Source organism: Microvirga sp. BSC39, from assembly GCF_000739015.1.
In the GTDB taxonomy this organism is placed as follows: Bacteria; Pseudomonadota; Alphaproteobacteria; order Rhizobiales; family Beijerinckiaceae; genus Microvirga.
The window spans coordinates 1-110,489 of sequence record NZ_JPUG01000052.1 but is presented as its reverse complement, the minus strand read 5'-3'; the positions used below and the strand labels follow the sequence as shown (position 1 = coordinate 110,489).

The window sequence follows — 110,489 nt, the reverse complement described above, 5'->3', positions numbered from 1 at the left end:
AGGTCTGGGCGGTGCCGAAGATGGTGTCGAGGGATTTCGGGAAGCTCGAGGTCAGGCGCCACCGGACTTCCGGCATGCTCTGGGCGATCGCGGGAGCCGCCACCGTGCCGGCAGCGGCAGCGAGGCCGGCGCCTTTCAGAAAGTTTCTTCTCTTGATCGTTGTCATTGGCGTTTCCCCGGAAAGCATTTCGTTGCAAGTTGAGTGGACCATAACAACCCGGTCGGTGGCAATGAAGCTCTCCTCCCTGAATCAAGGCCGTGATGGCCGCCTCGTCGTCGTCTCGAAGGACCTGACCCGCGCGACGGATGCATTTTTCATTGTTCCGACGCTCCAGCAAGCCCTGGACGATTGGGAAAAAGTCGAGCCCCGCCTGCGCGATTTGGCCGAGCAGCTGGAGCACGGCTCGGTTCCGGCCTTCCGCTTTCACGAGCACGACTGCGCTTCGCCCCTGCCCCGCGCCTATCAGTGGGCCGACGGGTCGGCCTACGTGAATCACGTGGAGCTGGTGCGCAAAGCCCGTGGGGCCGAGATGCCCGCCTCGTTCTGGACCGACCCGCTCATGTACCAGGGCGGCTCCGACTCGTTCCTCGGCCCGCGGGTTCCGATCCCGGCCGCCGACGAGGCGCATGGCATCGACTTCGAGGCTGAGGTCGCGGTGATCACCGGCGACGTGCCCATGGGGGCCACACGGGAAGAGGCGGCGGCCGCCATCCGGCTGGTGGTTCTCGTCAACGACGTATCTTTACGCAACCTGATCCCGGGCGAGCTCGCCAAGGGCTTCGGCTTCTTCCAGGCCAAGCCCTCCTCCACCCTCTCGCCGGTGGCGGTCACGCCGGACGAGCTGGGCGAGGCTTGGGATGGCGGCAAGCTGAACCTGCCCCTGCTCTCCACCCTCAACGGCAAGCCCTTCGGCCGGCCCAATGCCGGCGCGGATATGACGTTCGACTTCCCGACCCTGATCGCGCACGCGGCCAGGACCCGGCCGCTGGGCGCAGGCACGGTGATCGGCTCCGGCACCGTCTCCAACAAGGATGAGGGCGGCGGACCGGGCAAGCCCGTCGAGCAAGGAGGCCTGGGCTATTCCTGCCTTGCGGAGCTGCGCACGGTGGAGACGCTCGTCCACGGGGAGGCCAAAACGCCGTTCATGCGCTTCGGCGACACGATCCGCATCGAGATGAAGGACAAGGCAGGCCACTCGATCTTCGGGGCCATCGAGCAGGAGGTTCAGGCCTACCGCAAAGAGGCGTGATGCTGCGCCTGGACCACGTTCAACTGGCTATCCCTGAGGGCGCGGAGGATCGGTGCAGGTGGTTCTATGCCGGCCTGCTCGGCATCGAGGAAGTGCCCAAGCCCCCAGCGCTCGCCAAGCGCGGCGGCCTGTGGCTGGAGAGCGGCTCGGTGCGGATTCACCTCGGGGTCGAGGAGGATTTCCGTCCGGCCGGCAAGGCCCATCCGGCCATTGCGGTCGCCGATCTCGACGCCTTGGCGCGGCTCCTGTCCAAGGCGGGCCATGAACCGGCCTGGGATGATGCCATTCCGGAGGTTCGGCGCTTCTACGTTCAGGATCCGGTCGGCAACCGAATCGAGTTCATGCAGGGCTGAAGCAGCGAACGAAAAAGGCCGCCGGGAAATCCGGCGGCCTCTTCGCAATCGCACTGACGGTTTACATGGCGCGGCCGCCGCCCGCGATGCCCTGCGCATGCTGCAGATGCATCTGCAGGTTCGGCAGGGTCTGGCGGGCGAAGGCTGCCAGCGGAGGAACATCGCCGTTGGACGCATAGGACGAGAACAGGGCCACGGACTCCTGATGGGCCATGACTTGGGCACCCATATAGGCCGAGTCGAAATCGGAGGCGGTCTGGAGCGAGGCCACCATCTGCTGGTGACGCGGGATCATCGCAGGCTGCGGCATCGGCAAGCCGGAACGGCGCAGGACAGCCATCATCCGGCGGGTCGCGAGGTTGTGATCGCGGATCATCTGCCGGGCGAAGCGGCGAACCTCGGGATTACGCGCACGGTCCAAGGCCATACGGCTCGACTCGATCTCCAGGAGATTGGACGAAACCGCCGTCGGAACGAAGACCGATGCGGTGGTAACAGCCATCGGGGCTGGAGCCGACGCCATGGGCGTCATGCAGCCGGCAACGCCGAGTGCCATGGCACCGGCGACAAGGGCGATCTTGAGGTTCATCGCGGGAATTCCCTTCCTGTGCCCGGTCCGAACGGCCGAGCTGACGGCTCCTCAACCATGGAACACCCCCTCAGGTTCCGGTGGCGCTGCCTGAATTCCTAACCGATCGGTGAACGACGCCCGGCGGAACTCTTGGAAATGACCCGCCTTTTCCTGATGCACATCCTCAGCACAGGGAGAAGACCCATGAATCTCGGAAGCATCATCGACGGCCTCACGCGCAGCCAGGGCTCGTTTGTTGGACAGCGGCCGCAGCAAGGCGGCCTTGGCGGAATGCTGGGAGGGTCCGGCGGCTTCGGCTCCCAGATCCCCGGAGGCATGGGCGGGTTGGCGGCGGGGAGCCTTCTATCCCTGATCCTGGGCTCCCGCGGCGGGCGCTCCGCCGGCGGCTCGCTCATGAAGGCGGGCGGCCTTGCGGTGCTCGCGAGCGTCGCGTTCAAGGCATATCAGGACTGGCAGGCCAACCAGGCACCCGGCGCCAGCCGGCCCGGAAGCGTGCCCGCGCAGCCGCCCGCCGGCAGCGGCTTTCACCTCGAGGAGGAGAAGGACAAGAACGGCCATGAGATGGGCCTCGCCCTCGTGCAGGCCATGATTTCGGCGGCGAAGTCCGACGGGCATCTCGACGGCGAGGAAAGCGCCCGGATCCAGGAACAGATCCAGCAGCTCGGCCTCGGCAACGCGGAGAAGGGCTTCCTGCTCGACATGATGGCCAAGCCCGCCGATGCCGGGGCCATCGCGCGCCTGCCCAAGACCAAGGAGCAGGCCGCCGAGCTCTATGTGGCCTCGCGAGTCGCCATCGGCGACGCGGACACGCCGGAGGAGAAGGCCTATCTCGACCGCCTCGTCACGCTCATGGACCTGCCGGCCGATCTGGTCACCCACCTCGATGCGCAGATCGGCGCCGTCCGCCAGACGGTTGCAGGCAGCACGGGAGCCTGATCCAGCCAGGAGGCTCCATGGCCATCCCATGGAGCCTCGTCTCTCCAACACCCATGGAGCGCTTCATGAGCGACCACGTCTACAAGATCGTCGAACTCGTCGGCTCGTCCGAGACCAGCATCGAGGATGCCATCCAGACCGCGATCCGGCGGGCCAGCGGCACCTTGAGAAACCTGCGCTGGTTCGAGGTCATCCAGACCCGCGGCCATGTGGAGAACGGCGAGGTGCGCCATTACCAGGTGGTGCTGAAGGCCGGGTTCACCCTTGAGGCGGATGGGTAGGGTGCGAGGCTGCAGCGAACATCAGGATCGCTGCAGCCGCAATGACGACCTCAGACGACGAAGAAGTCGTGATAGGCGAGCTTCGCCTTGTTGGTCAGGGTGGCAATCTGAATCTGCGCCTTCGATCCCGTTCCGTCCTCATCGTAGTACAGCTTGCCGGTCTTCTTGTCGTAGATGATCCGGTCCTCCGCATCCCTGACCCGCGTGCCTTCCACGAACATGTCGGAGTTGAACTTCTTGGGCCTCGACGCGGTCCCGGAGCCCAGCTTGGTGAAGGTGGCGTTGTCCAGGTAGAAGCTGTCGTCCCTGGAGTTGAAATCGAGCACCTGATCCACGTTGGTGCGCTTGTTCAGGCGCGTGTCGAACACGAAGATGTCCTTGCCGGCACCGCCGGTCAGAACGTCATTGCCCAGGCTGCCATAGAGCGTGTCGGCACCAGCTTCACCTGTGAGGTCACCGCCCCGTGACGTGCCTCGCAGGGCGAATGAGGTGACTTCGACCCTGTTGATCACTGACAGATTCACGGTCGTGGTGGCGACTCCGCCATAAGGATCCGTGGCCTGCACCGTCACGGCGTGCTGGGGGCTGGCCTCGAAGTCGATTGCGCCGGTTATGACCAGGCTGTTGCCGATGATGGTGAAGGCGCTGCTGGAGCCGGGAACCAGCGAATAGGTGATTGTGTCGCCATCAGCATACGTGGCGGACAGTGTCGCGGCGACACTGTTGACGGGCGCATTCTCCACCACGGTGGTGCTGGACAGCACCGGGCCCGTGGGAGCCGCATTGGTGAGAGCCATGTCCTCATCGGCGAATTTCAGAAAGCGGATGTTCTTGATCTGGTCGATCCCGTCCGCCCATCGGGCGCCCTGACCCGTGACCGTCACGACGCCACCGGCGCTCCCGATGATGTAATCCGCACGCTTGCCTGCGAAGACCGCCGTGTCGGTGCCCGCGCCGCCATCGAGCGTATCGTTGCCCGCGTTGCCCTGGAGCGTATCGTTGCCGCCGGCTCCTTCGAGCAGGTTGGCCTCGCTATCGCCCCTGAAATGGTCATTCCCCGCGCGGCCGCGCAGGTTCTCGATGTCGTAGAGAATGTCCCAGCCAGAGCCGGTGTTCTGGCGCTCCCCCTCAAAGGAGAGGTTGACCGTCGCACCTGCAGTATCGGCGAAGACAGCCGTGTCTGTGTCGGTTCCACCAAAGAGCCAATCGTCCCCTAACCCGCCATCAAGCGTGTCGTTGCCCAGCCATGTGAAGATCCTGTTGTCATGCGCATTGCCAACTACCCGATCATCCCCATCACCGGTGTTAACGTCTTCGACATTTCGAAGCGTCAGACCACCGATGCCTGTATCCTGCCAGTTCGTGAGCCTTAGATCCAAGTAAACGCCTGCCGTACCGTCATGGATGGTAAGGGTATCAATACCGTCCCCCGCATCCACGAAGTCATCGAGCCGGTCCCCATCTTGCGCAAGCTCGAAGACCTCTCGCCCCCTGCCGCCGTAAGCGGTGTTTCGCCCCGTTCCAAGGGAAATGCTGCCGCCCTCCCAGAAACCCTCTTGACCAATATAGACATCGTTGCCTTCGCCTAAGGCAATACGTCCTCGGATCGTGCCTGTGTTATATACTGTGTCATGTCCAACGCTCCCCAACACGGCATATTGAAAACTGCCACTGACACGACCAGCCGAAATCAAGCCGGCATTTGTCAGATAGGATGTAGCAAATGGACTCGCTTGTACGAGAGCTACTGCTGCAAAAGAAGTATCGACGGCTCCCGCAGGAACTGAGACCGTTCCGGCATTGACGAAATCAAGATAGAAGCCCTCAAGCCTCACGCCACCCCATAGCCTGTGATCGTGCCTTCATTGCGGAAACTGATCTCTTGCGAAAGGCTTGATCCGAGAGATACCCCAGTCCCGCCACCCGTGACGGTGCCAGATCTGCCGATGAAAACGGCACTCTCGTCTCCTGTCAGGCGGATGCCGTCCCCGGCGGCGGCTACGTCACCGAACACCGTGGCGCTTGTACCAAAGGCAGAACTGAAGATCCCGTTGACCCCTGCCGCAGCCACTCTGATGGCCGTGCCCGTCCCGACGGTGAGAGAGTCCCTTCCCGCCAGAACCTCCCCATCCGTGTCGATGCCAGTGACAAACCTATAAGCCATGATGCCCTCATCGGTGCTGCGAATTGAGGGCGACCATAGGAGACAGCGTAAAGGTCCGCCCCCTCCATCCGGAGGGAGGACACGATTTATCACGCTTCCAGGCTTGTCCGTGCGACAGGTGATCGCTATGCGGCCTATGCGGGCAGCGACCTAGGCATGGCGTAGGCCTTCACCAGCCTTACCCCTCCAACTCCTCCCGCAGCATCTCCAGCTCCAGCCACCGTTCCTCTGCCGCATGCAGCTCCGTCTGCAACTGCGTGAGCGCGTCCATGGCCTTCTGGAAGCGGGCGGGATCGCGTGAGTAAAGCTCCGGATCGGCGAGGATCTCCTGCACCTTGGCGATCTTCGCCTCGATCTCGCTCATGCGCTTCGGCAGGGTCTTGAGATCGTGCTGCTCGTTGAAGGAGAGCTTGCGCTTGTTCTGCGCCTGAGGCGCAGCAGCCGGCTTGTCGGCGCTCTTCGCCTTGACCTCTTTCTCGACGACGCGAGCCTGAACGCCGCGCCCGCGCTGGGCAACCATGTCGGTGTAGCCGCCCGCATATTCGAGCCAGCGCCCCTCTCCTTCCGATACGAGAACGGAGCTCACCGTGCGGTCGAGGAAGTCGCGGTCGTGGCTGACCAGGATCACGGTGCCGGAATAGTCCTGGATCATCTCCTCGAGCAAATCCAGGGTTTCGAGATCAAGGTCGTTGGTGGGCTCGTCGAGCACCAGGAGGTTCGAGGGCTGCGCCAGGGCGCGGGCCAGCATGAGGCGGTTGCGCTCGCCGCCGGAGAGCACGCCCACGGGGGTGCGGGCCTGCTCAGGCGAGAACAGGAAGTCCTTCATGTAGCCGATGACATGCTTGGTCTGGCCGCCGATGGTGACCGTGTCGCCGCGCCCGCCGGTGAGGGTCTCGGCCACGGTGGCGTCCGGGTCGAGGCTCGCGCGGCGCTGGTCGAGAGTGACCATCTGCAGGTTGGAACCCAGGCGCACCCGGCCCTCGTCCGGCTCCTGAACGCCCGTGAGCATGTTGATCAGGGTCGTCTTGCCGGCGCCGTTCGGCCCGATGATGCCGAGCCGATCCCCCCGCAAGACGCGCAGGGACAGGTTCGTCGCGATGGGCCGGTCATAGGCCTTCGAGATGCCTTCGGCCTCGACCACCAGGGTGCCCGACTGCTCGGCCTCCGCCAGGCTCATGTTCACCGTGCCGACGGCGCGGTTGCGGTCCCGGTACTGCTGGCGCATGGCGTGGAGGTTGCCGAGGCGGCGCACGTTGCGCTTGCGCCGGGCGGTCACGCCGTAGCGCAGCCAGTCGGCTTCGGCCACGAGCTTGCGCCCGAGCTTGTGGTGCTCGGCCTCCTCCTGCTCCAGCACCTTATCGCGCCACTCCTCGAAATGAGCGAAGCCCCGGTCCATACGGCGGGTCCGGCCCCGGTCGAGCCAGACGGTCGCCTGGGACAGGCTCTCCAGAAAGCGCCGATCGTGGCTGATGAGCACCATCGCCGAGCGCAGGCTCTTGAGCTCGCCTTCCAGCCATTCGATCACCGGCAGGTCCAGGTGGTTCGTCGGCTCGTCGAGGAGCAGGATGTCCGGCTCGGGCGCCAGCACATGGGCCAGCGCCGCTCGGCGGGCCTCGCCGCCGGAGAGATCCGAAGGCTTTTCCTCCCCGGTCAGCCCCAGCTGCTCCAGCAGATAGCGCGCCCGGTAGGGCTCGTCGCCCGGTCCGAGGCCTGCCTCCACGTAAGCGAGCGTCGAGGGAAAGGCGGAGAGGTCCGGCTCCTGGGCCAGGTAGCGGACGGTCGCGCCCGGCTGCACGAAGCGTTTGCCGCGATCGGCCTCAATCTGCCCTGCGGCGATTTTCAGCAGGGTGGATTTGCCCGAGCCGTTACGGCCCACGAGGCAGGCTCGCTCACCGGGGGAGACGGAGAGTTCCGCGCCCTCGATCAGGGGCGTGCCGCCGAACGTGAGAGCAATATCCTGGAGGGTCAGAAGAGGAGGAAGCGCCATTCCTGCTCCCCTGACACCTCTTGGTCGCAGATGCAAGACACCTGCGTTTTGTTACGGGGTGGACGCTTCGCCGTCTTTATGGTCCCCTAGTGCCGTTAAGCTGAGCGTTTGAATGACACTGACGAGGCGTCTGCTCCTTCTGGCACTGATCTCGGTTCTGCCGGCGATCGTCATCTGGACGTACACTGAAGTCTCCCTGCGCCGGGCTCGCGAGGCGGAGGTGAACGACCTCGCCATCCGGCAGGCTCAGCTGGTAAGCGCCGAACTCGAGAGGATCTTCGACGGCGTCCAGGGCCTTCTGCTCGCCATCGACGAGACGCAGTCCATCCGCAACTTCGACACGCCTGTCTGCAGCCCCTACCTCAAGGCCATTCAGGAGAAGGTGCCCTACATCCTGTCCTTCGTGGCCATGGACATCAGCGGGCACATCCGCTGCCGCCCGACCGGCACCATCGACATCCAGCACTATTATGCGGACAGGCCCTACTTCCACAATGCCCTGGGCCAGAAGGGCTTCGTCGTCGGCGAGTATACCCCAGTCTTCGAGGAAGGCGGACTCGGGCCGCATCCCGTTCTGCCCCTCGCCCTGCCGATCTGGAACGACAGGGGCGACGTGGTCGGTGTGCTGGCCGCAGCTCTCGACCTGAGATGGCTTAGTCAGAAGCTGAAGGAGCGTACCGTGCCGGACAACGGTGCGGTCACCGTTGCCGACAGGAACGGGATCGTTCTCGTGCAGGAGCCCCGGCCCGAGCGCTTGGTGGGCAAGCTGCTGCCGCAGGAATTTTTGGCCCAGGCCAGGGCCGGAGAGACCATCACCGCTCAAAGCACCATTCCCGATGGCATGAAGCGCATCCTCGCCCACGTGCCGCTGCAGCTCCCGCCGCGAGACGTCTACGTCAATGTCGGTTTCTCGACAAAAGCTGCCTTCGCATCCATCAACCAAGCTGCCCAACGCGGCTTCCTGCTGATCACGGCGGCGCTCATCCTAGCATTGTCCCTGTCGGCGCTGCTCAGCCGCGCCTTCATCACCAAGCCCTTCGAGATGGTGACGGACGGCATCCAAGCCTGGCGGCGCGGCGACTACAGGGCGCGGATCATGCTGCCGCGCAAATCCGGTGAATTCAGCATCCTGGCCAAGGCCTTCAACGACCTCATGGACGATGTGGCCGAGCGCCAGCAGGCGCTTCAGCTGAGCGAGGAACGGGCACGTCTCGCTCTCGAAGCAGGCCATATGGGCACCTGGTGGTACGATCCCGACAAGAATGCCGGCGGATGGTCCCCTCAGGCGGCGACCATGATCGGGCTTCCTGAAGCCATGTCGTCGATGAACCCGAAGGATTGGGTGGGCATCCTGCATCCTGAGGATGTGGACCGCGTGATCGACAAATGGCGAACCGCGGTCAAGAACCGAGGCGACTACGAGGATGAGTACCGCATCCGGAAGTCCACCGGTGATATACGCTGGATCAACTCCAAGGGCCGCGTCTTTTTCGACACCCGAAAAAACCCCATCTATTTTGTAGGGATCCTGCAGGACATCACGGAGCAGAAGCACGCGGAGGAGCAGCAGCGCTTCTTCCTGAACGAGCTGAACCATCGGGTGAAGAACACCCTTGCCACCGTGCAGTCCATCGCCTCCCAGACCCTGCGCACGACGGACACACCGGGGCAGTTCAGGGAAGCCTTCGAGGGCAGGCTCCTGGCCCTGTCGAAGACACACAACCTGCTGACGCGGCAGTCCTGGCGTGAGGCGGAGTTGCGCGATGTGGCAGAGCAGGAACTGGCCCCCTACCGCAAGGCCGGTGACGCGCGGGTCGTGCTGGACGGACCGGACGTGAAGCTGCCCGCGCGCTACGCCATCAATCTCGGGCTCGTCCTGCACGAGCTGGTGACGAACGCCGCCAAGTACGGCGCGCTCTCCACCAATGCGGGCCATCTCGAAGTAGCGTGGTCGGTCGTCGAGACCGATGACCGACCGAAGCAGCTCCGCATTCACTGGTCTGAGAGCGGCGGGCCGCCTGTCGCACCGCCCAAGCGCCAGGGCTTCGGCTCGCGCCTGATCCGCCGCAGCATCGAGGGCGAGCTCGGCGGCTACATGGTGCTGAACTTCGCCGAGAGCGGGGTCGCCTACGACATTTCCGTTCCCTTGACCCCACCGGCTAGCGCAGCAGCATAGACAGCAGGCGGTTCATGCGGCTGCCATAGGGCGCCTTCGTCATGCCGGCACCGTTGAACCACGCCTGCCGGAACACCGACCGCGCATGGCTGAAGGTGCGGAAGCCCGCCTCCCCGTGATAGGCTCCCATGCCGCTCGGTCCCACGCCGCCGAAGGGCAGCTCCTCCTGCACGCAATGCAGCAGCGTGTCGTTGATCGCAACGCCGCCGGATTGTGTCCTGGCCAGAATGCGCTTAGTGGTCGCCTTGTCATGGCTGAACAGGTATAGGGCTAAGGGATGCGGGCGCGCGCCGATGAAGCGGCAGGCCTGGTCGACATCGTCATATGCAACGACGGGAAGCACAGGGCCGAAGATCTCCTCCTGCATCGCCTGCGCGTGATCGGGCACATGGGTCAGCACGACGGGCGCGAGCTTGCGCTGCGTGGGGTCCAGCGTCTCGCCGCCCGGATTGATCTCGTGCACGCTGGCGCCGCGCTCCTGCGCATCGGCAATAAGGTGGCGGAGCCGCGCACGATGCCGTTCGCTGATGATGGCCGTGTAATCGGGATTGGCTGCGAGGGTCGGGTACAACTGTGAGACCGCGTCTCGATACGCTGCGATAAAGGCCTCTTCCTTCTCGCGCGGCACGAGCACATAGTCGGGCGCAATGCAGGTCTGGCCGGCATTGAACAGCTTGCCGACGGCGATCCGCTCCGCCGCCTTCTCGACGGGATAATCCGATGCGATGAGCGTGGGCGATTTTCCGCCCAGTTCCAGGGTCACCGGCACGAGATTGTCGGCGGCGGCCTGCATGACCTGGCGCCCGACCTGGGTCGAGCCGGTGAAGAGCAGGTGATCGAACGGTAGATGCGTAAACGCCCGCGCCACATCGGGGCCTCCCTGCACCACAACCACCTCAGACGGATTGAAGACCTCTGCAATCACGTCCTCCATGAGCGCGGATGTGCGTGGCGTGATCTCCGAGGGTTTGATCATGACCCGATTGCCCGCCGCCAGCGCTCCGGCGAGCGGCGAAAGCGCGAGCTGGACCGGATAGTTCCAGGGACTCACGATGCCCACGACACCAAGCGGCTGGTAGAGAATGCGCCCGGTGCCGGGCTGGAACATCCACTGAATCGGCCGACGCCGCGGCTTCATCCATCGGCGGAAATGCCGCCGCGCATGGCGAAGGCTCGCGATCACCGGGTAGAGGTCGGCGAGCTTCGTCTCATGCGGCGAGCGATGCCCGAAATCGGCCGCGATGGCCTCCGCGAAGTCATCGGCACGGCGCACGAGCGCCTCGGCGAGCGAGCCGAGAGCCTCGTCGCGCCGCTCGGGCGACAGGCCACCCTGCTCCGTCCAGGCACGCTTCTGGGCGTTGAAACAGGCCTGCAGCCGGTCTCTGGCCGGATTGGGAACGGCGTCGTGCACGGATCAAAGGCTCCTCTGGCTCCACGCCATGATATGGCGGAGGAAACATCATTCTCAACACGGCATCGCCCGGGATGGATTGACGGAGCGTGCAGGATCGCAAGGATAGCCCTTTGACCCGTCCCGCAGGAGAACAATGGTGAGCAGCCCCTCCCCCGTGCTGTCGATCGAGAACCTCTCCATCGGCCTGCCGGCCCTGGCCGATCGCCAGCATGCGATCAGGAACCTGTCGCTGTCCATCAATCCAGGCGAAACCCTCTGTGTGGTAGGAGAATCTGGCTCCGGCAAGTCCATGACAGCGATGGCAACGATCGGCCTGCTGCCCGGGGGAGTCGAGGTTCTGTCCGGCACGATCAAGCTTGCAGGGCGCGATCTCCTGACCCTCGACGAGGCCGGCTGGTGCGATGTTCGCGGCCGCGAGGTCGGAACGGTGTTTCAGGAACCGATGACCTCGCTCAACCCGGTGATGCGGGTGGCGGACCAGATCGCCGAGACCTTCCGGGCCCATGGGTTGCACAGTACTGGAGAGCGGGACAGGCGCGTGCTCGACCTCCTCACGGAAGTGCATCTGCCTCATCCGGAACTGATCGCGAAAGCCTATCCGCACGAACTCTCCGGCGGCCAGCGCCAGCGGGTGATGATCGCCATGGCGCTCGCCCTCGAGCCGAAGCTCCTCATCGCCGACGAGCCGACCACGGCGCTTGATGTCACGACACAGGCCCAGGTGCTCAAGCTTATCGACAACCTTCGTCGCAAAATGGGCACGGCGGTGCTGTTCATCACTCACGATTTCGGCGTAGTGGCCGAGATCGCCGACCGGGTTGCTGTGCTGCAGCAGGGTGAACTGGTCGAAGAGGGAACGGTCGAAGAGGTGCTCACCCGCCCGCAGCATGCCTACACCAAGCGCCTGCTGGCCGCCGTTCCCTCGCTAACGCCTCCGGCCCCCAAACAGCTTACCGGCGAGCCCATTGCGATGAGGGTCGACGGTTTGACGAAAACCTATGGCGGCCGCGGCTTCTTCCGCAAAAGCCGCGAGGTTCAGGCAGCCGACGCAGTGAGCTTCGACATCCGTCGCGGCGAAACGCTCGGACTCGTGGGCGAATCCGGCTCCGGCAAATCGACAGTCGGGCGCTGCGTGCTGCGGCTGATCGAGCCTGATGGCGGAGCCATCACCATCGGCGACCTCTCGTTCGGAGCCCTGTCTCAGCGCGACCTGCGGCCCCACCGCCGCAAGATCCAGATGGTGTTTCAGGATCCCTTCGCCTCCCTCAACCCGCGTCGCACCGTCGGGCGCATCATTGCCGAGGGGCCGGTCACGCAGGGAACGGATCCTGCCAAGGCTCTCGACGATGCACGCATCCTGCTGGAGAAGGTCGGGCTCCCCGCTCAAGCTATCGAGCGCTATCCGCACGAGTTCTCCGGCGGCCAGCGCCAGCGCATCGGCATCGCCCGCGCGCTCGCCATGAGGCCCGACGTGCTGGTGGCGGACGAGGCCGTTTCGGCCCTCGATGTCTCCGTGCAGGCGGAAATTCTGAAGCTCCTGAAAAGCCTGCAAGAAGAGTTCGGCCTTGCCATTCTGTTCATCACCCACGACTTGAGGGTTGCCGCCCAGATCTGCGACCGCGTGGCTGTTATGCAAAAAGGTCGGATTGTGGAAATGGCCGAAACCGCGCAACTCTTCGCGCATCCGCGGGACGCCTATACCCGCCAGCTCCTGGCTGCCGTGCCGGGCATGCATACAATGTTTTAGGGAGACGACACCCGTGAACGATCAGGTCAGCGCGACGGTCGCGCCCAACATGGTGTTTCAGAATTTCATTGGCGGGCGCGATCGCCCTGCCTCCGACGGCATGACGCTCGATGTGTTCTCGCCCGTGGACGGCACGCTCTTCGCCCGCATTACCTCCGGCACGGCGGACGATATCGACGACGCTGTGAAAGCTGCCCGCGAAGCACTCGAAGGCGCCTGGGGCAAGCTGACGGCAACGGAGCGCGGACGCCTGCTGATGAAGCTCGCAACCGCCGTCGAAGCGCATGCGGACGAACTCGCGCTCCTGGAAAGCCGCGACAACGGCAAGCCCCTGCGCCAGTCCCGTGCCGATGCGATTGCGCTCGCCCGCTATTTCGAATTCTACGGCAGCGCCGCCGACAAGCTGCACGGCGACGTCGTTCCCTATCTCAACACCCACTTCATTGGGGTCGAGCGGGTGCCGCACGGAGTGACCGGGCATATCGTGCCCTGGAACTACCCGATGCAGATCTTCGGCCGCTCGGTCGGCGCGGCGCTTGCTGCCGGCAACGCCACAGTGGTGAAGCCTGCAGAGGACGCCTCACTGACGATCCTGCGCGTGTCGGCGCTCGCCCGCGAGGTCGGCTTTCCGGCTGGCGCGCTCAACGTGGTGACAGGCCTCGGCCGCACGGCAGGCGCGGCGCTCGCCGGCCATCCGGGCATCGACTTCCTGTCCTTCACCGGCAGCCCTGAGACCGGTACGGCGGTCCAGGTGGCAGCGGCGCAGAACCATGTGGGCGTGACCCTCGAACTCGGCGGCAAGTCGGCCCAGGTGGTGTTCGACGATGCGGATCTCGAACGCGCGCTGCCTACCCTGGTCAATGCGATCATCCAGAACGGCGGCCAGACCTGCTCGGCCGGCAGCCGCCTGCTGATCCAGCGCGGCATCTTCCAGGACGTAGTCGACGCGGTGGCCGAGCGTTTCCGGACCTTGCGCGCCGGCCATCCAGAGCACGAGCCCGATCTCGGCCCCATGATCAACCAGGCGCAGCAGCGCCGCGTCTTGGGCTACCTGGAGCGCGGCCGCAACGAGGGCCTCACCATCGTGGGCGAAGGCGTGGTGGCGCTCGACGCGCCTCCCGGGGGCTATTACGTGGCGCCCACCTTTCTCGCACCCGTTCCACACGAGAGTATCTTGACCCAGGAAGAGGTCTTCGGACCTGTTCTGGTAGCAACACCATTCGAGGACGAGGCGGAGGCGATCCGGCTCGCGAACGGCACGCAATACGGCCTTGCGGCAGGCGTCTGGAGCCGGGACGGGATGCGCTCCACCCGCGTTGCCCGCGCCATGCGGGCCGGCCAAGTCTTCGTGAACTGCTACGGGGCCGGCGGCGGCATCGAGCTGCCCTTCGGCGGCTTCGGTCGCTCAGGCCACGGCCGAGAGAAGGGTTTTGAGGGCCTGATCGAGTTCACCACGACCCGAACGCTCGTCATCGCACACGGATAATTCAACTCGTTTCAATCAGGGGAAGAACCATGAATCGCCTCGAAGGCAAGGTGGCGCTGGTCACGGGCGCCGGCTCCGGCTTCGGCTTGGGCATCGCCGAAACATTCGCACGCGAGGGCGCCAAGGTCGCCATCATCGACATCAACGAGGCGGCGGCCAGGAGCGCGGCGGAGACAATCGGCCCTTCCGCCATCGGAGTGGCCGCCGACGTATCGAAGGCTGCCGACGTGAACGCCGCGGTCGAGAAGATCGTGTCCACCTTCGGCAAGCTCGATATCGTGGTCAACAATGCCGGTATCAGCCATCGCAACCGGCCGATGCTCGAAGTCGATGAGGACGAGTTCGACCGGGTCTTCGCGGTGAACGTGAAGTCGATCTATCTCTTCGCCAAAGCCGCGGTGCCGCTGATGCAGGGCCAGGGCAGCGGCGTGATCATCAATGTGGGCTCGACCGCAGGCCTGCGCCCGCGCCCCGGTCTCACCTGGTACAACAGCACCAAGGGCGCCGTGCACACCATGACCAAGTCTATGGCCGTGGAACTCGCCCCCAGCAGGATCCGCGTCTGCGCTCTGGCCCCCGTTGCCGGAGAAACGCCGCTGCTCGCCACCTTCATGGGCGAGGACACGCCCCAGAAGCGAGAGCAATTCGTCAACTCGATACCGCTCGGCCGCTTCTCGACCCCGCAGGACATCGCCAATGCGGCGCTCTACCTCGCCTCCGACGAGGCCAGCATGATCACCGGCGTGGTGCTGGAGGTCGATGGCGGGCGGTGCATCTGAGACCGGCAATATCCTCCACGTCATCACCGGCTATGTGCCGGTGATCTCGATATGGTTGCACGCCAATGCTGATCGGGATGGCCGGGACAAGCCCGGCCATGACGGTGAAGGGTGCCATTCCCGGCCGGAGCGAAGCGGAGGGGAAGGGAATCCATGGCGCGGAGCCTGATCGTGGATCCCCTTCCCTCGCCTGCGGCTCGCCGGGGATGACAAGAACCAGCTCTATTGTTCCTTCGACCACGCGAAAGGCAGCGGCGCCTCTTTGAAGGCAAACCTATCGAGATGCGAGGCGACGACGCCCTTCATTCGCTGGAGGGTCTCGTCGTCGGACGCCTCGACCGCGACCGTCAGGGCTTCGGCATCGGCCGTCATGGTGGCGACGGCGTTCGGGAAGCGCACGATCCCTTCGTTGTCGGAGAGTTGAACGTCCAGCTTGTGGCTCCAGTGCTTGCAGAGCTGCTGGAGGTATCTCGCCCCGTACGTGGTGGGCACCCGTGCCGTTTCAACAGCCATGTCAAAGCCTTTCCCTGCCGCCGAAGCCATTTGAAACAGCCGGCTCCGCGGCTATGTCCGTTATGCTGCTTAGGCTCCCGGCAGACGGAAGTTAAGTGAACAATCGGTAATGACGCTCTTCCATCCGGCGCCATCCTGCGTAAGCTGGGCGCATCGCGACCTGTCGCAGCCTATACCGGATGGAGTTCAAGCCTGATGACGAAGCGCCTCCTGACTGCCGCCCTCCTTCTCTCCGTCAGCGCCCTTCCGGCCCTTGCCGCTAAGACCTCCCTGGTGGTGGGCATGCCCATTGAGCCGCCGGGCCTCGACCCGACGATTGCGGCCCCTGTCGCCATCCGCGAGGTCACCTGGGCCAACCTGTACGAAGGCCTCGTGCGCATCGACCGGGCCGGCAAGGTTCAGCCCCTGCTTGCGAAAAGCTGGGAGGTCTCGCCCGACGGTCTGACCTACACCTTCCGCCTGCGGGAGGGGGTGAAGTTCCATGACGGCTCGACCTTCGACTCGGCGGATGTGAAATTCGCCTTCGACCGCGCCCGCGATCCGAAATCCACCAATGCGCAGAAGCAGATCTTCGCGCCCATCGATTCCATCGAGACGCCCGATCCCGCCACCGTGGTGATCAAGCTGAAGGAAACCTCTGGCAACTTCCTCTACTATCTCGGCTGGGGCGACGCGGTGATCGTGGCGCCGGAGACGGCGGCTAACAACACGGCCAATCCCGTCGGCACCGGGCCGTTCAAGTTCAAGTCCTGGACCCGCGGCGACCGGGTGGAACTGACGAAGAACCCCGATTACTGGCAGAAGGACAAGGTGAAGCTGGAGAGCGTCACCTTCCGGTTCATCAGCGATGCGCAGGCGCAGGTCGCGGCCCTGCGCGCGGGCGATGTGGATGCGTTCCCGAACCTCGGCGCGCCCGAGCTCTTCGCCGAGTTCCAGAAGGACAACCGCTTCAAGGCGGTGGCCGGCAACACGGAAGGCGAGACCGTCGCGGGCCTCAACAGCGCCAAGAAGCCCTTCGACGACGTGCGCGTGCGCCGCGCGCTCATGCATGCGGTCGACCGCAAGGCGCTGATCGAGGGCGCCTATTCCGGCTTCGGCCAACCCATCGGCAGCTTCTTCTCGCCGAACAACCCGGCGTTCGTGGATACCACGAATGTGGTCCCCTACGATGTGGAAAAGGCCAAGGCGCTGCTGAAGGAGGCGGGCCACGGCAATGGTCTGTCGATCACCATCAAGTCGCCCCAGATGGCCTATGCCAGCCGCTCGGCGGAGCTGCTCTCTGCCATGATGGCGGAAGTCGGCGTCGACCTGAAGATCGTCCCCACCGAGTTCCCGGCCAAGTGGATCGAGGAAGTCTTCAAGAACAAGGATTACGACGTCACCATCGTGTCCCACACGGAGCCGCTCGACATCGAGATCTTCGCCCGCGACAGCTACTACTTCAATTACAAGAACGACAAGTTCAAGGCGCTGATCGCCGAAGCCGCCAAGACGACGGACGAGAAGGCGCGCTTCGCCAAATATGCGGAAGCGCAGAAGATCCTCGCCGAGGACGTGCCTGCCCTCTTCCTGTTCCAGCTACCGAAGCTCGGCGTATGGAACGCGAAGGTGCAGGGCCTGTGGGAGAACTCGCCGATTCCGTCTAACGACGTGACGGAAGTATCCTGGACGGAGTGATCTGACGTCACAATTGCAAGCCCCGCGGCGAATGCAGGTTTGCACGCGCCGTGGGGATGCTGTTTGCTGAATAGATCGATCCTCCAAGGATAGGCTGCTCGCGCCCGTGCTGCGTCTCGTCATTACCCGTCTGGCCTCCCTGGCCGTGACACTCCTGTTCGTGTCACTCGCAATCTTTATCATCCTGGAAGTGCTGCCCGGTGATCCGGCCGCCATCATGCTCGGCACCGCCGCGCGGGAGGATACGCTGGCCGCGCTGCGGCAGGAGCTCGGGCTCGATCAGCCGGCGCTCCTACGCTACCTGCACTGGGTCGGCGGAATCCTGCAGGGCGATCTCGGCACCTCGATCACTTACAAGATGCCGGTCTCGACGCTGGTCGCCGAGCGTATGAACGTGACGCTGCCGCTGAGCCTGCTCGCTATTCTGATTTCGACGGCGCTCGCCCTGCCGCTCGGCGTGGCAGCCGCCGCCCGGCGTGATGGACCGGTGGATCGGGCCGTGCTGGTTTTCAGTCAGCTGGGCGTCGCGGTGCCGAACTTCTGGATAGGCCTCCTGTTCATTCTGTTCTTTTCCACTTGGCTCGGCTGGTTTCCGGCCGGCGGCTTTCCCGGCTGGAGCGCCGGTATCGGCCCTGCCCTGCAGGCCCTGCTGCTGCCGGCCGTAGCCCTCGCCCTGCCCCAGGCCGCGGTGCTCACCCGCGTCACGCGTTCGGCAACCCTTGAGGTAATCGGGGCCGATTTCGTGCGCACTGCCCGTGCCAAGGGCGTCGACAAGGGATCGACGCTTCGTCGGCACGTGGTGCCGAACGCGCTCATTCCCGTAACCACGATCCTCGGATTGCAGCTGTCCTTCTTCTTCGGCGGCGCGATCCTGGTGGAGAACGTGTTCAACCTGCCCGGCCTTGGGAGGCTGGCCTATCAGGCGCTCAACCAACGCGACCTCGTGGTGATCAAGGACATCGTGCTGATCTTTTCCGGATTGGTGATCGTGGTGAACTTCCTCGTCGATATCGGCTACGCCATCCTCGATCCGCGCCTGAGGAGCCGGTCATGACGAAGCGCTCCCGCATTCCGCTGAACTCCGCCCTCGTGGTCGGCGGCATTCTGACGGTGCTGCTGATCGCCACCGCCCTCGTATCCCTGGTCTGGACGCCGGAGGTGCCCACCCGGGTGCGCGTGGCCATGCGGCTGAAAGGCCCCGGCGAGCTCGGCCTTCTCGGGACGGATCATTTCGGCCGCGACGTCGCCTCGCTCTTGATGGTCGGAGCCTGGAACTCGCTCGCCATCGCATGGCCGGCCGTTCTGCTGGGAGCCGCCATCGGCACCGCCATCGGCTGCGCGGCGGCGGCGTGGAAGGGCATTGCGGACGAGATCGCCATGCGCGTGTCCGACGTGGTCTTCGCCTTTCCGGCGGTGCTCTCCGCCATCATGATCGGTGCGCTCGTGGGCTCCGGACCGCTCGCGGCCATTCTGGCGATCGCGGTGTTCAATATTCCGGTCTTCGCCCGCGTCACGCGCGGCGTCGCGCTTCAGGTCTGGACCCTCGACTACATTGCGGCGGCACGTGCCATCGGCAAGCATCCGCTGCGGATCACCTGGGAAGACGTGATGCCCAACATCGCGGGTGCGCTGATCGTGCAGGTGACGATCCAGCTTGCGCTCGCGATCCTGACCGAAGCCGGCCTGAGCTACCTGGGCTTGGGCGTGCGCCCGCCGAACCCAAGCTGGGGACGGATGCTCAGCGATGCGCAGACCTATCTCTCGCAGGCGCCGCATCTTGCCATCGCGCCCGGCATCGCCATCGCGCTCTCGGTGCTGGGTTTGAACCTCTTGGGCGACGGGCTACGTGATGCGCTCGATCCGACGCTGAAAGGCAGAGGCGCGCCTGCTTAGAAGCTTGATGTTTTCTACGCCCACACACGTCATCACCGGCCTTATGCCGGTGATATCAATCCATGAGCCACAGCACTTCTCGAGTCAAAATGGCCGGGACAAGCCCGGCCATGACAGGATGAGTTTGCTAGATGCTCTAAGCGGCTTTACTCATGTCCTTCTGCACATCGGCAAGGATCTCATACGAGCGCAACCGCTTCCCATGATCGTAGATCGCCGAGGCGACGATGAGTTCGTCCGCGCCGGTCTCCGCGATGAAGCCTTCCAGCCCTTCCCGCACGGTCTTCGCAGATCCGACGAAGGAGCATGAGAGCATGCTCATGGCCTGCGCCTTCTCATGCGGCGTCCAGTAGCTCTCGATATCATCGATGGGCGGCTGGAGCTTGCCGCGGGTGCCGCGGAACATATTGGTGAAGGCCTGCTGCGCGGAGGTGAAGAGACGCCTCGCCTCCTCATCCGTGTCGGCTGCAATCACATTGACCCCGACCATCGCATAGGGGCGGTCGAGCTGGGCGGAGGGCTGGAGGCGTTCGCGGTAAACATGGAGCGCCTGCATCAGGGCACCCGGCGCGAAATGAGACGCGAAGGCGTAAGGCAACCCCAGCATGGCCGCGAGCTGCGCGCCGAACAGGCTGGAGCCGAGGATCCAGAGCGGCACGTTGGAACCTGCGCCCGGCACCGCCTGGATTACCTGATCCGGTTGCACGGGTCCGAGCAGCGCCTGCAGCTCCAGCACGTCCTGCGGAAAGGTGTCGGCGGCGGTTGGGTCGCGGCGCAGGGCCCGCAAAGTCCGCTGGTCGGTGCCAGGTGCGCGGCCGACGCCGAGATCGATACGGCCCGGATAGAGAGCATCGAGGGTGCCGAACTGCTCGGCAATCACGAGGGGCGAATGGTTCGGCAGCATGATGCCGCCAGCGCCGACGCGGATCGTCCGGGTGCCTCCTGCCACATGGCCGATCGCCACGCTCGTCGCGGCGCTGGCGATGCCGACCATATTGTGGTGCTCGGCGAGCCAGAACCGGGTGTAGCCCCATTTTTCGGCGTGCTGCGCCAGATCGAGGGAATTGCGCAGGGCATCCGACGGGGTGAAGCCTTCGGGAACATGCGCGAGATCGAGAATGGAGAAGGGAGGCATGGACAATCCTTCTGGTGCGGTTCAAGGCCGAACGAGGGTGATCATGAGATCATCATTCAGGGCCTCGGATGCAACCCGCCGAGCCTCCCGCTTAGGGCGCACCAGCCCTGCAAGCAAAAACCCGGCGCTTGGGGCGCCGGGTTCGCAATGCCTTGGTCGTTCAGAGATCAGCCGCGGGTGCGGGCGCGGATCATGTAGCTGTCGAAGGCGTATTCGGCCACTTGGAACCAGAGGTATTCCTCGTTGCGGAAGGCGCGGAGCGAGTCGATCAGCTTCTTGAAGTCCGCATTCTGTGCGGAGATCTCCGCATAGACCTCGTTGGTCGCCTTGAAGGCGGCGTCCAGGATCTCCTGCGAGAACGGGCGCAGCTGCGCGCCGGCGCCGACGAGGCTGCGGAGCGCGGCCGGGTTCTTGGCGTCGTACTTGGCCAGCATGTCCTGGTTCGCCGCCATGGCGGCGGATTCCACGATGGCCTTGTAGTGCTTCGGCAGAGACTCCCACTTCTCCTTGTTGAACAGGAAGTGGAGCGTCAGGCCGCCTTCCCAGAAGCCCGGATAATAGTAGTACGGCGCGACCTTCTGGAAGCCGAGCTTTTCGTCGTCGTACGGCCCGATCCACTCGGCGGCGTCGATGGTGCCGCGCTCCAGCGACGGATAGATGTCACCGCCAGCCACCTGCTGCGGAATTACCCCGAGCTTCGCCATCACCTGACCGGCGATGCCGGCGATGCGCATCTTCAGGCCCTTCAGGTCCTCGACGGTCTTGATCTCCTTGCGGAACCAGCCGCCCATCTGGGTGCCGGTGTTGCCGCCCGGAAGCGCATGGAGGTTGTGCTTGGCCATGAACTCGTTCACGAGCCCGATGCCGCCGCCGTGATACTGCCAGGCATTGAGCTGGCGGGCGTTCAGCGTGAACGGCACGGCCGCGGCGGCCGCGAAGGTCGGGTCCTTGCCCACATAGTAGTAGGCCGCCGTGTGGGCCATCTCGACCGTGCCGGAGCTGACGGCGTCAGCGGCCTGGAAGGTGCCGACGATCTCGCCTGCGGAGAAGGGCTGGATCTGGAACTTGCCCTCGGTCGCCTCGGACACGTACTTCGCCAGGAAGTCGGCGCCGCCGTAAATGGTATCCAGGGACCTCGGAAAGCCCGAGGTCAGACGCCAGCGGATTTCCGGATTGGATTGGGCGATAGCCGGCTTGGCGATGGCACCGGCTGCAAGGCCTACACCGGCGGTGCTAAGAAAATTGCGGCGTTTCATGATTGCCTACTCCTGTTCGGGGGCATGTCGCGCTTTAACGGAGGCCCGGTACAAGGGATTGGTGACGCTCAGTAAAGTTAGACTAAAGTTCTAAGTTGGCTGTCCCAGGCGAGGCGGCTTCCGGCGAGCCAATCAACGCCATCCGCGATGGTTCCGAACTAACTTATTGACCAGCTTCACACATTCTCGGTGGTCGGATCGAATTACCACATCCAAGCGGGCCGATGCTCGCAACGAGCTATGAGATCAGCGCAGAAGGATGGAGGCGAGCGTGCACACGAAGCATGAGTTTCAACCTCCCCCGGGGCATCATGCGTCGCGAGGTGAGACGCCAGGTTCGAGGACCGACAGGCGCGAGCGCCTGCAATCGATCTCCGCCACGGCTCCGTAGGGCAGCGTCGCGATTGGGTCCGTGTGGCCGAAATCGAGTTCGCCTAAGACCGGCAGATGCTGGAGGCCAGCTTCATCCAGGGCGCGCAGAACTGCCCTCTCCTGCTCCTGACGGTAAGCCTCGTCCGTCTGCCCGCCGGGTCGCCCGAGAACGATGCCGGACAGGCGGTGCAAGATACCCTGTGCCGCGAAGTTGCGCAGCCAACGCAGAACCTGCACGGCCGCCGGCGCCTCCTCGGAGGTCTCATAGAACAGGATGGCCCCGTCCCAATAATCCAGCGGAGGCCACCAGTCCGAGCCCTTCAGCATCTCCAGCACTTCGGCGCAGCCGCCGATCAGGTGACCCTGGACGGTGCCCGTCCCCTGCAGAGTTCGGGGACCAGTCGAGGGCGTCAGCCTCCGGCGGCGGTTCTGGTTCTCGGGATCCTTCCAGGGCAGGTGCTCGACGGTCCACCCCTGCCTGTTCGGCTCGATTTCGCCGATGGGTGCCGTCTCAAAGACAGCCTTGCGCAGGGCGTTCTCGGCATAGGCATGCATGCCGCCGTTCTCGCCGAAGCCTGACATGATCGTCGGGCCATAGAAAGAGCAGAGACCGGCCTTCAGGCAGCCGAAATGCAGGACCGTCGGATCCGAGTAGCCGAGAAACACTTTGGGATTGCGCGCGATCAAGCCGAGATCGACATGCGGGATCAGGCGGATCGCATCGTCACCACCAATACTCGCGATAACGCCGCGGATCGAAGGATCAGCAAAAGCGGCATTGATATCCTCGGCGCGTGCCTTGGGGTTCCTGTCGAGCCAATCCGCTTCGCTTAGCGCGTGAGGCATCTCAACGGGCACAAGCCCAAACGCATTGGCCAGATAGCGTTTCCCAGCCTCATAGCGATGCGGAAAAACCGCCGGCCCGCCCCAGCTCGTCGAGACAATGGCAACGCGATCGCCCGCCCGAAGGGCCTGCGGTTTGACGGGAGGTCTCTGCCACCAGCGGTCCACCATGACGTTTCCTGCGAACAAGCGCTCCTTTTTCGCAGATCACAGACGTAAAGAAAACGGCGCCGCTTGCGCGACGCCGCTCCATTCATGTTGTGAAGGCTGAGGCTTAGAAGTCCATGCCGCCGGCGGGCATGGCGGGAGCCGGTTCCTTCTTCGGCTTCTCGGCGATCATCGCCTCGGTGGTGATCAGGAGGCCTGCCACCGACGCGGCGTCCTCGAGCGCGACACGCACGACCTTCGCCGGGTCGATGATGCCGAACTTGTAGAGGTCGCCGTACTCGCCGGTCTGGGCGTTCCAGCCGGCCGCGTAGTCACCGGCCTCGGCCACCTTGCCGACGATGACGGAGCCGTCCTCGCCCGCATTGATGGCGATCTGCCGGGCCGGAGCCTGGAGGGCGCGGCGCACGATCTCGACACCGGTCTTCTGGTCGTCGTTGGCGGGCTTCACGCCGTCGAGGGCCTTCAAGGCGCGCAGCAGGGCCACGCCGCCGCCGGGCAGGATGCCCTCTTCCACGGCCGCCTTGGTGGCGTGCATGGCGTCGTCCACGCGGTCCTTCTTCTCCTTGACCTCAATTTCAGTCGCGCCGCCGACGCGGATCACCGCGACGCCGCCGGCCAACTTCGCAAGGCGCTCCTGGAGTTTCTCGCGATCGTAATCCGAGGTGGTCTCCTCGATCTGCGCCTTGATCTGGCCGACGCGGGCCTCGATGTCGCGCTTCTCGCCGGCGCCGTCCACGATGGTGGTGTTCTCCTTCTCGATCACCACCTTCTTGGCGCGGCCGAGCATGTTGAGCGTGACGTTCTCCAGCTTGACGCCGAGATCCTCGGAGACGACCTGGCCCTTCGTGAGAATGGCGATGTCCTCGAGCATGGCCTTGCGGCGATCGCCGAAGCCTGGTGCCTTCACGGCCGCGATCTTGAGGCCACCACGCAGCTTGTTGACGACGAGGGTGGCCAGAGCCTCGCCTTCCACGTCCTCGGCGATGATCAGCAGCGGCTTGCCGGTCTGCACCACGGCCTCAAGCACGGGCAGCATGGCCTGCAGGCCCGACAGCTTCTTCTCATGGATGAGGATGTAGGGATCCTCCAGCTCCACGCGCATCTTTTCGGCATTGGTAATGAAGTACGGCGAGAGATAGCCGCGGTCGAACTGCATGCCCTCGACGACCTCGAGTTCGGTCTCCAAGGACTTCGCCTCCTCGACGGTAATCACGCCCTCGTTGCCGACCTTCTGCATGGCCTCCGCCAGCATGCGGCCGACATCGGAGTCGCCGTTGGCCGAGATGGTGCCGACCTGGGCGATCTCGTCGTTGGACGTGACCTTCTTGGCATTCTTCCTGAGGTCCGCCACCACGGCCTCGACGGCGAGATCGATGCCGCGCTTGAGGTCCATGGGGTTCATGCCGGCTGCCACAGCCTTGGCACCTTCCTTCACGATGGCCTGGGCGAGAACGGTCGCCGTGGTGGTGCCGTCGCCGGCGCGGTCGTTCTGCTTCGACGCGACCTCGCGCACCATCTGGGCGCCCATGTTCTCGAACTTGTCGGAGAGTTCGATTTCCTTCGCGACGGTGACGCCGTCCTTGGTGATGCGCGGAGCGCCGAAGCTCTTCTCGATCACCACGTTGCGGCCCTTGGGACCGAGGGTGACCTTCACCGCATCGGCAAGAATGTCGACGCCGCGCAGCATCTTGTCGCGAGCGTCCAGGGCGAATTTGACTTCCTTAGCAGCCATTGTTCGTCACTCCTGATGAGACGTAACGATGTGTGACTCTGAATTGACGGATTGGCCTTACGCGGCCTTCTTCTGGACGGCGGACTGCTCCAGCACGCCCATGATGTCGCTCTCCTTCATGATCAGGAGATCCTCGCCATCGATCTTGACCTCGGTGCCGGACCACTTGCCGAACAGCACGGTGTCGCCGACCTGAACGTCGAGGGGCACGAGCTGGCCCTGCTCGTTGCGGGCACCCGGACCGACAGCGATCACCTCGCCCTGCTGGGGCTTCTCCTTGGCGGTGTCGGGGATGATGATCCCGCCCGCGGACTTCTGTTCGGCCTCGATGCGGCGGACCACGATCCGGTCATGCAAAGGACGGAACTTCATGAAGCTTCCTCCAATGATATCAGTCTGTTAACTGCCTTTAAGCGGAGCCGTTCGGGCCTCCGCGGTCGATGATTTGGTTGAAAGAGCGTCACCGTTCAAGAGGGGCGTGGAAAAAATTTGGCACTTGTGGGAACCGAGTGCCAAGGATCGTCTCCAGGCTCCGTATGAGCCCTGATAGACAGAGCCGCAACCGAGCGGCTATGCCGTCCTGGCAGGGCACAGGCTGTGCCGAGGAGACCAGAATGGTTGTCAAGGATAGCAACGGGGCGACCCTCAACGAGGGCGACTCCGTGCAGGTCGTCAAAGACCTGAAGGTGAAGGGCTCATCCACGACCCTGAAACGCGGCACCGTGTTCAAGAACATCCACCTGACCGATGACGAGGGCGAGATCGAGTGCCGGTCGGCCCAGATCAAAGGTCTGGTGCTCAAGACCGAGTTCGTGAAGAAGGTCTGACGCGGGCGCCCGTTCGCGTGGGCATCAATAATGCGGCGGAGGGGGCTCGGGCGCGCGAGGCCCGCCGGCGCTGTCCTCGACCACCTCGACGCGGTCCTGCACCTCGGCGAGCTGCCGCCTGAGAGCGTCGATCTTCTTCCATTGGTCGATGACGGCTTGGTTCAGGTCCTCGATCACCTTGTCCTGGTAGGCGACGCGAACCTCCAGGGCTTCGATGCGGGCATCGACGGCATCAGGATCAGCCATCGTTCGACTCTCCTGCTTCCACCAACCCATGGCCGAGGGCGACGCGCTCGTCGAACACGAAGCACTCGCCCTTCCACCGGCTCTCGGCCTCCGGCATGTCCTCCAGGTACTTGAGGATGCCGCCCTTCAGGTGGAAGACCTCTTCGAAACCCTGGTTCAGCATGTAGGAACTGGCCTTCTCGCAACGGATGCCGCCCGTGCAGAACATCGCGACTTTCCTGTGCCTGGCAGGGTCGAGTTCGCTCGCGACGAAATCCTTGAACTCGCTGAAGCGCTTGATCCGGGGATCGACCGCGCCTTCGAAGGTACCCATTTCGACCTCGAAGTCGTTGCGCGTGTCGAGGATCACGATGCCGGGCTCCTCCAGCAGCCGGTTCCACTCGGCGGGCGACACGTATGTGCCGACCCGGCGCAGAGGATCGGTCTGCGGGTCGCCGAGGGTCACGATCTCCTTCTTGAGCCGCACCTTCATGCGCTTGAAGGGCATTTCGGCCGCTGAGGAGAACTTCAGCTCCAGATTGTCGAGGCGGCCACGAAACAACGACCCTGCTCGCAGCTCCACCATCAGAGCATCGATGCCCTCCTCCGTTCCGGCCACGGTGCCGTTGATGCCTTCATGGGCGAGCAGGAGCGTGCCCTTGATCCCGAGATCGAGGCAGAGCGCATGAAGCGGGTCCTTGAGCTCCCGGAAGTCGGGCAGCGGAACGAACTGATAGAGAGCGGCAACCTTGTACGTCATGGGGGCTATTTATCAGGAGCAGTGCGAAGGGAAAACCCGCTTGGACCTGTCCGCAGTGTCGCCGTTGATGGGTGGCCTCATGGATCCCCTTCCCTCGCCTTCGGCTCGCCGGGGATGACAGGAGGTGTCATTCCCGGCCGGAGCGCAGCGGAGGGGAAGGGAATCCACCCGCACCCACTGGCGCTATGGATCCCCTCCCGGGTCAAACCCTAGGCCAGGGCCTCCTGTCCGGGCACATCTCCTCCCAGGCCTGGGAGAGCCGCAGCACGCCCACGTCGTCGAAACGGCGGCCGACGATCTGGAGGCCGATGGGCAAGCCCGCCTTCGTGTAGCCGGCGTTGACGGAGGATGCCGGCTGGTCGGACATGTTGAAGGCGACCGTGTAGCCGATATGCTCGAAGGGCTCTTCCGGGTCGTGGATCGGCGACGCGAGTTCCGCCGGATAGGCCACGCACGGCGCCACCGGGGAGATCACGAAGTCGAAGCTTTGCGTGGCGGCCACTGCCGCGTGGCGCATCACCATCATCTGGTTCATGCCGCTATAGACCTCAGCCCCCGTCAGATTCCTGCCCCCTTCGGCCCATTGGCGGATGTAGGGCAGGATCCTGGCCCGCTCCTCCTCGCTCAGGGGAGCCATGTCGGTCCAGGCCCGCTGGCGCCAGAAATCGTCGAGGCCGTCGAGCATCTCTCGGGTGATGAAGGCCGGCACCTCCTCAATGACGGCGCCGGCATCGGAAAGGAGTCGTGCGGCCCGCTCAACGGTGGCGCGGATTTCCGGATCGAGGGGCATGCCGATGCCGGCTTCCATCATGACCCCGATCCTCAGGCCTTTGATATCGATATTCAGATCGAGCCAAGGCAGATCCTGATACGGCAGGCTCATGGGATCGCGCCCGTCCGGACGGGTGAGGCTCGTCATCATGAGGGCGGCGTCCCGCACGGTTCGGGTCATGGGCCCTGCCACCCGGCCGTAATAGGTAGGGTCGATGGGAATGCGGCCGAAGCTGGGTTTGAGGCCGAACACGCCGCACCAGGCGGCCGGCAGGCGGATCGAACCGCCGATATCGGTGCCGATGTGGAACGGCCCATAGCCCGCAGCAGCCGCAGCGCCCGCACCCGCCGAGCTGCCACCGGGATTCTTGGAGAGATCCCAAGGGTTGCGGGTGAGCGGATGGAAGCTGGAGAGACCGGAGGAGAGCATGCCGTAATCCGGCATGGTGGTCTTGGCCAGGATGACGACACCGTCCTCTCGCAGCCGCGCTGCCGAGGGCGCGTCGTCAGCGGCAGGAACGAGCGGGCGCGCAGCGGTGCCGAGCGGCACGGGCGTGCCTTTGGTGGCGATGTTCTCCTTGATCGTCGCCGGTATGCCGTCGAGCGCCCTCGCCTCGCCGTGCATCCAGCGCTGCTCCGACTCCTTTGCAGAGTTCAAGGCAGCCTCGGGATCGAAGGCGTAGAGAGCCTGAAGCTGCGGCTCGCAAGCCTCGATGCGGGCGATGACGGCCTTTGCCACATCGACAGGCGATGCTGTCTTGCGCGCATAGGCTTCGAGGAGTTGGAGGGCCGACCAGTCGGCGAGGTCCGCGGATGAGTCCCGAGAGATGTGATGTGCCGACGATTGCGTACTCAATGCAGAATTCTCCCGCTCGCGGATTCGACCGGCAGCCATGCTGAAGCGATCCTTGCGGCCGGTAAACCGGTTTTACCGCATCTCGACGCATGGCCCCATGAACCAGGTGCAGGGGCACGCACGGCAGGGACCAATGCGAACCGCCCCTTCGCACTCTTAAGGGGTATTCCCTTCGCCCTGAGGGCACAAAGCTCGGCCGCTTCTGCTTGTCTCCGGAGGAGTGGTCAGAGCCATCGTCAAGGTAACGTTTTCGAGAGGTGACAAGATAATAGGCCCATTTGCCTGTTCATAGGCGCGAGAAGCAATAACTCATCCAGCAGTTGTGTTATTATAATCCTGCAGAGATGCCTGTCGTCCCCCGGAAGTCAGGCCAACCCCGGCGACACCTTGCCATGAAGAATGGTTCAAAGGCTGCCATTCACCGAAGAAACCGGCTCCTTGCCGCTTTGGAGCCAGAAGATTTTTCTTGGCTTGAGCCTCACCTGGAAATCGTAGATCTGCCGCGCGGCAAGGTTCTCTTTGAAATGGGGGAGCCCATCAGGCACACCTACTTTCCACATGACGCAATCGTCTCACTCCTGACGGTCCTTCGAAGCGGCGGGTCCGTCGAGATGGCCGTCTTCGGCCGGGAAGGCGCCCTTGGGTTTGTCAGTGCGCTCGTCACCCGCCAATCGTTTGGCCGCTACATCACCCAGGTCCCAGGGACAGCGTCACGCGTTGCGCTGGAATGGCTGAACGAGGGCGTGGCAATGCGGCCGAAACTGCGGCACGCCATGTTCCGCTTCACCGAGGCATTCCTGGCCCAGACGCTGCAGACCGTTGCCTGCAATGCCGTTCACAGTGTCGAAGCCCGATGCTGCCGCTCCATTCTGACAACCCGTGATCGCACTGATCGGGATGAAGTCCCTCTGACCCACGAAATGCTGGCCGAGATGCTGGGCGTTCAGCGCTCCACAGTCAGCAGCGTCACGAGCATTCTTCAGAAAGCCGGCCTTATCGTTCAGGGAAGAGGCACGATCAGAGTCACCAACCGGGAAGGCCTGGAGGCGACAGCCTGCGAGTGCTACCGCGCCATATGCGACAGCTTCAACAGGCTCCTGCCGGGCGCGCTCAGATGCGATTGAAGAGATCAGACGGCCCAGTCATGTGCGGGAGGACACATAAGTTTCCGCATGAAATCGATTTCTTCGAATCTTGTGTCGGGTTCCCAACAGACGAGGTAACTCTGACTTAGTACCTTCAGACTCTATTGACGCAAAGTTAATACGAGGAAGACGATGGATGATACTAAGTTTCAGGAAGATGAACCCAATAACGGGGCACATCATCCGAGAATTTACTCTCCCGCGTTTCAACCCTTGCTGCAGTCTCTCCTAGCGACCCTGGCCGATCTCGATTTCAACTACGAGAAGGAGCGCGAGAAGCTCAGCAACACCTCACCTGACACCACCATCCGGATCCGTGCCCTCGAGAAGCTCAAAAACCGACATCGCGAACGCCGCGAGCCTTATATTCAACAACTCACCATCCTGCAGAAGCGCATGATGGAATTGAGAGCCTGATCCGATCACGCCAACGCGACTCCGTTCGGTGAATCTGACGCCAGGCACCGGACTTGAATAACAAAAGAATTCTCCTGGGGGCTAACGCACTCGATGAACAGGTCACACGGGTGCGGTCACAAGACCTGAGCACATCACACATGCTCACGCGGGATTGTAGCCAATGACAGAGGAAGAGATTGAGGTCGTTGCGGAAGAACTGGCCAAGATCGGTGGCGTGACTTGGTATCCGGGGCGGGAGAGAGGAACCCTGATGAGAGTGGTCTGCGATCGCTATCGCGACCGCGCCAGGGTGGCCATCGAAGCCCTGGAACGCCACCGGGCTGCCCGGCAGGCGAACCTGTCACAGGACAACGAAAAGCCTGCGGCCCTCTCGACGATCAGCGCCCCGGTTTCCCTCGCCAATGATGACATCCGACCGGGAGCGACCGTGATCTACCGTCCCCCGGGAGACCGCAGGGCCTATCCCTGCCGCGTGGTCGAGATCAAGGGCAACCGCGCCTATCTCGCGCCTATCCTCCGGGCCTGCACGGAGTGGGTCTCCATCGAACACCTCATGCCGTCCGCGACGGATGAGGCGGTGGCGCACGACTGAACGACAAAGGGCGGCTCCGGAAAGAGCCGCCCTCGCCGGTCGAACAGGCAAATCCCTATTGGGCCAGCTTGCTGTAGGCTCCGCCCTTCCAGACATTGATGTCGTATTTCGGGTCCTTGATGTCGCCCTTCTGGTCGAAGGTCACGGGACCGATCACCGTGTCGACGGTGGTGCTGCGCAGGGTCTTGGCCACGGCCTTCGGATCCGCACTGCCGGCCCTCTTGATTCCCTCGGCAATCGTCTGAACGGTCGCGTAGGAAAACAGGGTGAAGCCCTCGGGCTCGAAGCCGATCTGCTTGAACTGCGCCAGCGCTTCCTTGGCCGTCTCGCTGCCGCGGGCATCGGGCGGGAAGGTGAACAGGGTACCCTCAGCCGCGGGCCCCGCCACGGAGGCGAATTCCGGCGTCGCGAGGCTGTCGCCCATCATGAGCTGGAACTTGTAGTTCTGGTCGGCGGCCTGGCGCATGATGAGGCCGGCTTCGGTGTGGTAGCCTCCGAAATACAGGAACTCGACGCCCTGGCTCTTGAGGCGGTTGACAACCGCCGTGTAGTCCTTCTCGCCGGCATTGAGGCCCTCATACAGAACCTCCTTGACGCCGGCGCCGTTCAGCGAGGCCCTCACCACATCCGCGAGCCCTTTGCCGTACGCGCTCTTGTCGTGAAGGATCGCGATCTTCTTCGCGCCGAAGTTCTGCTTGATCCACGGCCCGATGAAACGACCCTGTGCGTCGTCACGCCCGTAGAGACGCATGATCGTCGTCCAACCCTGCTCCGCCGCCTTGTCGGTCATGGCGGGGTTGCTGGAGGCCGGGCTCATCATCAGCACGTCGGCCTCGGCATAAACCTCGGAGCCCGGAATCGAAGAGCCGGAGCAGGCATGACCGTCGACGAACTTGACCCCGTCGGAGACGATGCGGTTGGCAATCGCCACGGCTTGCTTGGGATCGCAGGCATCGTCATGCACGACGATCTTGATCGTGTTGCCGTTCACGCCGCCATTCTTGTTGATGGCCTGCGCGGCCAATTCGGCGCCGTTCTTGAGCTGCTCGCCGATGCTGGCCACCGGTCCCGTCATCGGGCCTGCCACCGCGATGGTGATCTCGGCGGCGCTCGCGAATCCGGTGCTGACCAGCAAGGCCAGGGCAGACAGCTGATAGGCGTATTCTCTCTTCATGGGCGTGCCTCCGTGTTCGATTGTTTTGTTTCTATGCGTTGGCGGCTTGATGCAATTGTGCCCCGAGCCGGCGGATCTGAAAACGAGAGATGTCGCTTGTCGACGCCTTCCCCAGAGCAAGATCGGCCAGCACCTCGCCGATGACGCTGGCGAACTTGAAGCCGTGCCCGGAACACGGCGACGCGAGGACGATCCGCGGGTCGACCGGCGAGAGATCGATCACGAAGTCCTCGTCCGGCGTGCGGGTGTACATGCAGGCCCGCATCTGCCGGAGGGGTCCGTTCGCATCCGGCATGGCCAGCTCCAGCATCCGCCGGATCTGCGCCTCGTCGGCAGGGCCGCCATCCTGCGCCAAGTCCTCTGCCGTCGGCAGGACCGCCCCCTCCCGGTGAGAGGCTGTCTTGACGCCGGTGCCGGCGAAATCCGGAAAGCCGTAGCAGGCGTCGTTCTCGGATTCGAGCAGGAAGACCGGACAGCGATCCGGCGTGAAGTGCGAGGGCTCGAGCGGCGAGAACCAGCCAAGCACCTGACGGGTGATCTTGAGATGGGGCTTCAGCGCGGGCGCGAAGTCGCCGATCCACGCGCCGGTCGCGACGATGACCGATCCGGCTTCGATCACCTCCGTGTCCGTCCGCACCCGGATCCCCGCCCCGAAGGGCTCGATGGCCACAACACGCGTGTTCACGCGCGTCTCCGCCCCATGACGCTCCGCCTGTTGCAGGAACGACCGGATGGCCAGCTCCGGCCGCAGGAATCCGCCCTCGGGCTGGAACAGGCCGGTCCAGTGGGGCGGAACCTTGAAGCCTCGAAAACGCCGGGTGATATCGGCTGCGCTCAGCACATCGTGGGTCAGGCCGTGCTGCCGGGAGGCGTCGAGGGAGCCGCTCACGATGGGCGACCCCGGATAGCCCGCTTCGAGAACGCCCGTCACGGTCAGGATCGTCTCGCCGGAGAGTTCCTCCAGTTCGCGCCACTTCTCCAGGGCCCGGCGCACGAGAGGCACGTACGAAGGATGCTCGAAATAGGACAGGCGGATGATTCTGCTCTCGCCGTGCGACGATCCCCTGTCATGGCCCGGCTCGAACTGCTCGATGCCGATAGCCCGTTGCCCTATGCGGGCCAGATTGAACAGAGCGGCGCTGCCCATCGCCCCAAGCCCGATCACCGCCACATCGTACGTCGTCATCGTATTCCCTTCACGGCCCCTCGCGCAGGATTGCCGGCATCACGCACCCGCATTCGGCTGGCCAGCGTAAAGCCTTCTGCTTCCCTGCCAAACGGTATTCGCTCCATTGCCCAGCATAAACCGGGGAGAAAAGGCCGCCCGAGGAAGGGAACCCTTTCGATGCGGGTACGATTCCCTGTCCGTTCAACACGGAGGAATAACATGAGCCGCGGCTTTCCATCCATGACAGCACTTCTGGGCCTTCTGGCCGTTGCCGGATTTCAGAACCGGGACAAACTCGCCGAGATGCTCGGTGGCACCTCAGGCAACCGGACCGGTTTGCCCGGGGGAGCCGGCCAGCAGCCGGGCGGAATGGGCGGCCTTGGCGGGCTTCTGGGCGGTGGTGGCCTGGGCGGGCTTCTGGGCGGCCTGGGAGGAAATGCGAGCCCCGGGGGCCTGGTGAGTGGCGGCCTGGGTGAATTGATCAACAGCTTCCGCCAGAACGGCCATGGAGACACGGTCGATTCATGGGTGGGCACCGGACCCAACAAGGACGTGGCACCGGACCAGCTGGAGCGCGCGATCGACCCCGACGTGCTCGCGACGCTGACTCAGCAGACCGGTCTTTCCCGTGAGGAGCTTCTGTCCCGTCTGTCGAGGGAACTCCCTCGGGCGGTGGATCAGTACACGCCCAACGGGCGCGTTCCGAACGAACAGGAATTCTGATCGAACTGCGGCACAGGTTTCGCTGTGTGCAGGCCATGTGCCCCGGACCAGATCCGGAGCGCATGGCCCCCGATAGCCCCGCCAGCAGCGGACGGATTATCCTTCTTGAGCTGTGGCCGCTTGGGACTCGCGAAACTCTATCCTTTTGTCCCTGCCGCTACCCCCATCGTTTCCTCCCGGGCGACGCACAATCGGATAGGCTTTCCCAGCTTCGTCATTCGGCGAAGTGAGGGAGAAGCTGATGCATACGGATCGGTTTGTCGTCTTCAAGTTCCAAGGCGAGTGGCTGGTCACCTACGCGGACCGAAAGCAGACGGCGTTCGCAACGCGGCAGGACGCGGAGCGCTCCGCGTTCGATGCCGCCGACAGTCTCGCTTCCAGCGGTCATGCCGTTTCGGTCCTCATCATCCCGGACGAAGCGGAAGCGGCCACCCCGCTCCCAGACAAGAACGAACAAAGGGCGAGTTTGAACTGACCCGAAGCATCCCTGCCCCGTCACGGCATCAACCCTGGGGATAAAGGAAGATTAAGGTCCAGGCCTTCTGACCCACGCCAGCCTGCCGCAAGCCTGGGCATTCAGTTGCCACAATTGAATGCCCAATAGCCAAGATTGTCCCGATCGTTCACTGGAGAGGATTGTGATTGCAGCCTACGATCTCGACGAGATGGTCGATCTCCTTGCGCTCAATCGCCCCTTTGAGGGTCCTGTCGGCCAGACCATGGCCCGCAAGATCGCGACCCTGCCTCTTCGGGAAGCGGTTGCGCTGGTTGTGGAGGGATGGGCTGACGACAAGTTCAGGCAGCTGAGTGCCGTCATCGTGAGACATTCAGGACCTGCCATCCGGGGCTTTGAAGAGATCAGGGATCTTCATGCCATGGTAGAGGCTGCTTCGGCCTCCTGACGGCCATGCCGCAACCATTGCGGCTGGAGAATTTGGACCTTGACGAAAGGACCCTGTTCGCGTCTATTGCGCCACCTGCGAAGCGGGATCCCGATCCTGCCTTTTCGCCTGGAGACGTGGCCGAGCGGCTGAAGGCACTCGTTTGCTAAATGAGCATACCCCAAAAGGGTATCGAGGGTTCGAATCCCTCCGTCTCCGCCATTCCCTTCGTCAGTTCTCGACTTTCCCTCCAAGCGCGAATCCGAGCCACGCCTGAAGGCGCTGTTCCGGGAACCGCCCGGCCGGGGGAGTTTAGCCCTTCACGCTCACGACGCCCGTCGCCACACCCGGACAAGCGAGAACGAATTCCGAATGCAGGCGGGTGTGCTCGATTCCGCTCACGACCGTGCAGCCCTTCAGATGCGGCATCATGGCGATGTACTCGACTGCAGCTTCCTCATGCCTGACGCCCGTATACGCCCGCACCGGCACGATCCCGCGGCGCTGCTCGCAGAGGGTTTGGACGGCCTCGGACACCCCATAGGCAGCCACCAGAATCGTTGGCTCTCCGGGTCTCTGGAAGACCTGATATCCGCCACCGCATCTCGTCTCGACTTTGGCAGCAGGTGTCGCCACGTAGTACGAGAGCGACCCGGGAGCCGTCCCGCGGGCGCAGCCTGCGACGGATACGGCCAGGGCCGCAGCGAGAACCAGGGGCAGGGTCCGGGTGAGCATCGGTTCCTCGGAGTGAGAGCAGGTCCAGCCCTCCTAGCAGCAATTGTCGAGCTTGTCTTGGGCCTCGGCTCCCCGAAGGTGATGACCTGTGCTAACCCGGCGGGGGATACGCAACGTACGAGCGGGGTAAGATTATGACGGACATTCGGCGCGTCGGCGTCGCTGCGCGGTACAGCGATCTCGTGATCCTCGGCGACACGGCTTACTTCTCGGGCTATGTTCCCGAGACGACGCTCGACGGGTCCGTTGCGGAGCAGACCCGGGACATTCTCGGGCAGATCGAGCAGTCGCTCGCCGAGGTCGGCAGCGACAGGTCAAAGCTGCTGCAGGTGACCATCTGGCTCGCCGATATCGCGTTCTACGACGAGATGAATGCCGTGTGGGATACCTGGATCGTTCCAGGACAGGCCCCCGCCCGGGTCTGTGTCCAATCCCGGCTGGCGGATCCCGATTACAAGCTTGAGATTCAGATCACCGCAGCCCTTTGAAGGCGCAGCGGCCTCAGGCCCGCTCAGTCCTGGAATTGGCTTTGGCCAGTGCGTTCATGCGCTTGCGCTCGTAATGCTTCGCCAGGCGCAGGTGACGCCAGGTGGCGTAGTTCATGGCGATCAGGAAGCCGTAGGTGCCGCGCAGAACATGCAGCCGCCCGAAATAGGCCTTCACGAAGGCGGCCGGGAACTCGAAATAAACCCGCCAGGTCGGGATCGAGATGCCCCTCTTCTCGAGGTCGACGGCCTGCTGATCGGTATAGCTGTTGAGCTTGGCCAGCTGATCCCCGAAGGAGCGCACGGACCGGTGGTGCACGAGGCCCTTCAGCTTGCCGGTCTTCGTGCCTGGGTTCAGGTCGACCCGGTCGTGCACGAGCGAGGAGGAATACCGGCCGGCGTCCCGGCGGTAGAGCCGGACCGGCGCGACGCGATAGGCCAAAGGATGCGGAGCCGCCTCTCCCGGGAAGGTCTCCACAATGCGGATCCCGTAGGCCTGACAGGGTGGCTCCCCATGGGCGAACAGGGCGCGGATTTCGGCCAGGAGCTCCGGTGACACCTCTTCGTCCGCATCCAGGTTCAGGAGCCACTCGTGCCGGCACTGATCCTCGGCGAAGCGCTTTTGAAGGCCATAGCCTGGCCAGGGATTGTAGATGACGCGGGCGCCGAGTTCCTCAGCCACCGCTTGCGTTCCATCGGTCGAGCCCGAATCGACGACCACCAAATCGTCCGTCAGCCCACGGATGGCGCGGATGGTCGCGCCGATCCGATCTGCTTCATTCTTGGCGATGATGAAGACGGAAACAGGAAGCATGGCGGGTGCCTAGCTGCCCTGGTGGTTTGTGGCAAGAGCCTTGAATCGTTAAGCAATAGGCGACAGATCGATTGTTCAGGCCTGTGCTATCAATCCCTCAGCTTCCAGGGCGTGCTTCACCATCGGACGGGTGGACACCCGTGTCATATAGGCGGTCACGGCCGGATGGGCCGAGAGGTCGATCCGATGAAAGCGGCTCCAGCTGAGCACGGTGAAACAATAGGCGTCGGCGACGGTGAAATGCTCGCCCGCCAGGTAGGAGCGCTCCCGCAGGCACTGATCGAGATAGGCAAAGCGGCGCTGGAGGTGGCTCACGGCCAGTTGCCTGGCTTTCGGCGGCATCGGGGCGGTCCAGAGCGGATCGAAGCCCTTGTGAAGCTCCGCGCCCGTGAAGTCGAGCCACTCCTTGACCCGGTAGCGATCCAGGGATCCGAGCTTCGGCAGGAGGCGGGCGCCGGGTGCCTGATCGGCCAGATATTCGAGGATCACCGGCACCTCAGCCAGGATGTCGCCGCTATGAAGGGCGAGCGCCGGAACGTAGCCCTTCGGATTGATCCTGATGTAGTCCCGCCCGGAAGCCGTCGTCTGGGTCTTCAGGTCGACCTTGTCGTACTCGATCTGCAGGCGGGCTTCGCAAGCGATGATCCTCGGCGCGAGGGAGCAGGCCCCAGGGGTGTAGTACAGCTTCATCGTGACCCTTCTTCCCGTGCCCCCGCGGGAATTTAAAATTATAACGTAACACGATGGCTACTTCCTACGTCATACGATGGCGCTTTCAAGGCGCCTTAGACCAATTGATACAATATTTCACAAGCTAGTTGTAGGTTCCCCTAGAAGCTCTCCTTCACGGGCCCGACCTGCGGCCTCGGGGTGGTTCCGGACGCGAAGCTGGGCCAGCAGGGGAAAGTGGTCCGACGCAACGCGAGCCAAGGGCGTCCTCACAGGCCCGGCATCGATCACCTCGATCGACCTGGTGACGAACACGTGATCGAGGCGCAGCACCGGCGCGCGGGTATGGAAGGTCGGCTGCGGCTCGCCGAAGGAATTCGAGAACTGGGCGTCCTGCAGCCTGTCGGCGATCAGCCGATAGGAGCGAGATAGGGGCGGCGCGTTGAAATCCCCCAGCAGCACCGCCGGCTCGGCGCAGTCGGGATGGCCGATCCAATCCGGCCCGACGAGAGCCGCGGCCTGCGTCCGTCTCTCCCCGGAACGGAGGGAAAGATGGGCGTTGACGACCTGGATCGTCCGCCCGCCGATCTCCACGGCCACCCAGAGCGCGCTGCGCTTCTCGAAGGAGGGCCGTGTGGATTGTGTCGGAAGCCGCCCTGACTTCACCACCCGCGAGGAATGGCGCGTCAGAACCGCGATGCCGTACTGCTCGCCCAGGATGCGGATCGTGGGCTGGAAATGCAGGTCCATGCCGAGCCTCGAGGCCACCACCGCAGCCTGATCGATCTCCCCTGCCCGCACCCGCCCGACGCGGACCTCCTGCAGGGCCACGATGTCCGGCTCGCAGGATGCGATGACCTCCGCAATCCGGGTCGGGGAAATCTGCCGGTCCGTGCCGAGCCAGCGGTGGACGTTGTAGGTGAGGATCCGAAGGGTCTGCCCCGGGTTTTCGGTGTGCTTCAAAGGTTCGGTCCGGCTCAATCGTTCGTTACAGGTAAAGGCACCGCCCTGCTCGGCACAAGCCGAGAGGCCCATTTCCGCGGCGTATGTGGCAAACGTGTCGGATCAATGACTCTGCTTCAAGCCCGGTTCCAGAGACCGGGAGGCTTAGAGGGCCGGCTTCCCAAGGCGCTTGACCTTCCCATCATTGGAAGGACTAAACCTGCTCCCCATATCAGGATCAGGAGATTCCTCATGACCGCCGGCAAGCCAGCCCCCACCGACGCAATCGACATTCCCATCCAGGGCATGACCTGCGCCTCCTGCGTGAATCGGGTCGAGAAGGCGATCCGGTCGGTCGAGGGCGTGAGCGCCGCCAATGTCAATCTTGCGACCGAGCGGGCCCATGTGGAATTCGGCCCGGCTGGGGCCGATCGCGCCGCCGTCGCCGAGGCGATCCGTACGGCAGGCTATGAGCCCGACGACAGCACCGTCGAGCTGAAGATCGATGGCATGACCTGCGCCTCCTGCGTGGGCCGCGTCGAGAAGGCGCTCAAGCGTGTTCCCGGCGTGCTGGAGGCCAGCGTCAACCTTGCCACCGAGCGCGCCTCCATCCGCTACCTCGGCGGAGCGGACATGGTGGGCCGTTTGATCGGCGCCGTCGAACACACCGGCTACGAGGCCGAGGCGCTGCGGCAGGACAGTGATCACACAGACCGGGAGCGGATTGCTCGGGAGGAGGAGATCTCCGGCCTCCAGCGCTCTCTCGCCGTTGCAGCCATCCTCACCCTGCCCGTCTTCGCCCTCGAAATGGGCTCACACTTCATCCCGTCCATCCATGACTGGGTGATGGGGACGCTCGGGCATCGCACGAGCTGGTATCTGCAATTCGCGCTCACCACCCTTGTGCTGTTCGGGCCGGGGCTGCGCTTCTTCCGTAAGGGCGTGCCGGCTCTCCTGCGCTGGTCGCCGGACATGAACTCCCTCGTGGTACTCGGCACCAGCGCGGCCTATGCCTATTCGGTGGTGGCGACCTTCCTGCCGGGCCTCCTGCCCGCCGGCATGGCCAACGTCTATTACGAGGCCGCTGCCGTCATCGTGAGCCTGATCCTGCTGGGACGCTACTTGGAGGCCAAGGCGAAGGGGCGCACCTCCGAGGCGATCAAGCACCTCATGGGCCTGCAGGCCAAGACCGCCCGCGTGATGCGCGACGGCCAGGCCCTTGAGATCCCGCTCGATCAGGTGCTCGCCGGCGATGTCGTTCAGGTTCGTCCGGGTGAGAAGATCCCGGTCGATGGCGAGGTCGTGGAAGGCTCCTCCTTCGTGGACGAGTCGATGATCACCGGCGAGCCGGTACCGGTGCAGAAGGCTCAAGGCGCCGAGGTCGTCGGCGGCACCATCAACAAGACCGGCAGCTTCACCTTCCAGGCCACCCGCATCGGTTCTGAGACGGTGCTGGCGCAGATCATCCGCATGGTGGAGCAGGCGCAAGGATCCAAGCTGCCGATCCAGGCGCTGGTCAACCGGGTGACGGCCTGGTTCGTGCCGGCCGTGATGGCGGCCGCTGCCCTCACGTTCCTGGTCTGGCTCGTTTTCGGTCCGGAACCGGCGCTCACATTCGCGCTGGTCAATGCGGTGGCCGTGCTGATCATCGCCTGCCCGTGCGCCATGGGACTGGCCACCCCCACGTCGATCATGGTCGGCACCGGCCGGGCGGCGGAACTCGGCGTGCTGTTCCGCCAGGGCGAGGCGCTGCAGAGCCTGAAGGAGGTCGGCGTCGTCGCCCTCGACAAGACCGGCACCCTGACTCAAGGGCGCCCGGAGCTGACCGATTTCGCGACCGCTCCGAGCGTCTCCGAGGCGGAGGCGCTGAGGCTCGTCGCCGCCGTGGAAGCCCGCTCCGAGCACCCGATCGCCCAGGCCATCGTGGCCGCTGCCGAGAAGCGCGGTCTCGCTCTGCCCTCCACCGACAGCTTCGAGGCCGTGCCCGGCTTCGGCGTCTCGGCCATGGTCGAGGGCCGGAAAGTCGATGTGGGCGCGGATCGCTTCATGACGAAGCTCGGGCTCTCCATCACGGACTTTGCCGACACGGCCGCCCGCCTCGGAACCGAGGGCAAGAGCCCGCTCTATGCCGCCATCGACGGCAGGCTTGCGGCCATCATTGCAGTCGCCGACCCGATCAAGCCGTCGACCCCCGAGGCCATCGCGGCTCTCCATGCTCTCGGGCTGAAGGTAGCCATGATCACCGGCGACAACCGCAGGACGGCCGAAGCCATCGCCCGGCGGATCGGCATCGACGAGGTGGTGGCCGAAGTGCTCCCCGAGGGCAAGGTCGAAGTGGTGAAGCGGCTGCGCGCAACCCACGGCAAGGTTGCCTTCGTGGGCGACGGCATCAACGACGCGCCGGCGCTGGCCGAGGCCGATATCGGCCTCGCCATCGGCACCGGCACGGACATCGCCATCGAGAGCGCCGACGTGGTGCTCATGTCGGGCGACGTGCGCGGCGTGGTGAATGCCATTGCGCTGTCGAAGGCGACGATCCGCAACATCGGCCAGAACCTGTTCTGGGCCTTCGCCTACAACGTGCTGCTGATCCCGGTGGCCGCGGGCGCGCTGTATCCGGTCAACGGCATCCTGCTCTCGCCGATCTTCGCGGCGGGCGCCATGGCGCTCTCCAGCGTCTTCGTTCTCGGCAATGCCCTGAGGCTGCGCGGCTTCAAGGCTCCCGTTCCCTCCGTGCAGGGCACCGCCCCTGCCGCTCAGACCGTCGAAGGTGTCGCATGAATATCGGACAGGCCGCCCAAGCCTCCGGCGTCTCCGCCAAGATGATCCGCTACTACGAATCCATCGGGCTGATCCCGAAGACCGTCAGGACGGAAGCCGGATACCGGGTCTATTCGGATCATGACGTGCATACCCTGCGCTTCATCCGCCGGTCGCGGGATCTCGGCTTTTCCGTCGAGCAGATCGCCGATCTCGTGTCGCTCTGGCAGGATCGCGAGCGGGCGAGCAAGGACGTGAAGGCCATCGCGCTGGAACATGTGAGCGTGCTCGAGCGCAAGATCCGCGAATTGCAGGAGATGGCCTCGACCCTGAAGCATCTCGCCACGAACTGTCATGGCGACACGCGTCCGCATTGCCCGATCCTGGAGGAGCTGGCCAACGACGAGATCGGAGAAGGTCACGTCAAGCCGGATGCAAAGTTCGGCGTCCTGGGCAAGGCCCCGGCACGACAGGCCTGATGCGGATGGCGGCCATCAGACCGCCATCTCCACCTCGCGGCCACGTCCGAGATCGCGCATGAGCTGCTCATAGCGGGGCATCCGGCGGATCTGACGTCCGTAATGCCGGCGCAGGCTGTCCACGAGCCGCCCGTTGCGGGACAGAAGCCCGTCGGCAAACTCGATCATGAGCGAATTCGGCCATGCCTGAGGACGGATCTCGACCAATCGTTCGAAGAGCCTGTCGTCGCTCTCCTCCGGATGCGTCTGGGCCATGAGCGTCAGCATCGCGGCCGTCGAGCGCGACACGCCCATGTGGCAGTGAACGAGCAGATGTCCCTCGGCCCCTTCGCCACGATCCTGAGCGACCTCGTCGCCGAAGCGCAGCACCGCCTCCACATGCTCAGGCGCAGGCAGAATCATGCCCTCGATGGGGTTGATGATGTCATGGAAGCGCAGGATCGTTCTGTGGTGAGGATCATAGGCTCCAAAAGCCTCGGGGTCCGGATGGTCCGGGTCGAGAATCGACAGCACATGGCTCACGGACCGCTCGCGCTGCTCAGGCAGTTCCGAGATGCCGCAGATCGTGAGCATCTGGATGGAAGGGGGTTGCATCAAAGCACTCGCTTGAAAGCTGGATCGGAGCAGAGACCTTATCGGACCTTGTCGGGAGGTTAACTCATGTCTCTCGTATTGGATCATCCTGTTCAAAAGACTGTGTCTTGCAAACCACAGGCGCACTCTGCCACATTCCGGCCACCGAAGATTCACCTTCTCGTCACTCCTGGAACTATGTCTCTTGAGGAGTACCGCCACCCACCAGGGCCGGCGGATGATGCCAATAACCAGAAACTGCAGGTTGCCCCACTGATGTTTGCTGCACTGGCCCCGAGCCGATCCTTGTTGCGCAGAGCCGTTCGCGCCCTTGTCCTGCTTCTTCCCGTCGCCCTGGCGGCTTGCGTCTCCACCCAGCCGCCCCCGCAACAGGCCGTGCGACGCATCGATCCCGCCTATGCGGCGATGTATGGGCCCCGCCCCGACGAAGCTCATCCGCTTCCGGCCACCGATATTTCCGAGGTCGATCCCCGCTTTCTGCGCCGTGAGGTTGCCTATTACGGCCGCGAGGAGCCCGGCACCATCGTGGTCGATACGCAGTCCCGCTATCTCTACCTGGTGCGCGAGGGCGGCCGCGCGATCCGCTATGGCATCGGCGTCGGCAAGGAGGGCCTCGCGTGGAGCGGCCGCGCCCGCATCGGCCGCAAGGCACAATGGCCGCGCTGGACGCCCACCGCGTCGATGATCAAGCGCGAGCCGGAACGCAACGCCCGCTGGGCCGGCGGCATGGAGGGCGGCCTGAGCAACCCGCTCGGCGCGCGCGCTCTCTACCTCTACGACGACGGTCGCGATACCATGTATCGCATCCATGGCACCACCGAGCCGTGGTCCATCGGCCAGTCCGTGTCGAGCGGCTGCATTCGCCTCTTCAACCAGGACATCATCGACCTCTACAACCGCGTGCCCGTGGGCTCGCCCGTGGTCGTGATGCAGGGACAGCGCCTCTTCGACGTCGAGGACGAGATGCGGGTGTCGTCGGCGTTCTGACGGCGCCTGCACCAATAGATCGGGAGAAAAGGGCTGGCCGCCGGCTAGCCCTTTTTCTTAAGTGACCTTCGACGCCTAAGGTGTAGGATCCCCCGTCTCTGCTGGAGGCATGGTCATGACTGTGGAACGCGCAATCCTTCTGACCGTGGGCGGGCTCATCATCCTCAGCGTGCTGCTCGCCGTTTATGTGAATTTGAACTGGCTCTGGCTCACCGGCATCCTCGGTGCCCATCTGGTGCAGGCCTCGTTTACGGGTCTGTGCCCGGTGGTCATGATGTTCAAGCGCATGGGGCTGCCGAGCAAGCCAGGCTTCACCTGAGACCTGAGCCCCTGGAGGCTTCCGCGGGCTGTCCTATGACTCTGTGCAGGACATAAGGCACAGGAGCCCCCATGGACAAATGGTTTCCCTCAGCGCTGAAGCTGATGACGCACGCCATCGAGGTCAGCGGGATTGCTGTCATCGTCCTCGGCCTTCTCGGCGCCAGCATCGCCGTTCTCTGGCAGGTCCTGCGGGGCCGCTCGGGATCCGAAGCCTTCACACTGTACCGCTCAAATCTGGGCCGGGCCATCCTGCTCGGGCTCGAATTTCTGGTGGCGGCCGACATCATCAACACGGTCGCCATAGAGCCGTCGCTCCAGAGCCTCCTGATCCTCGGCGGCATCGTGCTGATCCGAACGTTCCTGAGCTTCTCCCTCGAAGTCGAGATCGAGGGGCGCTGGCCTTGGGACAGGCACAAAGCCGAGGATGAGCGTTCCTCGAGCCCTGCGGCTCAACAAGGGAAGGAAGACCTTCAGATGGCCGCGACGCGGCGATGATCCGTCACGGGATATCGCAGCCCTCTTTGTGATGACGTTAGGGCAATCGCAAGAAATATTGCCCATGATGGTCCGTGCAATTCTTTAGTAACCGCACGGAAGCGCCTGTGAGAGATACGACGCCGGGATGTCAGGGATGCCGAAATGGCGAGCCGCTTCCATTCGACTTCACCATGGCCTTCCACCCGATCGTCGATCTCACGCGAGGGGTCGTCTGGGGCTACGAGGCGCTCGTGCGCGGCACCAAGGGCGAGTCCGCCGGAGCCATCCTGAGCCAGGTCGATGAAGTGCGGCAGTACAAGTTCGACCAGGCCTGCCGGGTGAAGGCCATCGAACTGGCAGGACGCCTCTTTCCGGCAGCGGAAGACACGAAGCTCTCCATCAACTTCATGCCGAACGCCGTCTATGAGCCGGCCGCCTGCATCAGGACATCCCTCGAAACCGCACGCCGCGTCGGCTTCGACATGAAGCGCATCATGTTCGAGTTCACCGAGAACGAGCGCATGGCGGATACGAAGCACGTCGCCAGGATCATCGCGGAATACAGGCGCCTCGGCTTCATCACGGCCATCGACGATTTCGGCGCCGGTCACGCCGGCCTGAACCTTCTCGCCAACTTCCAGACCGACCTCATCAAGATCGACATGGAGCTGATCCGCGGGATCACGGATTCCGCGGCCCGTCAGGCCATCATCGCCGGCATCCTGGTGATCGCCCGCTCGCTCGACATCACGATCATCGCCGAAGGCATCGAAACGGAGGCGGAGCTTGCGACCTTGAGAAGCGCCGGCATCAACCTGTTCCAGGGGTTCCTGTTCGCCCGTCCTGCCGTTGAGGCCCTGCCGGCGGTTTCGTTCAAAGTTTGACCCAATCGCGCAGCAGCCCAGTTGACGTATGGGCGAGCCGGGATTAGGGACACTGTCCCGGCCGCCAGCCGTCGCCACTCTTCCAGTGTCCGCCGGCTCCATTCCTGCCCTCCCATGCCGCTTCGGCCCTATGGCTGATGCAGCCTGTCGCTCGAGTTGGTGGCGACCATCCTGCGGGCAGACGGTTTCCCATTTCAGCAGCTGTCCTGGTGCGATCCGAAAAGGTCCGTCGCGGCTGCTTCCGACATTCGCAGTTCCATCATGAAGGACTCCCAAACAGGTCTATTCCTGAACAAAATTCCCTACGTGAGGGTCGGTTCAGGACCCAAACCCATCGTCGTGCTCAATGGCGGGCAGGCTTTTGTCAGACGGCCGACGCCCGCACGTGCCTTGCGCGATGCCAGGCGCATTGCCCGTCTTCTGCCCCGGAACAGAACGATCTACATCCTGGGATACGACCCCTCCCCTCCGGCAGATCAAAGCATCGACACGATCGTGGGAGACATCTCGCGCATCCTGCTGGACGAAGTCGGCCCTGCCACCGTCATGGGCATATCCTTCGGCGGCTTCGTCGCCACGCGGCTTGCTGCGGAACATCCCAGCCTCGTCAGGGAGATGATCCTCATGGTGAGCGCGCATCGCTTCTCGCCCGAGGGCTGCCGCAGCATCGACCGACAGATCGAATGTGCCTGGCGGGGCGATTTCGAGGGCTTTCTCGACGAGTTCGGCCTGGTGTTTCGCCGCCCGTGGCTGAACTGGCTCCTTCGCCTGCGCTTTCGCCAGGAGCGCCATCGCCTGCATGAGACCATGAACGAGCCTGCCATCATCGTGCGCGGGCTCCATGCCATTGCGGGCGAGGATTTCGGCCGAGATTCCACATGGCTCGCCCGCATCCAGGCTCCCACGCTCATCGTCGGGGGCACGAGGGATCCGTTCTTCGACGTGGAAGCCATGGAGGAGACCGCACGCCTGATCCCCCGCTCCCAACTGAAGCTGTTCGAGCGCGAAACCCATATGCTCCCGATTGAGCGGACGCGGGCGGTGGCCAAGACGGTGAAAGCGTTTCTCACCTCGCATCCGGGCATCGGGAACGGTGGCCCTGAACAGGCCACCGTTCCCCCGTAAGTATCAATTGCCCACCTGCACGAGGACGTGCCGCTTCTTGCCGGCGGTGAGCTTCAAGGCTCCCTCGGTGAGATCGGCTGCCGTGACGGGAGAATCCGCGTCCTCCACGAGTGCTCCATTGAGCCTCGCCCCGTTGTTGAGCACGAGACGGCGAGCCTCGCTCTTGGAGGCCGACAGGCCCGCGCGGACGAGAAGCTGCGCGACGGTCACGCCGGAATCGAGTTCGCCGCGGGTGAGGCCGATGCTCGGAAGTCCGGCGGCATGCTCCCCCTCCTCGAAGGTCCTGCGCGCCGTTTCCGCAGCATCCCGCGCGGCCTGCTCGCCATGGGCAAGCCGCGTCGCCTCGGTGGCCAGGATCTGCTTCGCCTCGTTGATCTCGGCACCTTTCAGCTGGCCGAGTCTCTGCACCTCGCTGAGGGGCAATTCGGTGAAGAGGCGCAGGAAGCGAGCCACGTCGTCATCCTCCGTATTGCGCCAGAACTGCCAGAACTCGTAAGGACTCAGGCGCTCGGCATTGAGCCACATCGCGCCGCTTGCCGTCTTGCCCATTTTCGACCCGGTCGAGGTGGTGATCAGCGGCGTCGTCAGGCCGAACAGCTGGCGCTGGTCGATGCGACGGGCGAGCTCGATGCCGTTGACGATGTTGCCCCACTGGTCCGAACCGCCCATCTGCAGCACGCAGGCATGGTGGCGTGACAACTCGAGAAAGTCGAAGGCTTGGAGCACCATGTAGTTGAACTCGAGCAGCGTGAGCGGCTGCTCACGCTCCAACCGCTGGCGCACGCTGTCGAAGCTCAGCATCCGGTTGATCGTGAAATGCGTGCCGAAGTCGCGCAGGAAAGGCAGGTAGCGCAGCGGATCGAGCCAGTCGGCATTGTCCACCATCACGGCGTCCGTCGGCCCATCGCCGAACGCGAGGTAGCGGGAGAAGACCTGCTTCAGGCCCGTGGCGTTCCGGGCGATCTGCTCGGCATCGAGCAGAGGCCGGCTCGCATCGCGAAAACTCGGGTCGCCGATCTGCGAGGTGCCGCCGCCGATGAGCACCACCGGCTTATGACCACACTTCTGCAGCCAGCGCAGGGTCATGATCTGCACGAGGCTTCCCACGTGAAGGCTGTCGGCCGTGGCGTCGAAGCCGATATAGGCCGCAACCGCCCCGGCCGAGAGACGCTCGTCGAGGGCCGTCAGATCGGTGCATTGATGGATGAAGCCACGCTCGGTGAGCGTCTTCAGGAATTCGGATTTCGGGGTGTTCATGTCTGTCTCCTGGGATTGGCGGGAGCCGCTGCCCGGAGACCTGATCACCAAATGAAGATGCCGCCGGAGAGCGGCGGCATCGAACGTCTGGTCGCAACCGAACGGAGCCGCCCTATGGGGACGGCGTATAATAGTTCGTGAAAGAGGTGCGACCGGTGATCATGGGTGCATTCTTATGAGCAGGAGGCCGGATCGTCAACCGGCTTCAAAAATAGGCCTTCAAATTCCGGCGAATGCGCTCCAGCACCGGCACGTTCGGATCTGGCAGTGCAAAGGTCTGGCCTGTAATCCGCTCAAAGGCGTCGATATAGACCCGCGCGGTCTCCAGGACCACGTCCTGCGGGATCTCCGGAACGTCGTCCTTGTAGGGATCGCAGCGCGCCACCACCCAGTTCCGGACGAAATCCTTGTCGAAGCTCTCGGGGCGCTCGCCTGCCTCGAAACGCTGCTGGTAGCTCTCCAGGAACCAGTAGCGGCTTGAGTCCGGTGTGTGGATCTCGTCGGCGATCATGATGGTGCCGTTCTCGTCGATGCCGAATTCGTACTTCGTGTCGACGAGGATGAGGCCGCGCTCGCGGGCCATCTCCCGGCCCTTCGCGAAGAGCGTGAGGGCATAGTTCGAAACCGTTTGCCACTGCTCCCGAGTTAGCAGGTTCTGTTCGACGATCTCGGCGGGTGTCAGCGGCTCGTCGTGGCCGCCGTGGAAGGCCTTGCTCGTCGGCGTGATGATGGTCTGCGGCAGCTTTTCGTTGTCGCGCATGCCATCGGGCAGACGGACGCCGTACATCTCGCGCTCGCCCTTCTTGTAGAGGGAGAGGATCGAGGTGCCTGTGGTACCGGCAAGATAGTCGCGCACCACGATCTCGACCGGCAGAATGGTGAGCCTGCGCCCGATCAGCACGTTCGGGTCCGGGTATTCGATGACGTGGTTGGGGCAGATGTCGGCGGTGGCCTCGAACCAGAACTTCGCCGTCTGGGTCAGCACCTGACCTTTGAGCGGAATGGCCGCGAGGTTGCGGTCGAAGGCGCTCAGGCGGTCGGACGCGATGATGATGCGGCGCCCATCCGGCAGGTCGTAATTATCGCGCACCTTGCCGCGGTAGTGGTTCGGCAGCTCCGGAATGGTGGCGTCCTCGAGGACGTAACCCGCATAGGCTCCAAGGGCTGCTTTATCCACCATGCTCACCTGCCAAGGATCTTTGACGCGCCGCACCGGGACGGCGGCAGGCGGAGTTCTAGCCGGAAATCGCGCCCGTGCTAGACCCCGGCGGCCAAAAACCTGCCCTGTCCACCAGAACGGGTTACTGACCGGCCCGGGCATCCCGGCGATAGGTTGCGTTGAGGCCAGACAAGGTCACGGTAGTCTCGTAGCCCTGGGCGTCGACGATGGTCCACGCTTTGAGCGCATTGGCCCGGGTGTCGAAGCGAAGCGTAATCTTGGACGTGCCGCCGAGGGTGGCGCTGTCGTCGAACCGGACGGTCACCACGCCGTCGCGGCCCACCTGCACGTCGCGGACCTTGGTGTCCCGCGACAGGTCGATATTGTCCTGCACGAGGAACTTCAGGGGCGTCTGGGCGACGGGATAGACATCGTTGGTGCCGAGCTTCTTGTCGCGGATCGCCACGTTGCGTCCGTCGGAGACCACCTCGAGGGTGCTCGGCGGCGCATAGGCGAAGTGGAACTGGCCCGGACGGCGCATGGAGAGATTGCCTTCGGCCTGCTGGCCGTTGGGGTTCTTCTGCACGAAGTAGGCCGACAGTTGGTCGATGCTGTTGAAATAGGCATTCACCCGGTCGAGGGCCTCCTCGGGTGATTTCGGCCCGGGAGGGGAGCTCGGCGTCGGGGCCGATGCGGGTGCCGCCACGGCCGTCACGGCAGGAGCGGCCTGAACCGGGGTCGAGCGCGCAGGCTTCGGCGGCTCGGCAACCTTGGCCGGAGGCGGTGCCTCAGCCGGCTTGGGCGGTTCTGCCGTCTGCACGGGCGGCGGAGGGGCCGGCTTCTGGGGCTCGGGCGCAGGCGGCTGAGCGGCTGGCTTTTCGGACACGGCGGCAGGAGCCTGGGGCTTCGCCTCGGGTTTTGACGCCGTCTGAGGCGCAGGCTGCGGCCTCGGCTGTGCGGCCTTTTGCGGCGCGGAAGCCGGCGGCTTCGGAGCGGCCGCTCTCGGCTGCGGGCGGGGTTGAGCCTGCGGGCTCGGCCGCGTGGCCGGTGCAGCGGGCTCAGCCTGAGGAGCAGCCTGGGGGGCGCTTGCGGGAGGGGCCGGCTTCTTGAAGACGCCGTCCAGGAACCGGGTCAGTGGATCGGAGGGCTGCTGGGCGGCAACCGGGGACACGCACGCCAGGGCAAGAACGAGACCGAGAATGCAACGCGAGGACGAATGGAGCATGACGCCACTGCTAACCTGAAAAAGCATGAAGGCCGGTGCGCAAAAGCACGGCCTGACAAGGGTTTATGGCTTAGATAAGAGGCTGAATGAAGGCAGGAACCCTGACCGGATGAGCGACTCGCGTCAGGCGGCATCCGCCAGCTCATCGTCATCCACGGTCTGACGAACGGGCGCCGGACGTGGCTTCGGGGTGCGCGGACGTGAGGGCTGACGCTTCTTGGCCTTGGCGGCTGGCTTCGATGGGCTGCCGATGCCCTTCCACCAGGCCTGCCAGCTCCAGGCGCCGGGTCCCGTGAGGGTGTAGAAGAGAAGTCCCGCGAGAACCCCGAGATGGGAGAGGAACACGGCTTGTTCCGCCTGCCGCGTGAGCCCGCCGTAGTCCCAGAAGCGGTGCAGGGTTCCGGTGGTCACCACGAGGGCGGCGATCAGGATGGAAGCGCTTAGGCGCGGTGCCAAGCCCAGAACCAAGGCTAGAGGCCCGAAGACCTCTGCCATGACGACGACGGTCGCCACCACATCCCCGTAGGGCATGCCCTTCATGGTCAGTGTGGCGGCAAAGCCGGAGATGTTCATGGCGCGCCCGATGGCTGCGGGCAGGAAGCAGCCCGCCAGCAAAAGGCGGTTCAGCAGCAGAACTCCGTTGACGCCTGCACCCCTGTCCATGCCCCTGCCCTTCCGTCTTTGCCGGCCGGGAATCGGCCTGCGCTGGGACAGCATTTGACGGAAAGGTTCTTAACCTGTTCTTAGCGCGGCCAATGGTTTCGCAGGTCTCTACAGCTTGAGATTTCGCTCCCGGAGCATGCTCTCCCAACGCAGGGAGTGATCCACGATGCTGGCGAGGTCGTCATGGCGCGGCTCCCAGCCCAGCCGGGAGCGGATGCGGGCCGAATCCGCCACGATCGTCACCGGATCGCCCGCCCGCCGGGGCGCAAACCGCGCCTCCACGGGCTTTCCGGAGACCTTGCGGACCGTCTCGATCACCTCGGACACCGAATAGCCGTGCCCGTAGCCGCAATTCACCACGAGGCTCTCCCCTCCCTGGTCGAGATGGTTCAGGGCGAGCATGTGGGCGGCGATCAGATCGGTCACGTGGATGTAGTCACGGATGCAGGTTCCATCCGGCGTCGGATAGTCGGAGCCGAAAACCTCCATGTGGGAGCGCATGCCCAGGGCGGTCTGGATCGCCACCTTGATGAGATGCGTGGCATTGGCCGTCGACTGGCCGTGGCGCATGGCGGGGTCGGATCCCGCCACATTGAAGTAGCGCAGGATCACGTAGCGCATGTCGTGGGCTGTCGCGACATCGCGCAGCATCACCTCGGTCAGCTGCTTGGAGCTGCCATAGGGAGAGAGAGGCGCCAGCGGCGCATCCTCGCCGAGCGGCTTGTCGGAGGCATTGCCGTAGACGGCCGCCGTCGAGGAGAAGACGAACTTCTCGACCCCGGCCGCCACCGCGGCAGCCATGAGGGAGCGGCTCTTGACGGTGTTGTTGAGGTAATAGCCCAAAGGATCCGCCACGGATTCGGGCACCACCAGCTTCGCGGCAAAATGCGCGATGGCGTCGATCTGGTAGGCCTGCAGGGTGCGCAGAACCAGCTCGAAATCGCCGATATCACCCACGACGAGCGGCACGCCCTCCGGCACGGACCAACGGAACCCGGTCGACAGGTTGTCGAACACGATGGGCCTGTGCCCGGCGTCGAGCAGGGCCAAGACCATATGGCCGCCGATATATCCAGCTCCGCCCGTAACGAGAACGTTCATGAAATCTCCAGGAATAGCCGCTCAGCACTATGTTCATGGTGGCTCTATTGCAGCCGGATTTCCAGATCAACCCGACGCCGATAGACGTTAGAGTAGCCTGTCAGACATGGACGGATGCAGCATGGACGATCGCAAGGAATATTGGTGGGTTCGCTACCAGACCGTGACTCAGCCGGCCGAGGTCGGCTTCGTGGGCGGTATCCCGGTCAGCTTCCGGTTCATCGGAATGGCCGGCAGCATTCCGGCCACATCGGCCGAACTGATCGAACGCCTGCCCTTGCCTCCCGTGCCGCTCATCGGTCCCCATAGTGAGCCATCGCCGCGCCCGCAGGCCCAGCCTCAGCGGCGCGGTTCCTGGCTCTGGTTCATCGGAGTTCTTCTCCTGATCCTCGTTGCCCAATGTTCAGGGCAGCTCTTCGACGCGCTCAAGTGAGGGTGTCCTTCAAGCTTGGCAATTAGTCTTCGAACTTCAAGGCTAAAGTCTTCGATCCCTTCGGGGTAGGGAGTATAAGCCAATAGCATTAGCTTCGCACAAACTGCCGGAATAATTAACTCGAAATTCCGGAAGACATACAAAATGCATCCATTCCGATTTCCATGGAATGCCTATCTAATTCTGAGCAACCAGGCAGCTACCGATGAGGAAACCGCCATTATGCTCATGAATCTACGCGGGACGAGATCCGCGTTCGTCTCGAAGCCGGAACGGGCATACCGCCTTCGCGGCAACGTTACCCACTCAGATCGGGCCGGACCCCGTCCTGAATAAAGCCCACGCGAGCGGCGACATCCAACCCTGAATGGTTCTTCGGATCGCACATCAGACCGCTGTCTGGTGACGGCGGCGCTCGCGACAAATCCAACTCGCCCAAACCGAGCATGCAAGGACATCGCGAATGACCACCATTGTAGTCAACAATCCTTCGACCAATCCTGCCGAAAACGTCGCCAGGATCAAAGAGGCCATCGCACAAGCCAACAAATTGTATCTGGCCAATCCTTCCGCGGGCCAAGTCACGGTGCAACTCGGCGCTGGAACCTGGGTGGTCACCGGCGACAAGACCAATGCCTCGGCAGGCGCCATCGAGCTCCTGTCGGGTGTCGAGCTGACAGGCTCCGGCAACCGCGACACTGTGATCAAGCTTGAAGATAACTTCAACGCGAGGATCAACGGCATTGTCCGAACAGCTCTGGATACGGTCGACAATGTCACCATCTCCAACTTGGTGATCGATGGAAACCGGGCCAACAACATCGGACACCAGGCCGGCTTCATCTGCGGCACAAAAGAAGAATCCGGCAAGCTGCAGACGAATATTACCCTCGACAATGTCGAGGCGAGGAACTGCTCGGCATACGGCATCAATCCGCATGAAATCACATACAACCTGAAGGTCACGAACTCCACAGCACATCATAACGGGCTTGATGGTTTCGTTGCCGATGGAGTCGTGGGCGGCGTCTACGCGAACAATGTCTCGTACGCCAACGATCGCCACGGATTCAACATCCAGAATGCCTCGAAAGACATCGTTCTGGAGAACAATACCGCCCATAGCAATGGCACGGGGGCAACCGGCGGCGCGGGCATCGTCGTCCAGCGTGGCGACATCCAGCGGGGCACCGAGGCTGAGATCGCCCATGTCACCAACGTTCAGATCATCGGGGGTGAATACTACGGCAACACCCGCGAGGGCATTCTGGTCAAACTCTCTGATAACGTGACGATCATGGGTGCCAACATCCATGACAACGCACGGCAGGGCGTACGGATCGAGGGTTCGATCAACACGGTCGTGAAGGATAACTTCATCTCGAGCAATTCGCAGGAGACCAAAGGCGCCTACGACGAAGTTCAGATCCGCCCGCGTGAGGACTATCCGGACGGAAACCCTGACAACAACCCGAACACCAATCCTCTTAAGACCTACTATTCGAAGGGCACGCAGGTCCTGAACAACTTCATCAACCCGGAGGATGCGCGCTACGCCATCCGTGAGGAGCCTACGAACACATCGGGCGGCCCCACAGGGACCCAGATCGCAGGCAACGTCACGGGCGGCATTGCTACCGACGGCAATGATACGCTCACCGGTTCTGCCGGCGTCGATACCATGGCTGGTGGCAAGGGTGACGATACCTATATCGTCAACAAGGATGGTGACGTTGTCATCGAAAAGGCTGGCGAAGGCACCGATCATGTCTTTGCTTCGGCCAAGCACACCCTTGGCGCCAATGTCGAACACCTGACATTGACTGGAACAGCAGCCATCAATGGATACGGAAACGATCTTGATAACGTCGTCACCGGCAACAATGCGGCGAACAACCTGGAGGGCCTCGGCGGCGCAGACACGATCTTCGGCGCCGGAGGAAACGACACTCTGAAGGGCGGTGCGGGCAACGACTATCTGGATGGCGGCACTGGTGCGGATTCCATGGTCGGCGGCACCGGAGATGACGTCTACGTCGTCGACAACGATGGCGATGTGGTGGTTGAAAAATTCGATGGTGGCCTGGGCGGCTACGATCGCGTTTTCAGCAGCGTCAGCTACATCCTTGGGGATGAGGTCGAGGAGCTGACGCTGCTTGGAACAGCCAACCTCAGTGGAATGGGCAACACTGCTGCCAACGTGCTTAGTGGCAACGCCGGCAACAACATCCTGAACGGCGGCCTCGGAGCCGACACGATGCGCGGTGGATCAGGTGACGACATCTATTATGTCGATCACTCCGGAGATGTCGTCATCGAAGCGGCGGGTGAGGGAACCGACACGATCGTCAGCTCGCGCGCCTTCAGCCCTGCCAGCCCCCTGACTGCAAACGTCGAGAACCTTTGGCTGATCGATCCGGCCAACCCTGCTGACCCGCTCGCGAAATGGGCCATCGAAGGCGCAGGAAATCAGATCGACAATGTGATCGTCGGCAATAGCGCACACAACAAGCTTTATGGTCTCGACGGTAACGACACGATGCGCGGCGGAGCTGGCAACGACACGCTGGACGGCGGCGCAGGAAACGACACGGCCGTATTCTCCGGCAACCGCGTGAACTATACGATCGCCGGCAGCCTCACGAACCGGACCGTTGCCGGCACGACCGAAGGCACGGACACTCTTCTCAATGTCGAGGTTCTGCAGTTCGCCGACGGCAAACTCGTCGGCGACGACTGGATCCCGACTTATGTCCCGCCTCCGCCTCCCCCGGCCAACACGGGCAATGATGTCGCCTCCCAGACCGGCAAGAACCGATCCGAGAAGCTCAACGGCCGGGACAACATCGACGACACCATCAGGGCTCAAGGCGGCAACGATACGGTCAAGGGCGGCAGCGGCAACGACAAGCTCTACGGGGGCACCGGCAACGACAAAGTCTATGGCGATGGCGACGACGACCGCGTTTATGGCGACAGCGGCCACGACCTGGTTCATGGCGGGTCCGGCAACGACTGGGTCAACGGGGGCTCCGGCAACGACAAGGTCTATGGCAGCTTCGGCAACGACCAGGTCTATGGCGGGTCCGGGCACGACAGGGTCGAAGGCGGCTCCGGGAACGACTGGGTCTACGGAAATAGCGGCAATGACCGGGTCTATGGCGGGTCCGGCGATGACGTGATCAATGGTGGATCCGGCAACGACCGGCTCTATGGCAACTCGGGCAGCGATGCCTTCGTGTTCGACTCGAAGCTCGGGTCCGCAGCGACAGACCGCAAGGTGAACTTCGACACCGTCGTCGACTTCAAGGTCGCGGACGACAGCTTCCTGCTCGACAATGCCATCTTCAAGAAGCTCGGCAGCGGGACGATGTCCGACCCGACGCAGCTGGACAAGGAGTTCTTCACCATCGGCAGCAAGGCCCGGGAGCGGGACGACTACCTGATCTACAACAAGAAGACAGGCGTGCTCTCCTACGATGCGGACGGCTCCGGCTCGAGGGAAGCTGTGGAGTTTGCCCAGCTGAGCAAGAACCTCAAGCTCACCTACAAGGACTTCTTCGTCATCTGACGAAGTCTCGCTCACAGAGCCCCGGCCTTATAGGCCGGGGCTTTTGCTTGCTTCCGCTCCTGAACGCCTGCCGCTGCCCTCCTTGAACCAAGCCTGGGGATCGCAGTTGAGTGATCGGAAGAGCAGGTGACAATCTACGTTGGCATATATAAATACGGGGCTGTTTCACATCGAAAAGAAACAAATAAGATATTTCACATCTGAAAGATGATAATATGGCTGCACACGGCGCCCTGGACCTGATCGGCCGTACCCCTCTCGTCGAGGTGACGAGTCTCGACACCGGTCCCTGCAGGCTCTTCCTGAAGCTGGAGAGCGCCAACCCCAGCGGCTCCATCAAGGACCGGCCGGCCCGCGCCATGATCGAAGCGGCCGAAGCCGACGGACGTCTGAAGCCCGGCGGCACCATCATCGAGGCGACCGCCGGCAATACCGGCGTCGGCCTCGCGCTGGTCGGGGCCAGCAAGGGCTACCGCACGCTCCTCGTGGTGCCGGACAAGATGTCCCGGGAGAAGGTGCTGCATGCCAAGGCCCTCGGCGCGGAGGTGGTGATCACCCGCTCGGATGTGGGCAAGGGCCACCCGGATTATTACCAGGACCTCGCCCAGGCGATCACCGCCAGGACGCCCGGCGCCGTCTACATCAACCAGTTCGAGAACCCGGCCAATCCGGCCGCCCACGAGGCGAGCACCGGCCCGGAAATCCTGGAGGGAATGGACGGTGACGTGGATGCGGTCGTGGTCGGCGTCGGTTCGGGCGGTACGCTCACCGGCGTCGGGCGCTATCTCAGGAAAGCGTCGCCCAAGACCGCCATGGTGCTGGCCGACCCGGCAGGCTCCATCCTCGCGCCACTGGTGGAGACCGGGCAGATGCTTGAGGCCGGCTCCTGGGCGGTTGAGGGCATCGGCGAGGATTTCGTGCCGCCCAACTGCGATCTGTCCCTGGTGAAGAAGGCGTATTCCATCGGCGACAAGGAGAGCTTCTCGGCAGCACGGGAGCTCCTGCGCAGAGAGGGCATCCTGGCAGGCTCCTCGTCCGGAACGCTGCTGGCCGCTGCCCTGCGATACTGCCGTGAGCAGACGGAGCCGAAACGGGTCGTTACCCTCGTCTGCGACACGGGTGCCAAGTATCTGTCGAAGGTGTTCAATGATGCCTTCATCGCCCAGGAAGGCTGGCTCGACCGCAAGGTGACCGGCACGGTCCGGGACGTGGTGATCAACCCGTTCGGCGAAGGCGCCACCATCTTCGTCTCGCCGAACGAAACCCTACGCTCCGCCTTCGCGCGCATGCGCTCCTCCGATGTCTCTCAGTTGCCTGTGATCGACGACGGCCGCGTGGTCGGCCTGATCGACGAGAGCGACGTTCTCGATGCGCTGGTGGCCAACGAAGGCGCGCCGCAGAGCGTGTTCGACAAGCCGGTGCGCGACGTCATGGTCACGCGCCTGCAGACCATTGCCGCCGATGCTCCCGTCCGGGAGCTACTGCCCCTCTTCGCCGCCGGCCTCGTGCCGGTGATCATGGAGGGCGATGCCTTCGTGGGCCTCGCCACCCGCATCGACCTCATCAACTTCTTCCGGATCCAGCCCCAATGACCGCCCGCAACCAGCTCGATTTCGCCACCCGCTGCATCCATGCGGGCCAGTCGCCGGATCCCACCACCGGCGCCGTGATGATGCCCATCTACGCCACCTCCACCTTCGCGCAGGAGAGCCCCGGCGTTCACAAGGGCTTCGAATATGCCCGTTCGCAGAACCCGACCCGCATGGCGTTCGAGCGCTGCATCGCGGATCTCGAAGGAGGCTCATCCGCCTTCGCGTTCTCCTCCGGGCTTGCCGCAAGCGCGACCGTCCTCGACATGCTGGAGCATGGTTCGCACATCATTGCCTCCGACGATCTCTATGGCGGCACGCGTCGCCTCTTCGAGCGCGTGCGCCGGAAGTCGGCCGGGCTCGACATCACCTATGTAGACCTCGGCGACGCGGACGCGGTGAAGGCGGCATTGCGCCCCAACACCAAGCTCGTCTGGGTGGAGACGCCCACCAATCCGCTCCTCAAGCTCGCGGACCTCGAAGCCATCGCGGCGGCAACACGCGGGCATGGCACATGGCTCGTCGCCGACAACACCTTCGCAAGCCCCTGGGTGCAGCGTCCGCTCGAATTCGGCTTCGACATCGTGGTGCATTCCACCACCAAGTATCTCAACGGCCATTCCGACATGGTCGGCGGTGTGGTGATCGTTGGCCAGAACCAGGAAATCCGCGAGAAGATCGCCTTCCTGCAGAACGCCGTCGGCTCCGTGTCGGGCCCCTTCGACAGCTTCCTGGCCCTGCGCGGTCTCAAAACCCTGTCGCTGCGCATGGAGCGGCATTGCACCTCGGCGCTCAAGATTGCGCAATTCCTTGAGGCGCATCCAAGCGTGGACGGCGTGATCTATCCCGGTCTCGCCTCGCATCCGCAGCACGAACTCGCCAAGCGCCAGATGCGCGGCTTCGGCGGCATCATCACGGCCCGCATCAAGGGCGGTCTCGATGGCGCGATGCGCTTCCTGGAGCGCTGCCAGCTCTTCACCCTGGCGGAGAGCCTCGGGGGCGTCGAAAGCCTGATCGAGCACCCGGCCATCATGACCCATGCCTCGGTGCCCCCGGAGGTGCGAGCCGAGCTCGGCATCGACGATGGGCTCGTGCGCCTGTCGGTCGGCATCGAGGATGCAGACGACCTGATCGAGGATCTGCGCTCCGCGCTGTCGTAGGAGCTTTCCTCTATCTGCCTCCCGTGATCACCGGCCTCGTGCCGGCGATCCCGATTGCATGAAGCGCCGAGCCTCGCCGTATCACGGAAGCCCAGACAAGCCCGGCGATGATGTGAAGGGTATTCTGCGTCCTTAAGCCGTCGGCGAGAACCGCCCCACGAGCTGATGCCGGTCACCGGGATAGGTGAGCCGCGCCTCGGTCACGAAGGCGCCTGCCTGCCAGGTCCGCCGCTCCAGCACGAGACAAGCCGCGCCCGACTGGATCTGAAGTCGCTTCGCCATCGGGCCATCCGCGTTGACCGAACGCACGATGTGCTCCGCATCCGTCCACGGCACGCGCCGCAGCAGCCAGGTGCCGGGCGGATCTTCCTTGAACGTCTCCTTGTCGGCTTCGGGCACGGTCGCGAGGTTGATCAGGCGCTGCTCGAAAGCCTGCGGCACGTCATCCATGATGTGAAGCGTCGAGAGGCAGAGCATCAGCGTGCCTGCCGGCAGGCCGGTGCGCTGCGCGGCAGCGGCATCGATGGGCTCGATGGACCGATGCAGAACCTTGAAGCGGTACTCGACCCCGGCGCGCGCTGCCTCGAGGGCAAAATCCTGGATTTGCAGCACCGCCTGCTGATTGCTCGGCTCCGCCACCACGGTGCCGGCACGACGCCGCCGCGTAATGAGGCCGTTGGCGGCGAGCGTCGAGAGCACCTTGTTCACGGTCATGCGCGAGCAGCCGTATTCCGTCATCAACTCGTGCTCGAACGGAATGCGGTGCCCCGGCGCCCATTCGCCGGACATGATCCTGGCCTCGATGTCGTCGCGGATGCGCTGGTGCAGGTGTTTCATGCCGCTCTCAGTCTTTTCTCAGGCCAGAATGCGGGTCATCGCCTGCGCGTACCGGGCGCGGATCGCGTCGCGATCCACATGCCGGCCGCTCCTGACCACAGGCTTGCCCGCGACGAACACCGTATCGATGGCGGATCTGCCGGCCACGAACACATAAGCATCGAGCCAGCGGTCGCCTGAGACGGCGGCGAGATCGGGATGATCGGCGTCAAGCACGACGAAATCGGCACGATGCCACTCGGCGATTGCGCCAATCCGACGACCGAGCGCCTGCGTTCCGCCTGTCAACGCCTTCTCATAGAGGCTGCGCCCGGTCGATTGTCCCTCACGCTCGGCCAGAACGTTGCGGGCGCGATGCTTGAGGCGCTGGCTGTATTCGAACTGCTTGAGCTCTCCCGCGGCCGAAATCTCGATGTTGGAATCCGATCCGACGCCGAAGCAGCCTCCTGCCGAGAGATAGTCGACGCCTTCGAAGATGCCGTCGCCAAGATTGGCCTCGGTGATCGGGCACAGGCCGGCGACGGCGCCGCTTGCGGCAATGCCCCTCACCTCCTGCGGGTCGAGATGCGTGGCGTGAATGAGGCACCAGCGCCGGTCGACGGGAGCATGATCGAGCAGCCACGCAACCGGCCGCTGCCCTGACCATGCAAGGCAATCCTCCACCTCCTTCACCTGCTCGGCGATGTGGATGTGGACCGGCCCCTCGCCTGCCATCGCGACGATCTCGCCGAGGCTCTCAGGAGTGACGGCACGCAGACTGTGCGGCGCGATGCCCACGGCCGCATCGTCGAGCCCCGCCACCGCCTTGCGCGCTCCCTCAACCAGGCGGGCATAAGACTCGACATCGTTGATGAAACGCCGCTGCCCCTCCGTCGGCGCGGCCCCGCCGAACCCGCCCTGGGCATAGAAGACCGGCAGAAGCGTTAGGCCCATGCCCGTCTTATGTGCCGCAGCCGCGATTCGCCCGGAGAGCTCCGCGATGTCGGCATAGGGCCTGCCGTCGGCATCATGGTGCAGGTAGTGGAACTCGGCGAGCGCGGTAAAGCCGCCCTCCAGCATCTCCATCATGGCAAAGGCCGCCACGGCCTCCACATCGTCGGGCGTGAGCTTGCCGAGGAAGCGGTACATCACCTGCCGCCAAGTCCAGAAGCTGTCACCCTCCGGCCCGCGTGTTTCGGCAAGCCCCGCCATGCCGCGCTGGAAGGTGTGGCTATGCAGGTTGGGCAGGCCGGGCAGCGCAATGCCGGCTACGCGCTCACGACCTTCGGCGGAAGTCTCGGGATGAACGGCGGCAATCGTTCCGCCCTCGATGTCGAGACCGACGTTGTGGGCCCAGCCGCCGGGCAGGAGAGCGTGATCGAGAATGAGCCTGCGCATCGCTGACACCCTTGCTGCGGAACGGCCTGACCTTGGCAGCCGCTAAAAAGCCATGCCGCCGCCGGACCATCAGAACCGATCGAATACGTCTAGACAATATCGTTTGTCTGCGTTTATGTATAGACATATTCGTAATCGAACCGGAGCAGGAACATGCGCTTCGACCGGGTCTGGCTCAACGCTCGCCTTGCTACGCTTGTGGGCGACGGTCTCGGGATCGTCGAGAGCGGAGCCATTGCTTCCAGGGATGGCCGAATCGCCTTTGCCGGACTGATGCGGGACATGCCCGCAGGCTGGGACGCGGCCGAACGGATCGACTGCGAAGGCCGCTGGATCACCCCCGGGCTCGTCGATTGCCACACGCACCTCGTTTATGGCGGCGACCGCGCCCATGAGTTCGAGCTGCGCCTCAAGGGGGCGAGCTACGAGGAGATCGCCCGCGCCGGCGGCGGGATCGTCTCCACCGTGAAGGCCACCCGAGCGGCGAGCGAGGATGCGCTCGTGGCGAGCGCCCTGCCCCGGCTCGATCATCTCATTCGTGAGGGCTGCACCACTATCGAGATCAAGTCGGGCTACGGGCTCGACCTCGACACGGAAGCGCGCTCCTTGCGTGCCGCGCGCCGCTTAGGTGTCGAGCGCCCCGTCTCGGTCACCACCACGTTCCTCGGCGCTCACGCCCTGCCGCCGGAGGCGAACGGCGACAAGGACGCCTTCATCGAGAAGATCTGCGGCGAGATGATGCCGGCTCTGGCCCGCGAGGGACTAACTGACGCGGTTGATGCCTTCTGCGAGGGCATTGCATTTTCGCCGGAGCAGACCGCCCGCGTGTTCCAAGCCGCCAAGGCATTGGGGCTCAAGATCAAGCTCCATGCCGACCAGCTCTCCAACCTGCACGGCGCGAAGCTCGCGGCCGATCATGGCGCCCTCTCGGCCGATCACCTCGAATACACCGACGAGGAAGGGGCTTTCGCCATGGCGAAAGCCGGCACGGTGGCGGTGCTGCTGCCCGGCGCTTTCTACATGCTGCGGGAGACGAAGGTTCCGCCGGTTGCAGCCTTCCGTGACGCCGGCACCCGCATGGCGCTTGCGACCGACAGCAATCCCGGCACCTCGCCGCTCACCTCACTCCTGCTCACCATGAACATGGGCGCCACCCTGTTCCGCATGACTGTTGAGGAATGCATTGCAGGCGTGACGCGCGAAGCCGCGCGTGCGCTGGGCAAGCTCAATGAGATCGGCACGCTCGAGCCCGGCAAGAGCTGCGATCTCGCGATCTGGACCATCGAACGGCCGGCGGAGCTCGTCTACCGCATCGGCTTCAACCCGCTTCACGCCCGTGTCTGGAGGGGACAGTGACCCAACCCATCATGCTTCACCCCGGCTCCGTCGCTCTGGCTGACTGGCGCCAAGTCTATTTCGGTGCCGATATCGCGCTTGATCAGGATTGCCGCAGGGCTATCGAGGCCAGCGCGAAGACGATCGAGACCATCGTCACGAAGGGCGATCCGGTCTACGGCATCAACACGGGCTTCGGAAAGCTCGCCAGCGTGCGCATCGGCGCTGCCGATCTTGCGACGCTCCAGCGCAACATCGTGCTCTCGCACGCCGCCGGCGTCGGCGAGCCGCTGCCTGTTTCTGTCGTTCGTCTGGTGATGGCGCTGAAGCTCGCGAGCCTCGCTCAAGGCGCATCCGGTGTGCGCTGGTCCGCCATCGAGCATCTGACCGCCTGCCTGAAGGCGAATCTGGTTCCCGTTATTCCGGGGCAGGGCTCGGTCGGAGCCTCGGGCGATCTCGCTCCTCTCGCCCATATGACGGCGGCCCTCATGGGCGTCGGCGAATTCTTCGTCGACGGCGTGCGGGTGAAGGCGGAGGCGGCCCTCGCTCGCGCCGGCCTCACACCACTTGTGCTCGGCCCCAAGGAGGGCCTGGCGCTTCTCAACGGCACGCAGGTGTCGACCGCGCTCGCGCTCGCAGGCCTGTTCGAGGCCGAGGGCGTGTTCCGCGCCGCTCTCGTCACCGGGGCGCTCGCGACCGATGCGGCGAAGGGATCGGACGGCCCATTCGATGAGCGCATCCAGAAGCTGCGGCGTCATCGCGGGCAGATCGAGGTGGCGGCCTCCCTGCGCGCACTGATGCAGGGCAGCGCCATTCGCGCCTCGCATCTCACCAACGACGACCGCGTGCAGGACCCGTACTGCCTGCGCTGCCAGCCGCAGGTGATGGGCGCAGTGCTCGACCTGCTGCGGCAAGCGGGCGAGACGCTCGGCACGGAAGCGAACGGCGTCTCCGACAATCCACTCGTGTTCTCGGATACGGGCGAGGTCATCTCTGGCGGCAACTTCCATGCGGAGCCCGTGGCCTTCGCCGCCGACATGATCGCCATGGCGTTCTGCGAAATCGGCTCACTCGCCGAACGGCGCATCGCCATGCTGGTCGACCCGACCCTCTCGGGCCTCCCCGCCTTCCTCACGCCGAAGCCGGGCCTCAACTCCGGGTTCATGATCCCGCAGGTGACGGCCGCCGCCCTGGTATCGGAGAACAAGCAGCGGGCCTATCCGGCGAGCGTCGACTCGATCCCGACCTCCGCTAACCAGGAGGACCATGTGTCCATGGCGACCCATGGCGCACGGCGACTTCTGCCGATGGCGATGAACACCGCGAATGTCATCGGCATCGAATACTTGGCCGCCGTCCAGGGCTGCGACTTCCATGCGCCGATGACATCGAACGAGCGCCTGGAGCGCGCCCGCGCCTTGCTGCGTGCCGAGATTCCGCACCTCGACGACGACCGCCATATGTCGCCCGAGATGGAGGTGGCTACAGCTCTCGTCGTCTCCGGCGCCCTCGCCGATGCGGTCGGCGGCGACGTGCTGCCGCTCGTCACGGATGAGGCGGAGTGATGGGCGCGGAGTACCCGGACTGGCTCACCGTCACCCGCGGCAACGCCCCCCTCGTGGTGAGCCTGCCGCATACCGGCACTGAGATCCCGGCCGAGTACGAACGCGGCCTCGTCTCGCCTTGGCTCGCAAGAAAGGATGCCGATTGGTGGATCGAGCGGCTTTACGATTTTGCATCCGGTCTCGGTGCGACGGTGATCCGCACGACGATCTCCCGCACGGTCATCGACGTGAACCGCGATCCGTCCGGGGTGTCGCTCTATCCGGGGCAGCCGACCACGGAGCTGTGCCCCACCACCACGTTCGACGGCGAGCCGCTCTATGAGCCGGGCGCGGAGCTCACGACGGCAGAGATCGCCGAACGCCGCCCCCGCTTCTTCGACCTCTATCACGCGACGCTCCGCGCCGAGATCGAGCGGCTGCGCTCAAAGCACGCCAATGTGGTGGTCTACGATTGCCATTCGATCCGCTCGGTCATTCCGCGCCTGTTCGACGGCACCCTGCCCCATTTCAACATCGGCACCAACGGCGGCACGACCTGCGCCCGCTCTTTAAGCGATGCCATCGAGAAGATCTGTGTGAGCAGCGGTTTCAGCCATGTGGTCAACGGACGCTTCAAGGGCGGCTACATCACGCGCAGCCTCGGGCGTCCCGAAGCAGGCGTCCACGCCGTCCAGATGGAACTCGCCTGCCGCGGCTACATGCGCGAGCCGCTCGGCCCCGTAGCCGAGGGCCAGTGGCCGACACCTTACGATGAGGCCTATGCCGCGCCGATGCGTGCCGCCCTCACCCTCATCCTCCAGACCTGTCTCACATTCGCCCAATCCAAAGCCTGAGGACCGTCACATGACCCGCATCGACAACGCCCGCGTGATCCGCGCTCCCCACGGCACCGACCTGTCCGCCAAGAGCTGGCTGACGGAGGCGCCCCTGCGCATGCTGATGAACAATCTTGATCCAATGGTCGCCGAAAAGCCCGGCGAGCTTGTGGTCTATGGCGGCATCGGCCGCGCCGCGCGCGACTGGGACAGCTTCGACCGCATCGTCGCCGCGCTGAGAAATCTGGAGGCGGACGAGACGCTGCTCGTGCAGTCGGGTAAGCCCGTGGGCGTGTTCCGGACGCACGCGGATGCGCCGCGGGTGCTGATCGCCAATTCCAACCTCGTGCCGCACTGGGCCACCTGGGACAAGTTCCACGAACTCGACCGCAAGGGACTCATGATGTACGGCCAGATGACGGCCGGCTCCTGGATCTATATCGGCACGCAGGGCATCGTGCAGGGCACCTACGAGACCTTCGTGGAGGTGGGCCGCCAGCACTATAACGGCGACCTCTCCGGCCGCTGGATCCTCACCGGTGGCCTCGGGGGCATGGGCGGCGCGCAGCCGCTCGCAGCCACCATGGCTGGCGCCTCCTGCTTGGCGGTCGAGTGTCAGCCGAGCCGTATCGAGATGCGTCTGCGCACCGGCTATGTCGATCAGCGCGCCGATACGCTCGACGAGGCATTGGCCATCATCGAGCAATCCTGCCGCGACAGGAAGCCGGTCTCCGTCGGCCTTCTCGGCAACGCCGCCGAGATTTTCCCTGAGATCTACCGGCGCGGCATCCGTCCCGATGCGGTGACGGACCAGACCTCGGCGCACGATCCGATCAACGGCTACCTGCCGAAGGGCTGGACACTCGCCGAGTGGGAAGCCAAGCGCGAGACAGATCCGAAGGCCGTGGAGCATGCCGCCAAGCAGTCCATGGCCGAGCACGTGCGCGCGATGCTCGACTTCCACAAGGCCGGCGTGCCGACCCTCGACTACGGCAACAACATCCGCCAGATGGCGAAAGAAGAAGGCGTCGACAACGCCTTCGATTTCCCCGGCTTCGTGCCGGCCTATATCCGCCCGCTCTTCTGCCGCGGCATCGGTCCGTTCCGCTGGTGCGCGCTCTCCGGCGATCCGGAGGACATCTACAAGACCGACGCCAAGGTGAAGGAACTGCTGCCGGACAACAAGCACCTGCACAACTGGCTCGACATGGCGAAGGAACGCATCAAGTTCCAGGGCCTGCCCGCGCGCATCTGCTGGGTCGGCCTCGGCGACCGCCACCGCTTGGGACTTGCCTTCAACGAGATGGTCGCCAAGGGCGAGCTGAAGGCCCCTATCGTGATCGGCCGCGATCATCTCGATTCCGGCTCTGTCGCGAGCCCGAACCGCGAGACGGAGGCCATGAAGGACGGCTCGGATGCCGTCTCCGACTGGCCGCTCTTGAACGCGCTTCTCAACTGCGCCTCTGGGGCCACATGGGTGTCGCTGCACCATGGCGGCGGCGTCGGCATGGGCTTCTCGCAGCATTCGGGCATGGTGATCGTCTGCGACGGCACGCCGGAAGCGGCCAAGCGCGTCGAGCGCGTGCTCTGGAACGATCCGGCGACCGGCGTGATGCGCCATGCGGATGCGGGCTACGATATCGCGGTCGACTGTGCCCGCGAGTTTAATCTCAACCTGCCGAGCCTGCGCTGATGCAAGCGCGGATCATCCGCAGCGAGGATCTCGTTCGCGTTCCCTGGAAGAACGGCGGCGACACGACAGCGGAGGTCGCGGCCTTTCCGGAAGGCTCCGGCTTCGGCACCTTCGGATGGCGCATCAGCATGGCCGATGTCCGGTCCGATGGACCGTTCTCGGTCTTTCCAGGCATCGACCGCACGCTGATCGTGGTTGAGGGTGGCGGTATCGAGCTTGATGTGGAGGGCGTCGCCTTTCAACTCGACAGGACCTCTCCCAAGCTCTCCTTCTCCGGCGACGACATCACGAGCGGTCGGCTTCTTGCAGGGCCGATCCGCGACCTCAACGTCATGACCCGGCGCGGGCAGTTCCGGCACCGGACGCGGTTCGTGGAATCCGGCGTGGCGCTGCTGGCCGAGGAGACCGGCGTCGCCTTCCTCGTCGCCCTCGACGGCCCGTTCGACGTGACGCTCGATTCGACGATCCATTCGCTCCAGGCGCTCGACACGCTGATGCTGGAGGCGACGCAGGACCTCATCCTGCTCTCCGGAACCGGCCGAGCGATCCTCGTGGAGGTCGCGCCCGAGGTCTCGGCATAGAAGAGCATTTTCGGCTGATGGTGCCTAAAACAATGGCAGGAGGAAATGTCTATACATTTGACATTGCCGCTTCGTCATGGTGCCATTCGGCCGCTCGAACAAGAATGCACGATGCGAGAGGCACAAACCCTCCAGAGGGTGCGGTCGGCAGAACGAGCCAGGGAATTTGGATAAAACGGAGGCTGCAATGAAGGCGGTATTGGGTGGTTTGGCCGTGTTGGCGCTGGCGGCAGGATCCGTCTCGGCGCAGGAGACGAAGGTGGCCGTCGGCATCTCGGGCTGGACGGGCTTCGCGCCCCTGACGCTCGCGAAGGAGGCCGGCATCTTCAAGAAGAACGGCCTCGACGTCACGATCAAGAAGGTCCCGCAGGCCAGCCGCCACCTCGCCATTCAGTCCGGCGATATCCAATGCGCCGCCACAACGGTGGAGACCTGGATCGTGTGGAACGCCAACGGCGTGCCGACCAAGCAGATCTTCCAGCTCGACAAGAGCTTCGGTGCGGACGGCATGGCCGTGAGGAACGACGTTGCTTCCATCAAGGACATCAAGGGCAAGCAGGTGGCGGCCTCTGCGCCCGGCACGTCGCCCTACTTCGTCCTCGCGTGGATGCTGAAGAAGAACGGCCTCTCCGTGAAGGACGTGACCGTCGTGAACATGGAGCCGGGCCCCGCCGCCCAGGCCTTCATTGCAGGCCAGAACGACGTGGCCATGACCTACGAGCCCTATCTCTCGTCCGTGCGCGCCGCGCCTCAGTCCGGCAAGATCATCGCCACGACCCTCGACTACCCGGCCGTGATGGACACCTTCGGCTGCACGTCGAAATTCCTCGCCGACAATCCGAAGGCCGCGAAGGCCCTGGCCGACAGCTATTTCGAGGCGCTCGACATGATCGCCAAGGACCAGGCCAAGGCCTACGAGATCATGGGCGCGGACGTGAAGCAGACCGGCGAGGCCTTCGGCAAGTCGGCCCAGTACCTGCGCTGGCAGGATCGCGAGGCCAACAAGAAGTTCTTCGCGGATGAGTTCAAGACCTTCTCGGCCGAGGCCGCCGACCTGCTGCTCGAGATCGGCGTCATCAAGCAGAAGCCGGACATGGAAGCCCTGGCGGATACGAGCTTCATCCAGTAGCGCAATCTCCCGACGGCGGCCCGTTACCCTACGGGCCGCCAGATCGTTTCATCACCCCGGCGGCCCGGCACAACAGGTCCGGACCGCAGAGCGGATCCCTCATGCCTCGTCCACTCGAACCCGTCAGCCAGGGCACGCGCGTCACGCTCGGCATTTCCTTCTTCGTCCTCTTCGTGGCGGCCTGGGCCTTCGCAACCCTGGGCGGCTTCGTCTCGCGCACCTTCCTGGCCGACCCTATCACCATGCTGCAGGACGGCTGGCTGCTGCTCACGCGCTTCGGTTTCCTGAGCGACATCGGCATCACCGTCTGGCGCGTGGTCGGCGGCTTCATTCTTGCCGCTGCCATCGCCGTGCCGCTCGGCATCATGATGGGAGCGTACAAGTCCTTCGAGGCATTTCTCGAACCCTTCGTGTCCTTTGCGCGCTACCTGCCCGCCTCCGCCTTCGTGCCGCTGCTCATTCTGTGGGCCGGCATCGGCGAGATGCAGAAGCTCTTGGTCATCTTCATCGGCTCGGTGTTCCAGATTATCCTCATGGTAGCGGTGGCCGTCGGCAACACGCGCCGCGATCTCGTCGAGGCCGCCTATACCCTGGGCTCCAGCGATCAGGGCGTAGTGAAGCGCGTGCTCATCCCGGCCAATGCGCCGGAGATCGCCGAGATCCTGCGTCTCGTGCTCGGCTGGGCCTGGACCTATGTGATCGTCGCCGAACTCATCGGCTCCTCGTCGGGCATCGGTCACATGATCATCGACAGCCAGGCGCTGCTCGCCACTGGCCAGATGATCTTCGGCATCATCATCATCGGCGTCATCGGCCTCATCTCCGACTTCCTGTTCAAGGCCGTCAACCGCAAGCTCTTCCCGTGGAGGCTCGCATGAGCAACACGATCCTCCAGATCGACAACGTCTCGCGCATCTTCCCCGGCGTGCGCGGCGGCGCGCCGGTGCAGGCGCTCGAGCCCACGAACCTGCAGGTGGAGCAGAACGACTTCATCACGATCCTCGGCCCGTCCGGCTGCGGAAAGTCCACGCTCCTGCGCATCGTGGCGGGTCTCGACCGCCCGACCGACGGGCGCGTGCTGCTCAACGGCCGTGAGATCAAGGGTCCCGGCGCGGACCGGGGCATGGTGTTCCAGTCCTACACCCTATTCCCGTGGCTCACGATTGCCGAGAACATCGCCTATGGCCTGCGCGAGAAGGGCATTGCGACAGCGCAGCGCCAGGAGATCGTGGCCTCCTACACGGAGAAAGTGGGCCTGCGCGGCTTCGAGAACCATTACCCCAAGCAGCTCTCCGGCGGCATGCAGCAGCGCACCGCCATTGCCCGCGCGCTCGCCAACGATCCGGAGATCCTGCTCCTCGACGAGCCCTTCGGCGCCCTCGACAACCAGACCCGCGGGTTGATGCAGGAACTGCTGCTCGGCATCTGGGAGCGCGAACGCAAGACCGTGCTCTTCGTCACCCACGACATCGAGGAGGCCATCTTCCTCGCCTCCCGCGTCATCGTCATGTCGGCACGCCCCGGCCGCATCAAGGCCGACATCCCGGTGGAGCTGCCGCATCCGCGGCACTACAGGATGAAGACGACGCCGGAGTTCTCCAGCCTGAAAGCGCAGCTGACGGAAGAGATCCGCGTCGAGGCCATGCAGGCGGAAGGCGTGCATTGACATCGGTGCCGGGATACGACGCGCATCGGAGATATCCCTTCAGGATGAATTGACCCGATGCCCCCGCTCAGAGACGCTTCTTGTCTCTGAGCGGGGAAGGCACGATGCTCAAGCGCCTGTTGGCCGGATCCATCTTTATCGCGAGTATGTCGCCCGCCATGGCCGACATCCTGATCGATCAGGCGATGATCACGGGTGGGGAGTTGCGTGTCGTTGGCCGATTGAGCAAGCCGCGCCAGGCACCGATCACGCTCGACGAGCAGCATCAGACGAAAACGGATGCCAACGGACGCTTCACCTTCCGACTGGCCTATCATCCGGCCACCTGCATCGTGAACATCCAGGCTGAGGACGAGCAGCGTCAGGTGGTGATCGGCTTCTGTGGACAGAGAGGCCCTGCCGCCCCGACCGATACGGCCAACGCCGCAGCTGTTGTCCCTGCCCAGCCTGGACCGGCTGGGCCGACGGGCCCCCAGGGTGAGCCCGGACGCGACGGAGCTCCAGGTCCGCAAGGCCCTGCCGGACCTGAGGGGCCACAGGGACCTCAGGGTGTCGCCGGCCCGCAGGGAGAACCCGGACGCGACGGTTCTCCGGGGCCAGCCGGCCCCGTCGGTCCGCAGGGCCCTGCCGGACCGCCCGGTCCTCCTGGCAGTCTGGAAACACGTACGACAGCGGAGGGACAACCCGGCCCTGCCGGCCCGGTTGGGCCTGATGGACCGGCAGGCCCTCCGGGTCCTCAAGGCCCGCAAGGTTTGGCAGGGCATCAGGGCCCCCAGGGGCCTCAGGGCACCCCAGGGCCGCGAGGAGAACAAGGTCCTGTCGGCCCAGCCGGTCCTGCAGGCGCTCTAGGATCTCCGGGACCCGTTGGAGCCGTCGGCCCGCCAGGTCCTGCCGGGCCTGCCGGACCGCAGGGTGTCGCCGGGGAGATTGGCCCCATCGGGCCACCCGGTCCTATGGGCCCGATCGGCCCTGCCGGTCTGACAGGGCCTGTCGGCCCGGCTGGTCCTGATGGAAAGACGGGTCCGGAGGGCAAGCCTGGTTTGGCCGGAACGGTTCTGCGGGTTCTCGTGCAGGAATGCGCCTCTCAGGCGCGTTGCACGGCCCGCTGTGGCGAGGATGAATATCCGGTCAACGGGACCTGCAACCGGGGCGATCGCTTCGATATGGACGAATCGGGCGTGTATTGCTTCTCCACGGCAGAAAGTCCCAAAGGCATGCTCGCCCGGGCAATCTGCGCGAAGAAGTAGGCAGGACCGAAATTCGGGCCGGTCGGATGAAGCGTCAGCGCAAGGCGCGTTGAGCGTTACGGACCCGTAGGGCTGGCTCTTCGTATGGAGCCGGAGCAAAGGAGCTGTTCTGCGGGTGCGGGTTCCAAGCCTCGCCCGACGAGGGCGCCGCCTTCAGCACACCGGACCAGCGCAGCTTGAAATGGCTGGCGGCTTTTGGGCTCTTGAAGCCCACTAGGCCCCAGGCATCGAGCAGGTGGTAGAAGTCGCACGCGCCCCCGTGCTGTTCCAGCCAGGCCACAACCTCGGGCCGCGGGCTTTTCTGCCGCTCGTCCCACACGTCCCAGTCATTGACCATGTAAACGAAGGGCCAGCGCTTCGCATAAGCGTCGATGCCGTAGCAGGCTGCCGAGGCCATCTCCTCGTCCCGCCAAGTCTGACGGATGACTTCCTTCAATGATTTCAGATCCGTCATCGGGTGCATCCACTTTGCCATCGCCCATTAGGACTAGAAATGTGCCCACCTTTGGGCATGGCGCAGGATTTGTGTACCTCCTTCGGGGTAAAGGAAAAACCAATCTTTTGTCTTCAGCCGTGTGGTAGCTTGGCGCAGGAGCAGGAGAGCAGCCTTCTGCAAAGCACGGGATGATGGCTCCCGAGCATCGGCGCAGCTGCAGGTGTGAAGATGTCTGACATCGACGCCGTACAGATATGCGGTCTGTGTGGCTGTCGCTCGGCTGGGTGCAAGGAGGCTTGAACGGTGAGTAGGCTTCTACCAGGGCCCAAGATCGAGTGGCGGCAATTGCCGCTGATCGTCATCAGCGGACTTCTGATCGGCGCCATCTTCGGCGGGGCCATCAAAGCTTTCGCGCCGGAGCAGGCAACCGTGGTGGCTCGCGTGAAGCCTCGGCCCTGATCCTCTGATATTACAAGTCTGGCAAAGCACGCAGCTGAACCATCAGCGCGGAGCTTCAAAGCCATGACATGTCAGAGGGAAAGAAGTGGTGCCCAGGGACGGAGTCGAACCGCCGACACTGCGATTTTCAGTCGCATGCTCTACCAACTGAGCTACCTGGGCATTCGATGCGCGGCGAGGCCGTGCGCGTCGTGGAGGGGTGTATAGTCAGACAAAGACCCGCTGTCCAGCGGGTCGAGGGAGAAAAATGCGAACGCGATCGGATCAGGTCTCCCGGCGGTCTTCGTCCGGGTCGTCGGGCTCACTTTCGACGACCGGAATGGCATAGCTGCCGGTCAGCCAGCGGTTCAGGTCCACGTCGGCGCAGCGGCGGGAGCAGAACGGCCTGTATTGCGGCTCTGTTGGCTTACCGCAGATCGGGCACTTGCCGGTTGAGGCCATGGGCTTGTTCTCGTTGGCGGCGTTCATCCCTCGCCTCCTTTTCTTCGCAACCTGCAACGTGGTTGCTATTTCCGCCCGATGCAAGATCGGGGCGTGCTCTGGGGAACAGCGTCAGGCTGCGTCGAGCCAGGAGAAGCGGACGGGATAGCCCTCCCCGTCCAGCAGGGCGACGGATTCGTAAAGCGGCAGCCCGACCACGTTCGTATAGGAACCGACGAGCTTGACCACGAAGGTGCCGGCGAACCCCTGGATGGCATAACCGCCAGCCTTGCCGCGCCACTCGCCCGAGGCGAGATAGCGCTCGAACTCGTCCCGCGACAGGCGCTTGAAACGTACCCGTGTCTCAACAAAGCGTTCGCGGATCGTGTCCTTGGGGGTGATCAGGCAGACGGACGTGTAGACCCGGTGCTGGCGGCCCGAGAGCAGGCGCAGGCAGCCCGCGGCCTCGTCGGCCACTTCCGCCTTCGGCAGAACCCGCTTGCCGACCACCACGACTGTATCGGCCGAGAGGATATAAGAGTTCTTCAGATCCTCCCGGGTACGGGCCACCCTCCGGGCCACCTCGGCCTTCGACCGGGCCAGGCGCTTGGCCAGTTCCTTGGCGCTCTCGTTCTTCAGGGGCGTCTCGTCCACGTCGGCTGGCAGAAGCGCATCGGGCTCGATACCGGCCTGCTGCAGAAGAGCGAGCCTGCGGGGCGAGGCGGACGCGAGAACGAGCTTCGAGCGCGCTGCGGGATTCGACACCTCTGAAGACGACGCCACTTTTCTCTCCACGCTCCGGGATTTCCACTAAGGCTTAGGCTAGATCCGGTGACAACATGGCACCGGCAGCAACTGAATCAAGCAGCCGGCGGCTCCGGCTCCGAGCTTGCCGGCTGAGGTTGCGCTGGTTGCAGAGCATGAGCGCGGTCGAGCTGGCGGTAGCGCATGACGCTCAACGGGATCGAAGCCAGGAACAGCACCGTGATAGCGGTGAGCATCTCCCAGGGGAAGTTCGCCAGGAGCCCGAAAACAGCTGCCGACAGGACGAAGATCGGCAAAACCCAATGGCGCGGAACCTTCAGGCCGATGGTCTTGCCTGAATAGACCGGAATCGTCGACACCATCAGGAAGGCCAAACCCAGCAGGTAGACCAAGGCAATCGGAGCGGCCGCGGGTCCCATGGGGACGCCGAGGAACGAGAGATAGAGCGGCAGCATCGAGGTCAGGGCCCCTGCGGGCGCCGGCATGCCGGTGAAGAAGTTCTTCTTCCACTCGGGCCGGTGGGGATCGTCCAGCATCACGTTGAAGCGGGCGAGACGCAGGACCATCGCGATGGCGAAGACCAGCACGGCAATCCAGCCGACCGCCTTCAGCTCGTTCAAAAGGAAGCTGTAGAGGATAAGAGCCGGCGTCACGCCGAAATTCACGAAATCCGCCAGCGAGTCGAGTTCCGCGCCGAAGCGGGACGTGCCCTTGAGCATGCGCGCCACCCGGCCGTCGATACCGTCCAGCAATGCTGCCACCACGATGGCGACGACGGCGGGCTCGTAGCGCCCCTCGAAGGCCAGCCTGATCGCGGTGAGCCCCAGGCACAGGGCGATCAGGGTGATGATGTTCGGAATGATGACCCGAACCGGAACCGGCTTGAAAAGCCGCTTGCGCGGCTCGTTGGGATCGGGGGCGAAGGGAGGAAAAAGATCGCTCATGCCATGACATCTAGGGGTTGCCAGCTTAACCGGCAACCGAGATCGGAGCTGTTTCCCCTGTCATGGGAACGGCTCCGACCCTTCCTGAAGTCTCAATCTTGCGGAAAACGGCCTAGCCTACCCGGTACTCCCGCGCGGGCTCGTTGGCCGTCAGGTCAGCCAGCACCGTCTCGCCTGCGACCGCCGTCTGCCCCAGGCCGACGAGGACCTGGGCGTTGAGCGGCACGAAGATGTCGAGGCGGGAGCCGAACCGGATGAGGCCGAAGCGCTCGCCGGTGCTCAGGTGATTGCCCACCTTGACGAAGGACACGATGCGGCGCGCCACGAGGCCGGCGATCTGGACCACGCCGATCTTGGTGTTCGCCGTCTCGATGACGAGGGCGTTGCGCTCGTTGTCCTCGCTCGCCTTGTCGAGTTCGGCGTTGAGGAAGAGACCCGGCGTGTAGAGGATCTGGGTGATCCGGCCCGTCACCGGCGCGCGGTTCACGTGGCAGTCGAACACGTTCATAAACACCGAGATGCGGGTCATGGGCTCGGGCGGCAGGTCGAGTTCCGCCGGGGGCATGGCGGTGGTGATGAGGTTCACCCGCCCGTCGGCCGGAGAGACCACGAGGCCCTCGCGGACAGGCGTCACCCGCGGCGGGTCGCGGAAGAAGTAGCAGACCCATACGGTCAGGATGGTGCCGATCCAGCCGAGCGGCGACCAGAGCCAGGCCAGCACGATCGTCGCGAACAGCGCGATCAGGATGAAGGGATAGCCCTCCTTGTGGATCGGCACGAAGATGCGGCGCATCGATTCCAGGACGTCGGTCATTTTTTCATAGCCTTAAGAAGGTTTGCGTCGGGATGGCAGGCGGGAGCGCTTCTTGTCAACCTGCCACGCTCTCGCGGCTGCGTTCCTCTTCCTCGGCCCGCTTGAGGGCTTCGCGGGCCTGATCGGCTTCGCGCTGGCGGTTCCACATGGCGGCATAGACCCCGCCGTGGGCCAGAAGGGTCGCATGGTTGCCGCGCTCGACCACCCTGCCCTGGTCGAGGACGATGATCTCGTCCGCCCCGATGACTGTGGACAACCGATGGGCGATCACCAGGGTGGTGCGGCCGCGGCTGACCCGGTCGAGGGCGTCCTGGATCTCCTTCTCGGTGAAGGTGTCCAGCGCCGACGTGGCCTCGTCGAGCACCAGGATCGGCGGCGCCTTGAGGATGGTGCGGGCAATGGCCACGCGCTGCTTTTCGCCGCCCGAAAGCTTAAGGCCGCGCTCGCCCACGGGCGTGTCATAGCCTTCCGGCAGAAGGCCGATGAAGCGGTCGATCCGGGCCAGGTTTGCGGCCTCCCTCACCTCCTCCGGGCTCGCGTCCCAGCGGCCATACTGGATGTTATAGCCGATGGTGTCGTTGAACAGCACCGTGTCCTGCGGCACCATGCCGATCACCTTGCGCAAGGAGGCCTGCTGCACGTCGGCGATGTTCTGCCCGTCGATGAGGATGCGGCCGCTGGCGGGCTCGTAGAAGCGGAACAACAGGCGCGAGATCGTCGATTTGCCAGCACCCGAGGGGCCTACGATAGCCACCGTATGCCCTGCCGGCACCTCGAAGCTCACGCCCTTGAGGATCGGCCGCTCGGGATTATAGGCGAAATGCACGTCCTCGAAGCGCACAACCGCCTGGTTGACCTGGAGCGGCTTGGCGCCGGGCTTGTCCTGGATCTCGGGGTTGCGGTCGATGATCTGGAACATGTCGTCAATGTCGATCAGCGCCTGCTTGATCTCGCGATACAGCATGCCCATGAAGTTGAGCGGGATATAAAGCTGCACCAGCATGGCGTTGACGAGCACGAAGCTGCCGATGGACGCGTTGCCGTTGATGATATCCTGCGCGGCCAGCACCATCACGACGGCCATGCCGATGGAGAAGATCACCGCCTGGCCGGCATTGAGCACGGCGAGCGACGTATAAGTCTGGGTCGAGGCCTTCTCGTAGCCCGCCATGGAGCGGTCGTAGCGGGCGGTCTCCCGCTGCTCGGCGCCGAAATACTTGACCGTCTCGTAGTTCAGGAGCGAGTCCACCGCCTTGGTGTTGGCGTCCGTATCCGAGTCGTTCATCTGCTTGCGAATTCCGATCCGCCACTGGGTCGCCTTGTAGGTATAGGCGAGATAGACGACCACCATGACGAAGACGACGGCCGAATAGACCCAGTTGAACTCCCAGGCGAGCAGGCCCAGCACGAGAACGAACTCGAGGATCGTGGGCAGAAGCGTCAGCACAACGAGGCGCGACAACTCCTCGATGCCTTCGCGGCCGCGCTCGAGCACGCGGGTCAGGCCGCCCGTCTTGCGCTCCAGGTGGAAGCGCAGGGACAGGCGGTGCATGTGCTCGAAGGTCTGCAGGGCGAGCTGGCGCACCGCATGCATGGCGACCTTGGCGAAGATGCCGTCGCGAACCTGCGTCAGCACCGCCATGAGGATACGGGTGAGACCGTAGATCGCCGTCAGCAGGATCGGCGCCTTCCAAATCCAGGACCCGGCCGTGGCGGCCGCCTCCGTCGCCTGGTTGCCGCTGCTCGTGACGGCCACGAGCGCGTCCGTCGCCCATTTGAAGGCAAAGGGCGTGACCATCGTGACGCCTTTGGCGACGAGAAGCAGGCCGAAGGCCAGGAAGACCCGTCGCTGGAGATCCGGACGGCCATGGGGCCAGATATAGGGCCAGAGCTTTTTCCAGGTGGCGGCTAAGCCGCTCGACTGAGGTCGGGCTGCGCCTGTCGTCGGGACGGCGGTGGAGGGAGGCATAGGTTGAGGATCCAATCGAAGTCGTGGACCCCGATATAGGCGATCCACAGGGCGAATTCACCCTGCTGGGGCAAATGTCCTGTGCAGCCGAGTCAAGCTGCTGCCTGAGCTAGTTGCTCTTGGGCTCCTGCTCACCCGGCAGCACGAAGACCTGACCGGGATAGATCAGGTTCGGATTGCGGATCTGCTCCTGGTTCGCGCCGTAGATCACCGTGTAGCGCAGGCCCTTGCCATAGATCCGCTGGCTGATGCGCCAGAGATTGTCGCCGCGGGATACGATGGCTGTGTTGATGTTGGGAATCACGACTGTGCCGGCATCGGCCATCTGCCCCTGCGGCAAGGCTGAGGCCACCTCAAGCGAGGTCTGGGGCTGGGAGGGCGCCGGAGAGCTGGACGCGCGTAGCTGGGCCGCCGCAGGAGCCTGAGGCTGAGCCGTGGCGACTTGGGCCGGCACGTTGAACCCGACCTCGGCCCGGGACCTGACTTGGCCGGAGACCGGGTCCACGTCGTCCAGACGGATCCGATAGTCGCCAGGCTTCACGCCGCTGGCGATGGAGAAGGAGACCTTGCCGTCGCCGCCGGCTCCACCGGGAGCAATGAAGCTCTCGTTAAGGTAGAGCCGAACGGTGGCGCCTGGCGAGGATTGCCCGGACACATAGAGCTTCCCCTCCTCCGCCTCGACCGTCACGATCTTGATCTCGGGCCGGGCCGCGGGAGCAGGCTGAGCCGCCGGCGCGGCGGGCGCCGGTGCGCCCGGTGCCGGTGGAGAGACCGTGGGGGCGATACCCGCCTGCTGCTGGGGCGCAGGGGCAGCGCCGGGCTCGGTGGCCCCGGCATCAGGCTTCGGCGCCTCGGCCACCTTGGGCGCAGGCGGCTCGGGGTTCGACAGGACCACCGTGGGCGCGTCCGGAGAGGTCAGGGTCACGAGCGGTCGGGTCTTACCGTCCGTGATGACGACCGTCACGGCCTGGGCGGAGCGCTGGCGCGTTCCATCGGGCGCGATGGATTGCAGCACCACTTGATGAGACCCGGGCGGCAGAGGCGGCGGCACGATGGCGAAAAGGCCGGATGCGTCGGCGGCGGCGCGGGCATGGACCTGATCGCCCCTGAGGAGCTCGATGGTGGCCCCGGGGGCGGCACGGCCGGCAATCACGCTCTCCCCGTCCGGTTCGACGCGCACGACGTCGAAGGATGGAACGACAGGAGCTTCCTTTGCTTGTGCCGGGGGTGCCTCGCCGGAGGTTGGCGGCTTGATGGCAGCCTGCTGCTGGCCGGGCGCGGGCTGAGCCGGTGGAGCCGACGGCTGGGCGGTCTGGGCAGGCGCTGCGTTCTGTGAGGTTTCAGGCTTTCCTGACCAGGACCAGTAAAGCACGCCGAGGAGCACCGCGACGACGGCCGCGGCGGCCGCGCCCAGAAGCGCGATCGTGCCCTTCAACTCTTTCGGATGCGCCATGATGCTTTTTCTCAAACGCGGCACTTTCCGCCATTTAATCCGTTTATCTTTCAAAAGGCTACGGCCATAAAGGACAAATTAATGCTCTACGACTCAGCCAGGGAGGCTCCCCGCCTCCCCGAAATGCCCATGTCATCCGTCAAACCGATCAAATCCATCTGCGTCTATTGCGGCTCCGGCTTCGGAGACGATCCCGTTTTCGCTGAAAATGCAGCGGCTTTGGGGCGTTCCATGGCCGAACAGGGGATCAATCTGGTCTATGGCGGCGGCAATGTGGGCCTGATGGGCACCGTGGCCCAGTCCGTCCTCGACCATGGCGGTTATGTCACAGGGATCATTCCGGAATTCCTGAAGTCCCGCGAGAAGCTCCTCGACGATGTGCAGGAAACCCTCGTGGTGCCGGACATGCACACCCGCAAGCGGCTGATGTTCGAGAAGGCTGACGCCTTCGTGGCTCTGCCAGGGGGCATCGGAACCCTGGAGGAACTCGTCGAGCAGATGACCTGGTCGCAGCTCGGTCGCCACACCAAGCCCATCCTGATGCTGAGCACCAAGGGCTTCTGGAAGCCCCTTCTCACCCTCATCGCCCACATGCGCGAGCAGGGCTTCATCCGCCCAGGACTCGAGCTCAACTACCTCGTGGCCGAGCGCATCGAGGAGGTGATCCCGATGCTGGAGGCCGCCGCCCGACGGGTCGGGATCGTGAGCAACGAGGAGGCCATCGAGAGCCGCTTTTAGGGGCGGTTTTCCTGCATCTCGGCGGCCAGTATGGCTCCAGAGAGCAGAATGAGGGCATCTCCCTTGAATCTGTAAACTACGGTTCCGCTGATCCTGGTGCGATCTTCGCGGACACCAGAGTAGCGGATCTTTAGGCGATCACCCTCGACTTGCCATTCACCGATGACATCCCGGCAGGGTCCCTCATCCATGATTGCGCCGCAGTTACTGTCGCCTGAAGAAATTCCATTCTTCGGGCCGATCTGCCTCAAACGCCGGTTCTTGATGGCATAGAAAACGAATACGGTCGTGGTGTAGCCCTGAAAGGTGCCGCCGCCTTCAATTACCATCCCTTGCCTGGATCCAAACTCAAACGACCCAAGGGATATGACATTTCCAAAGGTCCCGGTTTCAGCGAAGTTCTTGTGCCGGCCAACCGGCTTCAGGACACGCCCGTCTCTTTTCAGAAAGACCGCACTGAGTTGAGCCGGGCACCCGTGACAATCCTTGCCCGGCTCCCCGGCCAGCGTGATCAGAACCTCGACGTTATGATAGCGCAGCAGCTTATCGGGGAAGAGACATGACGTTCGGGAAGATTCGTCAACTTCGGCCGCCACCGTCACAGACGGATAGGCTGCCTCAAGGGCCTGCCAGAGGCCGATGTCGGTCTCGACATTCTGCGACCAGTCCGGACAGAGCGGCAGCTGCAAGGGTGGGTCGACCGCCCAACCGGCTTGGGTACAGCCAAAGATGAGAACTGCTGAGAAAACCAGTGCCTTGAACATCGAACATTCTTCCACACATGCACTCAGACGGCTTTTACACGAGCCGAAAAGCCGCCAGTCCAAGAGAAAACGTTCGATACATTATCGTATTCTTTGCATCAGCCCGTGCGCGACAGCACGAGCCCGCTCAGAATGAGGCCTGCTGCCAACAAGCGCTGCCAGGTGATCGCCTGCACGGGAAGCCCAAAGGCTCCCACCGCATCCAGGATCAGCGCCGCTGCGACCTGCCCGAAGACCAGGGCCGCCACGGTGCTGACCACGCCGAGCTGCGGCACGCCCCAGATCACAACAGCGACGTAGAACGCGCCCAGGAGCCCTCCGAGCCAAGACCACCAGGGTGCCGCGGCCATGGCGCTGCCCGACGGCCATGCGCCGCGAACGGCGCTCAGGATGGCCAGAACGACGAAGCCGATCCCGAACGAGATGCAGGCAGCCAGCACCGGATCGCCGAGCGACTTCGCCAGCGCGGCATTGATGGGGGCCTGTGAGGCCAGAAAGATGCCGCTTAGGAGAATGCCTGAGAGCGGCAGAAGGATTGCGATGTTCATGGGTCGACTGAGAAGAGGATGAAGGAACGGCGTTGATTTATAGCGCCGCCCCGCCCTTCAACAGCTTGTAGATCATCGAATCCGTTAGTGCCTGGAACGAGGCGTCAATGATGTTGGGGGAGACCCCGATGGTGGTCCAGCGCTCGCCCGTGCCGTCGGCGAACTCGATCAGCACGCGCGTCACCGCATCCGAGCCGCCCTGATAGATGCGCACCTTATAATCGACGAGCTCCAAGTCCTGGATCAGGTGCTGGTACTTGCCGAGATCCTTGCGGAGCGCAACGTCGAGCGCATTCACCGGGCCGTTGCCTTCGGCCGCCGAGATCAGCACCTCGTCGCCGACGCGCACCTTCACGATGGCCTCGGATGCGGTGACGAGTTCACCGACCGCGTTGAAGCGGCGCTCCACGTTGACCGAGAAACGCTCCACGTCGAAGAAGGCCGGCACCTCGCCGAGCATGCGCTTGACCAGCACGTAGAAGGACGCGTCCGCACCCTCGAACGCGAAGCCCTCCGCCTCCTTGCGCTTCACCTCGTCGAGCACGCGGGCGATGCGCGGATCGCCCTTCTCCAGTTCGAAGCCGCAGCGCTTCAGCTCGGCAAGAATGTTGGATTGTCCGCCTTGATCCGACACCAGAACCTTGCGTGCATTGCCGACGACTTCCGGCTCCACGTGCTCGTAGGTGCGCGGATCCTTCAGCACAGCGGAGGCATGGATGCCGGCCTTGGTGGCGAAGGCGCTGGAACCCACGAAAGGCGCGTGGCGGTTCGGCTGCCGGTTGAGGACCTCGTCCACCTGCCGCGACACATGAGTAAGCTGGGCCAACGTCTCGTCGGTGACGCCAAGATCGAAACGGGCGGCATAGCCGTCCTTCAGCTTCAGGGCGCCGATGAGCGTGATGAGATTGGCATTGCCGCAGCGCTCGCCGAGGCCGTTGAGCGTGCCCTGGATCTGGCGCGCGCCTGCCTCGACAGCCGCGAGCGAATTGGCAACCGCGCAGCCGCAATCGTCATGGGCATGGATGCCCAGATGCGCACCCGGCACTACCTTCGTCACGGCCGCGACGATCTCCGTCACCTCATGAGGCAGCGTGCCGCCATTGGTGTCGCAGAGCACGACCCAGCGTGCGCCCGCCTCATAGGCGGTCTTCACGCAGGCGAGCGCATAATCGGGATTGGCCTTGTAGCCGTCGAAGAAATGCTCGCAATCGACGAGCACCTCGCGGCCCTTGGCGCGGGCAGCCTCGACGCTCTCGTGAATGCCGGCGAGGTTCTCCTCAGGCGTCGTCTCCAGCGCTACGCGGACGTGATAATCCCAGGCCTTGGCGACGAAGCAGATCGCATCCGCCTCAGCCTCCAGCAAGGCCGCCACGCCGGGATCGTTCGACACGGAGCGCCCCGCCCGCTTCGTCATGCCGAAGGCCGTGAATTTGGCATTCTTCGTGCGCTTCTCAGCAAAAAAGGCGGTATCCAGCGGGTTTGCCCCCGGATAGCCGCCTTCCACGTAATCGATGCCGAGCCGGTCGAGGAGCGTGGCGATCGCCTTCTTGTCCTCGAGCGAGAAATCGACCCCCGTGGTCTGCGCTCCGTCGCGCAGAGTGGTGTCGAAGAGATGGACTCGTTCACGGCTCATGACGACAACTTCCTGTCTTCGGGCGGTGCCAGGCGCTTTTCCATGGTGGTGGTGCCGAGCCATTCGTCGCCGAGCGGGATCGTGTTGCGGCGCTGCGGCTGGAAGCCCTGCTTCTGGAAGAAGGGTTGCGCGTTGTCGCTCACCTCGGCGACCAGACGCGGGGCGCCCCGCGCGCCGGCAAGCTTCTCGATCGCCATGTAGAGCATCGTTCCGATCCCCTGTCCGGCCACTGCCGGATGCACATAGAACAGCTCGATCAGCTCGTTGTCTTTCAGCGCGATGAAGCCAACCGGTGAACCCTCGACGGTGGCCACCAGCGTGAGGCTTTTATTAAGCTTCTCAGCGAAGGCATCGTCCTCTGCGAGAGCCATCCAGGCCTCCTGCTGGCTCTCGCTGTAATCCTCGCCCGTCAGCTCCGCGATGCTCTCCTCATAGATGTCGACGAGCAGCGGCAGGTCGGCCGGCAGGAAGGGGCGAAGCCCCGGCTTCGGCAATGCCTGTCCCATCAGCGTGCAACCTCCCAGGTGGTGGTGCCGTCCTTGTTGTCCTTGACCACGACGTTCAAGGCCGCAAGCTCATCGCGGATGCGGTCGGACTCAGGCCAGTTCTTCGACGCGCGCGCCTCCTTGCGGGCGGCAATCAGCGCCTCGACCCGCGCAGAATCGACGCTCAATGCCGATTGCCTGCGCGCCTTCCAGGCCTCTGCTCCTTCGAGCAGGAAGCCGAGCGCACGAAGGTTCGCGCCGAGTTCGCCGTGATCTGCCTGCCTGTCGAGGGCATGAAGCTCCGCCAGCATCTTCGGCGTGTTGAGGTCGTCCGCCAGTGCATCGACGATCTGGTCCGAAAGGAGGGCGGCCTCTCCCCTGCCGGCCAGCTCGTACCAGCGGTCGAGGGTTTTCTCGCTTTCCTCAAGGCCCTTTGTCGTCCAGTCGACGGGCTGGCGGTAGTGCGTGCGCAGCATGTTGAAGCGCAGCACCTCGCCGGGCCAATCCTTCAGCAGGTCGTGGATCGTGAAGAAGTTGCCGAGCGACTTCGACATCTTCTCGCCTTCCACCTGCAGGAAGCCGTTGTGCATCCACACATTGGCCATGCGCGGCGTCTCGAAGGCGCAGCAGGACTGCGCGATCTCGTTCTCGTGGTGCGGGAAGACGAGATCGATGCCGCCGCCGTGGATGTCGAAGATCTCGCGCTCCGTCGGGTCGGCGCAGGTGAGCCTGGTCTCGAAGGCCTGAACCAGGTGCCGCCATGCCATGGCCGAGCACTCGATGTGCCAACCAGGACGGCCCGGCGTACGGATACCGGCAGGCGAGGCCCAAGCCGGATCCTGCGGGCCGGACGGTTTCCAGAGGACGAAGTCCATCGGGTCGCGCTTGTAGGGCGCCACGTCCACGCGGGCCCCGGAGAGCAGTTCGTCGAGGGAGCGCTTGGAGAAGGCGCCGTATTTCGGCACGCCGGACAGGTTCTGCATGGCCGAGACCGAGAACAGCACGTGCTCCTCGGCCACATACGCCGCCCCACGGGCGATCAGCCGCTCGATGATCATGCGCATCTCGTCGATGTGCTCGGTCGCCCGCGGCTCGACGAAGCGCGGGGGCTGGCCCGGCTCGTTCACGTCCTCCGACATGAGCACGCCGAGCGCGCGGATATCCGCGTGGAACTGCTCCTCGGTCTTGCCCGTCACGACCCGGATCGCCTCGTTATGGGGGATTTCCGGGTAATCCCGGGCTGCGCGGGCGTTAATCTTGTCGTCCACATCGGTGATATTGCGCACATACGTCACGGCTTCTCTGCCGTACACATGTCTCAACAGACGGAAGAGAAGGTCGAAGACGATGATCGGGCGGGCGTTGCCGATGTGGGCGTAGTCGTAAACGGTAGGTCCGCAGACGTAGAGGCGCACGTTTCCAGGGTCGATCGGGACGAAATCGTCCTTCGACCGGGTCAGTGTGTTGTAGAGGCGAAGCTTGGCCGCCATGAAACCATACCCCTGTCAGGCCGCTGGCCGGAGGGTGGTTTCGATCTTGGAATGAGAACGAGACGGCTCCAGCCAGCGAAGTGCGCTAGCCGCAAATAATCCCGGAAATGAGGATCGTTGCCGTGTTCATGAAGCCATCAATGCCTTTTCAGGCCGAAGCCGTCAAGATTTTCGATTTGGTAATCATGTTTAATTTGCACAGCCGCATGAAACGGGTTCTGCCTAAGCGCGTTAGAGCTTTGTTCACGCACGCTCGCGCCATAATGGCACGAGTTCAAACAAAGAGGTCTACGATGCGCCGCGCATTTGCCATGCTCGGAATGGGTACTGCCGTGTTTTTTGCAGCCGCGTCCCTGACGCTGCTTCCCAATGGTACCCAGGCCTCTTCGTCTGAAGCGACCTTCATGGTCCCTGCCGCTGACGGTTATGGCGTCGCGGAATGCCTCATAGGAAACCAGGCTTGTGGCCAAGTTGTGGCAAATGCCTGGTGCGAGGCTCACGGCTACACCAAGGCCGTTTCCTTCCGGCAGATGTCGCCCGACGAGATCACGGGAACCATCCAGAAGGCCTCCTTCGGCCCCAAGGAGCCGCCGGTCTCCGTGACCTGCTCGAACTGAGGTTCGGTCAGCCGCGGGGCGGCATCGGCGAAAGCATGGTCCGGGCAGTGGTCAGAACGGCCCGGGTCATCGTGGCCAGCAGAGTGCCGACGATCCGGCTCTGCTGCCAGAACAAGGGCACCTCCAGCGGCTCCGAGGGCTCCAGCGCCACAAGGCGGCCCTCGCGGATATGCTCCTGAACCGTCGTTTCCAGGTTCATCCCCCACCCTAATCCTGCAAGAGCTGCATCCACGAAAGCCTGCGATGACGGCAGCCAGTGGACAGGCGGCCTAACATCCGTGCCGAGCGCCCTTCGGAGCCACATGGCCTGGAGCTGATCCTTCCGGTTGAACACGAGGCACGGTGCCCGAGCGGCCGATTGCTCATCGAGCCCATCCGGCAGCCAACGTTTCACGAATACCGGGCTGGCGGTCGCCAGATAGCGCAGGGTGCCGAGGGGATGGCAGTTGCACCCCTGGATCGGCTTGCCGTGCGAGGTCACTGCAGCCACCACCTCGCCGCGCCGCAGCCATTCGGCGCTGTGATCCTGGTCATCCACCACGAGGTCGAACAGGAAGCCCTCGGTCTCGGCCATGGCCGGAATGAACCAGGTGGCGAGGCTGTCCGCGTTCACGGCAATGCGCAGGGTCACCGGGCGGGGCTCCGGCTGAAGCCCCGGCAGATTCCGGCGCAGTGAGCTTTCGAGCAGGGCGACCTGCTCCACATGCTGGCACAGGCGCTGGCCCGCTTCGGTCGCCAGACAGGGCTGGCCCCGCACCACGAGAACAGTGCCGATCCGCTCCTCCAGAAGCTTGATCCTCTGGGAAATCGCAGAAGGCGTGACGTTCAGCTGCTCCGCCGCCCGCTCGAAGCTTCCGGTACGCACAACGGCAGCGAGCGCCGACAGAAGAGCATAATCCAGCATCAGATTAGTTTTTCTAAACCCGGAGCAGAGACTTTAACTGCCCTAATCCTAAGACGCAGGCTAGGGAACGTCGACTCCTCCCGGGACATTCACATGACCGCTCCCCTGCTTGCGGGCTTTCTCCTCGGCCTCAGCCTTATCTTACCCATCGGGGCTCAGAACGCCTTCGTGCTGCGCATCGGCCTGCGTGGAGAGCATGTGCTTGCCGTGTGCCTCACCTGCGCGGTCTCAGATGCGGTGCTCATCCTGGCCGGCGTCTCGGGCTTCGCGCGGCTCAGCGCACAGGTGCCCTGGGCCGAGCCGGTTCTGCGCTATGGAGGGGCCGCGTTCCTCCTGGCCTATGGAACCCGCAGCTTCATGGCCGCATTCGGATCGGCGTCTTTGAGGCCGTCAGAGGCGGCACCGGAGTCCTTAAGCCGGGTGGTTCTCACGTGTCTCGCCTTCACTTGGCTCAACCCGCACGTCTATCTCGACACGGTGGTCCTGATCGGCTCGATCTCGACTCAGTTCGAGGAAGGCAAGGGATTGTTCGCCGCCGGCGCCATGCTGGCTTCTTTCGTCTTCTTCTTTTCACTCGGTTTCGGCGCCCGCCTGCTGAAGCTGCTCTTCGCCCAGCCGGCCACATGGCGGGTCCTCGACGTGGTGATCGGCATCATTATGTGGGCGACCGCCGCAAGACTGCTGCTAGGAGAAAGCGTCGGCTGAACCCTTTACGAGTTCATCCATTCTCCGCATTTAGGAGGCACCTCGGTGCCCCAGGGCATCAGCGGCACGGTGGAGGTGGAGTTCTTGGGCGAGCCCTCGATGGGCCGGTCCGAATAGACCATGTAGACCAGGGTGTTGCGCTTCACGTCGCAACCGCGAACGATCTGCATCTTCTTGAAGATGAGCGACCGGCGCTCGCTGAACACCACGTCGCCCTGGCCGAACTTCTGCTTGAACTTCACCGGCCCGACCTGCCGACACGCCAGCGAGATGTCGGAAACCTCCTCGGCCACGCCGAAGGTGCCGGCGATGCCGCCGCGTTCCGGGGTCGTGTAGTGGCAGGCCACGCCCTCGACCACCGGATCGTCGAGCCCATAGACGGCGAGCTTATCGTCCGGGGTGAGCGCCCGCCAGACCGTCGACTTCTTGAAGATCAGGTCGGGCTCCTGGGCCGCAGCACCGGTGGCGGCAGCCAGGGCGAGGGCTAAGCTCAAGGCGATTCGGGCAAGCATCGTCGGTTCATCTCCCACCGTTACGCTGTCATGTGGGGATGGTTAAGAGCTTTGACGAGAGGCTATTCGGCCTGATGGCAGACGACGCAGATCTTGTTGCCATCGAGGTCGCGAAAATAGGCGCCGTAATAGTTCGGATGATAGTGCGGGCGCAGGCCCGGCTTGCCCTCGTCCGTTCCACCCTGCGCCAGGGCGGCGGCATGACAGGCATCGACGGCACTACGCCTGGGAGCCGTCAGGGCGATCATGGCTCCATTGCCGACGCTCGGGGCCTCCCCATTGAAGGGCCGGGCAATCAGAAATTGCGGCGGCCCTCCAGGCGCTCCCCACCCCACCAGCATATCGTCCGCATACCGCACCTCGTGCCCGAGCGGCGCGAAGACGGCATCGTAGAAGGCTCGGGCTCGGGCGAGGTCATTTGCCCCGATGGTTGTATGGGAGTACATGCTGGGCCTCGTCTCGGGAGTCGCTCTTGCGGGAAAGCTAGACAGCTTCTCTTGGAGCGGGCAAGGCGTTAATCACAATAGGGTCAAATTCGGGCGTCACATGACGAGCCAACCCGGCATATGATGCCCAACGGACCGGTTCTGCGATCAGCTTCATGACAAAGACATCTTTTCTCCGCTCCATCATCGCCCTGACGGCCTTTCTGGCTGCCGGACAGACGGCGTTCGCCCAGTCCGCGCAGTGCCAGCGCTTCCAGGCCGAACTGGCTTCCCTGGAGCGCAGCGGCGGCAGTGCGCCGACCGGCCAGATGCGCGCGCAGAGGGCGGAGATCAACCGGCTCGTCACCTACTACCGCAATATCGGCTGCGAGCGCGGCCCTCTCGGCTTCCTGTCCGGTCCTGCCCCGGCCGAGTGCGGCTCCATCGCCACGCAGGTCCGCCAGCTTGAGGCCGGCTATGCCCGCCTTGCTGCACAGGGAGCCGACCAGGCGGAGATCGAAGCCCGGCGCCGGCAGCTCCAGGCTGCGGTGCAGCAGACCTGCTCGACGGAGCCCCGCGGCTTCTTCGAATCGCTCTTCGGGGCCCCGCGCCAACAGCAGCAGCAACAGGTCATGCCCGAGGGCCAGCCGATCATTGCCGATGACGGGCCGCGCTCTCTCGGCGGTGGCCGCCTGATCTGCGTGAAGACCTGCGACGGGTCCTTCTTCCCGCTGACCACCCCGCCGGGCGGCGGCCAGAGCGCCAACGAGATGTGCCAGGCCCTCTGCCCCGGCACCGAGACTACGGCTTTCGCCTATCCGGGGGGCGACAACGGCCTCAGCCGGGCAGCCTCGCTCTCCGGCAACCAGCCCTACACGTCCCTGGCGAACGCCTTCAAGTTCCGCAAGAGCTTCGATGAGAGCTGCGCCTGCAAGAAGCCCGATGAGAGCTGGGCGGTGGTCCTGCGCAAGGCCGAAAGCATGCTCGAGCAGCGCAAGGGCGACCTGATCGTCACGGCCGAGAAGGCGGAGGAACTGTCGCGCCCCAAGGTGCAGGCCGCCCGCAAGGCCGCCGACAAGAAGGCCGAAGAGGAGGCCAAGGAGGCCGCCGAGATCGCCGCCGCCGCGCCGACTGCGAGCAAGGAATCGGCCGGTATCGGCCCGCAGTCGATCGAGAACAGCACCATCGTCCGCCAGGGCGAGGGCGCGAAGCGCGAGGTCGCCTCGGGCAATGGTCAGAAGAAGACCGTCCGGGTGATCGCGCCTGACGTGATTCCGGTTCCGAACGTTCAGAACTGATCGTTCTGAGCCAAGCACAGCCTGTCATTCCCGGCGAGCGCAGCGGAGGGGAAGGGAATCCACTTGCACGCTCAGCGCTATGGATCCCCTTCCCTCGCTCCGCTCGCCGGGGATGACAGTGGCGGTCAAGCGTCTCCATTCCGCGCCGCGTCCCGCCATGCTATCACCCCGGCATGAAACCGCTCGATTCCCTGCAGATGCCCCGGCCCACGGGAGCATCGAACCCGATCATCACCGTCACGGGCCTGACCAAGACCTATGCCTCGGGCTTCCAGGCCTTGAAGAAGGTCGATTTGGAAATCCGGAAGGGCGAGATCTTCGCGCTCTTAGGTCCCAACGGCGCCGGCAAGACGACGCTCATCAGCATCATCTGCGGCATCGTCAATCCGAGCACCGGAACCGTCGTCGCGGACGGCCATGACATCATCCGGGATTTCCGGCCCGCCCGCACCAAGATCGGGCTCGTGCCGCAGGAGCTCACCACAGACGCGTTCGAGAGCGTGTGGGCGACGGTGACGTTCAGCCGAGGCCTCTTCGGCAAGCCGCCGAACCCGGCCTATCTGGAGAAGATCCTGAAGGACCTCTCCCTGTGGGAGAAGCGCGACAGCAAGATCATGACCCTGTCGGGCGGCATGAAGCGCCGGGTGATGATCGCCAAGGCCCTGTCGCACGAGCCCACGATCCTGTTCCTCGACGAGCCCACCGCCGGCGTCGACGTGGAGCTGCGGCGGGACATGTGGGAGATGGTCCGCGGTCTCAGGGAGAACGGCGTCACCATTATCCTGACCACCCACTATATCGAGGAGGCCGAGGAGATGGCCGACCGGATCGGGGTGATCAACAAGGGCGAGATCGTCTTGGTCGAGGACAAGCATGTTCTCATGCAGAAGCTGGGCAAGAAGCAGCTCACCCTGCACCTGCAGAACCCGCTCGCGAGCCTGCCGCCCGAACTGCAGTCGGAGAACCTCCAGCTCTCCGCAGACGGCGCCGAGCTCGTCTATACCTTCGATACGCAAAGCCAGGAGACCGGCATCGCGGGCCTCCTGCGCCGTCTGAACGAGCACGGCATCGACTTCAAGGATCTGCAGACCTCCGAGTCGTCGCTGGAGGAAATTTTCGTCAGCCTGGTGCGGGGGCGCGCATGAACTTCTACGGTATCAAGGCCATCTATCTTTTCGAGATGGCGCGCACCTGGCGCACGATCATGCAGAGCATCGCCTCGCCCGTGCTGTCGACCTCGCTCTACTTCATCGTGTTCGGCTCGGCCATCGGCTCGCGGATGGCCAGCATCGAAGGCGTGAGCTACGGGGCCTTCATCGTGCCGGGGCTGATCATGCTCTCGATCCTCACCGAGAGCATCTCGAATGCCTCCTTCGGCATCTATATGCCGAAATTCACCGGCACCATCTATGAGGTCCTGTCGGCGCCGATCTCGGCGGTTGAGACGGTGATCGGCTATGTGGGGGCGGCAGCCACCAAGTCGATCATCATCGGCACGATCATCCTGGTCACGGCGCGGCTCTTCGTGGATTTCTCCATCGAGCATCCTGTCTGGATGATCGCCTTCCTGGTGCTGACCTCCGTCACCTTCAGCCTGTTCGGCTTCATCATCGGCATCTGGGCCGACAGCTTCCAGAAGCTGCAGATCGTGCCCCTGATGATCGTGACGCCGCTCGCCTTTCTCGGCGGCAGCTTCTATTCGATCAACATGCTGCCGCCGTTCTGGCAGACCATCGCCCTGTTCAACCCGGTGGTCTATCTGGTGAGCGGCTTCCGCTGGAGCTTCTACGGCGTCGCCGATGTGGGCGTGGGCATCAGCCTCGGCATGACGCTGGTCTTCATGCTGATCTGCCTTGCCGCCATCGGATGGATCTTCCGGACGGGCTACAGGATCAAGGCGTAAGGTGCGCGGCCTCCCTCATGAAGACGGCGTGTCGACCAGTTCCTTCTTCATGAAAACGCGGCGAAACCCATCCTGCTCGGACCGGTCGTATTCCGTCCATCCGAGCTTGCCGTAGATCACGAGGTTCTCGTGCATGAGCTCGTTCGTGTAGAGCCGCATCTCCCGAAAACCGCGCTGCCGGGCCTGCGCTTCCGCGTGGGCCAGGAGTTTGGCCCCAAGCCCCCGCCCCTGATGGGCAGGCGAGACGGCCACGTTGCTGAGAAGGAGATGATCGGTCGCGGATTTGAGGATGATCAGGCCGACCACATCCCGATCGAGCTCGAGAACCCAGACGTCGCCCTCGTCGACAAGGCGTCCATAATCGCACGTCATCGGGGCGGGCGGCTTGCCGATCCGGTCGATGTACGGGCTGTAGGCGCTCCGGACCAAGGCCTCGATCGCCGGAACGTCATTGGGACCGGCAGCCCGCAGGTTTAAGTCGGACATGGGTTCGTACCTTACGGCTCAGCGCCGAGATGGTTGCAAACCGCCACGACAGACCGAGACAGTCCACCTATCCTATGTCTTAAGCTGCCTGCCCGGCCAACCGCGCTTTTGCCCGCTCCGGCCCGATCAGCGGCAGCAACACTGCCAGTTCGGGACCGTGGTCGAGCCCGGTCAACGCGAGGCGAAGGGGCATGAACAACGCCTTGCCCTTCATGCCTGTGGCGGCTTTCACCGCTTCCGTCCAGGCCTTCCAGGTGGTGGCATCCCAAGGAGCCTCCGGCAGAACGCCGGTGGCCGCCGCGATGAAGGGCTTGTCCTCGATGACCGGCGTCACGGGACCGCGAACGACCTTGGCCCATTCCGCCGCATCCCGAACCTTCGTCAGGTTGCCGCGCACTGCATTCCAGAACGCCTCGCCCTCGTCCGCCCCGAGCTGCGCCAGACGCTCGCGGGCGATCTCATAGGGCATCTCGTGAATGAGGCGGGCGTTCAGGTGCTCCAGCTCGCTCTCGTCGAACTTCGCCGGCGCGCGGGAGATGTGGGAGAAGTCGATCAACTTGGCGAGTTCGATGAGATCGGCAACGGGCCGCACAGCCTCGGCCGAACCGACCAGCACCGCCAGGGAAGCGACGGCCTGCGGCTCGAGACCGGCATCGCGCAGGCCCTTCACCGACAGGTGACCGAGACGCTTCGACAGCCCCTCGCCGCTCGCCGTGATCAGCAGGCTGTGGTGGGCAAAGATGGGAGAGGCGGCGCCCAGAGCCTCGAAGATCTGGATCTGCACCGCCGTGTTGGTCACGTGATCCTCGCCCCGGATCACATGGGTGATCCTGAGGTCGATGTCGTCCACCACCGATGGCAGGGTGTAGAGATAGGTACCGTCCTCGCGCACCAGCACCGGGTCCGACAGCGAGCTGCAATCCACGTGGCAGGGGCCTCGCACGAGATCGTCCCAAGCGACGTTCGTCGGCTCCAGACGGAAGCGCCAATGGGGCTTCCGTCCCTCCTCTGCGAGCTTGGCGCGATCCTCGTCCGTGAGCTTCAAGGCCGCCCGGTCGTAGATCGGCGGCAGGCCGCGGGCGAGCTGGCGCTTGCGGCGGAATTCCAGCTCTTCCTGCGTCTCGTAGCAGGGGTAAAGGCGCCCGGCCTCCTTCAGCCGTTCAGCCGCCGCATCGTAGAGCGCGAACCGCTCCGACTGACGCACGATCACGTCGGGCGCGATGCCGAGCCAGTTCAAATCCGTCTCGATGGACTCGGCGTATTCCTGCTTCGACCGCGCCAGGTCCGTGTCGTCGAAGCGCAGGATGAAGGTGCCGCCCTCGCGCCGGGCATAGAGCGCGTTGAGCAGGGCCACGCGGGTGTTGCCGATATGGATGTGCCCGGTCGGAGACGGGGCGAAGCGAACGATGGGCTTGGACATGCCCAACCCTATGGCGAAGGGAGCCCGGCGGCGCAAGGGGTGCCGCACGGGGAAAGCTCAAACATCCATCGAACCGGTGCGCGGCTTGCCCATGGCGCGTTCGAGAGCTTCGTCCTTCTGGTGCGCTGCCAGCCCCTGGTCGCGGTAGCGGTTGACGATGGGATAGCGGCGGTCGCGCCCGAAATTCTTGCGCGTGACCTTCACGCCGGGAGCCGCCTGCCGGCGCTTGTACTCGGCGATGTAGAGCAGGCGTTCCACCTTCTTCACGACCTCCAGGTCATAGCCCTTCGCCACGATCTCGGAGACCCGCAGCTCCTGCTCCACGAGGCCGCGCAGGATCTCGTCGAGATCCTCATAAGGCGGCAGCGAATCCTGGTCTTTCTGGTTCTCTCGCAGCTCCGCAGTGGGCGCCTTCGTGAGGATGTTCTCGGGAATGACGATGCCGTCCGGGCCCAGGGCGCCTTTCGGCTTCCAGCGGTTGCGCAGGGCCGAGATGCGGTAGACCTCCATCTTGTAGAGGTCCTTGATCGGGTTGTAGCCGCCGTTCATGTCGCCATAAATCGTGGCATAGCCGACCGACATCTCCGACTTGTTGCCGGTGGTCAGCACCATGGACCCAAACTTGTTCGAGATCGCCATCAGGATCGTGCCGCGGGCACGGCTCTGGAGGTTCTCCTCCGTGATGTCCCGCTCCCGGCCTGCGAACAGAGGCTGCAACGCGGCTTCAAAACCCTCCACGGGCTCGGCGATCGGCAGGATGTCGTAGCGCACGCCGAGCGCCTTGGCACAGTCCTCGGCGTCCTTCAGGGATTCGCCCGACGTGTAGCGGTAGGGCAGCATCACGCAGTGAACCCGGTCGGGCCCCAGGGCATCCACCGCCATGGCGGCGCAGATGGCGGAATCGATGCCACCGGACAGGCCCAGCACCACGCCGGGGAAGCGGTTCTTCTCCACGTAATCACGCAGGCCCAGCACGCAGGCGGCGTAATCGGCCTCCTCGCCCTCCTCCACGGTCACCACCGGAGCGTCCCGGCAGACCCAGCCCTCCTCGCCCTTCTCCCAGGTGGTGAGCGCGATGATCTCCTCATTGGCCGGCAGCTGGCAGGCGAGCGAGCAATCCGCGTTGAGCACGAAGGAGGCGCCGTCGAAGACGAGTTCGTCTTGGCCGCCGACCTGGTTGAGATAGACGAGCGGCAATCCGCTCTCGGTCACGCGGGCAGCGGCGATGTTGAACCGCTCCTCCGTCTTCCCGCGCCAATAGGGCGAGCCGTTGGGCACGAGCAGCATCTCGGCCCCGGTCTCGGCGAGGCACTCGACCACGTCCCCGCTCCAGATGTCCTCGCAGATCGGAAGGCCGAGACGGATGCCGCGGAAATTGACCGGTCCCGGCAGGGGTCCGGCCTCGAAATTTCGCTTCTCGTCGAAGACGCCGTAATTGGGCAGGTCGACCTTGAAGCGCACGGAGACCGCGCCGCCGTCGAGGAGCGCATAGGCGTTGTAGAGAAGCCCCTCCTCCCGCCACGGCAGGCCGATGAGCATGCCGGGCCCGCCATCGGCCGTCTCGCGGGCGAGCCGCTCGAGCGCCGCCCGGCAGGTGTCCTGGAAGGCAGGCTTCAGCACGAGGTCCTCGGCGGGATAGCCCGCGAGGAACTGCTCGGCGAACATCACGATGTCGGCCCCCATCCGGGCCGCCTCGGCGCGGGCTTGGCGCGCCTTCTCTTCGTTGCCGGCCACATCGCCGACGATGGGGTTGAGCTGCGCGAGCGCGATCTTGAGAATGTTCTGAGCCATGGCACCTGCAGATTTAGCGCGCAGCCGGGTGCGCAGCAATGCAACGAGCAAAGCTTTCCCACGGCGGTTCAACGCGCGCGGTGCCGTGCCGATCCGCCATTTTGTATTAGCTCCGCTAGGACGCTTATGGGCAGCATCCGCGCCTTGTGCAAAGCTCAAGCTTTGTGGGAACCCGCAACAGTCCAGTTCGTTATTTCTACACGAAACACTGGGAGACTGACATGTTGAAAGGCGGCCTGCTTTGGCTCATCGGCATTCCTCTGCCGATCATCCTTATCCTCTTCTTCATGGGCTGGCTGAGCTAAGCTCAAATACTTGTAGAGTAGCGTACGCGTAAAAGAAAAAGGGGCGCTCGAGGCGCCCCTTTTTCTTAAACCATCCAGCCGTTCATTCCGCCGCCAGGGCGGTCGGCTGTTCCCTTGACTGGCGCTCGCGCTTGATCAATTCCGAGGTCAGGAACGCGATTTCCAGCGCCTGCTCCGCGTTGAGGCGCGGATCGCAATAGGTGTGGTAGCGGTCGGAGAGGTCCGCATCCGTGAGCGCGCGGGCGCCACCGGTGCATTCCGTCACGTTCTTGCCGGTCATCTCCAGATGGATGCCGCCCGCATGGGTTCCTTCCGCCTGATGGATGGCGAAGAAGTCCTGTACCTCGCTCATGACCTGCTCGAACGGCCGGGTCTTGTAGCCCGAGCCCGCCTTGATCGTATTGCCGTGCATGGGATCGCAGGACCACACCACCGTGCGCCCTTCCCGCTCGACCGCGCGGATCAGGCCCGGCAGATGATCGCCCACCTTGCCTGCACCGAAGCGGCAGATCAGGGTCAGGCGGCCAGCCTCGTCCTCAGGGTTGAGGGTGTCGATGAGCCTGAGCAATCCGTCCGCCGAAAGCGACGGGCCGCATTTGAGGCCAATCGGGTTCTTGATGCCGCGCATGTATTCGATATGGGCGTGGTCCGGCTGGCGCGTGCGGTCGCCGATCCAGAGCATGTGGCCGGAGGTGGCGTACCAGTCGCCGGTCGTGGAATCGACCCGGGTCATGGCCTCCTCGTAGCCGAGCAGCAGCGCCTCGTGGCTGGTGTAGAAATCCGTCGAGCGCATCTCGGGATGAGTCTCGGGGTCGATCCCGATGGCCCGCATGAAGTTGATGCTCTCGGTGATGCGCTCGGCCAGCTCACTGTAACGCGAGGATTGCGGCGAGTCCTTCACGAAACCGAGCATCCAGCGATGGGCGTTCTCGAGATTGGCGTAGCCGCCGGTGGCGAAGGCGCGGATCAGGTTCAGGGTCGCGGCCGACTGGCGATAGGCCATGAGCTGGCGGCGCGGATCGGGCGTGCGGGCTTCCGGCGTGAAGGCGATGTCGCTGATGATGTCGCCCCGGTAGCTCGGAAGCTCGACACCATCGATGACCTCCGTGCCCGAGGAGCGCGGCTTGGCGAACTGACCGGCCACGCGGCCGACCTTCACCACGGGCGAGCCGCCCGCGTAGGTGAGCACCACGGCCATCTGGAGGAACAGGCGGAAGAAGTCACGGATGTTGTCGGCCGAATGCTCGGCGAAGCTCTCGGCGCAGTCGCCGCCCTGGAGCAGGAAAGCCTCGCCCTTGGCGACCTTGGCCAGGGTCTTCTTCAGCTTGCGGGCCTCGCCTGCGAAGACGAGCGGGGGAAAGCCGGCGAGCTGCTGCTCGACGCCTTCAAGGGCCTCAGGGTCCGGATAGGCTGGAACCTGCTGGATCGGCTTGTTTCTCCAGCTGTCGGGCGTCCACCGCTCGGTCATGACACTTACCCCCGTGTCCTTTCTTCAATGCTCAATGTGCGCCGCAACAAGCGGCATGAAACGGCACCTATACACGACATAAATAAAAAGGCGAGTGCAGAGGCACTCAGCTCCGGTGCGACGATTCCGTCACCCCACTGCCTCCGGCTTCTTCACCACCACAGGCGTGCGCATGGTCACGAGCTCCTCCGCTGCGGTCGGATGAACCGCCACGGTGCGGTCGAAATCAGCCTTGGTAGCCCCCATGGTGACGGCGACGCCGGCAAGCTGGATCATCTCGCCGGCGTCATGACCCATGATGTGGACGCCCACGACCTTGTCGGTGGCCTTGTCGACGATCAGCTTCATGAAAACACGTTCCTTGCCGCCCGAAAGCGTCGCCTTCATGGGCCGGAAGGCGGTCTTGTAGACGTCGATCTCGCCGTAGATCGCCCGGGCGGCGGCCTCGCCGCAGCCGATGACGCCGATCTCCGGCGTGGAGAAGACGGCGGTCGGGATCAGGTCGTGATCGACCATCGTGGGCTTGTTGCCGAAAATCGTATCGGCGAAGGCATGGCCCTCGCGGATGGCGATGGGGGTGAGGTTCGCCCGGTTGGTGACGTCACCCACTGCATAGATCGAGGGAATGAGAGTCTGGGAATAGGCATCTACCGGAATCGCCCCCACCTCGTCGACGGTGATCCCTGCATTCTCCAGACCAAGCCCCTTGGTATTGGGACGCCGCCCGGTGGCGACGAGAACCTGATCGACCATGAGGGTCGAACCATCGGACAGGATCGCGGCAATGCCCTCCCCGGTCTTCTCCAGGCTCGTCAGGGTCCGGCCCAGGGCCAGGTTGATGCCCCGCCCGGCATAGGCTTCGCCCAAGGCTGAGCGCACATCATCGTCGAAGCCGCGCAGGAGCTTGTCGCCCCGGTGCAGGAGCGTGACCTCGCTGCCGAGACCGGCGAAAACACCAGCAAATTCAACGGCAATGTAGCCGCCGCCGACGACCAGGATGCGCTTTGGCTGGGTCTCCAGGTGGAACACCTCATTGGACGTGATGCCGAGTTCGCCGCCAGGGATGACCGGCTCCAGGGTCGGGTGGGCGCCCACCGCCACAAGGATATAGCGGGCGCGGATCCGCGCGCCGGTCTTGAGCACATGGACTGTATGCGCATCCTCGATCACCGCCCTGCTGTCGACGATCTCGACGCCGGCCTTCTCCAGGTTCGTCCGGTAGATGCCCTCCAGCCGGTCGATCTCCCTGTCCTTGTTGCGGATCAGGGTCGCCCAGTCGAAGCGCGTCTCCCCGACGCTCCAGCCGAACCCTTGTGCTTCATGGAACTCCTCGGCGAAGCGGCTCGCATAGACCATCAGCTTCTTGGGCACGCAGCCACGGATCACGCAGGTCCCGCCGACCCGGTATTCCTCCGCCAGCATGACCTTCGCGCCGTAACCGGCGGCGATCCGGGCTGCACGCACGCCGCCCGATCCGCCTCCGATGACGAAGAGATCAACATCGAATGAGGTCATGGCGCGGTCTCCGCTCAAATTCCGGTTCAACATTCATATAGGGACGTTTGCCGGCCGGCACCGCCCGACAGCCCTGCTCCGAGCACATGGCTGTCCCCTTGCGATGGTGTTCTTACGCCAAGGTTCAACAGCGATAAAGAAGCAAGCGCTTGCCGCTCCCCCGTTCCCTCTTTAGGTTCTGCCGCAGGACGCTCTCACCCAACGTCAGCGTCGACGGAGGAAACCAGATGACCCAGTTTCGCAGAGGCCTTTGGCGTAGCGCACTCGCTGCCGCAGCCGTGGCCGGATTCGTGACATCGGCAGCAGCCCAGATGGAGCTCAAGATCATGGCTCCCGCAGCGCCGGGCGGCGGCTGGGACCAGACGGCCCGCTCCATGCAGCAGGCCCTGACCCAATCGGGCATCGCCAAGAGCGCGCAGGTCACAAACGTTCCGGGCGCCGGCGGCTCCATCGGCATCGCTCAGCTCGTGAACAATTCCAAGGGTGACGGCAACCAGCTCATGGTCATGGGCTATGTCATGGTGGGCGCGCTGCTGACCAACAAGTCGCCCGTCACCCTCGATCAGACCACGCCCATCGCCCGCCTGACAGCGGAGTACGAGGCCATCGTCGTCCCGGCCGATTCCCCAATCAAGACCGCCAAGGAACTGGCGGACGCCCTCAAGGCCGATCCGGCCAAGGTGACGTGGGCCGGCGGCTCGGCCGGCGGCGTCGACCATATAGCAGCGGCGCTGTTCGCCAAGGCGGCGGGCGCCGACCCGACAAAGATCAACTACATTCCCTTCTCCGGCGGCGGTGAGGCCCTGGCGGCCATCCTCGGCGGCAAGGTCACGGCCGGCATCTCCGGCTACGGCGAGTTCGAGAGCCAGATCAAGGCCGGCAAGCTGCGCCTGATCGGCCTCACCACCCCGGCCGACAAAGCCACGGCCGACAAGCCGTCGATCAAGGCGCAGGGTGTCGACATCGAGATCGCCAACTGGCGCGCGGTGGTTGCACCTCCCGGCATCTCTGCCGACCAGAAGAAGGCCCTGACGGACGCCATGGACAAGATGGCCAAGTCCAGCGAATGGCAGGAAATCCTCAAGACGAAGGGCTGGGAAGATGCCTATGTCTCGGGCGATGCCTTCGCCAAGATCCTGGCCGACGAGCAGGCCCGCACGAAGGAAGTCCTGACCTCGGTCGGGCTGGTGAAGTCCTAAGCTCAAGCCTAGAATGATCTCCGGAGCGCCGCGTTGATGAAGCGCGGCGCTTCTTTTTTGCAGGAAATGCCATGACCTCATCTCCCCAGCGGCGCATCGACGTGGCGGGCCTCGTCATCGCCGTCATTCTTCTTGTCCTGGCCGGTGTCGTCTGGTGGGACATGAGCAAGCTTCAAATCCTGTCCCCCTACGACCTCGGCCCGAAGGTCATGCCCATCATCGTCTCGGGCGGCCTTACGCTGCTCGCCATCGGCAATGCCATCGGCGCCCTGCGCGGCGACCTTCCGGCCCGTGAGAGCCTGGACTGGAAACCGATCATCCTGATCCTCGGGGGGCTTGCCTGCCTGATCGCCCTCATCGCCTTCGGCGGCGGCTTCATGATCGGCACGGCCCTGCTGTTTGCGGCCACGTCCACGGCCTTCGGGCGACGGGCCTTCGTCACCGATTTCGTCATCGGCGCGGTGATTGCCGTCTTCGTCTACCTGCTCTTCGCCAAGCTCCTGACCCTGTCCCTTCCGGCAGGGCCGCTTGAACGCCTATTCTGAGGCCGCCATGGAAGCTTTCACCTCCCTCGCCGGCGGCCTTGCCGTCGCGATCCAGCCGGCGAACCTCCTGTTCGCCCTCATCGGCGTTCTCCTCGGCACCGCCGTCGGTGTGCTGCCCGGCATCGGTCCGGCACTCACCGTGGCGCTGCTCCTGCCGATCACCTTCAAGCTCGATCCGGCGGGATCGATCATCATGTTCGCCGGCATCTATTACGGCGGCATGTATGGCGGTTCGACCACGGCCATCCTGATCAACACGCCGGGCGAAAGCGCCTCCATGGCCACCGCCCTCGAAGGCAACCTGATGGCCAAGGCCGGGCGCGGCGGTCCTGCGCTCGCCACCTCGGCCATCGGCTCCTTCGTGGCGGGCACCATCGCGACGTTGGGCCTCACGCTGCTCGCCCCGTACCTGGTGGAAATCGCCGTCAGCTTCGGGCCGGAGGATTACTTCGCCCTGATGGTCGTGGCCTTTGTCACCGTCTCGGCCACGTTCGGCGATTCACCCGTGCGCGGCCTCACCAGCCTGTTCATCGGGCTGCTGCTCGGGCTGGTGGGCATCGACATCCTGTCCGGCCAATCCCGCCTGAGCTTCGGCGTGCCTGAACTTTACGACAACATCGAGGTCACGACCCTGGCGGTGGGCCTCTTTGCCGTGGGCGAGGCGCTCTATGTCGCCTCCCGCCGCCACGTCCATGAGGAGAAGCTCGAAGCCGTGCGCGGCTCGCTCTGGATGACCAAGGAGGACTGGAAGCGCTCCTGGAAGCCCTGGTTGCGCGGCACCATGTTCGGCTTTCCCATCGGCGCCCTCCCGGCAGGCGGCGCGGAGATCCCGACATTCCTGTCCTATGCCACCGAACGGCGCCTGACGAAGCACCCTGAGGATTTCGGCCGGGGCGCCATCGAGGGCGTCGCCGGGCCTGAGGCCGCCAACAACGCGTCTGCGGCGGGAACGCTCGTGCCTTTGCTGACGCTCGGCCTGCCGACCTCCGCCACGGCCGCCATGCTGCTCGCCGGCTTCCAGCAATACGGCCTCAATCCCGGCCCCCTGCTGTTCGCCGATCAGCCGAACCTCGTCTGGGGTCTCATCGCTAGCCTGTTCATCGCCAATGGCATGCTGCTGGTGCTGAACCTGCCGCTGGTCGGTCTGTGGGTCAGGCTGCTCATGATCCCTCAGCCCTGGCTCTACGCCGGCATCCTGGTCTTCGCCACCATGGGCACCATCGCGGCCAACCCGTCGCCGGTGGAACTCGTCATGCTGACGGTCTTCGGCATCCTCGGCTTCCTGATGCGGCGCTTCGACTTCCCAATCGCCCCGGTCGTGGTCGGCCTGATTCTGGGGCCGATCGCCGAAAGCCAGCTTCGACGGGCGCTGTCGATCAGCCTGGGCGATCCGATGACGCTTCTGCAGAGTCCGATCTCTGCGACGCTCCTCGCCATCGCGCTGCTCGCCCTCGTCCTGCCCTTCTTCCTCAAGGGACTGGGACGGTTCAAGGCGGTGGAGGACTAGGGCCCCGCGACCAATCGAACAACAACAAAGGCGCCTTCCATCGAGGCGCCTTTATCTTGTCAGGACTGCGAGAGTTCATGCCTGTCACACCTCACACGGTCGTCAGCCGATCGATGCGGAAGCCTCGCGGACCTTCAGGGTGGCGGTGCTCACCAGATCCGCGGAGCGAGCGATCTCGTTCATGCTGACGCTGATTGAGGAGACGCTGCGCGAGGCTCCCTGCATGTTGGACGACATCTCCTGCGTCACGGCCGATTGCTCCTCCACGGCAGCAGAGATTGCAACCGAGATCTCGTTGAGCCTCTGAACAGTCGAGGTGATGGCCTCGATTGCCGTCACGACCTGCTGCGTTGCCGCTTGCGTCTGTGCGATCTGTCCACTGATCTCTTCCGTCGCTCTCGCCGTCTGCGTGGCCAGGCTCTTGACCTCGGAGGCCACCACCGCGAAACCACGGCCTGCCTCGCCCGCCCTCGCCGCCTCGATGGTGGCATTCAGCGCGAGAAGATTGGTCTTGGACGCAATGCTGTCGATGAGCGTGACGATTTCGCCGATCTTCTGCGCCGAAGCCGAAAGCCCCGACACGATTGCATTCGTCTGCCTGCCCTGCTCGACCGCTTCGGTGGAAATGGAAAGCGCGTGATTGACCTGCTGTCCGATCTCGTTGACGGATGCTGCAAGCTCCTCCGCTCCGGCCGCAACCGCCTGCACGTTCTGCGAGGTCTCGCCTGACGCGCTGGCTGCCCCTTCGGCTTGGTCCGTGACGCCGGCAATCGCCTTTGTGATCTCGATGAGTTCAGCGGCAATCGATTTCTGGATCTCGGCGCGCCGGATACGTTCATGCACCTGCGCCGTGATGTCGGTAGCGAACTTGATGGCCTTGTAGGGACGCCCCGCCATGTCGAGGATCGGGTTGTAGGAGGCCTGGATCCAGATCTCCCGTCCGCCCTTGCCGATGCGCTTGTACTCGGCCGATTGGTACTCGCCTCGCGCGAGGGCTGCCCAGAAATCCCGGTAGTCCTGGCTGTTGCGATGGTCGGGCTCGACGAACAGGCTGTGGTGCCGGCCTTGGATCTCGTCAAGGCCGTAGCCCATCGTGCTGAGGAAGTTCTCGTTGGCAGTCAGGATGGTGCCGTCGAGCTTGAAGGCGATGACCGCCTGGGAGCGGTCGATGGCTTTGATCTGCCCTTCGAAGTCCGCAGCCTGAAGCCTCTGCTCAGTCGTATCCGTGGCGAACTTCACTACCTTGTAGGGCTTGCCGCTCCGGTCGAGTACGGGATTGTAGGACGCCTGGATCCAGACCTCCTTCCCGCCCTTGCCAAAGCGCCGATACTCGGCCGTCTGCGCTTCACCCCGGTTCAGAGCGGCCCAGAATTCGCGGTAATGCGCACTGGCCTGCTCGGCAGGGTTCACGAACAGGCTGTGATGCCGCCCCTGGATCTCCTCCAGCCGGTATCCCATCGTGTCGAGGAAGTTCTCGTTAGCGGTCAAGATGGTGCCATCGAGCTTGAACTCGATAATGGCCTGAGACCGGTCCAAGGCCTCCAGCTTGTCCGACATCTCGCCGCTTGTCCGAAACATAAACATCAACCGCCCCCAAGGCTTGCCATTTCGCGCGTCTTGGCACCGCTCTTCAGGGAAATGCGGAGGACGCTCTCGATCGGGCCGGAGCAATGCCCGGACCTGAACTGGCGCCAATTTGGCCATCAACTCCTAACGGCTCATTAAGGGGAGCGGCGGCGGCGCAGAGAAACCGCCCGTTTCGGTCTGGTAAAAATGCAAATCGCTATTTGCATTTTAAGTCGATGCTCAACCCGACCTTTGCGTCAGCCGAAGCTGTGAACTCAACGCCATGGGTTTCCATGGCCCGCCTGATGGCATCGATACTCGCCTTCCGCACAGTATCACTGCCGTGAGCCTCGATGCGCTTGATCGTTGTTGCTGAGATGCCCGAGGCATCGGCGAGCTCACGCACGGACCAGTTGAGCAAGGCTCGTCCGGCGCGGATCTGCTCGCTCGTGAGGGCTGCGGCTAGGTCGAACGCGAGAGGCGTTGCGGCCGCGGGCGCTGACTCCGAGTTCACGTGGGCCAGCCCAGCCCGTTCAAGATGATGGAGCCACAACTCATCGACGACGAGCCGTCCCAGGCCGGCGAGAACAGCCGCCTGATCCGGGTGGAACTCGCGCGGCTCGGTGTCGATCACGCACAAGGACCCGAGCCGTATTCCAGGCTCAGTCGTCAGGGGCGCGCCGGCATAGAACCGAATACCCGGCTCGCCTGCCACGTAAGGATTGGCCGCGAGGGTCCGGTCTGCCTTTGCATCGGGCACGACAAACACCTCGTCATGCATGATCGTATACTGGCAGAAGGAGTGCTCGCGCGCCGTGACCGTGATGTCGGGGATCCCGACGGTCGACTTGAGCCATTGCTGCGTGTCGTCAAGGAAGGTCACGGCAGCGATGGGAACATTGAACAGCTGCTGGGCCACACGACAGATGCGGTCGAGGGAGGGAGACGCCGGAGCGTCGATGATGTCGAGCCGCCGGAGGGCTGCGAGGCGCTCCACTTCGTTCGGGGGAAAAAGATTTGCCATGAAAAGGCCCCTAGCCCCGCCTTGAAGCAGGACGGTGGCATGATCGGCGAAGGCCCTGTGATCGTCCAGCAGGGTCACCCCTGACCGTCGACCGATGAACCCTGCGTCTCGCACCTCAATCCATGTTGTATAGATCCTGAGGTTCAGCCTCGAAACGCGAAGGCCCAGTCGCCCGAGCCTTCGCTAGACCCAAAATGAATAAGGCGTTCGCGCCTTACTGCAGTTGGTGCCCGCGCTTGCTCATTTCCTCGCGGGCGCGATCCATCACGAACTGAGCGGTCTGCTGCGTCCAGGTCGCGAGGTCCCGAACCACGTCGTCCAGAATGCCCGGTTGGGTCTCCACATACTTCTTGCCTGCCGGAGACTTATAGAAGTCGGAGATCGTCTTCAGCTCGGCCTCGGTCATCCGGCTGGCAAAAGCCCTGGCCGCGTTGTCGACCATCTTCTGCTTTTCCTTGTCGAGCTCGGGCCGGAGCATGACCACGACCTGATCAAGATCCTGTTTGATCTCCGGGCGGGTCACGTTCATCTGCTGCAGCTGATCGAGGAACGGCTCGACCATGGCATCGAACGAACGGGCCATGCCGGAGGTGAGGGCGACTTCGCGCGCGAGAGCCATGTGGCTGGCGCTCGGCTGGGTCTGGGCGAAAGCCGGGCTGGCGAGCATGAACAGCGCCACGGAGGTCGCGGCCAGTCGGGAGGCGTTACGGATCATAGTAGAGGCTCCAATCGTCATGGCTTTGGTCAGAGCTGACCGAGTTCGACGAGCCCGTCAGCGGTGGCGAGGATCGCGCCGGTGGCCAGGCCCAGGAAAAGACCGTGCTCCACGACGCCGGGGATGTTGTTCAGCGTCGAGGAAAGCACGTTCGGCTTGTCGATGCGCTCGAGATGCGCATCGAGAATGAAGTGGCCGCCATCCGTCACGTAGGGTGCGCCGTCGGCGGCGCGCCGGAGGCGCAACTCGCCGGTCATGGACAGGGAATCCAGCAGCCGGGCGATGGCGCGTTCCGTGGCCGTGAGGCCGAAGGGCATCACTTCGATGGGGAGCGGGAAGCGCCCGAGCTTCGTGACGAGCTTCGACCCGTCGGCTATGACGATCATGCGCTGGCTCGCGGAGGCGACGATCTTCTCCCGCAGCAGCGCGCCGCCGCCGCCCTTGATGAGGCGCAAGTCGTTGTCGAGCTCGTCGGCCCCGTCGACCGTCAGGTCGAGGTCCGGCGTTTCATCCAGAGTGGTCAGGGGAATGCCCTCGCGCTGAGCCTGCTCGCGGGTTGCCTCGGAGGTGGGCACGCCCACGACCTTCAGCCCGCCCCGGACGCGTTCGCCGATGGCCGCGACGAAATGCGCCGCGGTCGAGCCGGTGCCGAGCCCCAGCCTCATCCCGTCGGTGACGAGCTGGGCTGCCCTTTCGGCTGCTGCGCGCTTGAGAGTGTAGCTCACGGATATCCTCTGAGATCATGGAGGCGCCCGGCCGGAGGGCCGTATGACCCGCCTCTAGCACGCCGGAACGCCTGGAAGAAAGAACGTTTCGTGGATGAGCAGCCCCTGGCGACCCGTCAAAGGGTCTCAAGGCCGCTGCGGCGAGGCTCCCGTGCCGGTATTGACGCTGGGCGTGGCGACCGGAGCGGCGGCCGAGGAGGTCGCCGGCGACGGCGTGGTCTGCGGGGTGCACACCACCCGCTCGTCGAACACGTAGCAGATGCTCATCTGGCCGGTCCGGTAATTGACCCGGAACACGCCCCCTTCCCGCTCATGGCGGGAGGCGACGAGACCGTACTCGCCCGGAGCCTGGGGGCCGGCGCCCTCGCCCGCGCTGAAGCACAGGGTCACGCCGATTGTGCCCTCCTGGAGGCCATATTGGCAGGAGCTGACCTCGCCAGTGATCCGATCGATCCTATAAATACGGTTCAGGTCAGTCTGGGGAGCGGGAACGAAATCATAGGACGCAGCCAGGGCGTGGCCGGAAAAGCCTCCCAGCGCCAAGGCTGCAAAAATCAACGCCGCGGGACCAAAGGACCGCATTCAACACTCCATTCGGTAAGAACGAATCAACCTTAGGACCTTATCATCCCGATGCTTGATTCCCTTGCCCGCAGCAGGTAGCCGACCTTCATGGCCATTGATACCCCGCACAATGTCTCGCCCATCGCCGTCTTCGACCTCGATGGGACCCTGGCCGACACGGCCGGCGACCTCGTCGGAACCCTGAACGTGATCCTCGACCGGGAGGGATTGGCGCCCCTGCCCGTCCGGAAAGCGCGCGACATGATCGGCGCGGGCGCCCGCGCGTTGATCCAGCGCGGCTTCGAGGCGGCCGGCAAGGAGCTGACGCCGGATTACCTCGACGAGCTGTTCCGGCAGTTCATGGTCCATTACGGGGAGAACATCTGCGTCCGGACCCGACTCTATCCCGGCGTGGCAGAGGCTCTCGACCGGCTGGAAGAGGCAGGTTTCATCCTGGCGGTCTGCACCAACAAGGTCGAGGAGCACTCGGTGAAGCTCCTGCAGGAGCTTGGAATTGGCCATCGCTTCGCGGCCAATTGCGGCCGCGATACCTTCCGCTACTTCAAGCCGGACCCGCGCCACCTGACCCTGACCATCGAGCGGGCGGGCGGACATCCGAGCCGCGCCGTGATGATCGGCGACTCGCGCACGGATATCGTAACCGCAAAGAATGCCGGCATTCCGGTGGTTGCCGTGCCCTTCGGCTACACGGACGTGCCGGTCCAGAGACTGGAGCCGGACCTCGTCATCAAGCATTTCGACGAGCTGTTCCCCGCCATCCAGCGCCTCATGAGGCCGCTCGCGGCCTAAAGCATTGGACCTGAAAGCTGATTTGCACTTTGGGATCCACGCAATGCTCAATCCATAGCTTGCGCATCGTGTGGACCGGACCCTGATGGGCGCGTGACGCGCTCAAGCGCGAGCCATCACCCGCGCTTCGATGCACACAAATATGTGAAGCTTGCTGTCAGGAAGGAAATGGTGGGCGCGACAGGGATTGAACCTGTGACCCTTCGCGTGTGAAGCGAATGCTCTCCCGCTGAGCTACGCGCCCTGACAAGGGCCTTCTAAAGGCGCAGAACCCCCTGCGTCAAGCCAAAGAAGCGGCTAAGCCGGTAAGTATTTTGTTGCACGAATTGTGGCGCCTTGGCCTTAACCACTCGGTTACGACATGGCGGGATTGTGACAAATCGCACTAGGATTTTATATCAAATACCCTGATAATTCATGGATCCGAAGCGGGGCTGTTGCGTTGAGCAATCACGAACCCGCCATCAAACATGTTCAAACAGAGGCAATTATGGGACGCACTCTCGCTGCTCTCACAGGGTTTGCTTGCGCCTCCGTCGCGCTCGCGACACCGGCTGCGGCATTTACGGCTATCGATCCCCTCACCCGCCAGCCGCTCTACAGCGCTGAGGAAACGTACCGGGCGCAGGCTTCCGCCGTTCCGCGGCAGGTGGTTACCTTCAATGGCCGCTATGCGCCGGGCACGATCGTGGTCTCCACCAGCGAGCGCCGCCTGTGGTACGTGCTCGGCAACGGCCAAGCCGTCCAGTACGGCGTCGGCGTCGGCCGTCCGGGCTTCACCTGGGCTGGCACCCATTCCGTCACCATGAAGCGTGAGTGGCCGGACTGGCGTCCCCCGGCAGCCATGCTCAAGCGCCGTCCCGACCTGCCGCGTTACATGAAGGGCGGCCCCGATAACCCGCTCGGCGCCCGCGCCCTCTACATCGGCAGCACCATCTACCGGATCCACGGTTCGAACGAGCCCGAGACCATCGGCGAGGCCGTCTCCTCGGGCTGCATCCGCATGACCAACGAGGACGTCACGGACCTCTACAACCGCGCCAAGGTCGGCGCCCGGGTCGTGGTTCTTCGCTAAGAGATCACGATGGAAAGTAAGATGGCCGGGCGAGTCCCGGCCATTATCGTTTCTGGCTCCTCACCGCACCCGGTCCCGCGACAATCCCTTGGCGGCCAGTTCGTCGAGATAGGCCTGCCATTTCTCCCCCTGCTCGGCCCCGAGCCGGTAAAGATAATCCCAGCCGTAGATCCCGGTGTCGTGCAGGTCGTCGAAGACCAGCTTCACGGCATAGTTGCCCACCGGCTCCACGCCGATGATAGCCACCTCGCGCTTGCCCGGCACGGTCTTTCGCTCGGCAGGGCTGTGCCCCTGCACCTCGGCCGATGGGCTGGTCACCCGCAGATACTCGGCGGGCAGGTCAAAAGCCGTGCCGTCGTCGAAGGCGATATGCAGGCTGCGTTTGTCCTTTGACAGCCGAAGCTCCGTCGGCCAGCGCTCCGATGCCATGATCTCACCCTTTTCTCGGTTGCAATTGACGCTACGTGCTTGATGATAAGGTTCGAAGCAAGATTCCTGTGAGCGAGATCATTTCCACCATGAGGGCCACCCCGGCTCAGCTTGAGACGTCCGAGATCGGTCATTCTCTGATGGACCCGTTCGGCCGGGCCATCACGTACCTGCGCGTCTCGGTGACGGATCGCTGCGACTTCCGCTGCGTCTACTGCATGTCCGAGGACATGGCCTTCCTGCCCAAGCGCGACCTGCTGACCCTCGAGGAGTTCGACCGCATCTGCTCGGCCTTCGTGGCCAAGGGCGTGCGCAAGCTGCGGATCACCGGCGGCGAGCCCCTGGTGCGCCGGGACATCATGACCCTGTTCGGCTCCCTCTCCCGCCACTTGGATTCGGGAGCTCTCGACGAGCTGACGGTCACCACCAACGGCTCGCAGCTCGTCCGCCATGCGAAGGATCTCGCCGCCTGCGGCGTCAGGCGCATCAACGTCTCTCTCGACACCCTCGACCCGGACAAGTTCCGAGCCATCACCCGCTGGGGCGATCTCGCCAAGGTGCTGCACGGGATCGATGCCGCTCAGGCGGCCGGGCTGCAGGTCAAGATCAACGCCGTCGCGCTGAAAGACGTGAACGAGGACGAACTGGAAACCCTGCTCGAATGGGCGCATGGCCGCGGCATGGACCTGACCCTCATCGAGGTCATGCCGTTGGGGGAGATCGACGGCCAGCGCATCGACCAGTTCCTTCCCCTCTCCACGGTCCGCACCCGCCTGTCGGGGCGCTACACCCTGCAGGATCTCGACGACCGCACGGGCGGTCCGGCCCGGTATGTGCGGGTGAAGGAAACCGGCGGGCGGCTCGGCTTCATCACGCCGATGACCCACAATTTCTGCGAAAGCTGCAACCGGGTGCGGGTGACCTGCACCGGCCAGCTCTTCATGTGCCTCGGCCAGGAGGATGCCGCCGATCTCCGGGCGCCCGTGCGCGCCTCCGAGAGCAACGACCTGCTCGACCGCGTCATTGTCGATGCAATTGCCCGCAAGCCCAAGGGGCACGACTTCATCATCGACCGGCGCCACTCCCGCCCGGCGCTCAGCCGCCATATGAGCGTCACTGGCGGCTGATCGGCTTTTTACTGTCGTGAGGAAGTACTGAGACAGCCTGTCATTTGACTGTTCAGTATTTTCAAGAGATATCCAGACAGACAATCTGGGCTGGGCTGCCGTGAGCGTATTGGGGTTTGGACGAAGACTGGCGATTGCTGCCGGGCTGCTGCTCGGGCTGGGCGCGGGTCCATGCCTGTCGCAGGCACAAGCGCCCGCGCCGCAGCCGGTGATCCGCGTCGCCGTCGAGGGCGCCTATCCCCCTTTCAACTTCATCGAGGCCAACGACGAGCTGCAGGGCTTCGAGGTCGATCTGCTCAAGAGCCTGTGCGAGGTCATGGGGGTACGGTGCGAGCTCGTCCAGCAGGAATGGGACGGCCTCGTCCGCGGCCTGCTGGACCGGGAATACGATGCCATCATGTCGTCGGTGGAGATCACGGAACGGCGCAGGAAGCGGATCGCCTTCTCGGATCCCTATTACCGAATCCCGGCGATCTTCATCGGCTCGAAGGAGACGGCTCCCGGCGAGGTCTCGCCTGCTGCCCTCGCCGGGAAAACGATCGGCACGACGGACCGCAGCGACCATGAAACCTATCTGAGGGAGTTCTACAGGGACTCGCAGATCGAGGTCTATGCGAAGGCCGATGAGGCCAATCTCGACCTCCTGGTCGGACGTCTCGATGCGGTCTTCGGCGACAAGCGCCTGCTCAGCCGGTTTCTCGAATCCCGCGAGGGCAACTGCTGCCACGTCCTCGGCGACACGCCCAAGGATCCAGCCTACCGGCACCAATCCTACGGTGTCGGTCTGCGCAAGGAGGATGAGGCCCTCCGCGAGCAGTTCAACCGCGCCATCGCGGCGGTGCAGGCCAACGGCACCTATGACCGGATCCGGGCCAAATATTTTTCCTTCGATATCAAGTAGTGCGGTTTGACCCACGCCTCGTCTCTTCCTAGAACCGAAGAGCATTCAAGGGAGCGAACGATGGCGAAGGTTGCATTCCTCGGACTTGGCGTGATGGGCTACCCCATGGCGCGTCATCTCAAGGACAAGGGCCATGAGGTGACGGTCTACAACCGCACCGGCGCCAAGGCGGACAAGTGGGTGTCGGAGAACGGCGGACGCGCCGCCAAGACCCCGCGCGAGGCGGCCGAGGGCCAAGAGATCGTGTTCGCCTGCGTGGGCAACGACGACGACCTGCGCCAGGTGACGCTCGGGGACGACGGCGCCTTTCACGGCATGGGAAAAGGCACGATCTTCGTCGATCACACCACCGCCTCGGCGGAAGTGGCGCGCGAGCTTTATGCAGCCGCCCAGGAGAAGGGGTTCGCCTTCATCGACGCTCCGGTCTCGGGCGGCCAGGCGGGCGCGGAGAACGGCGTTCTCACCGTCATGTGCGGCGGCGATGCCGAGCCTTACGGAACGGCCGAGCCGGTGATCATGAGCTTTGCCCGCGCCTGCCGGCTCCTGGGCCCCACAGGCTCCGGCCAGCTCACCAAGATGATCAACCAGATCTGCATCGCCGGCCTCGTGCAGGGGCTGGCCGAGGGTATCCATTTCGGCAAGAAGGCCGGCCTTGACATCGAGGCGGTGCTCGAGGTGATCTCGAAGGGGGCGGCCGGCTCCTGGCAGATGGAGAACCGCGGCAAGACCATGAACCAGGGCAAGTTCGACTTCGGCTTCGCCGTCGACTGGATGCGCAAGGACCTGTCGATCGTCCTTGGCGAGGCACGCAAGAACGGCGCCAGTCTGCCGGTCACGGCCATCGTCGACCAGTTCTACGCAGAGGTCCAGAAGATGGGCGGCAACCGCTGGGACACATCGAGCCTGATCGCCCGGCTCGACAAGTAAGCCGCAGACCTATTTTCCTTCAAGACAGAACGCCGGAGCTCGAATGCTCCGGCGTTCTGCCGTCTCGGGTCAGCGTTCCTGCGGGCAGGGTCGCCCGGGCAGGCAGCGCTGGGCGCGGCCCTCGCCTCCCTGCCGCCGTGGCGCGTCGAAGGATGGCCGGTCGCGAGGAGGCCTCTCCATGTCCCGTCCCGGGCGGGGCTGGTCGAAGGCTCTCGGCGGCTCGCGGACAGCACGCTCGACGCGGGCGGGAGCCTCCATGCGGGGCATCGGCCTTGGCTCGAATGCGGGCGCCTCCAGCCGCTCGATCCGGCGTGGCGCGGGGCGTTCCTCGAAGAGCGGGCGGGCGCGCCTCTCGGCACGCTCAATCTCCCGGGGCGCGACGTCTCGGAACGGGCGATCAGGGCGCAGTTCCTCGCGCAGAGCAGGCCGTACCGGACGGGCGGGCCTCTCCTCGCGATCCGGCCTCTCCACCGCTTCGGGCCGTTCGAAGCGCCGACGGGGTGCTTCATCGCCGTCAGGACGGGGACGTCGCTCCTCGATCCGAGGCAGCCCGATCACCGGCGCCCGATCTGCTCTCTCCGGATCGGGCCTCCTGTCCGGCCGGTTGCGCGGATCCCGTCGCTCGGGTTCGCGCCCGGCTCTTTCTCGACCCAGGTCGGGACGCTCGATCTCGATCCGCGGCCGGTCCGGCCTCGGCCGGCGCGGCAGGATCTCCTCCGCATCGAGCCTCGGATCGCGCGGGCGCGCGGCACCGCGAACCGGAGCCTCAGGCCGGATGTCGCGCCCATCGCGACCCTGGTCGACGGAACGCGGGCCACGCTCCCGGTCGGGACGTTCACTTGGCTCCGCAGTCTCGGGCCGGTTCGGACGCGGGCGCTCCTGCTCGTCGCCGAGGAGCGGAATCGGACGCGAGGGAATGCGGCCGGGCCGCATGCGCGGAGGCTCGCCGGGACGAACATCCCTGCCCTCGCGAGGGGCTCTCGGATTGACCGAAACCGGGATCGGCTCGGGGGGCGCATCAAGACCGGGCTGCCGCGGCACGCGGGGCCGTTCGTCGCGCAGGTTACGGCGCGGCCGCGGCAGGGGCTCATCGAGGCGATCGAACACGTACGGAGCCCGCACGGGGATGGCGACCGG

At 64.2% G+C, this 110,489-nt stretch carries 110 protein-coding genes, 3 tRNA genes and 1 pseudogene (1 of these 114 running past the window's edge); 55 read left to right on the top strand and 59 right to left on the bottom strand.

Annotated features, from left to right (window positions below):
- Positions 1–157, bottom strand: partial view of a TRAP transporter substrate-binding protein DctP gene (gene dctP / locus MA07_RS07170; protein ID WP_036348652.1) — the 5' end (the start) only. The gene continues 932 nt to the left of window position 1, outside the view; 157 of the gene's 1,089 nt are visible here — the first part of the coding sequence; it begins with the start codon at positions 155–157; the stop codon falls past the left edge of the window.
- A 73-nt stretch (positions 158–230) separates the two neighbouring features.
- Between dctP and MA07_RS07165 the strand changes: the two genes are divergently transcribed.
- Positions 231–1,250: a fumarylacetoacetate hydrolase family protein gene (locus tag MA07_RS07165; RefSeq protein WP_036348543.1), complete on the top strand. Its 1,020-nt coding sequence runs from the start codon at positions 231–233 to the stop codon at positions 1,248–1,250.
- Positions 1,250–1,603 (top strand): VOC family protein, encoded by a 354-nt coding sequence (locus MA07_RS07160; protein ID WP_200879334.1) that lies wholly within the window; start codon positions 1,250–1,252, stop codon positions 1,601–1,603. Before MA07_RS07165 ends, MA07_RS07160 begins: the two co-directional genes overlap by 1 nt.
- 61 nt (positions 1,604–1,664) lie before the next feature.
- On the opposite strand, the gene MA07_RS07155 is transcribed toward MA07_RS07160, so the two are convergent.
- Positions 1,665–2,192: a DUF4142 domain-containing protein gene (locus tag MA07_RS07155; RefSeq protein ID WP_052002912.1), complete on the bottom strand. Its 528-nt coding sequence runs from the start codon at positions 2,190–2,192 to the stop codon at positions 1,665–1,667.
- A gap of 186 nt (positions 2,193–2,378) precedes the next feature.
- On the opposite strand from MA07_RS07155, the gene MA07_RS07150 reads away from it, so the two are divergent.
- Both MA07_RS07150 and MA07_RS07145 read left to right on the top strand, forming a co-directional pair.
- Positions 2,379–3,131, top strand: a complete 753-nt coding sequence (locus MA07_RS07150; protein WP_036348538.1) for a tellurite resistance TerB family protein — start codon at positions 2,379–2,381, stop codon at positions 3,129–3,131.
- Positions 3,132–3,196: 65 nt separating this feature from the next.
- Positions 3,197–3,412 carry a dodecin gene (locus MA07_RS07145; RefSeq protein ID WP_152568765.1) on the top strand — a complete coding sequence of 72 codons (216 nt, stop codon included), beginning with the start codon at positions 3,197–3,199 and terminating at the stop codon, positions 3,410–3,412.
- A gap of 50 nt (positions 3,413–3,462) precedes the next feature.
- Here the strand turns inward: MA07_RS07145 and MA07_RS07140 are convergent, their stop codons facing one another.
- From MA07_RS07140 to MA07_RS07125, 3 genes are all read right to left on the bottom strand, one after another.
- A complete protein-coding gene (locus MA07_RS07140; protein WP_036348534.1) occupies positions 3,463–4,791 on the bottom strand; it encodes a cadherin domain-containing protein in 1,329 nt (442 codons plus the stop codon).
- 452 nt (positions 4,792–5,243) lie between these two features.
- Positions 5,244–5,576 carry a hypothetical protein gene (locus MA07_RS07130; protein WP_036348530.1) on the bottom strand — a complete coding sequence of 111 codons (333 nt, stop codon included), beginning with the start codon at positions 5,574–5,576 and terminating at the stop codon, positions 5,244–5,246.
- 178 nt (positions 5,577–5,754) lie between these two features.
- Positions 5,755–7,563, bottom strand: coding sequence for an ATP-binding cassette domain-containing protein (locus MA07_RS07125; protein ID WP_036348529.1), 1,809 nt, complete (start codon positions 7,561–7,563; stop codon positions 5,755–5,757).
- 112 nt (positions 7,564–7,675) lie between these two features.
- On the opposite strand from MA07_RS07125, the gene MA07_RS27590 reads away from it, so the two are divergent.
- Complete coding sequence (locus MA07_RS27590) at positions 7,676–9,739, top strand: HWE histidine kinase domain-containing protein (protein WP_052002911.1); 2,064 nt, start codon at positions 7,676–7,678, stop codon at positions 9,737–9,739.
- On the opposite strand, the gene MA07_RS07115 is transcribed toward MA07_RS27590, so the two are convergent.
- Positions 9,723–11,150 carry a coniferyl aldehyde dehydrogenase gene (locus MA07_RS07115; RefSeq protein WP_036348527.1) on the bottom strand — a complete coding sequence of 476 codons (1,428 nt, stop codon included), beginning with the start codon at positions 11,148–11,150 and terminating at the stop codon, positions 9,723–9,725. The genes MA07_RS27590 and MA07_RS07115 overlap by 17 nt on opposite strands.
- Before the next feature lie 136 nt (positions 11,151–11,286).
- On the opposite strand from MA07_RS07115, the gene MA07_RS07110 reads away from it, so the two are divergent.
- Genes MA07_RS07110 through MA07_RS07100 form a run of 3 tightly spaced genes read left to right on the top strand, consistent with a single transcriptional unit; the run spans position 11,287 to position 15,165 of the window.
- A complete protein-coding gene (locus MA07_RS07110; protein WP_036348525.1) occupies positions 11,287–12,900 on the top strand; it encodes an ABC transporter ATP-binding protein in 1,614 nt (537 codons plus the stop codon).
- Positions 12,901–12,949: 49 nt separating this feature from the next.
- A complete protein-coding gene (locus MA07_RS07105) occupies positions 12,950–14,386 on the top strand; it encodes an aldehyde dehydrogenase family protein (RefSeq protein WP_036348641.1) in 1,437 nt (478 codons plus the stop codon).
- Between the two features lie 29 nt (positions 14,387–14,415).
- Positions 14,416–15,165, top strand: coding sequence for an SDR family oxidoreductase (locus tag MA07_RS07100; protein WP_036348523.1), 750 nt, complete (start codon positions 14,416–14,418; stop codon positions 15,163–15,165).
- Positions 15,166–15,387: 222 nt separating this feature from the next.
- Here MA07_RS07100 and MA07_RS07095 read toward each other — a convergent pair whose 3' ends face one another.
- Complete coding sequence (locus MA07_RS07095) at positions 15,388–15,678, bottom strand: DUF2218 domain-containing protein (protein ID WP_036348520.1); 291 nt, start codon at positions 15,676–15,678, stop codon at positions 15,388–15,390.
- A 195-nt stretch (positions 15,679–15,873) separates the two neighbouring features.
- Here MA07_RS07095 and MA07_RS07090 point away from each other — a divergent pair, with 195 nt between their 5' ends.
- The 3 genes from MA07_RS07090 to MA07_RS07080 all read left to right on the top strand — a co-directional run bounded on the left by MA07_RS07090 (position 15,874) and on the right by MA07_RS07080 (position 19,248).
- Complete coding sequence (locus tag MA07_RS07090) at positions 15,874–17,355, top strand: ABC transporter substrate-binding protein (protein ID WP_052002910.1); 1,482 nt, start codon at positions 15,874–15,876, stop codon at positions 17,353–17,355.
- 106 nt (positions 17,356–17,461) lie between these two features.
- A complete protein-coding gene (locus MA07_RS07085) occupies positions 17,462–18,409 on the top strand; it encodes an ABC transporter permease (protein WP_036348515.1) in 948 nt (315 codons plus the stop codon).
- Positions 18,406–19,248: an ABC transporter permease gene (locus MA07_RS07080; protein WP_052002909.1), complete on the top strand. Its 843-nt coding sequence runs from the start codon at positions 18,406–18,408 to the stop codon at positions 19,246–19,248. The genes MA07_RS07085 and MA07_RS07080 overlap by 4 nt, the downstream gene beginning before the upstream one ends.
- Before the next feature lie 136 nt (positions 19,249–19,384).
- Here MA07_RS07080 and MA07_RS07075 read toward each other — a convergent pair whose 3' ends face one another.
- The 5 genes from MA07_RS07075 to groES all read right to left on the bottom strand — a co-directional run bounded on the left by MA07_RS07075 (position 19,385) and on the right by groES (position 25,126).
- On the bottom strand, positions 19,385–20,383 hold the full coding sequence (locus MA07_RS07075; protein ID WP_036348512.1) for an LLM class flavin-dependent oxidoreductase: 999 nt from the start codon (positions 20,381–20,383) through the stop codon (positions 19,385–19,387).
- Between the two features lie 167 nt (positions 20,384–20,550).
- Positions 20,551–21,639: a TRAP transporter substrate-binding protein gene (locus MA07_RS07070; RefSeq protein ID WP_036348508.1), complete on the bottom strand. Its 1,089-nt coding sequence runs from the start codon at positions 21,637–21,639 to the stop codon at positions 20,551–20,553.
- Between the two features lie 309 nt (positions 21,640–21,948).
- Positions 21,949–23,043 (bottom strand): S66 peptidase family protein, encoded by a 1,095-nt coding sequence (locus tag MA07_RS07065; RefSeq protein ID WP_244445176.1) that lies wholly within the window; start codon positions 23,041–23,043, stop codon positions 21,949–21,951.
- An 85-nt stretch (positions 23,044–23,128) separates the two neighbouring features.
- Positions 23,129–24,754, bottom strand: a complete 1,626-nt coding sequence (gene groL, locus MA07_RS07060; protein ID WP_036348503.1) for a chaperonin GroEL — start codon at positions 24,752–24,754, stop codon at positions 23,129–23,131.
- A 57-nt stretch (positions 24,755–24,811) separates the two neighbouring features.
- Positions 24,812–25,126 carry a co-chaperone GroES gene (groES, locus tag MA07_RS07055; RefSeq protein ID WP_036348500.1) on the bottom strand — a complete coding sequence of 105 codons (315 nt, stop codon included), beginning with the start codon at positions 25,124–25,126 and terminating at the stop codon, positions 24,812–24,814.
- Positions 25,127–25,368: 242 nt separating this feature from the next.
- Between groES and MA07_RS07050 the strand changes: the two genes are divergently transcribed.
- A complete protein-coding gene (locus tag MA07_RS07050; protein ID WP_036348497.1) occupies positions 25,369–25,581 on the top strand; it encodes an alkylphosphonate utilization protein in 213 nt (70 codons plus the stop codon).
- A 24-nt stretch (positions 25,582–25,605) separates the two neighbouring features.
- Here the strand turns inward: MA07_RS07050 and MA07_RS07045 are convergent, their stop codons facing one another.
- The 4 genes from MA07_RS07045 to MA07_RS30780 all read right to left on the bottom strand — a co-directional run bounded on the left by MA07_RS07045 (position 25,606) and on the right by MA07_RS30780 (position 28,753).
- Positions 25,606–25,827, bottom strand: a complete 222-nt coding sequence (locus tag MA07_RS07045) for a SlyX family protein (protein WP_036348489.1) — start codon at positions 25,825–25,827, stop codon at positions 25,606–25,608.
- Positions 25,820–26,566, bottom strand: coding sequence for a rhodanese-related sulfurtransferase (locus MA07_RS07040; protein ID WP_036348488.1), 747 nt, complete (start codon positions 26,564–26,566; stop codon positions 25,820–25,822). The genes MA07_RS07045 and MA07_RS07040 overlap by 8 nt, the downstream gene beginning before the upstream one ends.
- 202 nt (positions 26,567–26,768) lie before the next feature.
- A complete protein-coding gene (locus MA07_RS07035; protein WP_081928819.1) occupies positions 26,769–28,232 on the bottom strand; it encodes an amidase in 1,464 nt (487 codons plus the stop codon).
- A 365-nt stretch (positions 28,233–28,597) separates the two neighbouring features.
- Positions 28,598–28,753: a hypothetical protein gene (locus MA07_RS30780; RefSeq protein WP_244445175.1), complete on the bottom strand. Its 156-nt coding sequence runs from the start codon at positions 28,751–28,753 to the stop codon at positions 28,598–28,600.
- A gap of 51 nt (positions 28,754–28,804) precedes the next feature.
- On the opposite strand from MA07_RS30780, the gene MA07_RS07030 reads away from it, so the two are divergent.
- The 3 genes from MA07_RS07030 (at position 28,805) to MA07_RS07020 (ending at position 30,350) form a co-directional block, all read left to right on the top strand.
- Positions 28,805–29,317 (top strand): Crp/Fnr family transcriptional regulator, encoded by a 513-nt coding sequence (locus MA07_RS07030; protein ID WP_244445174.1) that lies wholly within the window; start codon positions 28,805–28,807, stop codon positions 29,315–29,317.
- A gap of 153 nt (positions 29,318–29,470) precedes the next feature.
- Complete coding sequence (locus MA07_RS07025) at positions 29,471–29,755, top strand: hypothetical protein (protein WP_152568759.1); 285 nt, start codon at positions 29,471–29,473, stop codon at positions 29,753–29,755.
- A 163-nt stretch (positions 29,756–29,918) separates the two neighbouring features.
- A complete protein-coding gene (locus MA07_RS07020; protein ID WP_036348482.1) occupies positions 29,919–30,350 on the top strand; it encodes a hypothetical protein in 432 nt (143 codons plus the stop codon).
- Between the two features lie 55 nt (positions 30,351–30,405).
- On the opposite strand, the gene MA07_RS07015 is transcribed toward MA07_RS07020, so the two are convergent.
- Both MA07_RS07015 and solA read right to left on the bottom strand, forming a co-directional pair.
- Positions 30,406–31,524, bottom strand: a complete 1,119-nt coding sequence (locus MA07_RS07015; protein WP_036348480.1) for a branched-chain amino acid ABC transporter substrate-binding protein — start codon at positions 31,522–31,524, stop codon at positions 30,406–30,408.
- A 31-nt stretch (positions 31,525–31,555) separates the two neighbouring features.
- On the bottom strand, positions 31,556–32,710 hold the full coding sequence (solA, locus tag MA07_RS07010; protein WP_036348478.1) for an N-methyl-L-tryptophan oxidase: 1,155 nt from the start codon (positions 32,708–32,710) through the stop codon (positions 31,556–31,558).
- A gap of 201 nt (positions 32,711–32,911) precedes the next feature.
- On the opposite strand from solA, the gene MA07_RS07005 reads away from it, so the two are divergent.
- The 4 genes from MA07_RS07005 to MA07_RS06990 all read left to right on the top strand — a co-directional run bounded on the left by MA07_RS07005 (position 32,912) and on the right by MA07_RS06990 (position 34,518).
- Positions 32,912–33,415, top strand: a complete 504-nt coding sequence (locus MA07_RS07005) for a YidB family protein (protein ID WP_036348476.1) — start codon at positions 32,912–32,914, stop codon at positions 33,413–33,415.
- A 241-nt stretch (positions 33,416–33,656) separates the two neighbouring features.
- Positions 33,657–33,890: a hypothetical protein gene (locus tag MA07_RS07000; protein ID WP_036348474.1), complete on the top strand. Its 234-nt coding sequence runs from the start codon at positions 33,657–33,659 to the stop codon at positions 33,888–33,890.
- A gap of 163 nt (positions 33,891–34,053) precedes the next feature.
- Positions 34,054–34,317, top strand: coding sequence for a hypothetical protein (locus tag MA07_RS06995; protein WP_036348472.1), 264 nt, complete (start codon positions 34,054–34,056; stop codon positions 34,315–34,317).
- Between the two features lie 110 nt (positions 34,318–34,427).
- Positions 34,428–34,518 (top strand) — tRNA-Ser (locus MA07_RS06990).
- 90 nt (positions 34,519–34,608) lie between these two features.
- Here the strand turns inward: MA07_RS06990 and MA07_RS06985 are convergent.
- Positions 34,609–35,031, bottom strand: a complete 423-nt coding sequence (locus tag MA07_RS06985) for a hypothetical protein (protein ID WP_036348469.1) — start codon at positions 35,029–35,031, stop codon at positions 34,609–34,611.
- A 134-nt stretch (positions 35,032–35,165) separates the two neighbouring features.
- Between MA07_RS06985 and MA07_RS06980 the strand changes: the two genes are divergently transcribed.
- On the top strand, positions 35,166–35,519 hold the full coding sequence (locus MA07_RS06980; protein ID WP_036348468.1) for a RidA family protein: 354 nt from the start codon (positions 35,166–35,168) through the stop codon (positions 35,517–35,519).
- Between the two features lie 13 nt (positions 35,520–35,532).
- On the opposite strand, the gene MA07_RS06975 is transcribed toward MA07_RS06980, so the two are convergent.
- The 3 genes from MA07_RS06975 to MA07_RS06965 all read right to left on the bottom strand — a co-directional run bounded on the left by MA07_RS06975 (position 35,533) and on the right by MA07_RS06965 (position 37,962).
- Positions 35,533–36,330, bottom strand: coding sequence for a glycosyltransferase family 2 protein (locus tag MA07_RS06975; RefSeq protein ID WP_052002908.1), 798 nt, complete (start codon positions 36,328–36,330; stop codon positions 35,533–35,535).
- A gap of 75 nt (positions 36,331–36,405) precedes the next feature.
- Positions 36,406–37,020 carry a glutathione transferase GstA gene (gstA, locus tag MA07_RS06970; RefSeq protein WP_036348466.1) on the bottom strand — a complete coding sequence of 205 codons (615 nt, stop codon included), beginning with the start codon at positions 37,018–37,020 and terminating at the stop codon, positions 36,406–36,408.
- 117 nt (positions 37,021–37,137) lie between these two features.
- Positions 37,138–37,962, bottom strand: coding sequence for an endonuclease/exonuclease/phosphatase family protein (locus tag MA07_RS06965; protein WP_036348464.1), 825 nt, complete (start codon positions 37,960–37,962; stop codon positions 37,138–37,140).
- A 231-nt stretch (positions 37,963–38,193) separates the two neighbouring features.
- Between MA07_RS06965 and MA07_RS06960 the strand changes: the two genes are divergently transcribed.
- Together MA07_RS06960 and cueR are read left to right on the top strand one after the other, a co-directional pair.
- Positions 38,194–40,722 (top strand): heavy metal translocating P-type ATPase, encoded by a 2,529-nt coding sequence (locus tag MA07_RS06960; protein ID WP_036348462.1) that lies wholly within the window; start codon positions 38,194–38,196, stop codon positions 40,720–40,722.
- Positions 40,719–41,180 (top strand): Cu(I)-responsive transcriptional regulator, encoded by a 462-nt coding sequence (gene cueR / locus MA07_RS06955; RefSeq protein ID WP_036348460.1) that lies wholly within the window; start codon positions 40,719–40,721, stop codon positions 41,178–41,180. Before MA07_RS06960 ends, cueR begins: the two co-directional genes overlap by 4 nt.
- A gap of 15 nt (positions 41,181–41,195) precedes the next feature.
- Here cueR and MA07_RS06950 read toward each other — a convergent pair whose 3' ends face one another.
- On the bottom strand, positions 41,196–41,774 hold the full coding sequence (locus MA07_RS06950) for a protein-tyrosine phosphatase family protein (protein WP_036348458.1): 579 nt from the start codon (positions 41,772–41,774) through the stop codon (positions 41,196–41,198).
- A gap of 255 nt (positions 41,775–42,029) precedes the next feature.
- Between MA07_RS06950 and MA07_RS06945 the strand changes: the two genes are divergently transcribed.
- The 5 genes from MA07_RS06945 to MA07_RS06925 all read left to right on the top strand — a co-directional run bounded on the left by MA07_RS06945 (position 42,030) and on the right by MA07_RS06925 (position 45,568).
- Positions 42,030–42,761, top strand: coding sequence for a L,D-transpeptidase (locus MA07_RS06945; protein WP_052002907.1), 732 nt, complete (start codon positions 42,030–42,032; stop codon positions 42,759–42,761).
- A 115-nt stretch (positions 42,762–42,876) separates the two neighbouring features.
- Positions 42,877–43,080: a DUF2892 domain-containing protein gene (locus MA07_RS06940; protein ID WP_036348626.1), complete on the top strand. Its 204-nt coding sequence runs from the start codon at positions 42,877–42,879 to the stop codon at positions 43,078–43,080.
- 71 nt (positions 43,081–43,151) lie between these two features.
- Positions 43,152–43,577 carry a DUF1622 domain-containing protein gene (locus MA07_RS06935; RefSeq protein ID WP_052002906.1) on the top strand — a complete coding sequence of 142 codons (426 nt, stop codon included), beginning with the start codon at positions 43,152–43,154 and terminating at the stop codon, positions 43,575–43,577.
- A gap of 173 nt (positions 43,578–43,750) precedes the next feature.
- A complete protein-coding gene (locus tag MA07_RS06930; protein WP_081928816.1) occupies positions 43,751–44,443 on the top strand; it encodes an EAL domain-containing protein in 693 nt (230 codons plus the stop codon).
- Positions 44,444–44,704: 261 nt separating this feature from the next.
- A complete protein-coding gene (locus tag MA07_RS06925) occupies positions 44,705–45,568 on the top strand; it encodes an alpha/beta hydrolase (protein WP_152568758.1) in 864 nt (287 codons plus the stop codon).
- Between the two features lie 3 nt (positions 45,569–45,571).
- On the opposite strand, the gene tyrS is transcribed toward MA07_RS06925, so the two are convergent.
- From tyrS to galE, 5 genes are all read right to left on the bottom strand, one after another.
- Positions 45,572–46,825, bottom strand: coding sequence for a tyrosine--tRNA ligase (gene tyrS, locus MA07_RS06920; RefSeq protein ID WP_036348451.1), 1,254 nt, complete (start codon positions 46,823–46,825; stop codon positions 45,572–45,574).
- Between the two features lie 205 nt (positions 46,826–47,030).
- Entirely contained in the window at positions 47,031–48,005 is a 975-nt protein-coding gene (locus MA07_RS06915; RefSeq protein ID WP_200879333.1) for a phosphoribosylaminoimidazolesuccinocarboxamide synthase, read from the bottom strand.
- A gap of 121 nt (positions 48,006–48,126) precedes the next feature.
- Positions 48,127–49,209, bottom strand: a complete 1,083-nt coding sequence (locus tag MA07_RS31165) for an outer membrane lipoprotein carrier protein LolA (protein ID WP_052002904.1) — start codon at positions 49,207–49,209, stop codon at positions 48,127–48,129.
- A gap of 123 nt (positions 49,210–49,332) precedes the next feature.
- Entirely contained in the window at positions 49,333–49,872 is a 540-nt protein-coding gene (locus MA07_RS06905) for a DoxX family protein (RefSeq protein WP_052002903.1), read from the bottom strand.
- Positions 49,873–49,980: 108 nt separating this feature from the next.
- A complete protein-coding gene (gene galE, locus MA07_RS06900) occupies positions 49,981–50,973 on the bottom strand; it encodes a UDP-glucose 4-epimerase GalE (protein WP_036348450.1) in 993 nt (330 codons plus the stop codon).
- 121 nt (positions 50,974–51,094) lie between these two features.
- On the opposite strand from galE, the gene MA07_RS06895 reads away from it, so the two are divergent.
- The 4 genes from MA07_RS06895 (at position 51,095) to MA07_RS06880 (ending at position 57,726) form a co-directional block, all read left to right on the top strand.
- Positions 51,095–51,406 carry a hypothetical protein gene (locus tag MA07_RS06895; protein WP_036348448.1) on the top strand — a complete coding sequence of 104 codons (312 nt, stop codon included), beginning with the start codon at positions 51,095–51,097 and terminating at the stop codon, positions 51,404–51,406.
- Between the two features lie 463 nt (positions 51,407–51,869).
- Positions 51,870–54,977 carry a NosD domain-containing protein gene (locus tag MA07_RS31160; RefSeq protein ID WP_036348445.1) on the top strand — a complete coding sequence of 1,036 codons (3,108 nt, stop codon included), beginning with the start codon at positions 51,870–51,872 and terminating at the stop codon, positions 54,975–54,977.
- Between the two features lie 215 nt (positions 54,978–55,192).
- Complete coding sequence (locus MA07_RS06885) at positions 55,193–56,569, top strand: cystathionine beta-synthase (RefSeq protein ID WP_036348443.1); 1,377 nt, start codon at positions 55,193–55,195, stop codon at positions 56,567–56,569.
- The gene (locus MA07_RS06880) at positions 56,566–57,726 is read left to right on the top strand and encodes a cystathionine gamma-synthase (protein WP_036348440.1); all 1,161 of its coding nucleotides are present in this window, start codon (positions 56,566–56,568) and stop codon (positions 57,724–57,726) included. The genes MA07_RS06885 and MA07_RS06880 overlap by 4 nt, the downstream gene beginning before the upstream one ends.
- 132 nt (positions 57,727–57,858) lie before the next feature.
- On the opposite strand, the gene hutC is transcribed toward MA07_RS06880, so the two are convergent.
- Both hutC and MA07_RS06870 read right to left on the bottom strand, forming a co-directional pair.
- Complete coding sequence (gene hutC / locus MA07_RS06875; protein ID WP_036348437.1) at positions 57,859–58,563, bottom strand: histidine utilization repressor; 705 nt, start codon at positions 58,561–58,563, stop codon at positions 57,859–57,861.
- 18 nt (positions 58,564–58,581) lie between these two features.
- The gene (locus tag MA07_RS06870; RefSeq protein ID WP_036348434.1) at positions 58,582–59,940 is read right to left on the bottom strand and encodes a formimidoylglutamate deiminase; all 1,359 of its coding nucleotides are present in this window, start codon (positions 59,938–59,940) and stop codon (positions 58,582–58,584) included.
- 153 nt (positions 59,941–60,093) lie between these two features.
- Between MA07_RS06870 and hutI the strand changes: the two genes are divergently transcribed.
- The 9 genes from hutI (at position 60,094) to MA07_RS30755 (ending at position 69,573) form a co-directional block, all read left to right on the top strand.
- Positions 60,094–61,296 (top strand): imidazolonepropionase, encoded by a 1,203-nt coding sequence (hutI, locus tag MA07_RS06865; RefSeq protein WP_036348431.1) that lies wholly within the window; start codon positions 60,094–60,096, stop codon positions 61,294–61,296.
- Between the two features lie 11 nt (positions 61,297–61,307).
- Positions 61,308–62,840, top strand: a complete 1,533-nt coding sequence (hutH, locus tag MA07_RS06860) for a histidine ammonia-lyase (protein WP_200879335.1) — start codon at positions 61,308–61,310, stop codon at positions 62,838–62,840.
- The gene (gene hutG / locus MA07_RS06855; protein WP_036348426.1) at positions 62,840–63,673 is read left to right on the top strand and encodes an N-formylglutamate deformylase; all 834 of its coding nucleotides are present in this window, start codon (positions 62,840–62,842) and stop codon (positions 63,671–63,673) included. Before hutH ends, hutG begins: the two co-directional genes overlap by 1 nt.
- Before the next feature lie 10 nt (positions 63,674–63,683).
- Positions 63,684–65,348, top strand: coding sequence for a urocanate hydratase (hutU, locus tag MA07_RS06850; protein WP_036348423.1), 1,665 nt, complete (start codon positions 63,684–63,686; stop codon positions 65,346–65,348).
- Positions 65,348–65,929, top strand: a complete 582-nt coding sequence (locus MA07_RS06845; protein ID WP_036348420.1) for a HutD family protein — start codon at positions 65,348–65,350, stop codon at positions 65,927–65,929. Before hutU ends, MA07_RS06845 begins: the two co-directional genes overlap by 1 nt.
- A gap of 187 nt (positions 65,930–66,116) precedes the next feature.
- A complete protein-coding gene (locus tag MA07_RS06840; RefSeq protein ID WP_052002902.1) occupies positions 66,117–67,058 on the top strand; it encodes an ABC transporter substrate-binding protein in 942 nt (313 codons plus the stop codon).
- Positions 67,059–67,159: 101 nt separating this feature from the next.
- Positions 67,160–67,936: an ABC transporter permease gene (locus tag MA07_RS06835; RefSeq protein ID WP_036348417.1), complete on the top strand. Its 777-nt coding sequence runs from the start codon at positions 67,160–67,162 to the stop codon at positions 67,934–67,936.
- Positions 67,933–68,724, top strand: a complete 792-nt coding sequence (locus MA07_RS06830) for an ABC transporter ATP-binding protein (protein ID WP_036348415.1) — start codon at positions 67,933–67,935, stop codon at positions 68,722–68,724. Before MA07_RS06835 ends, MA07_RS06830 begins: the two co-directional genes overlap by 4 nt.
- Before the next feature lie 477 nt (positions 68,725–69,201).
- Positions 69,202–69,573: a hypothetical protein gene (locus MA07_RS30755; protein ID WP_244445173.1), complete on the top strand. Its 372-nt coding sequence runs from the start codon at positions 69,202–69,204 to the stop codon at positions 69,571–69,573.
- Between the two features lie 432 nt (positions 69,574–70,005).
- On the opposite strand, the gene MA07_RS06815 is transcribed toward MA07_RS30755, so the two are convergent.
- Positions 70,006–70,425 (bottom strand): hypothetical protein, encoded by a 420-nt coding sequence (locus MA07_RS06815; protein ID WP_036348412.1) that lies wholly within the window; start codon positions 70,423–70,425, stop codon positions 70,006–70,008.
- Between the two features lie 285 nt (positions 70,426–70,710).
- Here MA07_RS06815 and MA07_RS30025 point away from each other — a divergent pair, with 285 nt between their 5' ends.
- Positions 70,711–70,866 (top strand): hypothetical protein, encoded by a 156-nt coding sequence (locus MA07_RS30025; RefSeq protein ID WP_160195398.1) that lies wholly within the window; start codon positions 70,711–70,713, stop codon positions 70,864–70,866.
- An 86-nt stretch (positions 70,867–70,952) separates the two neighbouring features.
- Here MA07_RS30025 and MA07_RS06810 read toward each other — a convergent pair.
- The 7 genes from MA07_RS06810 to MA07_RS06780 all read right to left on the bottom strand — a co-directional run bounded on the left by MA07_RS06810 (position 70,953) and on the right by MA07_RS06780 (position 77,231).
- Positions 70,953–71,028: transfer RNA gene (locus MA07_RS06810), tRNA-Phe, on the bottom strand.
- A 102-nt stretch (positions 71,029–71,130) separates the two neighbouring features.
- On the bottom strand, positions 71,131–71,334 hold the full coding sequence (yacG, locus tag MA07_RS06805; protein ID WP_036348409.1) for a DNA gyrase inhibitor YacG: 204 nt from the start codon (positions 71,332–71,334) through the stop codon (positions 71,131–71,133).
- Between the two features lie 84 nt (positions 71,335–71,418).
- Positions 71,419–72,069 carry a Maf-like protein gene (locus MA07_RS06800; protein ID WP_052002899.1) on the bottom strand — a complete coding sequence of 217 codons (651 nt, stop codon included), beginning with the start codon at positions 72,067–72,069 and terminating at the stop codon, positions 71,419–71,421.
- Positions 72,070–72,146: 77 nt separating this feature from the next.
- Entirely contained in the window at positions 72,147–72,995 is an 849-nt protein-coding gene (pssA, locus tag MA07_RS06795; protein ID WP_036348404.1) for a CDP-diacylglycerol--serine O-phosphatidyltransferase, read from the bottom strand.
- 112 nt (positions 72,996–73,107) lie between these two features.
- Positions 73,108–73,809 (bottom strand): phosphatidylserine decarboxylase, encoded by a 702-nt coding sequence (locus MA07_RS06790; RefSeq protein WP_036348401.1) that lies wholly within the window; start codon positions 73,807–73,809, stop codon positions 73,108–73,110.
- 55 nt (positions 73,810–73,864) lie between these two features.
- The gene (locus tag MA07_RS06785; RefSeq protein ID WP_036348398.1) at positions 73,865–75,778 is read right to left on the bottom strand and encodes an ABC transporter ATP-binding protein/permease; all 1,914 of its coding nucleotides are present in this window, start codon (positions 75,776–75,778) and stop codon (positions 73,865–73,867) included.
- Between the two features lie 109 nt (positions 75,779–75,887).
- Entirely contained in the window at positions 75,888–77,231 is a 1,344-nt protein-coding gene (locus MA07_RS06780; RefSeq protein ID WP_036348395.1) for a LysM peptidoglycan-binding domain-containing protein, read from the bottom strand.
- 129 nt (positions 77,232–77,360) lie between these two features.
- Between MA07_RS06780 and MA07_RS06775 the strand changes: the two genes are divergently transcribed.
- Positions 77,361–77,969, top strand: coding sequence for a TIGR00730 family Rossman fold protein (locus MA07_RS06775; protein WP_036348602.1), 609 nt, complete (start codon positions 77,361–77,363; stop codon positions 77,967–77,969).
- On the opposite strand, the gene MA07_RS06770 is transcribed toward MA07_RS06775, so the two are convergent.
- From MA07_RS06770 to cysS, 5 genes are all read right to left on the bottom strand, one after another.
- Positions 77,966–78,733: a hypothetical protein gene (locus tag MA07_RS06770; protein WP_036348392.1), complete on the bottom strand. Its 768-nt coding sequence runs from the start codon at positions 78,731–78,733 to the stop codon at positions 77,966–77,968. The genes MA07_RS06775 and MA07_RS06770 overlap by 4 nt on opposite strands.
- A gap of 98 nt (positions 78,734–78,831) precedes the next feature.
- Positions 78,832–79,281: a DMT family transporter gene (locus tag MA07_RS06765; RefSeq protein WP_036348390.1), complete on the bottom strand. Its 450-nt coding sequence runs from the start codon at positions 79,279–79,281 to the stop codon at positions 78,832–78,834.
- 37 nt (positions 79,282–79,318) lie between these two features.
- Positions 79,319–80,914, bottom strand: a complete 1,596-nt coding sequence (gene cimA, locus MA07_RS06760; RefSeq protein WP_036348387.1) for a citramalate synthase — start codon at positions 80,912–80,914, stop codon at positions 79,319–79,321.
- The gene (locus MA07_RS06755) at positions 80,911–81,420 is read right to left on the bottom strand and encodes a GNAT family N-acetyltransferase (protein WP_036348384.1); all 510 of its coding nucleotides are present in this window, start codon (positions 81,418–81,420) and stop codon (positions 80,911–80,913) included. The genes cimA and MA07_RS06755 overlap by 4 nt, the downstream gene beginning before the upstream one ends.
- Positions 81,420–82,889, bottom strand: coding sequence for a cysteine--tRNA ligase (cysS, locus tag MA07_RS06750; protein ID WP_036348381.1), 1,470 nt, complete (start codon positions 82,887–82,889; stop codon positions 81,420–81,422). The genes MA07_RS06755 and cysS overlap by 1 nt, the downstream gene beginning before the upstream one ends.
- 293 nt (positions 82,890–83,182) lie before the next feature.
- On the opposite strand from cysS, the gene MA07_RS06745 reads away from it, so the two are divergent.
- Positions 83,183–83,506, top strand: a complete 324-nt coding sequence (locus MA07_RS06745; protein WP_036348599.1) for a hypothetical protein — start codon at positions 83,183–83,185, stop codon at positions 83,504–83,506.
- Positions 83,507–83,513: 7 nt separating this feature from the next.
- Here MA07_RS06745 and MA07_RS06740 read toward each other — a convergent pair whose 3' ends face one another.
- Positions 83,514–84,410, bottom strand: coding sequence for a LysR family transcriptional regulator ArgP (locus MA07_RS06740; RefSeq protein WP_036348379.1), 897 nt, complete (start codon positions 84,408–84,410; stop codon positions 83,514–83,516).
- A 93-nt stretch (positions 84,411–84,503) separates the two neighbouring features.
- Between MA07_RS06740 and MA07_RS06735 the strand changes: the two genes are divergently transcribed.
- Positions 84,504–85,115 (top strand): LysE/ArgO family amino acid transporter, encoded by a 612-nt coding sequence (locus tag MA07_RS06735; RefSeq protein WP_036348377.1) that lies wholly within the window; start codon positions 84,504–84,506, stop codon positions 85,113–85,115.
- A 5-nt stretch (positions 85,116–85,120) separates the two neighbouring features.
- On the opposite strand, the gene MA07_RS06730 is transcribed toward MA07_RS06735, so the two are convergent.
- Together MA07_RS06730 and MA07_RS06725 are read right to left on the bottom strand one after the other, a co-directional pair.
- Complete coding sequence (locus MA07_RS06730) at positions 85,121–85,627, bottom strand: CreA family protein (RefSeq protein WP_036348374.1); 507 nt, start codon at positions 85,625–85,627, stop codon at positions 85,121–85,123.
- A 62-nt stretch (positions 85,628–85,689) separates the two neighbouring features.
- Positions 85,690–86,073 carry a VOC family protein gene (locus MA07_RS06725; RefSeq protein ID WP_036348371.1) on the bottom strand — a complete coding sequence of 128 codons (384 nt, stop codon included), beginning with the start codon at positions 86,071–86,073 and terminating at the stop codon, positions 85,690–85,692.
- 155 nt (positions 86,074–86,228) lie between these two features.
- Between MA07_RS06725 and MA07_RS06720 the strand changes: the two genes are divergently transcribed.
- The 3 genes from MA07_RS06720 to MA07_RS06710 all read left to right on the top strand — a co-directional run bounded on the left by MA07_RS06720 (position 86,229) and on the right by MA07_RS06710 (position 89,253).
- Positions 86,229–87,350, top strand: a complete 1,122-nt coding sequence (locus tag MA07_RS06720; RefSeq protein ID WP_036348368.1) for a DUF2865 domain-containing protein — start codon at positions 86,229–86,231, stop codon at positions 87,348–87,350.
- 173 nt (positions 87,351–87,523) lie between these two features.
- On the top strand, positions 87,524–88,495 hold the full coding sequence (locus tag MA07_RS06715) for an ABC transporter ATP-binding protein (protein WP_200879332.1): 972 nt from the start codon (positions 87,524–87,526) through the stop codon (positions 88,493–88,495).
- On the top strand, positions 88,492–89,253 hold the full coding sequence (locus tag MA07_RS06710) for an ABC transporter permease (protein WP_036348361.1): 762 nt from the start codon (positions 88,492–88,494) through the stop codon (positions 89,251–89,253). Before MA07_RS06715 ends, MA07_RS06710 begins: the two co-directional genes overlap by 4 nt.
- Positions 89,254–89,268: 15 nt before the next feature.
- On the opposite strand, the gene MA07_RS06705 is transcribed toward MA07_RS06710, so the two are convergent.
- From MA07_RS06705 to gor, 5 genes are all read right to left on the bottom strand, one after another.
- A complete protein-coding gene (locus tag MA07_RS06705) occupies positions 89,269–89,739 on the bottom strand; it encodes a GNAT family N-acetyltransferase (RefSeq protein WP_036348358.1) in 471 nt (156 codons plus the stop codon).
- A 79-nt stretch (positions 89,740–89,818) separates the two neighbouring features.
- Complete coding sequence (gene gltX, locus MA07_RS06700; protein WP_036348354.1) at positions 89,819–91,159, bottom strand: glutamate--tRNA ligase; 1,341 nt, start codon at positions 91,157–91,159, stop codon at positions 89,819–89,821.
- A 57-nt stretch (positions 91,160–91,216) separates the two neighbouring features.
- A complete protein-coding gene (locus tag MA07_RS06695; RefSeq protein ID WP_052002897.1) occupies positions 91,217–92,950 on the bottom strand; it encodes an NAD+ synthase in 1,734 nt (577 codons plus the stop codon).
- A gap of 387 nt (positions 92,951–93,337) precedes the next feature.
- Entirely contained in the window at positions 93,338–94,723 is a 1,386-nt protein-coding gene (locus tag MA07_RS06690) for a 3-deoxy-7-phosphoheptulonate synthase class II (RefSeq protein ID WP_036348351.1), read from the bottom strand.
- Positions 94,724–94,852: 129 nt separating this feature from the next.
- Entirely contained in the window at positions 94,853–96,238 is a 1,386-nt protein-coding gene (gene gor / locus MA07_RS06685) for a glutathione-disulfide reductase (protein ID WP_036348348.1), read from the bottom strand.
- 227 nt (positions 96,239–96,465) lie between these two features.
- On the opposite strand from gor, the gene MA07_RS06680 reads away from it, so the two are divergent.
- From MA07_RS06680 to MA07_RS06670, 3 genes are all read left to right on the top strand, one after another.
- Positions 96,466–97,437: a tripartite tricarboxylate transporter substrate-binding protein gene (locus MA07_RS06680; RefSeq protein ID WP_036348345.1), complete on the top strand. Its 972-nt coding sequence runs from the start codon at positions 96,466–96,468 to the stop codon at positions 97,435–97,437.
- A gap of 71 nt (positions 97,438–97,508) precedes the next feature.
- Positions 97,509–97,982, top strand: coding sequence for a tripartite tricarboxylate transporter TctB family protein (locus MA07_RS06675; protein WP_036348342.1), 474 nt, complete (start codon positions 97,509–97,511; stop codon positions 97,980–97,982).
- A gap of 7 nt (positions 97,983–97,989) precedes the next feature.
- Positions 97,990–99,489: a tripartite tricarboxylate transporter permease gene (locus MA07_RS06670; RefSeq protein ID WP_036348339.1), complete on the top strand. Its 1,500-nt coding sequence runs from the start codon at positions 97,990–97,992 to the stop codon at positions 99,487–99,489.
- A gap of 102 nt (positions 99,490–99,591) precedes the next feature.
- On the opposite strand, the gene MA07_RS06665 is transcribed toward MA07_RS06670, so the two are convergent.
- From MA07_RS06665 to MA07_RS06645, 5 genes are all read right to left on the bottom strand, one after another.
- Positions 99,592–101,073: a PAS domain-containing methyl-accepting chemotaxis protein gene (locus MA07_RS06665; protein WP_036348336.1), complete on the bottom strand. Its 1,482-nt coding sequence runs from the start codon at positions 101,071–101,073 to the stop codon at positions 99,592–99,594.
- Between the two features lie 199 nt (positions 101,074–101,272).
- Complete coding sequence (locus tag MA07_RS06660) at positions 101,273–102,079, bottom strand: GAF domain-containing protein (RefSeq protein ID WP_152568757.1); 807 nt, start codon at positions 102,077–102,079, stop codon at positions 101,273–101,275.
- A gap of 214 nt (positions 102,080–102,293) precedes the next feature.
- Entirely contained in the window at positions 102,294–102,794 is a 501-nt protein-coding gene (locus tag MA07_RS06655) for a DUF2059 domain-containing protein (RefSeq protein ID WP_036348333.1), read from the bottom strand.
- A gap of 29 nt (positions 102,795–102,823) precedes the next feature.
- A complete protein-coding gene (rpiA, locus tag MA07_RS06650) occupies positions 102,824–103,519 on the bottom strand; it encodes a ribose-5-phosphate isomerase RpiA (RefSeq protein ID WP_036348330.1) in 696 nt (231 codons plus the stop codon).
- A gap of 126 nt (positions 103,520–103,645) precedes the next feature.
- Positions 103,646–104,101, bottom strand: a complete 456-nt coding sequence (locus MA07_RS06645) for a hypothetical protein (protein ID WP_036348327.1) — start codon at positions 104,099–104,101, stop codon at positions 103,646–103,648.
- 90 nt (positions 104,102–104,191) lie between these two features.
- Between MA07_RS06645 and MA07_RS06640 the strand changes: the two genes are divergently transcribed.
- The gene (locus MA07_RS06640) at positions 104,192–104,893 is read left to right on the top strand and encodes an HAD family hydrolase (RefSeq protein ID WP_036348324.1); all 702 of its coding nucleotides are present in this window, start codon (positions 104,192–104,194) and stop codon (positions 104,891–104,893) included.
- 169 nt (positions 104,894–105,062) lie between these two features.
- On the opposite strand, the gene MA07_RS06635 is transcribed toward MA07_RS06640, so the two are convergent.
- A tRNA-Val gene (locus tag MA07_RS06635) sits at positions 105,063–105,137 on the bottom strand.
- A 246-nt stretch (positions 105,138–105,383) separates the two neighbouring features.
- Here MA07_RS06635 and MA07_RS06630 point away from each other — a divergent pair.
- Entirely contained in the window at positions 105,384–105,968 is a 585-nt protein-coding gene (locus tag MA07_RS06630; RefSeq protein WP_036348321.1) for a L,D-transpeptidase, read from the top strand.
- A 60-nt stretch (positions 105,969–106,028) separates the two neighbouring features.
- Here MA07_RS06630 and MA07_RS06625 read toward each other — a convergent pair whose 3' ends face one another.
- Entirely contained in the window at positions 106,029–106,397 is a 369-nt protein-coding gene (locus MA07_RS06625; RefSeq protein WP_036348318.1) for a DUF971 domain-containing protein, read from the bottom strand.
- An 89-nt stretch (positions 106,398–106,486) separates the two neighbouring features.
- On the opposite strand from MA07_RS06625, the gene moaA reads away from it, so the two are divergent.
- The 3 genes from moaA to MA07_RS06610 all read left to right on the top strand — a co-directional run bounded on the left by moaA (position 106,487) and on the right by MA07_RS06610 (position 109,352).
- Positions 106,487–107,524: a GTP 3',8-cyclase MoaA gene (moaA, locus tag MA07_RS06620; RefSeq protein WP_036348586.1), complete on the top strand. Its 1,038-nt coding sequence runs from the start codon at positions 106,487–106,489 to the stop codon at positions 107,522–107,524.
- Positions 107,525–107,624: 100 nt separating this feature from the next.
- Positions 107,625–108,425 (top strand): transporter substrate-binding domain-containing protein, encoded by an 801-nt coding sequence (locus tag MA07_RS06615; protein WP_160195397.1) that lies wholly within the window; start codon positions 107,625–107,627, stop codon positions 108,423–108,425.
- 60 nt (positions 108,426–108,485) lie between these two features.
- The gene (locus tag MA07_RS06610; RefSeq protein WP_036348315.1) at positions 108,486–109,352 is read left to right on the top strand and encodes an NAD(P)-dependent oxidoreductase; all 867 of its coding nucleotides are present in this window, start codon (positions 108,486–108,488) and stop codon (positions 109,350–109,352) included.
- A 69-nt stretch (positions 109,353–109,421) separates the two neighbouring features.
- Here MA07_RS06610 and MA07_RS30020 read toward each other — a convergent pair.
- Positions 109,422–110,489 (bottom strand): annotated as a pseudogene (locus tag MA07_RS30020) (hypothetical protein); the annotation flags it as partial.

What these genes read in the sequence shown, in the direction of transcription:
- MA07_RS07165 (WP_036348543.1), top strand. Translation starts at nt 231, where the DNA reads ATGAAGCTCTCCTCCCTGAATCAAGGCCGTGATGGCCGCCTCGTCGTC.
- MA07_RS07160 (WP_200879334.1), top strand. Translation starts at nt 1,250, where the DNA reads ATGCTGCGCCTGGACCACGTTCAACTGGCTATCCCTGAGGGCGCGGAG.
- MA07_RS07155 (WP_052002912.1), bottom strand. Translation starts at nt 2,192, where the DNA reads ATGAACCTCAAGATCGCCCTTGTCGCCGGTGCCATGGCACTCGGCGTT.
- MA07_RS07150 (WP_036348538.1), top strand. Translation starts at nt 2,379, where the DNA reads ATGAATCTCGGAAGCATCATCGACGGCCTCACGCGCAGCCAGGGCTCG.
- MA07_RS07145 (WP_152568765.1), top strand. Translation starts at nt 3,197, where the DNA reads ATGAGCGACCACGTCTACAAGATCGTCGAACTCGTCGGCTCGTCCGAG.
- MA07_RS07130 (WP_036348530.1), bottom strand. Translation starts at nt 5,576, where the DNA reads ATGGCTTATAGGTTTGTCACTGGCATCGACACGGATGGGGAGGTTCTG.
- MA07_RS07125 (WP_036348529.1), bottom strand. Translation starts at nt 7,563, where the DNA reads ATGGCGCTTCCTCCTCTTCTGACCCTCCAGGATATTGCTCTCACGTTC.
- MA07_RS27590 (WP_052002911.1), top strand. Translation starts at nt 7,676, where the DNA reads ATGACACTGACGAGGCGTCTGCTCCTTCTGGCACTGATCTCGGTTCTG.
- MA07_RS07110 (WP_036348525.1), top strand. Translation starts at nt 11,287, where the DNA reads ATGGTGAGCAGCCCCTCCCCCGTGCTGTCGATCGAGAACCTCTCCATC.
- MA07_RS07105 (WP_036348641.1), top strand. Translation starts at nt 12,950, where the DNA reads ATGGTGTTTCAGAATTTCATTGGCGGGCGCGATCGCCCTGCCTCCGAC.
- MA07_RS07100 (WP_036348523.1), top strand. Translation starts at nt 14,416, where the DNA reads ATGAATCGCCTCGAAGGCAAGGTGGCGCTGGTCACGGGCGCCGGCTCC.
- MA07_RS07095 (WP_036348520.1), bottom strand. Translation starts at nt 15,678, where the DNA reads ATGGCTGTTGAAACGGCACGGGTGCCCACCACGTACGGGGCGAGATAC.
- MA07_RS07090 (WP_052002910.1), top strand. Translation starts at nt 15,874, where the DNA reads ATGACGAAGCGCCTCCTGACTGCCGCCCTCCTTCTCTCCGTCAGCGCC.
- MA07_RS07080 (WP_052002909.1), top strand. Translation starts at nt 18,406, where the DNA reads ATGACGAAGCGCTCCCGCATTCCGCTGAACTCCGCCCTCGTGGTCGGC.
- MA07_RS07075 (WP_036348512.1), bottom strand. Translation starts at nt 20,383, where the DNA reads ATGCCTCCCTTCTCCATTCTCGATCTCGCGCATGTTCCCGAAGGCTTC.
- MA07_RS07070 (WP_036348508.1), bottom strand. Translation starts at nt 21,639, where the DNA reads ATGAAACGCCGCAATTTTCTTAGCACCGCCGGTGTAGGCCTTGCAGCC.
- groL (WP_036348503.1), bottom strand. Translation starts at nt 24,754, where the DNA reads ATGGCTGCTAAGGAAGTCAAATTCGCCCTGGACGCTCGCGACAAGATG.
- groES (WP_036348500.1), bottom strand. Translation starts at nt 25,126, where the DNA reads ATGAAGTTCCGTCCTTTGCATGACCGGATCGTGGTCCGCCGCATCGAG.
- MA07_RS07050 (WP_036348497.1), top strand. Translation starts at nt 25,369, where the DNA reads ATGGTTGTCAAGGATAGCAACGGGGCGACCCTCAACGAGGGCGACTCC.
- MA07_RS07045 (WP_036348489.1), bottom strand. Translation starts at nt 25,827, where the DNA reads ATGGCTGATCCTGATGCCGTCGATGCCCGCATCGAAGCCCTGGAGGTT.
- MA07_RS07040 (WP_036348488.1), bottom strand. Translation starts at nt 26,566, where the DNA reads ATGACGTACAAGGTTGCCGCTCTCTATCAGTTCGTTCCGCTGCCCGAC.
- MA07_RS07035 (WP_081928819.1), bottom strand. Translation starts at nt 28,232, where the DNA reads ATGGCTGCCGGTCGAATCCGCGAGCGGGAGAATTCTGCATTGAGTACG.
- MA07_RS30780 (WP_244445175.1), bottom strand. Translation starts at nt 28,753, where the DNA reads ATGTGGAAAGTAGGTGTGCCTGATGGGCTCCCCCATTTCAAAGAGAAC.
- MA07_RS07030 (WP_244445174.1), top strand. Translation starts at nt 28,805, where the DNA reads ATGGCCGTCTTCGGCCGGGAAGGCGCCCTTGGGTTTGTCAGTGCGCTC.
- MA07_RS07025 (WP_152568759.1), top strand. Translation starts at nt 29,471, where the DNA reads ATGGATGATACTAAGTTTCAGGAAGATGAACCCAATAACGGGGCACAT.
- MA07_RS07020 (WP_036348482.1), top strand. Translation starts at nt 29,919, where the DNA reads ATGACAGAGGAAGAGATTGAGGTCGTTGCGGAAGAACTGGCCAAGATC.
- MA07_RS07015 (WP_036348480.1), bottom strand. Translation starts at nt 31,524, where the DNA reads ATGAAGAGAGAATACGCCTATCAGCTGTCTGCCCTGGCCTTGCTGGTC.
- solA (WP_036348478.1), bottom strand. Translation starts at nt 32,710, where the DNA reads ATGACGACGTACGATGTGGCGGTGATCGGGCTTGGGGCGATGGGCAGC.
- MA07_RS07005 (WP_036348476.1), top strand. Translation starts at nt 32,912, where the DNA reads ATGAGCCGCGGCTTTCCATCCATGACAGCACTTCTGGGCCTTCTGGCC.
- MA07_RS07000 (WP_036348474.1), top strand. Translation starts at nt 33,657, where the DNA reads ATGCATACGGATCGGTTTGTCGTCTTCAAGTTCCAAGGCGAGTGGCTG.
- MA07_RS06985 (WP_036348469.1), bottom strand. Translation starts at nt 35,031, where the DNA reads ATGCTCACCCGGACCCTGCCCCTGGTTCTCGCTGCGGCCCTGGCCGTA.
- MA07_RS06980 (WP_036348468.1), top strand. Translation starts at nt 35,166, where the DNA reads ATGACGGACATTCGGCGCGTCGGCGTCGCTGCGCGGTACAGCGATCTC.
- MA07_RS06975 (WP_052002908.1), bottom strand. Translation starts at nt 36,330, where the DNA reads ATGCTTCCTGTTTCCGTCTTCATCATCGCCAAGAATGAAGCAGATCGG.
- gstA (WP_036348466.1), bottom strand. Translation starts at nt 37,020, where the DNA reads ATGAAGCTGTACTACACCCCTGGGGCCTGCTCCCTCGCGCCGAGGATC.
- MA07_RS06960 (WP_036348462.1), top strand. Translation starts at nt 38,194, where the DNA reads ATGACCGCCGGCAAGCCAGCCCCCACCGACGCAATCGACATTCCCATC.
- cueR (WP_036348460.1), top strand. Translation starts at nt 40,719, where the DNA reads ATGAATATCGGACAGGCCGCCCAAGCCTCCGGCGTCTCCGCCAAGATG.
- MA07_RS06950 (WP_036348458.1), bottom strand. Translation starts at nt 41,774, where the DNA reads ATGCAACCCCCTTCCATCCAGATGCTCACGATCTGCGGCATCTCGGAA.
- MA07_RS06945 (WP_052002907.1), top strand. Translation starts at nt 42,030, where the DNA reads ATGTTTGCTGCACTGGCCCCGAGCCGATCCTTGTTGCGCAGAGCCGTT.
- MA07_RS06940 (WP_036348626.1), top strand. Translation starts at nt 42,877, where the DNA reads ATGACTGTGGAACGCGCAATCCTTCTGACCGTGGGCGGGCTCATCATC.
- MA07_RS06935 (WP_052002906.1), top strand. Translation starts at nt 43,152, where the DNA reads ATGGACAAATGGTTTCCCTCAGCGCTGAAGCTGATGACGCACGCCATC.
- MA07_RS06930 (WP_081928816.1), top strand. Translation starts at nt 43,751, where the DNA reads ATGGCCTTCCACCCGATCGTCGATCTCACGCGAGGGGTCGTCTGGGGC.
- MA07_RS06925 (WP_152568758.1), top strand. Translation starts at nt 44,705, where the DNA reads ATGAAGGACTCCCAAACAGGTCTATTCCTGAACAAAATTCCCTACGTG.
- tyrS (WP_036348451.1), bottom strand. Translation starts at nt 46,825, where the DNA reads ATGAACACCCCGAAATCCGAATTCCTGAAGACGCTCACCGAGCGTGGC.
- MA07_RS06915 (WP_200879333.1), bottom strand. Translation starts at nt 48,005, where the DNA reads ATGGTGGATAAAGCAGCCCTTGGAGCCTATGCGGGTTACGTCCTCGAG.
- MA07_RS31165 (WP_052002904.1), bottom strand. Translation starts at nt 49,209, where the DNA reads ATGCTCCATTCGTCCTCGCGTTGCATTCTCGGTCTCGTTCTTGCCCTG.
- MA07_RS06905 (WP_052002903.1), bottom strand. Translation starts at nt 49,872, where the DNA reads ATGGACAGGGGTGCAGGCGTCAACGGAGTTCTGCTGCTGAACCGCCTT.
- galE (WP_036348450.1), bottom strand. Translation starts at nt 50,973, where the DNA reads ATGAACGTTCTCGTTACGGGCGGAGCTGGATATATCGGCGGCCATATG.
- MA07_RS06895 (WP_036348448.1), top strand. Translation starts at nt 51,095, where the DNA reads ATGGACGATCGCAAGGAATATTGGTGGGTTCGCTACCAGACCGTGACT.
- MA07_RS31160 (WP_036348445.1), top strand. Translation starts at nt 51,870, where the DNA reads ATGACCACCATTGTAGTCAACAATCCTTCGACCAATCCTGCCGAAAAC.
- MA07_RS06885 (WP_036348443.1), top strand. Translation starts at nt 55,193, where the DNA reads ATGGCTGCACACGGCGCCCTGGACCTGATCGGCCGTACCCCTCTCGTC.
- MA07_RS06880 (WP_036348440.1), top strand. Translation starts at nt 56,566, where the DNA reads ATGACCGCCCGCAACCAGCTCGATTTCGCCACCCGCTGCATCCATGCG.
- hutC (WP_036348437.1), bottom strand. Translation starts at nt 58,563, where the DNA reads ATGAAACACCTGCACCAGCGCATCCGCGACGACATCGAGGCCAGGATC.
- MA07_RS06870 (WP_036348434.1), bottom strand. Translation starts at nt 59,940, where the DNA reads ATGCGCAGGCTCATTCTCGATCACGCTCTCCTGCCCGGCGGCTGGGCC.
- hutI (WP_036348431.1), top strand. Translation starts at nt 60,094, where the DNA reads ATGCGCTTCGACCGGGTCTGGCTCAACGCTCGCCTTGCTACGCTTGTG.
- hutH (WP_200879335.1), top strand. Translation starts at nt 61,308, where the DNA reads ATGCTTCACCCCGGCTCCGTCGCTCTGGCTGACTGGCGCCAAGTCTAT.
- hutG (WP_036348426.1), top strand. Translation starts at nt 62,840, where the DNA reads ATGGGCGCGGAGTACCCGGACTGGCTCACCGTCACCCGCGGCAACGCC.
- hutU (WP_036348423.1), top strand. Translation starts at nt 63,684, where the DNA reads ATGACCCGCATCGACAACGCCCGCGTGATCCGCGCTCCCCACGGCACC.
- MA07_RS06845 (WP_036348420.1), top strand. Translation starts at nt 65,348, where the DNA reads ATGCAAGCGCGGATCATCCGCAGCGAGGATCTCGTTCGCGTTCCCTGG.
- MA07_RS06840 (WP_052002902.1), top strand. Translation starts at nt 66,117, where the DNA reads ATGAAGGCGGTATTGGGTGGTTTGGCCGTGTTGGCGCTGGCGGCAGGA.
- MA07_RS06835 (WP_036348417.1), top strand. Translation starts at nt 67,160, where the DNA reads ATGCCTCGTCCACTCGAACCCGTCAGCCAGGGCACGCGCGTCACGCTC.
- MA07_RS06830 (WP_036348415.1), top strand. Translation starts at nt 67,933, where the DNA reads ATGAGCAACACGATCCTCCAGATCGACAACGTCTCGCGCATCTTCCCC.
- MA07_RS06815 (WP_036348412.1), bottom strand. Translation starts at nt 70,425, where the DNA reads ATGACGGATCTGAAATCATTGAAGGAAGTCATCCGTCAGACTTGGCGG.
- yacG (WP_036348409.1), bottom strand. Translation starts at nt 71,334, where the DNA reads ATGAACGCCGCCAACGAGAACAAGCCCATGGCCTCAACCGGCAAGTGC.
- pssA (WP_036348404.1), bottom strand. Translation starts at nt 72,995, where the DNA reads ATGAGCGATCTTTTTCCTCCCTTCGCCCCCGATCCCAACGAGCCGCGC.
- MA07_RS06790 (WP_036348401.1), bottom strand. Translation starts at nt 73,809, where the DNA reads ATGACCGACGTCCTGGAATCGATGCGCCGCATCTTCGTGCCGATCCAC.
- MA07_RS06785 (WP_036348398.1), bottom strand. Translation starts at nt 75,778, where the DNA reads ATGCCTCCCTCCACCGCCGTCCCGACGACAGGCGCAGCCCGACCTCAG.
- MA07_RS06780 (WP_036348395.1), bottom strand. Translation starts at nt 77,231, where the DNA reads ATGGCGCATCCGAAAGAGTTGAAGGGCACGATCGCGCTTCTGGGCGCG.
- MA07_RS06775 (WP_036348602.1), top strand. Translation starts at nt 77,361, where the DNA reads ATGTCATCCGTCAAACCGATCAAATCCATCTGCGTCTATTGCGGCTCC.
- MA07_RS06770 (WP_036348392.1), bottom strand. Translation starts at nt 78,733, where the DNA reads ATGTTCAAGGCACTGGTTTTCTCAGCAGTTCTCATCTTTGGCTGTACC.
- MA07_RS06765 (WP_036348390.1), bottom strand. Translation starts at nt 79,281, where the DNA reads ATGAACATCGCAATCCTTCTGCCGCTCTCAGGCATTCTCCTAAGCGGC.
- cimA (WP_036348387.1), bottom strand. Translation starts at nt 80,914, where the DNA reads ATGAGCCGTGAACGAGTCCATCTCTTCGACACCACTCTGCGCGACGGA.
- MA07_RS06755 (WP_036348384.1), bottom strand. Translation starts at nt 81,420, where the DNA reads ATGGGACAGGCATTGCCGAAGCCGGGGCTTCGCCCCTTCCTGCCGGCC.
- cysS (WP_036348381.1), bottom strand. Translation starts at nt 82,889, where the DNA reads ATGGCGGCCAAGCTTCGCCTCTACAACACACTGACCCGGTCGAAGGAC.
- MA07_RS06745 (WP_036348599.1), top strand. Translation starts at nt 83,183, where the DNA reads ATGCGCCGCGCATTTGCCATGCTCGGAATGGGTACTGCCGTGTTTTTT.
- MA07_RS06740 (WP_036348379.1), bottom strand. Translation starts at nt 84,410, where the DNA reads ATGCTGGATTATGCTCTTCTGTCGGCGCTCGCTGCCGTTGTGCGTACC.
- MA07_RS06735 (WP_036348377.1), top strand. Translation starts at nt 84,504, where the DNA reads ATGACCGCTCCCCTGCTTGCGGGCTTTCTCCTCGGCCTCAGCCTTATC.
- MA07_RS06730 (WP_036348374.1), bottom strand. Translation starts at nt 85,627, where the DNA reads ATGCTTGCCCGAATCGCCTTGAGCTTAGCCCTCGCCCTGGCTGCCGCC.
- MA07_RS06725 (WP_036348371.1), bottom strand. Translation starts at nt 86,073, where the DNA reads ATGTACTCCCATACAACCATCGGGGCAAATGACCTCGCCCGAGCCCGA.
- MA07_RS06720 (WP_036348368.1), top strand. Translation starts at nt 86,229, where the DNA reads ATGACAAAGACATCTTTTCTCCGCTCCATCATCGCCCTGACGGCCTTT.
- MA07_RS06715 (WP_200879332.1), top strand. Translation starts at nt 87,524, where the DNA reads ATGAAACCGCTCGATTCCCTGCAGATGCCCCGGCCCACGGGAGCATCG.
- MA07_RS06710 (WP_036348361.1), top strand. Translation starts at nt 88,492, where the DNA reads ATGAACTTCTACGGTATCAAGGCCATCTATCTTTTCGAGATGGCGCGC.
- MA07_RS06705 (WP_036348358.1), bottom strand. Translation starts at nt 89,739, where the DNA reads ATGTCCGACTTAAACCTGCGGGCTGCCGGTCCCAATGACGTTCCGGCG.
- gltX (WP_036348354.1), bottom strand. Translation starts at nt 91,159, where the DNA reads ATGTCCAAGCCCATCGTTCGCTTCGCCCCGTCTCCGACCGGGCACATC.
- MA07_RS06695 (WP_052002897.1), bottom strand. Translation starts at nt 92,950, where the DNA reads ATGGCTCAGAACATTCTCAAGATCGCGCTCGCGCAGCTCAACCCCATC.
- MA07_RS06690 (WP_036348351.1), bottom strand. Translation starts at nt 94,723, where the DNA reads ATGACCGAGCGGTGGACGCCCGACAGCTGGAGAAACAAGCCGATCCAG.
- gor (WP_036348348.1), bottom strand. Translation starts at nt 96,238, where the DNA reads ATGACCTCATTCGATGTTGATCTCTTCGTCATCGGAGGCGGATCGGGC.
- MA07_RS06680 (WP_036348345.1), top strand. Translation starts at nt 96,466, where the DNA reads ATGACCCAGTTTCGCAGAGGCCTTTGGCGTAGCGCACTCGCTGCCGCA.
- MA07_RS06675 (WP_036348342.1), top strand. Translation starts at nt 97,509, where the DNA reads ATGACCTCATCTCCCCAGCGGCGCATCGACGTGGCGGGCCTCGTCATC.
- MA07_RS06670 (WP_036348339.1), top strand. Translation starts at nt 97,990, where the DNA reads ATGGAAGCTTTCACCTCCCTCGCCGGCGGCCTTGCCGTCGCGATCCAG.
- MA07_RS06665 (WP_036348336.1), bottom strand. Translation starts at nt 101,073, where the DNA reads ATGTTTATGTTTCGGACAAGCGGCGAGATGTCGGACAAGCTGGAGGCC.
- MA07_RS06660 (WP_152568757.1), bottom strand. Translation starts at nt 102,079, where the DNA reads ATGGCAAATCTTTTTCCCCCGAACGAAGTGGAGCGCCTCGCAGCCCTC.
- MA07_RS06655 (WP_036348333.1), bottom strand. Translation starts at nt 102,794, where the DNA reads ATGATCCGTAACGCCTCCCGACTGGCCGCGACCTCCGTGGCGCTGTTC.
- MA07_RS06645 (WP_036348327.1), bottom strand. Translation starts at nt 104,101, where the DNA reads ATGCGGTCCTTTGGTCCCGCGGCGTTGATTTTTGCAGCCTTGGCGCTG.
- MA07_RS06640 (WP_036348324.1), top strand. Translation starts at nt 104,192, where the DNA reads ATGGCCATTGATACCCCGCACAATGTCTCGCCCATCGCCGTCTTCGAC.
- MA07_RS06630 (WP_036348321.1), top strand. Translation starts at nt 105,384, where the DNA reads ATGGGACGCACTCTCGCTGCTCTCACAGGGTTTGCTTGCGCCTCCGTC.
- MA07_RS06625 (WP_036348318.1), bottom strand. Translation starts at nt 106,397, where the DNA reads ATGGCATCGGAGCGCTGGCCGACGGAGCTTCGGCTGTCAAAGGACAAA.
- moaA (WP_036348586.1), top strand. Translation starts at nt 106,487, where the DNA reads ATGAGGGCCACCCCGGCTCAGCTTGAGACGTCCGAGATCGGTCATTCT.
- MA07_RS06610 (WP_036348315.1), top strand. Translation starts at nt 108,486, where the DNA reads ATGGCGAAGGTTGCATTCCTCGGACTTGGCGTGATGGGCTACCCCATG.